At 63.0% G+C, this 114,580-nt stretch carries 103 protein-coding genes, 2 tRNA genes and 2 pseudogenes (2 of these 107 running past the window's edge); 54 read left to right on the top strand and 53 right to left on the bottom strand.

Features of this window, described 5'->3' with window-relative positions:
- Positions 1 to 2,251: the 3' portion of a multicopper oxidase domain-containing protein gene (locus A3OK_RS0116365; RefSeq protein WP_019905973.1), read on the top strand. The gene continues 932 nt to the left of window position 1, outside the view; 2,251 of the gene's 3,183 nt are visible here — the last part of the coding sequence; its start codon lies beyond the left edge, outside the window; the stop codon is at positions 2,249 to 2,251.
- Positions 2,252 to 2,464: 213 nt separating this feature from the next.
- On the opposite strand, the gene A3OK_RS24115 is transcribed toward A3OK_RS0116365, so the two are convergent.
- Entirely contained in the window at positions 2,465 to 2,836 is a 372-nt protein-coding gene (locus A3OK_RS24115) for a hypothetical protein (RefSeq protein ID WP_155912056.1), read from the bottom strand.
- An 847-nt stretch (positions 2,837 to 3,683) separates the two neighbouring features.
- Positions 3,684 to 4,287 (bottom strand): annotated as a pseudogene (locus A3OK_RS22960) (hypothetical protein).
- A gap of 334 nt (positions 4,288 to 4,621) precedes the next feature.
- Between A3OK_RS22960 and A3OK_RS24110 the strand changes: the two are divergent.
- On the top strand, positions 4,622 to 5,020 hold the full coding sequence (locus tag A3OK_RS24110; RefSeq protein WP_155912055.1) for a hypothetical protein: 399 nt from the start codon (positions 4,622 to 4,624) through the stop codon (positions 5,018 to 5,020).
- A gap of 598 nt (positions 5,021 to 5,618) precedes the next feature.
- Here A3OK_RS24110 and A3OK_RS22955 read toward each other — a convergent pair.
- From A3OK_RS22955 to A3OK_RS23700, 3 genes are read right to left on the bottom strand one after another with little or no spacing between them, the layout of a single operon-like run.
- Positions 5,619 to 7,103: an efflux transporter outer membrane subunit gene (locus A3OK_RS22955; RefSeq protein WP_019905971.1), complete on the bottom strand. Its 1,485-nt coding sequence runs from the start codon at positions 7,101 to 7,103 to the stop codon at positions 5,619 to 5,621.
- Entirely contained in the window at positions 7,100 to 9,088 is a 1,989-nt protein-coding gene (locus A3OK_RS0116350) for an ABC transporter permease (protein WP_019905970.1), read from the bottom strand. Before A3OK_RS0116350 ends, A3OK_RS22955 begins: the two co-directional genes overlap by 4 nt.
- The gene (locus tag A3OK_RS23700; RefSeq protein ID WP_019905969.1) at positions 9,085 to 10,272 is read right to left on the bottom strand and encodes an efflux RND transporter periplasmic adaptor subunit; all 1,188 of its coding nucleotides are present in this window, start codon (positions 10,270 to 10,272) and stop codon (positions 9,085 to 9,087) included. The genes A3OK_RS0116350 and A3OK_RS23700 overlap by 4 nt, the downstream gene beginning before the upstream one ends.
- A 202-nt stretch (positions 10,273 to 10,474) precedes the next feature.
- Between A3OK_RS23700 and A3OK_RS24385 the strand changes: the two genes are divergently transcribed.
- The 4 genes from A3OK_RS24385 to A3OK_RS23690 all read left to right on the top strand — a co-directional run bounded on the left by A3OK_RS24385 (position 10,475) and on the right by A3OK_RS23690 (position 13,692).
- Positions 10,475 to 11,158 carry a terminase TerL endonuclease subunit gene (locus A3OK_RS24385; RefSeq protein WP_245259442.1) on the top strand — a complete coding sequence of 228 codons (684 nt, stop codon included), beginning with the start codon at positions 10,475 to 10,477 and terminating at the stop codon, positions 11,156 to 11,158.
- Positions 11,159 to 11,180: 22 nt separating this feature from the next.
- Positions 11,181 to 11,828: a hypothetical protein gene (locus tag A3OK_RS0116335; RefSeq protein ID WP_019905967.1), complete on the top strand. Its 648-nt coding sequence runs from the start codon at positions 11,181 to 11,183 to the stop codon at positions 11,826 to 11,828.
- On the top strand, positions 11,818 to 12,258 hold the full coding sequence (locus tag A3OK_RS0116330) for a hypothetical protein (RefSeq protein WP_019905966.1): 441 nt from the start codon (positions 11,818 to 11,820) through the stop codon (positions 12,256 to 12,258). Before A3OK_RS0116335 ends, A3OK_RS0116330 begins: the two co-directional genes overlap by 11 nt.
- Positions 12,259 to 12,748: 490 nt before the next feature.
- Positions 12,749 to 13,692 (top strand): IS630 family transposase gene (locus A3OK_RS23690; RefSeq protein ID WP_155912050.1). Its coding sequence is split into 2 segments (ribosomal slippage): positions 12,749 to 13,085 and positions 13,085 to 13,692, totalling 945 coding nucleotides; the frame shifts between segments, so codons are not numbered across the junction.
- On the opposite strand, the gene A3OK_RS24105 is transcribed toward A3OK_RS23690, so the two are convergent.
- The 7 genes from A3OK_RS24105 to A3OK_RS0116290 all read right to left on the bottom strand — a co-directional run bounded on the left by A3OK_RS24105 (position 13,689) and on the right by A3OK_RS0116290 (position 25,530).
- Positions 13,689 to 14,153 (bottom strand): hypothetical protein, encoded by a 465-nt coding sequence (locus tag A3OK_RS24105; RefSeq protein WP_155912054.1) that lies wholly within the window; start codon positions 14,151 to 14,153, stop codon positions 13,689 to 13,691. The two genes, A3OK_RS23690 and A3OK_RS24105, sit on opposite strands and share 4 nt — an antisense overlap.
- Positions 14,154 to 14,348: 195 nt before the next feature.
- Positions 14,349 to 14,425: transfer RNA gene (locus A3OK_RS0116315), tRNA-Arg, on the bottom strand.
- 233 nt (positions 14,426 to 14,658) lie between these two features.
- Positions 14,659 to 15,501 carry a DUF429 domain-containing protein gene (locus A3OK_RS0116310; protein ID WP_019905964.1) on the bottom strand — a complete coding sequence of 281 codons (843 nt, stop codon included), beginning with the start codon at positions 15,499 to 15,501 and terminating at the stop codon, positions 14,659 to 14,661.
- A 154-nt stretch (positions 15,502 to 15,655) separates the two neighbouring features.
- Positions 15,656 to 17,722 (bottom strand): 3'-5' exonuclease, encoded by a 2,067-nt coding sequence (locus A3OK_RS0116305; protein ID WP_019905963.1) that lies wholly within the window; start codon positions 17,720 to 17,722, stop codon positions 15,656 to 15,658.
- A gap of 850 nt (positions 17,723 to 18,572) precedes the next feature.
- Positions 18,573 to 21,512 carry a site-specific DNA-methyltransferase gene (locus tag A3OK_RS0116300; protein WP_019905962.1) on the bottom strand — a complete coding sequence of 980 codons (2,940 nt, stop codon included), beginning with the start codon at positions 21,510 to 21,512 and terminating at the stop codon, positions 18,573 to 18,575.
- Positions 21,512 to 22,492, bottom strand: coding sequence for a hypothetical protein (locus A3OK_RS22945; RefSeq protein ID WP_019905961.1), 981 nt, complete (start codon positions 22,490 to 22,492; stop codon positions 21,512 to 21,514). The genes A3OK_RS0116300 and A3OK_RS22945 overlap by 1 nt, the downstream gene beginning before the upstream one ends.
- Positions 22,489 to 25,530 (bottom strand): DEAD/DEAH box helicase family protein, encoded by a 3,042-nt coding sequence (locus A3OK_RS0116290; RefSeq protein ID WP_019905960.1) that lies wholly within the window; start codon positions 25,528 to 25,530, stop codon positions 22,489 to 22,491. Before A3OK_RS0116290 ends, A3OK_RS22945 begins: the two co-directional genes overlap by 4 nt.
- A 727-nt stretch (positions 25,531 to 26,257) precedes the next feature.
- On the opposite strand from A3OK_RS0116290, the gene A3OK_RS24100 reads away from it, so the two are divergent.
- On the top strand, positions 26,258 to 26,935 hold the full coding sequence (locus A3OK_RS24100) for a hypothetical protein (protein ID WP_155912053.1): 678 nt from the start codon (positions 26,258 to 26,260) through the stop codon (positions 26,933 to 26,935).
- 561 nt (positions 26,936 to 27,496) lie between these two features.
- Here the strand turns inward: A3OK_RS24100 and A3OK_RS0116280 are convergent.
- From A3OK_RS0116280 to A3OK_RS0116265, 3 genes are all read right to left on the bottom strand, one after another.
- On the bottom strand, positions 27,497 to 28,480 hold the full coding sequence (locus A3OK_RS0116280; RefSeq protein WP_026597328.1) for a site-specific integrase: 984 nt from the start codon (positions 28,478 to 28,480) through the stop codon (positions 27,497 to 27,499).
- A gap of 37 nt (positions 28,481 to 28,517) precedes the next feature.
- Positions 28,518 to 29,461 (bottom strand): IS630 family transposase gene (locus A3OK_RS23685; RefSeq protein ID WP_155912052.1). Its coding sequence is split into 2 segments (ribosomal slippage): positions 28,518 to 29,125 and positions 29,125 to 29,461, totalling 945 coding nucleotides; the frame shifts between segments, so codons are not numbered across the junction.
- Between the two features lie 395 nt (positions 29,462 to 29,856).
- Positions 29,857 to 30,669 carry an IS5 family transposase gene (locus tag A3OK_RS0116265; protein ID WP_019905956.1) on the bottom strand — a complete coding sequence of 271 codons (813 nt, stop codon included), beginning with the start codon at positions 30,667 to 30,669 and terminating at the stop codon, positions 29,857 to 29,859.
- A gap of 458 nt (positions 30,670 to 31,127) precedes the next feature.
- Here A3OK_RS0116265 and A3OK_RS22940 point away from each other — a divergent pair, with 458 nt between their 5' ends.
- Positions 31,128 to 32,273: a hypothetical protein gene (locus A3OK_RS22940; RefSeq protein WP_019905955.1), complete on the top strand. Its 1,146-nt coding sequence runs from the start codon at positions 31,128 to 31,130 to the stop codon at positions 32,271 to 32,273.
- A gap of 336 nt (positions 32,274 to 32,609) precedes the next feature.
- On the opposite strand, the gene A3OK_RS0116250 is transcribed toward A3OK_RS22940, so the two are convergent.
- Positions 32,610 to 32,861, bottom strand: a complete 252-nt coding sequence (locus tag A3OK_RS0116250) for a hypothetical protein (protein WP_019905953.1) — start codon at positions 32,859 to 32,861, stop codon at positions 32,610 to 32,612.
- A 325-nt stretch (positions 32,862 to 33,186) separates the two neighbouring features.
- Entirely contained in the window at positions 33,187 to 34,005 is an 819-nt protein-coding gene (locus tag A3OK_RS24095; protein WP_155912051.1) for a hypothetical protein, read from the bottom strand.
- Between the two features lie 947 nt (positions 34,006 to 34,952).
- On the opposite strand from A3OK_RS24095, the gene A3OK_RS23680 reads away from it, so the two are divergent.
- A protein-coding gene (locus A3OK_RS23680) for an IS630 family transposase (RefSeq protein ID WP_155912050.1) occupies positions 34,953 to 35,896 on the top strand; the annotation gives its coding sequence in 2 pieces (ribosomal slippage) (positions 34,953 to 35,289 and positions 35,289 to 35,896; 945 coding nt in all).
- 402 nt (positions 35,897 to 36,298) lie between these two features.
- On the opposite strand, the gene A3OK_RS23675 is transcribed toward A3OK_RS23680, so the two are convergent.
- The 4 genes and pseudogenes from A3OK_RS23675 to A3OK_RS24755 form a co-directional block, all read right to left on the bottom strand.
- Complete coding sequence (locus A3OK_RS23675) at positions 36,299 to 36,544, bottom strand: hypothetical protein (protein WP_196805447.1); 246 nt, start codon at positions 36,542 to 36,544, stop codon at positions 36,299 to 36,301.
- An 838-nt stretch (positions 36,545 to 37,382) separates the two neighbouring features.
- Complete coding sequence (locus tag A3OK_RS23665; protein ID WP_196805446.1) at positions 37,383 to 38,705, bottom strand: hypothetical protein; 1,323 nt, start codon at positions 38,703 to 38,705, stop codon at positions 37,383 to 37,385.
- A gap of 608 nt (positions 38,706 to 39,313) precedes the next feature.
- Positions 39,314 to 39,532: pseudogene (locus A3OK_RS23660) on the bottom strand (hypothetical protein); the annotation flags it as partial.
- A gap of 1,051 nt (positions 39,533 to 40,583) precedes the next feature.
- On the bottom strand, positions 40,584 to 40,712 hold the full coding sequence (locus A3OK_RS24755; RefSeq protein ID WP_280791124.1) for a hypothetical protein: 129 nt from the start codon (positions 40,710 to 40,712) through the stop codon (positions 40,584 to 40,586).
- Positions 40,713 to 40,810: 98 nt separating this feature from the next.
- Between A3OK_RS24755 and A3OK_RS0116200 the strand changes: the two genes are divergently transcribed.
- From A3OK_RS0116200 to A3OK_RS0116180, 5 genes are all read left to right on the top strand, one after another.
- Complete coding sequence (locus A3OK_RS0116200) at positions 40,811 to 41,074, top strand: hypothetical protein (protein WP_019905945.1); 264 nt, start codon at positions 40,811 to 40,813, stop codon at positions 41,072 to 41,074.
- Positions 41,075 to 41,148: 74 nt separating this feature from the next.
- Positions 41,149 to 41,964, top strand: coding sequence for a transglutaminase family protein (locus tag A3OK_RS0116195; protein WP_019905944.1), 816 nt, complete (start codon positions 41,149 to 41,151; stop codon positions 41,962 to 41,964).
- A 73-nt stretch (positions 41,965 to 42,037) separates the two neighbouring features.
- The gene (locus A3OK_RS0116190; protein WP_019905943.1) at positions 42,038 to 42,388 is read left to right on the top strand and encodes a hypothetical protein; all 351 of its coding nucleotides are present in this window, start codon (positions 42,038 to 42,040) and stop codon (positions 42,386 to 42,388) included.
- A 7-nt stretch (positions 42,389 to 42,395) separates the two neighbouring features.
- A complete protein-coding gene (locus tag A3OK_RS0116185) occupies positions 42,396 to 42,746 on the top strand; it encodes a 4-fold beta flower protein (protein ID WP_019905942.1) in 351 nt (116 codons plus the stop codon).
- 51 nt (positions 42,747 to 42,797) lie between these two features.
- Positions 42,798 to 43,055, top strand: a complete 258-nt coding sequence (locus tag A3OK_RS0116180; protein ID WP_019905941.1) for a hypothetical protein — start codon at positions 42,798 to 42,800, stop codon at positions 43,053 to 43,055.
- Positions 43,056 to 43,170: 115 nt separating this feature from the next.
- On the opposite strand, the gene A3OK_RS0116175 is transcribed toward A3OK_RS0116180, so the two are convergent.
- Positions 43,171 to 43,557, bottom strand: a complete 387-nt coding sequence (locus A3OK_RS0116175) for a transposase (RefSeq protein WP_019905940.1) — start codon at positions 43,555 to 43,557, stop codon at positions 43,171 to 43,173.
- Positions 43,558 to 43,810: 253 nt separating this feature from the next.
- Here A3OK_RS0116175 and A3OK_RS22935 point away from each other — a divergent pair, with 253 nt between their 5' ends.
- Both A3OK_RS22935 and A3OK_RS22930 read left to right on the top strand, forming a co-directional pair.
- A complete protein-coding gene (locus A3OK_RS22935; RefSeq protein ID WP_019905939.1) occupies positions 43,811 to 45,037 on the top strand; it encodes a transporter substrate-binding protein in 1,227 nt (408 codons plus the stop codon).
- Positions 45,030 to 46,235, top strand: coding sequence for a hypothetical protein (locus A3OK_RS22930; RefSeq protein ID WP_019905938.1), 1,206 nt, complete (start codon positions 45,030 to 45,032; stop codon positions 46,233 to 46,235). Before A3OK_RS22935 ends, A3OK_RS22930 begins: the two co-directional genes overlap by 8 nt.
- A gap of 37 nt (positions 46,236 to 46,272) precedes the next feature.
- Here A3OK_RS22930 and A3OK_RS24380 read toward each other — a convergent pair whose 3' ends face one another.
- A complete protein-coding gene (locus A3OK_RS24380) occupies positions 46,273 to 46,437 on the bottom strand; it encodes a hypothetical protein (protein WP_019905937.1) in 165 nt (54 codons plus the stop codon).
- Positions 46,438 to 47,578: 1,141 nt separating this feature from the next.
- Positions 47,579 to 48,553: an arsenic resistance protein gene (locus A3OK_RS0116155; protein ID WP_019905936.1), complete on the bottom strand. Its 975-nt coding sequence runs from the start codon at positions 48,551 to 48,553 to the stop codon at positions 47,579 to 47,581.
- 307 nt (positions 48,554 to 48,860) lie between these two features.
- Here A3OK_RS0116155 and A3OK_RS0116150 point away from each other — a divergent pair, with 307 nt between their 5' ends.
- From A3OK_RS0116150 to mscL, 3 genes are all read left to right on the top strand, one after another.
- Positions 48,861 to 49,571, top strand: coding sequence for a phosphatidylserine decarboxylase (locus tag A3OK_RS0116150; RefSeq protein ID WP_019905935.1), 711 nt, complete (start codon positions 48,861 to 48,863; stop codon positions 49,569 to 49,571).
- A 98-nt stretch (positions 49,572 to 49,669) separates the two neighbouring features.
- Positions 49,670 to 50,554 carry a phosphatidylcholine/phosphatidylserine synthase gene (locus A3OK_RS0116145; RefSeq protein ID WP_019905934.1) on the top strand — a complete coding sequence of 295 codons (885 nt, stop codon included), beginning with the start codon at positions 49,670 to 49,672 and terminating at the stop codon, positions 50,552 to 50,554.
- A 56-nt stretch (positions 50,555 to 50,610) separates the two neighbouring features.
- On the top strand, positions 50,611 to 51,033 hold the full coding sequence (mscL, locus tag A3OK_RS0116140; protein ID WP_026597326.1) for a large conductance mechanosensitive channel protein MscL: 423 nt from the start codon (positions 50,611 to 50,613) through the stop codon (positions 51,031 to 51,033).
- Positions 51,034 to 51,084: 51 nt separating this feature from the next.
- On the opposite strand, the gene A3OK_RS22925 is transcribed toward mscL, so the two are convergent.
- Entirely contained in the window at positions 51,085 to 51,759 is a 675-nt protein-coding gene (locus A3OK_RS22925; protein ID WP_019905932.1) for an OmpW family outer membrane protein, read from the bottom strand.
- A gap of 495 nt (positions 51,760 to 52,254) precedes the next feature.
- Here A3OK_RS22925 and A3OK_RS22920 point away from each other — a divergent pair, with 495 nt between their 5' ends.
- Entirely contained in the window at positions 52,255 to 53,472 is a 1,218-nt protein-coding gene (locus A3OK_RS22920) for a GGDEF domain-containing protein (protein WP_019905930.1), read from the top strand.
- Positions 53,473 to 53,566: 94 nt separating this feature from the next.
- On the opposite strand, the gene A3OK_RS22915 is transcribed toward A3OK_RS22920, so the two are convergent.
- The 3 genes from A3OK_RS22915 to A3OK_RS0116110 form a co-directional block, all read right to left on the bottom strand.
- Positions 53,567 to 53,884 carry a hypothetical protein gene (locus A3OK_RS22915; RefSeq protein ID WP_019905929.1) on the bottom strand — a complete coding sequence of 106 codons (318 nt, stop codon included), beginning with the start codon at positions 53,882 to 53,884 and terminating at the stop codon, positions 53,567 to 53,569.
- A 194-nt stretch (positions 53,885 to 54,078) separates the two neighbouring features.
- Complete coding sequence (locus tag A3OK_RS0116115; protein WP_019905928.1) at positions 54,079 to 54,489, bottom strand: DUF1236 domain-containing protein; 411 nt, start codon at positions 54,487 to 54,489, stop codon at positions 54,079 to 54,081.
- 246 nt (positions 54,490 to 54,735) lie between these two features.
- Positions 54,736 to 55,479, bottom strand: coding sequence for a sigma-70 family RNA polymerase sigma factor (locus tag A3OK_RS0116110; RefSeq protein ID WP_019905927.1), 744 nt, complete (start codon positions 55,477 to 55,479; stop codon positions 54,736 to 54,738).
- A gap of 413 nt (positions 55,480 to 55,892) precedes the next feature.
- Between A3OK_RS0116110 and A3OK_RS0116105 the strand changes: the two genes are divergently transcribed.
- Both A3OK_RS0116105 and A3OK_RS0116100 read left to right on the top strand, forming a co-directional pair.
- Positions 55,893 to 56,555, top strand: coding sequence for a DJ-1/PfpI family protein (locus tag A3OK_RS0116105; protein WP_019905926.1), 663 nt, complete (start codon positions 55,893 to 55,895; stop codon positions 56,553 to 56,555).
- A 177-nt stretch (positions 56,556 to 56,732) separates the two neighbouring features.
- Positions 56,733 to 58,205: an amino acid permease gene (locus A3OK_RS0116100; protein ID WP_019905925.1), complete on the top strand. Its 1,473-nt coding sequence runs from the start codon at positions 56,733 to 56,735 to the stop codon at positions 58,203 to 58,205.
- 12 nt (positions 58,206 to 58,217) lie between these two features.
- On the opposite strand, the gene A3OK_RS0116095 is transcribed toward A3OK_RS0116100, so the two are convergent.
- A complete protein-coding gene (locus tag A3OK_RS0116095) occupies positions 58,218 to 59,129 on the bottom strand; it encodes an MBL fold metallo-hydrolase (RefSeq protein WP_019905924.1) in 912 nt (303 codons plus the stop codon).
- Between the two features lie 305 nt (positions 59,130 to 59,434).
- On the bottom strand, positions 59,435 to 60,463 hold the full coding sequence (locus A3OK_RS0116090; protein WP_051093026.1) for a polysaccharide pyruvyl transferase family protein: 1,029 nt from the start codon (positions 60,461 to 60,463) through the stop codon (positions 59,435 to 59,437).
- A gap of 363 nt (positions 60,464 to 60,826) precedes the next feature.
- Between A3OK_RS0116090 and A3OK_RS24090 the strand changes: the two genes are divergently transcribed.
- The 5 genes from A3OK_RS24090 (at position 60,827) to A3OK_RS24640 (ending at position 62,685) form a co-directional block, all read left to right on the top strand.
- On the top strand, positions 60,827 to 61,003 hold the full coding sequence (locus A3OK_RS24090; RefSeq protein WP_019905922.1) for a hypothetical protein: 177 nt from the start codon (positions 60,827 to 60,829) through the stop codon (positions 61,001 to 61,003).
- The gene (locus tag A3OK_RS0116080; RefSeq protein ID WP_019905921.1) at positions 61,000 to 61,323 is read left to right on the top strand and encodes a hypothetical protein; all 324 of its coding nucleotides are present in this window, start codon (positions 61,000 to 61,002) and stop codon (positions 61,321 to 61,323) included. Before A3OK_RS24090 ends, A3OK_RS0116080 begins: the two co-directional genes overlap by 4 nt.
- A gap of 102 nt (positions 61,324 to 61,425) precedes the next feature.
- Complete coding sequence (locus A3OK_RS24375) at positions 61,426 to 61,584, top strand: hypothetical protein (protein ID WP_019905920.1); 159 nt, start codon at positions 61,426 to 61,428, stop codon at positions 61,582 to 61,584.
- A 217-nt stretch (positions 61,585 to 61,801) separates the two neighbouring features.
- Positions 61,802 to 62,053: a hypothetical protein gene (locus A3OK_RS0116070; protein ID WP_155912048.1), complete on the top strand. Its 252-nt coding sequence runs from the start codon at positions 61,802 to 61,804 to the stop codon at positions 62,051 to 62,053.
- A gap of 122 nt (positions 62,054 to 62,175) precedes the next feature.
- Entirely contained in the window at positions 62,176 to 62,685 is a 510-nt protein-coding gene (locus A3OK_RS24640; RefSeq protein WP_019905918.1) for a hypothetical protein, read from the top strand.
- Positions 62,686 to 62,694: 9 nt separating this feature from the next.
- On the opposite strand, the gene A3OK_RS0116060 is transcribed toward A3OK_RS24640, so the two are convergent.
- From A3OK_RS0116060 to ftsE, 3 genes are all read right to left on the bottom strand, one after another.
- Positions 62,695 to 63,381, bottom strand: coding sequence for a YdcF family protein (locus tag A3OK_RS0116060; RefSeq protein WP_155912047.1), 687 nt, complete (start codon positions 63,379 to 63,381; stop codon positions 62,695 to 62,697).
- A gap of 259 nt (positions 63,382 to 63,640) precedes the next feature.
- Entirely contained in the window at positions 63,641 to 64,609 is a 969-nt protein-coding gene (locus A3OK_RS0116055) for an ABC transporter permease (protein WP_019905916.1), read from the bottom strand.
- Positions 64,609 to 65,307 (bottom strand): cell division ATP-binding protein FtsE, encoded by a 699-nt coding sequence (gene ftsE, locus A3OK_RS0116050; RefSeq protein ID WP_019905915.1) that lies wholly within the window; start codon positions 65,305 to 65,307, stop codon positions 64,609 to 64,611. The genes A3OK_RS0116055 and ftsE overlap by 1 nt, the downstream gene beginning before the upstream one ends.
- A 154-nt stretch (positions 65,308 to 65,461) precedes the next feature.
- Here ftsE and A3OK_RS0116045 point away from each other — a divergent pair, with 154 nt between their 5' ends.
- From A3OK_RS0116045 to A3OK_RS0116020, 6 genes are all read left to right on the top strand, one after another.
- Positions 65,462 to 66,271 carry a zinc-ribbon domain-containing protein gene (locus A3OK_RS0116045; RefSeq protein WP_348625426.1) on the top strand — a complete coding sequence of 270 codons (810 nt, stop codon included), beginning with the start codon at positions 65,462 to 65,464 and terminating at the stop codon, positions 66,269 to 66,271.
- A 70-nt stretch (positions 66,272 to 66,341) separates the two neighbouring features.
- Complete coding sequence (gene hpt, locus A3OK_RS0116040) at positions 66,342 to 66,911, top strand: hypoxanthine phosphoribosyltransferase (RefSeq protein ID WP_019905913.1); 570 nt, start codon at positions 66,342 to 66,344, stop codon at positions 66,909 to 66,911.
- Positions 66,912 to 67,119: 208 nt separating this feature from the next.
- The gene (locus A3OK_RS0116035; protein ID WP_019905912.1) at positions 67,120 to 67,485 is read left to right on the top strand and encodes a response regulator; all 366 of its coding nucleotides are present in this window, start codon (positions 67,120 to 67,122) and stop codon (positions 67,483 to 67,485) included.
- A 97-nt stretch (positions 67,486 to 67,582) separates the two neighbouring features.
- Entirely contained in the window at positions 67,583 to 68,794 is a 1,212-nt protein-coding gene (locus tag A3OK_RS0116030; RefSeq protein WP_026597324.1) for an L-dopachrome tautomerase-related protein, read from the top strand.
- Positions 68,795 to 68,862: 68 nt separating this feature from the next.
- The gene (locus A3OK_RS0116025; RefSeq protein ID WP_019905910.1) at positions 68,863 to 69,834 is read left to right on the top strand and encodes an SMP-30/gluconolactonase/LRE family protein; all 972 of its coding nucleotides are present in this window, start codon (positions 68,863 to 68,865) and stop codon (positions 69,832 to 69,834) included.
- A 32-nt stretch (positions 69,835 to 69,866) separates the two neighbouring features.
- A complete protein-coding gene (locus A3OK_RS0116020; RefSeq protein ID WP_019905909.1) occupies positions 69,867 to 71,075 on the top strand; it encodes an L-dopachrome tautomerase-related protein in 1,209 nt (402 codons plus the stop codon).
- Here A3OK_RS0116020 and A3OK_RS0116015 read toward each other — a convergent pair whose 3' ends face one another.
- The 3 genes from A3OK_RS0116015 to A3OK_RS0116005 all read right to left on the bottom strand — a co-directional run bounded on the left by A3OK_RS0116015 (position 71,076) and on the right by A3OK_RS0116005 (position 73,965).
- Positions 71,076 to 72,410 carry a hybrid sensor histidine kinase/response regulator gene (locus tag A3OK_RS0116015; protein WP_026597322.1) on the bottom strand — a complete coding sequence of 445 codons (1,335 nt, stop codon included), beginning with the start codon at positions 72,408 to 72,410 and terminating at the stop codon, positions 71,076 to 71,078.
- Positions 72,407 to 73,558: an FIST N-terminal domain-containing protein gene (locus A3OK_RS0116010; RefSeq protein ID WP_019905907.1), complete on the bottom strand. Its 1,152-nt coding sequence runs from the start codon at positions 73,556 to 73,558 to the stop codon at positions 72,407 to 72,409. Before A3OK_RS0116010 ends, A3OK_RS0116015 begins: the two co-directional genes overlap by 4 nt.
- A gap of 140 nt (positions 73,559 to 73,698) precedes the next feature.
- A complete protein-coding gene (locus A3OK_RS0116005) occupies positions 73,699 to 73,965 on the bottom strand; it encodes a hypothetical protein (protein WP_245259371.1) in 267 nt (88 codons plus the stop codon).
- 205 nt (positions 73,966 to 74,170) lie between these two features.
- On the opposite strand from A3OK_RS0116005, the gene htpG reads away from it, so the two are divergent.
- From htpG to A3OK_RS0115955, 8 genes are all read left to right on the top strand, one after another.
- A complete protein-coding gene (htpG, locus tag A3OK_RS0116000) occupies positions 74,171 to 76,003 on the top strand; it encodes a molecular chaperone HtpG (protein ID WP_019905905.1) in 1,833 nt (610 codons plus the stop codon).
- 134 nt (positions 76,004 to 76,137) lie between these two features.
- Positions 76,138 to 76,227, top strand: a tRNA-Ser gene (locus tag A3OK_RS0115995).
- A gap of 269 nt (positions 76,228 to 76,496) precedes the next feature.
- Positions 76,497 to 77,063: a metallophosphoesterase gene (locus A3OK_RS23655; protein ID WP_026597321.1), complete on the top strand. Its 567-nt coding sequence runs from the start codon at positions 76,497 to 76,499 to the stop codon at positions 77,061 to 77,063.
- Positions 77,064 to 77,138: 75 nt separating this feature from the next.
- Positions 77,139 to 78,029, top strand: a complete 891-nt coding sequence (locus A3OK_RS0115985; RefSeq protein ID WP_019905904.1) for an ImmA/IrrE family metallo-endopeptidase — start codon at positions 77,139 to 77,141, stop codon at positions 78,027 to 78,029.
- Positions 78,030 to 78,139: 110 nt separating this feature from the next.
- Positions 78,140 to 79,183, top strand: a complete 1,044-nt coding sequence (locus A3OK_RS0115980) for a YihY/virulence factor BrkB family protein (RefSeq protein WP_026597320.1) — start codon at positions 78,140 to 78,142, stop codon at positions 79,181 to 79,183.
- Positions 79,184 to 79,626: 443 nt separating this feature from the next.
- The gene (locus A3OK_RS0115970; protein ID WP_019905901.1) at positions 79,627 to 79,968 is read left to right on the top strand and encodes a hypothetical protein; all 342 of its coding nucleotides are present in this window, start codon (positions 79,627 to 79,629) and stop codon (positions 79,966 to 79,968) included.
- A gap of 90 nt (positions 79,969 to 80,058) precedes the next feature.
- Positions 80,059 to 80,999 (top strand): IS630 family transposase gene (locus tag A3OK_RS23650; protein WP_155912045.1). Its coding sequence is split into 2 segments (ribosomal slippage): positions 80,059 to 80,395 and positions 80,395 to 80,999, totalling 942 coding nucleotides; the frame shifts between segments, so codons are not numbered across the junction.
- A 92-nt stretch (positions 81,000 to 81,091) separates the two neighbouring features.
- Entirely contained in the window at positions 81,092 to 82,345 is a 1,254-nt protein-coding gene (locus A3OK_RS0115955; protein ID WP_019905898.1) for a DUF3829 domain-containing protein, read from the top strand.
- Positions 82,346 to 82,930: 585 nt separating this feature from the next.
- Here the strand turns inward: A3OK_RS0115955 and A3OK_RS22905 are convergent.
- Positions 82,931 to 83,791, bottom strand: coding sequence for an alpha/beta hydrolase (locus A3OK_RS22905; protein WP_245259370.1), 861 nt, complete (start codon positions 83,789 to 83,791; stop codon positions 82,931 to 82,933).
- A 311-nt stretch (positions 83,792 to 84,102) separates the two neighbouring features.
- On the opposite strand from A3OK_RS22905, the gene A3OK_RS0115945 reads away from it, so the two are divergent.
- Positions 84,103 to 84,648, top strand: coding sequence for a recombinase family protein (locus tag A3OK_RS0115945; protein WP_019905896.1), 546 nt, complete (start codon positions 84,103 to 84,105; stop codon positions 84,646 to 84,648).
- Positions 84,649 to 85,041: 393 nt separating this feature from the next.
- Here the strand turns inward: A3OK_RS0115945 and A3OK_RS0115935 are convergent, their stop codons facing one another.
- Positions 85,042 to 85,692, bottom strand: a complete 651-nt coding sequence (locus A3OK_RS0115935; protein WP_019905894.1) for a glutathione S-transferase — start codon at positions 85,690 to 85,692, stop codon at positions 85,042 to 85,044.
- 204 nt (positions 85,693 to 85,896) lie between these two features.
- Positions 85,897 to 86,574: an HD domain-containing protein gene (locus tag A3OK_RS0115930; protein ID WP_019905893.1), complete on the bottom strand. Its 678-nt coding sequence runs from the start codon at positions 86,572 to 86,574 to the stop codon at positions 85,897 to 85,899.
- Between the two features lie 123 nt (positions 86,575 to 86,697).
- On the opposite strand from A3OK_RS0115930, the gene A3OK_RS0115925 reads away from it, so the two are divergent.
- The 7 genes from A3OK_RS0115925 to A3OK_RS0115895 all read left to right on the top strand — a co-directional run bounded on the left by A3OK_RS0115925 (position 86,698) and on the right by A3OK_RS0115895 (position 92,627).
- Complete coding sequence (locus A3OK_RS0115925) at positions 86,698 to 87,678, top strand: GlxA family transcriptional regulator (RefSeq protein WP_019905892.1); 981 nt, start codon at positions 86,698 to 86,700, stop codon at positions 87,676 to 87,678.
- Between the two features lie 152 nt (positions 87,679 to 87,830).
- On the top strand, positions 87,831 to 88,841 hold the full coding sequence (locus A3OK_RS0115920) for a GTP-binding protein (protein WP_019905891.1): 1,011 nt from the start codon (positions 87,831 to 87,833) through the stop codon (positions 88,839 to 88,841).
- 76 nt (positions 88,842 to 88,917) lie between these two features.
- On the top strand, positions 88,918 to 89,652 hold the full coding sequence (gene nthB, locus A3OK_RS0115915; RefSeq protein WP_019905890.1) for a nitrile hydratase subunit beta: 735 nt from the start codon (positions 88,918 to 88,920) through the stop codon (positions 89,650 to 89,652).
- 11 nt (positions 89,653 to 89,663) lie between these two features.
- Complete coding sequence (gene nthA, locus A3OK_RS0115910; RefSeq protein WP_019905889.1) at positions 89,664 to 90,287, top strand: nitrile hydratase subunit alpha; 624 nt, start codon at positions 89,664 to 89,666, stop codon at positions 90,285 to 90,287.
- A gap of 12 nt (positions 90,288 to 90,299) precedes the next feature.
- Positions 90,300 to 90,608 carry a nitrile hydratase accessory protein gene (locus A3OK_RS0115905; protein WP_019905888.1) on the top strand — a complete coding sequence of 103 codons (309 nt, stop codon included), beginning with the start codon at positions 90,300 to 90,302 and terminating at the stop codon, positions 90,606 to 90,608.
- 431 nt (positions 90,609 to 91,039) lie between these two features.
- On the top strand, positions 91,040 to 91,666 hold the full coding sequence (locus A3OK_RS0115900; protein ID WP_019905887.1) for a methyltransferase domain-containing protein: 627 nt from the start codon (positions 91,040 to 91,042) through the stop codon (positions 91,664 to 91,666).
- A gap of 217 nt (positions 91,667 to 91,883) precedes the next feature.
- Positions 91,884 to 92,627: a dienelactone hydrolase family protein gene (locus tag A3OK_RS0115895; protein WP_019905886.1), complete on the top strand. Its 744-nt coding sequence runs from the start codon at positions 91,884 to 91,886 to the stop codon at positions 92,625 to 92,627.
- 186 nt (positions 92,628 to 92,813) lie between these two features.
- Here A3OK_RS0115895 and A3OK_RS0115890 read toward each other — a convergent pair whose 3' ends face one another.
- A complete protein-coding gene (locus A3OK_RS0115890) occupies positions 92,814 to 93,257 on the bottom strand; it encodes a PACE efflux transporter (RefSeq protein ID WP_026597319.1) in 444 nt (147 codons plus the stop codon).
- A gap of 88 nt (positions 93,258 to 93,345) precedes the next feature.
- On the opposite strand from A3OK_RS0115890, the gene A3OK_RS0115885 reads away from it, so the two are divergent.
- Positions 93,346 to 94,254 (top strand): LysR family transcriptional regulator, encoded by a 909-nt coding sequence (locus A3OK_RS0115885; RefSeq protein ID WP_019905884.1) that lies wholly within the window; start codon positions 93,346 to 93,348, stop codon positions 94,252 to 94,254.
- Positions 94,255 to 94,587: 333 nt separating this feature from the next.
- On the opposite strand, the gene A3OK_RS0115880 is transcribed toward A3OK_RS0115885, so the two are convergent.
- The 7 genes from A3OK_RS0115880 to A3OK_RS0115840 all read right to left on the bottom strand — a co-directional run bounded on the left by A3OK_RS0115880 (position 94,588) and on the right by A3OK_RS0115840 (position 103,418).
- Complete coding sequence (locus A3OK_RS0115880) at positions 94,588 to 94,959, bottom strand: DUF3768 domain-containing protein (protein WP_019905883.1); 372 nt, start codon at positions 94,957 to 94,959, stop codon at positions 94,588 to 94,590.
- Entirely contained in the window at positions 94,956 to 95,582 is a 627-nt protein-coding gene (locus A3OK_RS0115875) for a hypothetical protein (RefSeq protein ID WP_019905882.1), read from the bottom strand. Before A3OK_RS0115875 ends, A3OK_RS0115880 begins: the two co-directional genes overlap by 4 nt.
- Before the next feature lie 842 nt (positions 95,583 to 96,424).
- Entirely contained in the window at positions 96,425 to 99,397 is a 2,973-nt protein-coding gene (fdhF, locus tag A3OK_RS0115865; protein WP_019905880.1) for a formate dehydrogenase subunit alpha, read from the bottom strand.
- 43 nt (positions 99,398 to 99,440) lie between these two features.
- Positions 99,441 to 101,159 (bottom strand): NAD(P)H-dependent oxidoreductase subunit E, encoded by a 1,719-nt coding sequence (locus A3OK_RS0115860; RefSeq protein ID WP_019905879.1) that lies wholly within the window; start codon positions 101,157 to 101,159, stop codon positions 99,441 to 99,443.
- A gap of 49 nt (positions 101,160 to 101,208) precedes the next feature.
- Complete coding sequence (locus A3OK_RS0115855) at positions 101,209 to 101,532, bottom strand: hypothetical protein (RefSeq protein ID WP_019905878.1); 324 nt, start codon at positions 101,530 to 101,532, stop codon at positions 101,209 to 101,211.
- Between the two features lie 763 nt (positions 101,533 to 102,295).
- Positions 102,296 to 102,952 (bottom strand): SOS response-associated peptidase, encoded by a 657-nt coding sequence (locus A3OK_RS0115850; protein ID WP_019905877.1) that lies wholly within the window; start codon positions 102,950 to 102,952, stop codon positions 102,296 to 102,298.
- Between the two features lie 271 nt (positions 102,953 to 103,223).
- Positions 103,224 to 103,418, bottom strand: coding sequence for a hypothetical protein (locus A3OK_RS0115840; protein WP_019905875.1), 195 nt, complete (start codon positions 103,416 to 103,418; stop codon positions 103,224 to 103,226).
- A 204-nt stretch (positions 103,419 to 103,622) separates the two neighbouring features.
- Between A3OK_RS0115840 and A3OK_RS0115835 the strand changes: the two genes are divergently transcribed.
- A complete protein-coding gene (locus tag A3OK_RS0115835; RefSeq protein ID WP_019905874.1) occupies positions 103,623 to 103,802 on the top strand; it encodes a hypothetical protein in 180 nt (59 codons plus the stop codon).
- A 145-nt stretch (positions 103,803 to 103,947) separates the two neighbouring features.
- Complete coding sequence (locus A3OK_RS0115830; protein WP_155912042.1) at positions 103,948 to 104,877, top strand: alpha/beta hydrolase; 930 nt, start codon at positions 103,948 to 103,950, stop codon at positions 104,875 to 104,877.
- Positions 104,878 to 105,017: 140 nt separating this feature from the next.
- Here A3OK_RS0115830 and A3OK_RS0115825 read toward each other — a convergent pair whose 3' ends face one another.
- From A3OK_RS0115825 to A3OK_RS0115815, 3 genes are all read right to left on the bottom strand, one after another.
- A complete protein-coding gene (locus A3OK_RS0115825) occupies positions 105,018 to 106,223 on the bottom strand; it encodes a DUF2252 family protein (protein WP_026597317.1) in 1,206 nt (401 codons plus the stop codon).
- 253 nt (positions 106,224 to 106,476) lie between these two features.
- Positions 106,477 to 107,349, bottom strand: a complete 873-nt coding sequence (locus A3OK_RS0115820) for a type 1 glutamine amidotransferase (protein WP_019905871.1) — start codon at positions 107,347 to 107,349, stop codon at positions 106,477 to 106,479.
- A 331-nt stretch (positions 107,350 to 107,680) separates the two neighbouring features.
- Positions 107,681 to 108,541, bottom strand: coding sequence for a transglutaminase family protein (locus tag A3OK_RS0115815; protein ID WP_026597316.1), 861 nt, complete (start codon positions 108,539 to 108,541; stop codon positions 107,681 to 107,683).
- Between the two features lie 271 nt (positions 108,542 to 108,812).
- Between A3OK_RS0115815 and umuD the strand changes: the two genes are divergently transcribed.
- On the top strand, positions 108,813 to 109,247 hold the full coding sequence (gene umuD, locus A3OK_RS0115810) for a translesion error-prone DNA polymerase V autoproteolytic subunit (protein ID WP_019905869.1): 435 nt from the start codon (positions 108,813 to 108,815) through the stop codon (positions 109,245 to 109,247).
- Entirely contained in the window at positions 109,244 to 110,524 is a 1,281-nt protein-coding gene (locus A3OK_RS0115805) for a Y-family DNA polymerase (RefSeq protein ID WP_019905868.1), read from the top strand. Before umuD ends, A3OK_RS0115805 begins: the two co-directional genes overlap by 4 nt.
- A 112-nt stretch (positions 110,525 to 110,636) precedes the next feature.
- Here A3OK_RS0115805 and A3OK_RS0115800 read toward each other — a convergent pair whose 3' ends face one another.
- The 3 genes from A3OK_RS0115800 to A3OK_RS0115785 all read right to left on the bottom strand — a co-directional run.
- The gene (locus tag A3OK_RS0115800; protein WP_019905867.1) at positions 110,637 to 111,743 is read right to left on the bottom strand and encodes an FAD-binding domain-containing protein; all 1,107 of its coding nucleotides are present in this window, start codon (positions 111,741 to 111,743) and stop codon (positions 110,637 to 110,639) included.
- Between the two features lie 512 nt (positions 111,744 to 112,255).
- Entirely contained in the window at positions 112,256 to 113,956 is a 1,701-nt protein-coding gene (locus tag A3OK_RS0115795) for a DUF927 domain-containing protein (protein WP_019905866.1), read from the bottom strand.
- A gap of 181 nt (positions 113,957 to 114,137) precedes the next feature.
- Positions 114,138 to 114,580, bottom strand: partial view of a hypothetical protein gene (locus A3OK_RS0115785; protein ID WP_019905864.1) — the 3' portion only. 361 nt of this gene lie beyond the right edge of the window; the window shows 443 of its 804 coding nt (coding positions 362–804); the start codon falls outside the window, past its right edge; the stop codon is at positions 114,138 to 114,140.

Genomic DNA, 114,580 nt, shown 5'->3' with positions numbered 1-114,580 from the left:
GTATGCCGGCCCGCTCTCGATCCGCAACGACCGCGGATTGCTCCAGGCCATCCCGAGCAACCTGCAGCGCTTCACAGCCGGCGACGGGCGCACCGCCCTCGACCTGCCGGAGAATCCCGCCTTGCCGGACCGTGAGCGCGACGTGCAATTCACGGTCAACGGCCAGTTCCAGCCGGTGATCCGCAGCAAGGCCGGCCAGACCGAGGTCTGGGTTCTCGCGAATGTCAGCGATTTTGCCTATATCAACGTCCAGCTGACCGAGACCGCGACCGGCCGCCATCCGAAGATCGCCATCCTCGGCCAGGACGGCAACCCGGCCGGAGAGGTGCATTATCCGCCGACCGATGACGGTACGCGCCTGCTGATCCCGCCGGCGAGCCGCTTCGCCATCGCGGTGACCATGCCGGCCGAGGGCGACCTCGTGCTGGAAATGCCTCCGCGCGGCGGCGGCGCCAAGACCATCACCCAGCCCGGCATCCTCTATACCAGCAACGGCACCCCGAACCCGTCGGCCGTGCTCGGCAGCCTGAGCGTCCAGCCCTCGGCGATCAGCTACGTCGATGGCTTCTTCGCCTTCCCGACCCAGAAGCTGGCGACCGCGATGGCGGCGGGGGCCGGCGGCACCACAATCGCCTTCGCCGAGGGGCAGAAGCTCGGCGCCTACACCTCGTTCGTGGATCTCACCGACGCCAAGCCCGACGTGACGCGCAAGATCCTGATCTCCGGCGGCTTCCTCAACGACAAGGCGACGACGGCCGACCCCAAGGCGTTCGTCTACGCCTTCGACGCCGCGGCCTTCCCCAACATGCCGCTGATCCAGCCCCGGCTCGGCTCGGTGGAGGAATGGCGCTTCATCAATCACAACAACGACGAGCACCCGATCCACGTCCACGTGAACGACTTTCAGGTGATCACCTATTACGACCCCACGACGGGGCTGCGCACCGGGCCCGACCGGTTCGGCGTCGACAACGCCAACGCGCCGGCGCCGACCATGCAGATCGACGAGAGCGTGATCGAGCCGGGGCTCCTCACCATCCGCACCCGGTTCGACACTTATGACGGCCTGTTCGTCATGCATTGCCACCGCCTCAACCACGAGGATAACGGCTTGATGGCGCTGATCAACGTCATCCCGGCGATCTCGAGCTACGCGGTCGTCGTGCCCGGCGCGCCGGGCAGGCCCACCCAGATCCGCGTGCTCGACGGGGCGGATCACCGCGTCATCGCCACGCTGACACCGTTCCCCGGTTACGAGGGGAGCGTGAGCGTCGCCATGGGCGATGTGGATGGAAACGGCATCCTCGACCTCGTTGTGGGGTCGGGGCAGGGGCTGGCTCCCGAAGTGATCGTGTTCTCGGGCGCAAACGGCCCCGGCAAGACCGCCTTCGCCACCGAATTGGCGCGCTTCCCGGTCTTCGAGCCGTCCGCGCGCGGCGGTATCAGCGTGGCGGCGACGCAGGTCGACGGCACCACCGCCGACAACATCGTCGTCGGCTCCGGTCCCGGTGCGGCGAGCACCGTGCGCGTCTACGGCACGGCGCTGCCCGCGCGGGGCATCGCCCCGAAACTGTTCGCGAGCTTCAGCCCCTATCCGGGCGACACCGCCGGCGTTAGCCTCGCCACCGGCTTCGTGGATTTCTCCACCGGCCGCAACAGCATCGTCACCGCCCCCGGCCCCGGGACGCCGAGCGAAGTGAAGGTGTTCGCCTTCCCGCTTCTCACGCCGATCGCCGGAGCCAAGGCGGAGGGGCATGCCGGCATGCACGGCGCTGCCGTCGACACGCCGGTCAACAGCGCGCGATTCAGCCCGTTCGGGTCCGACTACAAGGGCGGCGTCTCACTCGCCACCGGGTGGCTCGCCGGTGCCCTCGGCGGTGCGGAGCGCATCGTCGTCGGCCAGCTTGCCGGGGACGGCACCGTCAAAGTCTTCTCCAGCGGCTCGGCGCTCGATGGCGGTCCCGACATGTATCTGCACAGCCCGACCGAGCACGGCCACGGCGCGCATTTCCGCGCCATCGCCAGCCTCAATCCATTCGGCAAAGCCGGCCCGGTTCACGTCGCGACGACGAGCACGACCACGGGCGCGAACCTGCTGGTGGGCGGTGGAGGCGGTTCGGGGACGGGCGCGCGCGTGCTCACGTTCGACTTCGTCCGCTCCGGCGCCGATGCGGCCCTGCTGGAGCCGCTCGCCCTCGGGGACGCGATATCGCTGGCCGGAGCGCCCATCGCCGTCCTCGGCGGCAATTGACCCGCTCGTTCGAAGGCACGTCGATCCAGGCTGGCATGCCCGCGGAAAAGTGGTCCTCACCGAGGAATGGCTTCGGGCCATAAGGAGAATGGTGTCTGCGACGGACGACGCTTACGGCTTGCGAGATCGCCGCCACGCGGCGTCGGCTGGAGGTCTTGACCTCGCAGCAATACAACATCGCTGACGCTGTTCGGCCCATCGAGGCGACGAAGGTCACGTCGCACTGCGGATTTCCCGAATACCTCGCCATCGTCGCGCGACCAACTCAGCCATCGTCATCAGGCTCGGCCGACTCTTCATGGAGTCGTGAAGTAGAGCCGCGTCTTCGATGATTTTTGTCAGCATGACGACGCTTCCGGCAGTTCGCCGGACGATGGCCGGGGGAGCCTGGTGCGGCCGCCGATCGGTGATCGTCGCGCGAAACATTGCCTTCAAGGCATACTCGCGCGCGCTGCGAACGATCTCTGTCACTGAAAAGCGAGTACAGCCCGTATTATGTTGCAGTTGATTGGCATCGGTCGGGCTACCGCGTAATTGCAAAATCGTGACGAGGCTTGAAATTTCAGAATCGAAGTTCGCTCGCAATATATATTATCAGCATCAGAATGCGAGATTGTGATTTAATGTTTCGCGATTAAATAATTATGTGTAACCTCTAATTGCGATATAAATTAGTTGCAAGCGACTCACGATATTGTGATTTAAAAACATTTTGCCGATCTTTAGTCCTTGATATTGATAAATGATGGGCCGCTATGGCATTATGACTGTACAGATTTTGAAATTAACGCCCTATATTCAACAAGTTTATCCTTCAGTATATAATCCTATACAGAGCGTGTCCAAACCGAATCTGAAGAGAGATGCAAGGCCTATGTTGAAGCTATTATTATTTATAGTCTCTTCCACGTCCATTTTATACCTAGAGGTTTTAGCGGATGTGATTTTTTTGGGCGGACCACAGGCCAAAGTAATCGCACTAATTATTGCTGTGCCATATTTTGTATTTTCAGTTGTATTGTTGCCTGTGCCTGTCTATTTAATAGCCCCAAGTTTGAATAGAAATAGGTATCCTTTGTAGAGCTACTGTTTATTTGGATTTTTATTCGCGGTAATATCTGCCACTATTATATCGGGATTGGTTCCTAATATCTATGACGACGAAGGTGCTCCTATTTCTAGGTATGGGCCGTTCCTTAGACTATTGTCACCATTTCTAATACCCAGCGTTGTGGGCAGTGATCTCGTCTATTTATTTTCAATAAAACATAATAATCGACTGTAAATAAGTTCGATGTATAAAAACAGTAACTTTTCCATTTATATTTCTCATTGCAAAGACAGAGTCTAGCATAAGTCTGGGTTTATCGAAGCGTCTTGCTGTTTTCTGAAGAGACCTGCCTATCTGCCTGTCTGATCACCGAAAAGCAGCCTAAGAGTCCGTCCTGTAAGCCATGCGGTTCGGCTGATCCATTGGGCAGGCATCATTTACGGTGGCGTAGTGGAATACCCGAGCGGAGGCCGCAGGCGTTTCCGGGTTCATCCAGAGGCGGCGGTTGCGGCTGATCCAACTGAAGGCGCCATTATCTCGAATTCTTCGAAGGATCGACGACCCGCCTTCGCGGATACACGGTGAACCCGACCAGATCTTTCAATGGACGCGCGATGTCGACGGTGATGATTGTGGCGGGCGCCAGCCTGTCGCCGGGATACCGGGCATTGGCAAAGGCCTTGGCGATGAATGCGAAAGTCCAAAGCGAGAGGCGCAACACCGGTCCAGCCCCATCCCGATCCGTGATGCAGGCCGGATGCGGTTCAAGAATAAGGACGCGCTCGTCCGTATAGACCAAGGGCTGACGCTCGCTGCCGTGGACGTCGAAGATGGTGTTCAGGATTTTCAGCGTTATCCAGATTGGAGGCCGGCCGCACGGCGCCGGTATCCGGGGCGCGCTCACTGCCCGCTCGGTATCTGTCAGATCGGTCTCGTAGAGAAGGCCTGCACGCCTGCGCTGCCGCCGGGTGGTGGGCACCCACATGGCCGTTCCAGGTCAGGTTTCGGCATCCTTCCGAAGCCACTGCCATCTCGACCACTGAGCCCCGTCTTCGCACTTTACCGGACGGCTTCTCAGAGCGTCGCATACTAAATCCCGAGCCGGCTCGAACCCTACAACATCTGCAAGAATATCGCCAAAGATCGATTTTCAGCCAATCACAAGAACGTTTCTGGATCTACCTAAACAACTATAATAATCAATATTGGACTCAATTATTATGGTATAAGCATATTATGCTGGGGTAAGTCGCGAATATAAGAGTGTGCTTTATCGTCAGCCTAACTCTAGGCCGGCAGATTTTTGGAGGGAGGTTTGCGTGAATCGTCCTGTTCTGAAGCAAGTTGCGATTTATTCGACAGTATCAACGTTGGTGATTCTGTCTGTGATTGCGTATTACCTCGATAGCACTCTTATTTTCCCGGAAAGAATGCTAACCGCTCTTCCTGCCCGGCTTGTTTTTCCGATTGAAGTAATATTTTTGCCGGAATTAGATTCATCGATCTATGCAAAGCAAATTGGGTTGTTTTACCTAGGAACCGTAACTATTTTTTCGATTCTCTGTTTCGCAAGAGTCTATGTTTCGCCCGATGACATAAATGCAAGCATTAATGACGGTTACATCGAATATCAACGTCTGCACACAAAAGTATTATTCATCGGTATCTATATGAGATTTCAATCGATTTACTTTCTTTTTGTTTTTGATAGCAACTAAAATTCTGAAAACTATAAAAATTATGTATTAGGCCAGAAGCTCGCTGCAATGAGTCCGTTTGCAATGGTTTTGAGTGGTTTCATTGTGACAATTTGTATAGTAATTAAATTTTATGCTTACTTATACAATAAATCACATCGTAGCGACTCGGCGGGGAATGATGCGTGATATTGCCATGATGGATCGCGGGATATAGTTTTTATCTTTTATAGACATCAGAAATGCCGCTTCATTTTGCGGATGGCGGATCCTGTGTGCCAAGATACTGGATTGCACATGCGCGGAAACTTATTCCTTGGTCACACAGCAGTCCTCTTGACGGTCCGGTAGGATACCCTGCGCCTTTGCAACGAAGGTCCTTCCCGCCATGGCGTTCGATGCGGGAGCGCGACTTTCATCGACTCGAGATGTCCGACGCGTCTAGCGCGACCCGATCACCGGTCTCCCCCTACGACGGACATGCGGTACGGGAGGTCGCTCAGCTTTGGCGCACCGCCGAACGCTTGGTGTCTCGGAGCTACGGCCGGAAGAGGCCGACGAGCCAACGTGATGCCCCTTCGCACCGTTTCGGTCCCGCGGCACGGCGCTCCGCCCCGGATCAGGCGGGCGGGCGCTCCGGGGCCGGCCCCTCGGAGAGGTTTTGCTCGCGGGACCTCTCCTCCCGGGGTCTCTCCTCCCAGGAGCCCCCCAGGACCTGGAGCAGCAGGGCCGTGTCGGTCAGGCGCTGGGTCTGCACCGCGAGGCGCGTGAGGCTGGTGGTGGCGTAGCGCGTCTGTGCCAGGAGCAGGTCGGTATAGGGCAGGCCCCCGGCCCGGTACTGGATCTGGATCGCGTCGAGGGCCTGGCGGGCGAGATCCTCGGCCTGCATCGCCGCCGTGAGCCGGCGGGCATCGGCGTCGAGGGCGGTGAGCGCGTCGGCGACCTCGCGCAGGGCCGTGAGCACGGTGCCGCGATAGCCGGCCCGGGCGCCGTCGTAGGCCGCGATGGCGCCCTCCTGGCGCGCCGCCCGCGCGCCGCCGTCGAACAGGGGCTGGACCAGCCCGGCGGCGGTGGCCCAGCCGCTCGCCGCCGCGAGGCCCGCGAGGGTGGCGGTGCTGGTGCCGAGACTGGCGGTCAGGGTGATCTGCGGCAGGCGGTCGGCGGTCGCGACCCCGATCCGCGCCGAGGCGGCGTGCAACTCGGCCTCGGCGACCCGGATGTCCGGGCGCTGGGCCACGAGCGCGGCGGGCAGGCGCACCGGCACCCGGCGCGGCAGGGGCAGCTCGGCCAGCCCGAAGCCCGGCGCCTCGTAGCGGCTCGGCGCCTGCCCGGTCAGGGCCGCGAGCTGGTGGCGGGTCAGGGTCCGCTGCGCCCGCAGGGCGACGAGGGTCCCCTCCTGGGCGTGGATCAGGCTCCGCTGGGTCAGGACGGTGGCGACCGGCTCGGCGCGGGCGGCCTCGCGGACCTGGATCAGGTCGAGCTGCTGCCGGTAGCGCCGCAGGATTGTCTCCGCGACCGTGATCTGGGCGGAGAGGCCGGCCTCCTGGATCGCCGCCGTCACGATGGCGCCGCTCAGGGTCAGGGCCGCGGCGCGCAGGCGCTCGGCCGCCGCCACCTCGAGGGCCGCCTGGGCCTCGACGCCGCGGCGCAGGCCGCCGAACAGATCGACCCCGTAGCTCGCCGCGAGGTTGGCGCCGTAGAGGCCGAACACGCTTCCGCCCCGGACGGGACCGCTCCCGCTGCGGTCGAGGCCGCCGGAGAGTTCCGGCAGCAGGCCGGCCCGGGCGGCGTCGGTCTGGCTGCGGGCCTCTCGCAGGGCCGCCTCGGCCTGGGCGAGGCCGGGATTGGCGGCGAGGCCCTCGCGGACGAGGCCGTCGAGGCGACGGGACCGGAACAGCCGCCACCAGGTCGCCGGCTCCTCGGCCCCGTAGGCCAGGACCTGCGTGCCGCCCGGGGCGTCGAGGCGCACCGGGTCGGGCTCCGCCCCGTAGCGGGACAGCGCGGGGGGGTGGGGGGCCCGGAAATCCGGTCCGACCATGCAGCCCCCGCCGGACAGGAGCAGGGCGAAGGCCGCCAGGCACCCCGTGATCCGGATGGGTGTCATCGCGTCAGGGCCTCGACGGGGTCGATTCGCGCGGCCCGGCGGGCCGGGAGCACGCCGGCGGTGATGCCGGCCAGGCCCGCGCTCAGGATCGCGGCGGCCACCAGTTCCCAGCCGAAGGCCAGCTGGATCGGTGCCCCGAAAGACAGGGCGGCCTGGGCGAGACCGAGGGCCAGGACGGCCCCGAAGCCGCCGCCGGCCGCGCATATGACGAGGGCCTCGATCAAGAACTGGCGCATCACGTCGCCCCGGCGCGCGCCGAGGGCCATGAGCAGGCCGATCTCGCGGGTCCGCTCCGCCACCGCCACCAGCATCATGTTCATCACGCCGACGCTGGCGATCAGCAGGGAGATCGTCGCGGTGGAGACGACGAGCAGTTCGAAGACCGCGTTGGAACTCCGCACCATGCTGCGGATCTGCTCGTTGGCGAAAAGCGTGAAATCCGTGCGCCCGTGCCACGCGGTCAGGAGCTTGCCGATGGCCGCCAGGGCGATGTCGTGATCGACCGCCTTGGAGACCTGCACCGAGACGGTGTTGAAGAACGGCTTGGCCGAGACCCGCTGGAGGAAGGTGGTGTAGGGCATCGCCGCGAATGGAGCCCGGCTGTAGCGCGAGTTGAACGGCACCTGCACGACCCCGACGACGCGGGCCGGCGTGGAGCCGGCCAGGATCAGCGTCCCAAGGGGATCCTCGCCGGGCCGGAACAGCTCCGCCCGCGTTAGGGTGTCGATGACGATCTCGGCTTGGGCCGTCCGCAGGGCGGTCTCGCTGAAGGCGCGGCCCGTCGTGATCGGGGTCGATTGGAGCCGGAAGAAGTCGGGCGCGGTCCCGACCAGCGAGGCCGTCACGACCCGGCCCCCGTTCCGCAGGGTCGCCATGGGCAGCATCTTGGTCGGCGAGACCCCGGTGATGAAGGGCAGGGCCGCGAGCCGCTCGACATCGGCCGTGGTCAGCGAATCGACCGGGGGGGCTGTGCGGACGGCCAGGGGCGACTGGGAGAAGATCTCGACGACGTTCTCGCCAAACTGCGAGAGTTGCGCCATGACTTGGCGCTTCGTGCCCTGTCCGATCGACACGGCGAGGATCACGGCCGCGACGCCGATCACGAGGCCGAGCACGGTGAGACCATTGCGCAGGCGGTGGGCGCCGAGGGTGCGGAAGGCGCTGCGGAACGCCTCCAGGCCCTGCCGGGCGCCGCGACCCGGCGTGCGGGCGGGCAGGGCCTGGACCAGGGCGGGCGCCCGCGTCCGGCGGACGCGATCGGACACGATCCGGCCGTCGGCGATCTCGACCACCCGGTCGGCGGCATCCGCGACGGAGGTGTCGTGGGTGACGATCACCACGGTGTGGCCCTCGTCGCAGAGGGTGCGCAGCAGGGCCATGATCTCGCCGGTGGTGCGGCTGTCGAGGGCGCCGGTCGGCTCGTCGGCCAGGATGACGCGGCCCCCGTTCATCAGGGCGCGGGCTATGCCGACGCGCTGCTGCTGGCCGCCGGAGAGCTGGGCCGGCCGGTGATCGAGGCGCTCGCCGAGCCCGAGCCGCCCGAGCAGGGCCGCCGCCCGCCCCCGGCGCGCGGCCACCGGCTCGCCGGCATAGATCGCCGGGATCTCGACATTGGCCTGGGCGCTCAGGCGCGCCAGCAGGTTGTGGCTCTGGAAGACGAAGCCGAAGCTGTGCCGGCGCAGGGCCGCCAGCCCGTCGGGATCGAGCCCGGCGGTGTCGCGTCCGTCGATGCGGTAGCGGCCCTCGCTCGGGCGGTCGAGGCAGCCGAGCAGGTTGAGCAGGGTGGACTTGCCCGAGCCCGACTGGCCGACGATGGCCACGAATTCCCCGGCCCGGATCGCGAGATCGATCCCCGCCAGGGCGGCGACGGTCTGGTCGCCCATCCGGTAGGTCCGGCGCACACCCTCCAGCAGCAGCAGCGGCGCCTCGTCCGCCCCGCCCGGCAGGGAGGAGGAAGAAGGTGAACTGGGCGCGGCGGGGATCACAGCGGGACCCTCGGGATGCCCGCGATATCCTGCGGGCCGGCAACGACGACCGCCTCCCCGGGGGCGGCCCCCTCGACGATCTCGATATCCATGCCGTTCGTGATCCCGGTCCTGACCGCCCGCTCCTCGGTGCGGCCGTCGCGGCCGAGCAGGGTCAGCAGGCCCCGCCCCTCGCCGGTGCGCCGCAGGGCGGCGGCGGGGACGAGGGCGGCCTGGGTGGCGCGGGCGAGGACGAAGGAGATCTGCGCGGTCATCAGGGGGCGCAGCAGGCCGTCCGGGTTGGCGATCTCGAAGCGGGCGTTGAAGTAGATCGGCGTCTCGGTGCTCTGGCTCGCGCCGGCGCCCTGGCTCGCCGCGCTCGTCTCGGCCAGGATCTGGTCCGGGGCCGGGTCGATGCTCCGCAGGCGCGCCTCGTAGCGGCGGCCGGGCTGGGCGGCGGAGGTCAGCACCACCGGGGTGCCGGCCTGGAGGCGGCCGATATCGGCCTCCGACACCCGGGCCTTGACCGACATGATGGTGAGGTCGGCCAGCTTGACGATGGTGGGGGCGGTCTGGGCCGAGATCACGGTCTGGCCCTGGCGGGTAATCACCGCCACCACGGTGCCGTCGATCGGGGCGGTGATGCGGGTATAGGCGAGATTGGTCCGGGCGATCCGGACCTCGACCCCGGCCCCGTCGATCTGGGCCTCGAAATTGGCCAGATCGGCCCGGGCAATGGCGTGGCTCGCCTCGGCCGTCTCGTAATCCTGCCGGGTGCCGGCCCGCCCGGACAGGATGTCGGACTGGCGCTTGTGGGCGAGTTCGGTCTGCTTGAGGTTCGCGCGGGCGCGGTCGCGCTGGGCCTCGAGGGAGGCCAGGATGGCCTGCGCCTTCTGGACCGCGTTCTCCTGGGGCATCGAATCGATCTCGGCGATGAGCTGGCCGGCTTTGACCCGGTCGCCGAGGCCCGCATGCAGGGCAACGAGGCGGCCGGAGACCTGGGCGCCGACGCTGACGAGCTGCGTCGGTTCGATCGTGCCGTTGGCCAGGACGGTGTCCTCGATATCCCCAAGGCGGACCGGCAGGGTGATGAAGCGGGGGGCCTGTTCGGAGAACCCGGGCGCTCCGGCCCGGACCGCTATGACCGCCACGGCGAGCCCGGCGGCCCCCGTTAAGGCGAGGAAGAGTTTCGCGCGGCGTTGCAACGGTCGGTCGGCTCCAAGGGACGCGATTGGTAAATCCCGGCGACGCGTCGACGTCGGGGCAGTGATGCGCCCATCCGGACGGGCGCATGGGCGTCTCTGCGGCGATCCGAAGGCGATCCGGGATCTCGCCAGAGCCGGTCCGCAGCGGGAACAGAAAAGGCGGGAGACAGGCTGGCTGCGGTTCGGGCTCCCAAACGTGTCGATGCTTCGTAGCGGCCGGGTATCTCGTACGCGCTGCCTTCGCTTTGACGAACGAGATCCGAAAAACGTCAGTGCCGCTGAAATTTCTTTGCGTGTTTCCAGATCAGCTTTGGGGCGGGGCGGCCGCACCGCGCGCCGGTCGTCACGGTGGGAATTCCTGCCGGAGACGGCATTCAAGCGGCGGTGCAAGGAGTTGCCGGATGTGGCCCTGCGCCAGTGGCGGGATGCCGGCGACCTCACCGTGATTCCTGGCGACCTCATCGACGATGACGTGATCGAGGGGAAGCTACGCGAGTTGTGCGACCTCTACGACGTGCAGGAGATCGCCTTCGATCCGAAGTTCGCGGCCAAGATGATGGGCCGGCTGATCGAGGACGACTTGCCGGCCGTCGAGGTGCAGCAGCGTCCCCTGATCATGGGGCCGTTCTATAGCGATTTGCAGAAGGCCATCATCGGCCGCCGGTTCCGCCACGGCGGGCACCCGGACCTGCGCTGGTGCGTCCAGAACGCGGTGCCGATCTACGGCGACATCGGCCTCCCGTACATCTCGAAGAAGAAGAGCACGCAGGCGATCGACGCCCTGGTGGCGGCAATGGCTATGGGCCGCGCCGACGCAGCCGGCGGCCGGCGGCCAGCGTTCGGCCTTCGACGAGGAAGACTTCGACCCGAATTGGTGTGTCGCTAACTGAGCCCGGAAGGAACGATCCATGACAGCCATCAACGTCATCAAGCAGAGCGATTCGGTCCATATGCTGACCGACGGCGCTACTTGCCGGGACGGTTCGCGCTATGCGGCCAGCACGTGCAAGGCGTTCCCGGTCCCACACCACAATGCGGTGATCGCGACAAGCGGAAGCCTGATGTGGTCGCCGCTGATCCTCTCAAACCTGCTTCTCTCGGTGACCACCTATGACGAGTTGAAGCAGTGGGCCCCGACCCTGATCCATAAGGCCGTTGTGGAGGCATCTCACGTCTTCATCGGCGAAGGGACGCCCGAGGTGCTGCTCGTCGTTGCCGGCATCTCCGAGACCACCGGGCCGGACGCCTTCAGCGTCACCACCTGCGAGCGCATCGCAGAACCATTGGTCGCGCTCACCCACGGCGACTGCTCGCTGTGGCCGAGCACCCCGGAGATCCAGACCGAGTTCCACGAGGCTTACGGCGACGTCACGTCGGGCGACGACCTCGACCCGGCCCGTTGGGGCGTGCGGGCGATCGAGATGCAGCGGAAACACCCCGAGGCCATCATCGGCGGATTCATCCAGCTCACCAGCGTGACGCGGGAGGGTATCTCAACCCGGATCATCCACCGCTGGGACGAGCCGATCGTGGGAGTGCACGCTGATGAAGCTTGAGGGCGCGCCGAACACGATCCAGGTTCTTGCGATCCCACACATATTGGACTCAACGCAGGACCGCGTGGAACTCAGCGTTCTGCCGGGCCAGTCCATCGCCGAGATGGTGGACGAGACACTGTCAGCGGCGCGCGCGCTCGGACCTGGCTACATCCGCGTGACGATCGACGGTCACATTGTCGAAGCCGAGAATTGGCACCGCGTCCGTGCCAAGGCTGGGATGCATGTCCTGATTCGAGTCGTTCCCCAAGGCGACGCCCTGAAGAGCGTGCTCACCATCGCCCTGACGGTGGCGGCTGTAGCGGCGGGGCAATATTATGCCCTCGGCCTGCTGGAAGCGCTGAGCATCGGAGCTGGGGTGGCCACGCAGGCGGCAGCTATTACTAATGCAATTTTGCCAAGCGCACGAATTTCCTCACACGTCTTCTGAATCACGCTGCGAGGGATTTATTATCGCTTTTTGTGTTAAAACACATAGATTAAATCATAGACCGCCCTTTTTAATAATAAATTTGCATAAATTCACCACAAAAATATCAAAACCTATCGCCACTCATACCACTAATGTATCAATGCAAGTTCCTTTTGTTTACTGATGTCATTTTCTTGCATCTTTATTTCAAATAGCGCAATCGCAGTATAGTCCTGCGTCCCAACTGCAGTGCGAAAATTTTTTAAAGCTGTCTGTCGTTGCTCTACCACGACAAGATGCCTAAACTCTTCTTCAATTATCTTTGTATCCGCAACTGAACTTCTGTACGAAATAAGGACACATTCTAGCACATTTAAATAAGTCAAAGCGCAGTTCTTTAAAAAAACGACATGGCTAGAGCGTTTTCGGTTTGCGCTGAATCAATCGTGTGGGGTTCACGGAGAGGCGGCGGGCTGATTCACTGATCGCTCTGGAGGAGGAGCGACAGATGGGACGACCCTACAGCCAGGACCTGCGCGAGCGGGTGGTGGAAGCCGCTGCAACGACCTCCCGCCGGCAAGCGGCCGCGCGTTTTGGAGTCGGCATCGCGACCTCGATTCGCTGGATGGCCGCGCTCGCGACAACCGGGACGGTGGCCCCTCGTCCGCAAGGGCGGGCGCGCCGCTCGAAGCTCGATCCACATGAGGCGTTCCTGCGCGCCCTGATCGAGGAGAAGGGCGACATCACCCTGGAAGAGATGCGCGCCCGACTGCGGGACGAGTACGATCTCACGGTCGGGCTCGGCACCCTGTGGAGCTTCCTCGACGCACGCGATCTCACCTACAAAAAAAGACAGCTCACGCCACCGAGCAAGACCGCCCGGACGTGAAGGCCGCGCGCGAGGCATGGTTCGAGTGCCAGCTCGATCTCGACCCCGCGCGCCTCGTGTTCCTCGACGAGACCTGGACCTCCACCAACATGGCCCGCCTGCGCGGACGGTCTCCCCGCGGCGAGCGGCTGCGTTCGCCCATCCCGCACGGCCATTGGAAGACCACGACCCTGGTGGCGGCCCTGCGCCTGTCCGGGATCGCCGCACCGTTCGTGCTCGATGGGCCGATCAACCGTGACGCCTTCCAGGCTTACGTCGATCAGGTCTTGGTGCCTGAGCTCATCCCCGGCGACATCGTCGTCATGGACAACCTCGGCAGCCACAAAGGTCCGGCCGTGCGATCGGCCATCGAGGCGGCGGGCGCGCGGCTCTTGTTCCTCCCGCCTTACTCGCCCGACTTCAACCCCATCGAAATGGCGTTCTCGAAGTTGAAGGCGCTGCTGCGCAAAGCGGCCGAGCGAACCGTCGAGGGTTTGTGGTCGGCCATCGGACGCCTCGTCGACACCGTCACACCTGACGAGTGCGCCAACTTCTTCGCCGCCGCAGGATACGAACCAGATTAAACCGAAAATGCTCTAACACTTAACTTGATATCATCCGCCGCCCCAGCAGCATCTGGTATAGCATTTGGTATTGCCTTAAGCTCCAGATGACCCGTGAATACAGATGACAGCAGATAGTAATAACGCGAAGCAACAGCTATTTCCCGCTCTTCCTTAACGTCGTAACACATATGATCGCTAAAAGTTTCGAACAGGCTTGCCACAGAACGCATTCTCTGATCAAGAAAATTTGCCCATACCAAGCACAAATTGATTGACAACTCACGCCTGGATCGCTCGTGATCCTCGCTCACTGCCATCTTATCCGCAAGCAGCTGATCATTGTTCAGCTTTAGTAGTCTTTTTGCTTCGATAATTTGCCCGTACACAAGATAAGCAGCGCCAACCGCAGCAAAAAAGGCAAATATCGCAGTGACCAGAAGGCCAACATCGGTCCACTTAACAGGATCGGACAGGTTCACTTAAGGACTCCTCGGATCAATTCCATCAATCCGATTCAGCACTTTCAGTCAACGTGCTGACGCCTGATCTTTCAGCCGAGCTGCAGAGGCTTAATCGCGCTTCCGACGGAATCACCGCCTCAGCGGGTGGTGACACCCCGGTGACACCGAGGCGCCCATCACCGGAAAAGCCACGCAATAAGTACTTGAAATGATTGGCGCACCCGACACGATTCGAACGTGTGACCTTTGCCTTCGGAGGGCAACGCTCTATCCAGCTGAGCTACGGGTGCTGACCGTGGACGACACCTAACCCAAGCCGTGGCCACGCGCAACGGTGTCGTCGGGCATAGGGCCTCACTCGGCTAAGGTCACACGTTCGAATCGTGTCGAGCAGCGCAGGTATGAAGGTTCCTGCACGGGCGAAAGCCGTATGCGTGATGAGGAGGGGCCGCTTGTGCGCCGGCAATTCGCGCCTTCTGCGGCGTATAGGCCGGTGCTGTGGCCTGCATGGGTAGCCGCGGCACTATCGAGGGGCATCAAGGTCGACGGGGACCCCAACGAGGTGAGCAGCCTTCTCAAGCCGTGCTCGAACAGCGTCGCTCGCGGGTGCAATCATGTAGCCCGAGGTGCGATCTCCGATCATGATCGACTGGCTGCGTGGTCGGGTGTGCCAATGCAGGCCGATAAGCGCACAGAGAACGCCATCCAGACGGTCCTGATCGGCCTTGCGCGGCACTTCGACTGCGGCGAGGTGGTCGGCCCAGTCAGCGAGCCCATCGACGGCTTCAGCGACTGCACGGCGTCTCACAGACGCGATGACGGCTTGCCACCCGGCGAGCATAAAGGTCTTGCGTCGTGCAGGATTGTAGCGCGGCCCGAGCAGCCTCCCGCAGAACGCTGCGTCCAGTGAAGGCAGGGCGAGCGCTGGGAAGATCTCCATGAGGAACAGCCCTTTCTGCACGGTGCGGGATGCCTCGGGGTCCTCAACCGCCTTTAGCATCTCCTTAAAGCGCCATACCGGAGCTGAGTCATCAAACATCCCGATCTTGGATCGGTTCGCAGGCTGAACGCCTCCTCCCAGCCAGGAGATGAGAGAGGCTGCTACACGGTCGACGGGACGTAGGCTGGTGTGGTTCGGGACGATCGTAGGTTGGTCGAGCGCGACGATGCGGAGGGCACTGAAGGTTGCTTCGGCTTTAATCTCAGCGAGCGCCTGATCGAAAGAGACCAACGTCGGAGGCACAAAAGTGCGCCGTCCGTCGCGGTCGATCCGAATCACACTGATCGCGCCCGGAGCTTTCGGGCTGTCAGTCCAGGCCGAGTCGAAGCCGATGAGGCTGATCGTAGTGCCCTCTCGAAAAATCATCGGCCCACTTTTCTGATAGGATCCAGAGACGCCTGCCAGTCGGCTCCCGCAAGAGATGATGTCACCCGTATCTGCTATTTATATAAGATTTGATGGTGTGCCTGGAAGCCGATACACTCAAATCAATTAAGTTGAAACGCTCGTTTGGATCTACCTACACCAGATCATCCAGAAATTCAGACCCAGGGCGCACGCCGGTGATCAAGAGCCGGTCACGTGCTCGAGTGCTTGCGACGTAGAGAAGGTGTCGCTCGGTCTCGTAGACTTCCTCCAATTCCGCTTCATCGCTCACAGTGTCGATACGTTCCTGTAGGGGAAGGACACCGTCGTCGCAGGCGAGCACGACCACAACCTTGAACTCCAGGCCTTTTGCGAGGTGCATCGTGCCGACGGTCACGCTCTCGCCGGCTGCACTTGGTGCATCGCCTGGCTCGACGGGCACGAAACCCGCGGCCAGAGCAACAGCGCGGGCGCGATCAAGCTGAGCACGGCTTCGCACGAAGAGGCCGATCTCGTCCGAGACGACGCCATCGTCGCGGGCCGCTTTGAGGAATCCGAGGATCGCATCGCGCTCGGAGGCTTCGTCGTCGAGCTTCAGCACCTGAGGCTGCGGCCCGTCGAAGACCGAGATCGTGCCTTTGCGCGCCTCCTCCCGTCCGTCAATGTCTTGGACGGCACCAGGCAACAGTCGATCCGCAGCCTCGCGAATTTGGTGCGAGGTCCGGTAGTTCACCTTGAGTGTAGTCGAGCGACCGCGCACGTCGACGCCGAGCGCTTTCCAGGAGAATGGCGGCTGGAAGATGCGTTGTCCGAGATCACCTGCGAAAAACAGGCGGTCCTCGCCCTCCGGTGCCAGGGCACGAAGGAGACGTAGCTCCGGCACGCCGAGATCCTGCGCTTCGTCCACAACGATGTGGCTGAAGGGCTTCGTCGCTTCCGCATGGTAGTGCGCAGCCAGACCAGTGAATACCTGCGCCCAGGTGGCGAGGCCCTGGTTCGCGAGACTGGCACGACCCACGGTGAAGATCGGCCACAATGCGGCTCGCTGCTTGGCCCCGAGGCGGCTGCGCCGGCCGGGACGCGGTGTGTCTGCATAGGCGGCTTCGTCGGAAACCTGCCAAGCGTCGATCACCTGTCGGAACTCGCTCGTTAAGAAGCGCTCGGTCCAGATGTCGCTCCCGCCCGCGGCCTGGACCAGAGCAGCCTGAATCTGGGTGAGCGTGGCGATGCGGGGACGGCGTGCATGAACGAGCTGGTGCAGCTCCTCGGCCAAACCTTCCCAGGGCGCGACGGTGATGCGGCCGCTTGCTCCGGGCTCGGCGGCGACAAGGAGATCGACCTTGCGCTGGAGTGCAACAGCCAAGGGCTTCGAGAAGGTGGTGAGCAGCACTCGCGCTTGGCTGTCGGCGCGGGCAAGGCGCACGGCACGATGCAGCGCGACGACGGTCTTGCCCGTGCCCGCTGAACCAGCGACACGCGCAGGCCCACTGTAGTTTCGCGCAATCACCCCGGCCTGGGACGGATGCAGGAACACCGACCAGCGTTCCCAGGGAGCGTCGAGTGCGGCACGCAGCGCATCGACGTTCTCGATGACACGGAAGCGACGCTGGGCGTCCGGATGCGCGAAGGGATCACTGCTGTCCGTTGAAGCGGGCTTCGGCAGACGCCCCGTCGCGGCGTATTCAAGAAGCCCTTCGGCAGCTTCCGCTGGCAGGTGGGCCGCGAGATCGAAGAACCGGCTTTCGGTGGCCGCACGCAATGGCTCGATCCAGTCCTCGGGCACCCCGATCGACAGCAGATCTTCCCCCGAGAGCCCCATGAACAGAGCGGGCTCCGGTGCCGGCCTACTTGTCGGCGCATGTCTGAACAGGGCCGGCGCAATTTCCTCGACGCGAGCGCGGGACTCGACGATCTGCACGGCGCCCGTGCGCGGGTGCGCCTCAATGCGTCGTCGCTCGGCCCAAGCATAGGCCTTGTCGTGGTGGTCGACGTAGGCCAGCAGAAGACTTGCGGCGGTCTTGTGGACGATGATGCGGATATCGCGGTTGACGCGAACCGACCAGAAGTTCCGGTCCTTCGCCGCCTCGATCCGATGGAAATGCAGGCCCGGCCCTACGGGGTCGAGTTGCATATCGAACGCCGAGGTCTTTACTGCCTTCTGCTCCTGGACGGGCAGGCGTGCGAGGGCAGCGGTGAAGGTGTCAGCGATGCGGAAGTCCATCGTTTTGCTCCCTGGGCCTTTGATTTGTTGAAGAGCTAGCCGCCGCGCCTGAATTTCAATAGCGGATAAGATGCGACCCTTGCTGGTTGTAGCGGGTTGTTTCTCCTGAACGCGCTTCCCTAATTCGGGAAGCGAAGAGGGCTTCGGTCCTTGATTTTTTATTGATACGACAGATATTTCATTTAAATTCTGACCATTCTGAAATTGAATTGGACTAAGACTTGTTGGATCTAATGTTGTAATAAATGATCCACAGACAGATATAATGTCACCTTTGTCGATAATGCTTGTGGATTTATGATACGTAAAATTCTCTATTGAGTTCGTTATTATATCAACGCGTCTTGCTCGAAATGCATGGCGAATGCCGTGCTGCGTAATATCTAAAACAAAAAAAGGCACCCACTTCGATGGGTTTCCTTGGTTTTTTACTTCCGGCAGTTCTTCATTTGTAAAAATCTGCCTTGAAATAAGCCGCGATAGATCAAAGGGCCTTGATTTGGGTTTTATTAATACCTTAATCTCCGGACCCGACATCATGCAGGGATGTTTTGTCCACGGGGGGCCGATTTCATCAAAGTAAACCCTGCTTCCTCGCTCGTTAGCGTAAAAAAAGACAAGCTCCTCACATCTTGGGCAGCGAACATTTGGTTTAATATAACAGGAGGTAATTGAGCGGATTGGGCTACTACGTCTCAAGAACTCTATTGCATCGGCATCACGGACGTCACGATATGTTGGTGAATGGTCACAAGTCTGCCACGAGCCAAACCGCTTGGATTCGCACCATCCACATGTGCAGCCTGGGTAATGATTGAAACCCGACATGCTAAATTAAGCATCCACTGTCTTAGACGCCATAAACCTTCATCACCTCATCTCCGAAGTGGTTGATCACTTTTACGGCGATCCGCCCCGTCGCAGGCCGCGTAAACGGCCGGCTCGTCGCCCGATAAAGCGTTGCCCAGGCGGCCTCGTCGATCTCTGCCATCAGCGCGGCCTTAAGTGACTTGTAGGGGTCGTTGGCACCGAGGAAGTAGGCGTGGCGGACGAAGAAGCTCTCCTCGTCGTAGTCGGTGTCGACGAACCACGCGGCGATGCCGGAGGTGTCATCGGAGCGCACGTCGCCGGTATTGGGGTCGAACACGTCGATGCCCTTTACCTCCACCTCCATCCGGTCACCGTCGAGGCGGCGGATCTCGATGTCGGGCTCGCCGAAGACCACAAACAGGTTGCCCTTGCCCGTGGTTTTAAGGTCGTCGGCCATATGCAGGTCGGGGTTCATCTTGGCCTGCAGGATCGGCAGGGGGCCGAGCCGGGTCAATTCGCTCGCGTGTGCGTCGTAGGCGAAGGCGCAGGCAACTAGCACGTCGAAGCGAGCCTCCGCCGCCTCGCGGGCGGCGGCGACGAGATCGGGGCGAGCCAGCGTGCCGAATTCAGGGCCGATGAGGATGGCGGCGCGGCGCTCAATGCCCGGCTCGTCGGTGCTCCCGCCCTCGACGAACCGCCCCTCGGCGCCAATGAAGCGACCGGGCCAGGGCTGGAGCATCGTAAAGCGCACCCGGTCGGCCCGGTCGCGGCCTTGCACGCCGGCGGCCGACAGGTTCTCCAGCACCATCGCGGAAAAGTCTTGCGTCGGCTTCCCGGCCTTCGTCCGTTCCCGACGCCCGTCCAGCGCGTCGAACTCCTCGTCGAGGTTGAGGCTGTCCGAGGGTATGATGCGGTGGGGCGAAAGGCTCTCCACCGTAAACGGGCCGGCGACCCGGACTTTCGCCGCGTCGGCGTAGGGCCGGTCGTAGAGCATCTCCACGTCGGCGGCACGTGAGATCGAGGCGTCGATCTCCCGCTGCCGGGCGATCCGCGCCTCCCACCACACCGTATGAGCCGCGCGCGCCGGCTCTGGCCAGCCGGCCCCGGCCTCCCGCGGGATTTGCCACTCCTCCCAGGCCTGCCCAAGGGCCGCGTTCAGATTGCCCCGCAGGGGTTCCAGTTTGTCCTGAAACTTCTCCCAGATCACGTCGATCTCAGCGTTGTTGGCGATCGACTTGAGGGTGACGTGTGGCGCGCGCTCATAGACGAAGCCCTGACGGATGTCGCCGTAAGCGGCGCTCTGTGGCTGCGGACGGCCCGAGACCGCCTGCTCCTTTGCCCGACCCTCGGGGCTGTCGGCGAGCAGATAATAGGGATAGCGCGCGCTCATCAAACGCGTGCGGGCGAGCGCCAGAGCGACACGGCTGGTATCGATGGTGATCCATCGCCGCCCCCATTGCTCGGCGACCGTAGCGGTAGTGCCGGAGCCGCAGGTGGGATCGAGGACGAGGTCGCCGGGATCGGTGGCCATGAGAATGCAGCGCTGAACCACGAGGGGCACAGTTTGCACAATATAATCCTTAGATAGTCGATCTTGAGTGTCGCTCCAGTTGTTTCCAATAGCATAAGCTGGGAAATCATCAATAAACCTTCGATAATAAAGCATTTTCTGTAATGGAACTAATCTGTCCGCCTTTTCCAAGCTAGAAAGACCTTTAAGTGTATATTTCCACTGTCGATTTGATCCAGGAAAAAACCTCCTTCCCTGCATCCAAAACTCTACTGTGGTGCTGGCGTTATAACCGTGAGATATTGCCGGTTGCACCGTAAAAACGCGATCGCCTTGCTGTAATAATTTAGATCCATCCCGCTCTAACTTATCGATCTTCCTGACTTTTCCTGATTTATCTAATATTTGATCATACCTGCCACCGAAATCCTCTCCTAAGCCCTTTCCGTAGAAAATTTGTCGATATTTTGCATGTTTCCGATTTTTGGCAAAAAACAAAATATAATCTTGATTTCCAGACAAGAAGGATGTGGTCTGTCCAGAATTCTTTACAAAAGCTATTTGGCTAAGAAAATTTTCTGAACCAAATACTTCATCCATTACAGCTCGCACGCGATGAACGTTCTCGTCGCCGATCTGCACAAATATTGATCCGCTTTCCGCCAACAGCTCTCGGCCTACAGTCAGACGATCACGCAAATACGTGAGATACGAGTGGATCCCATCCTTCCACGTATCCCGGAACGCCTTCACCTGCTCCGGCTCACGCGAAATGTCGGTCTGCTTGCCGTCCTTGACGTCGCGGGATTGCGTCGAGACTTGCCAATTCGAGTTAAACTTGATGCCGTAGGGTGGGTCAAAGTAGATGCACTGCACCTGCCCCTTCATCCCCTCGCGCTGCGCTAAGGAGGCCATGACCTGGAGCGAGTCGCCCAGGATCATCCGGTTCGACCAGTGCTGGTCGTGCTGGTAGAACTCGGTGCGTGCCTCGAGGTCCAGTCCGTTGAAATCCGAGAACAGGTCGGGCGCCTCGTCCTGCGGGGGCCGGTCGCCGGCGCGGCGCAGATCGTCGATGATTGCCTTGGGGTGGATCTTCTCCTGGATGTAGAGGGGTGGCGCCTGGACAATAAAGTCGGACCAGTCCTGTTGGTCCTTGCCGCGCCAGACGAGCTGCGCGTCGCCGATCGCGGCCTCGCCGGTCTCGACCAGCGCGCGCACCTGCTCGGGGGTAAGGCGGATGCGGGCGCCGTTCCAGACGATCTGCGGATCAAGGTCCGTGTCGCGCGGGCGGGTCTCTCCCTCCGGCAGCGGGCGGGCGCGTGGGTAGACCCCAGGCGCGAAGCCGGTGATCGCCTCCTCGGCCTCGGCGAAGCTCTGCAACTCGGCGGTGGGGATGTTCCTGCGCTGGGCCTCGTCGTGCTTGAGCGCTTCGACGGACTTGGTCGCAGATGCTTTCGGGCCTCGGGCCATCAGTTCACGGGTCCTTGCCCAGCCTTAAAGGCCTGATTGAGAAAACGGTAGCGGTTGCGCAGGTAGGCGGCCCACTCGGCGGTGGTCGCGTCCGGCGAGAAGAGAAGGGGACCAAAAACGGTCTCGGTCGCACGGCTCATAAAGGTGTCGGGCTCCGTCAGCACGGAGCGGAACGCCGCGAAGGCACTCGTCCCATGCTTGCGCAGGGCCGGCGCTGTGACGGCTTGGAGCGCACGATTGTCGCCGGGGGCGATATGCAGCACGCGGACACGGGCTGCTTGCTTTTCGCCCGCCGCCTGCATGCGAGCCGCCAGCATCTGCTGACGCAGCAATTGATAAAACGGCTCGTAGAAGAAGTCGGAGAGGCTGAGGCTGAGGTCGGACCGCACCGGGCCGGCGGGGGCAAAGGCGAGGTTTTGGTAGCGCTTGGTCCGGGTTGGGTTGCCGGCTGGCGGGACCGGGGCACCGTAGGCCTCGGTGTATTTCCATTCGATCAGCAGGGTCTCGGTTCGGCCCATCGATCTGAAGCGCAGGATCGCGTCGGCGCTGGTCGCGTTTGCCCCACGCGTCCGGACGGCCCCCTCGTTCAAGTAATCCTGCTCACCGACCCATTCGAAGCCAACGAACCAGGGGCGTCCCTCAGGTCCCTCCTCGACGGCGAGCATCTCCGGCGCATCGATGCCGAGCGCTGTAGCGACAAGACGAGACAGAGCTTCGGGCCGCTCGGCCAGCGGCATCAGGAAGTTGATGCAGCAGACTTGCGACGAGAGCCCGTGATTTCTGTGCCGGTGCCACGCGATTCCGTAGCGTTCAAAATATGCGGGTGACACCGCTTTGATCGCGGGCGCGAGGTTGAACGCCCACTGCTCCGGCTGAAGGCGGTAGGGGGCCCCAGCGTAGCCAACGTGATCCGGCGCCCCCGCGGCGAGATACGCCCCCTGCGTCAAGCGCTCAGCGATGGAGAAGCGCGTCGGGGTCATGCGGCGGCACTCACCGTGCGCAGTTCTTCGACGAGATTTCCGAACGCCTCCTCGATGGCGAACACCTCGCGGAACTCGAAGAACGCCCAGCGGCCCTGGCCGGCGAGGGCGTTGACGCCGGGCACCCAGGACACGTCCATCGTCTCGGCTTTGAGCTGCGCGTCGGTGCCGCGATACCCCTTCGTCTCAAGGACAAGGTTGAGCGGCTCGGGCCGCCCGTCGTTGAGGCGGACAATGAAGTCCGGCAGGTAGCGCCGCGGGACGGCACCGTCGCGGTAGGGCACTTCGAAGCCGAGGCCCTGGTTCTTTACGTAAAACAGCACCCGCGGATGCGCCTCCAACACGCGGGCGAGTTCGCCCTCCCACTCAGAGTCGAGCACCACGTGGCTGACGTGGCACTTGCGTGGGTCGGTCTCCCACACCGGCTTCGATGTGGTGAAGCTCACGAAGCGCGTTGAGCCCGCCGGATTGTAGGGGTCGAGCACAGCCTTGATGCGCTGAGCCGCGGACACGGAGCGTTGGCAGGCAAGGTAGATGAACTCCACCGCCTGCTCGGCAAGCTGCGGATAGAGCACCGCGGCCCGCGGCACACCCTGGGCGACGAGATAGCCGCCGTCGAGCCACTCGCGGACCACGCGGTTCGCCTGCCCGAACAAGTGGACCGGCAGGTCGCCATCGGGATCACGCAGGCGCTTCTCCAGCAGGCGCTTGGCGAGTTCGAAGGAGAGGGCGCTCGGCCGCATGTCCTTGAACGAATCCTCCGCGTCCAGGGTCTCCTGCTGGCCGACTAGGCCTGACATCAGCACCTTGGCTGGGCCGACGGTCTCCGGCGTCAGTGTCAGACGGCTGTCATCCGTGAAGCGCGCGCTCAGGCGCTCGCTCGGCAGATCAACCCGATAGCCCTCGACGCGGGGGAAGTCGATCTCCAACTCGGCGCGCTCGCGCGAGGCCTGCACGCGGGTGAGCTTGCGGGGTGCCGCCGGGACCGAGACCACCGGCTCGGCCGTGAAAGAGAACGGGATGCCGAGGATGTCGGCATACTCGACATTGAACAGGCCCTGGTCGTTCAGCTCGTAAGATTGCCGCCGCAAGCCGCGCCCGACCACCTGCTCGCACAAGAGCTGGGTGCCGAAGGCGCGCACGCCAAGGATGTGCGTGACAGTGTTGGCGTCCCAACCCTCTGTCAGCATCGAGACCGAGACGACACAGCGGATGCGCTCGCCGAGCCGGCCAACGCGACCGACCGTGTTCATGACCTCGCGTAGCAGATCGGCGTCCGAGGTCTCGGCGGCAGTCACCGGATCGACGCCGCGTTCGATGCGCTCGCGGCGGAACTGATCGATCTCGGCCGCCGCCATCTCGCGAAAGGCAGGATCGAGGGCCTCGCCTGATTCGAGTTGCTCGCTGTCGATAAGCAGCGTGTTGGGTTTGGCGAGCCGCTGCCGGTTGTCGTCGTAGTTCCGGAACAGGCGCAGGTGCCCCACATGGCGAGTCTCGGATTCGCCATCGGCGTTAGTTCGCTCGAAGCCGGCGATCCATTCGTAGACAAGTTTTGACGTGGCGGTGTTGTTGCAGACCACGATGAAGACCGGCGGCACGTCAATGCCGGCGCGCTCCCAGGCATCGCTGGTCTTCTCGTAATGGCCGTAGAGGGCGTGCAGCGCTGTCTGGAGCTGGCTCGGGAAAACGTGGGAGAGCGGATCGAGCGTGCCGGCTTTGCCCGCGCCCTTCTTTGGCATCGCCTTGCCGATGTGCTCCCAGAGCTCGCGGTAAAGTGGCACCTCCCCACTTGCGGCATTGTCGGCGATCGGGACGCGCGGCAGCTTGACGATGCCACACTCGATTGCGTCTATGAGCGAGAAATCGCTCACCGTCCACGGGAAGAGGGTGCCCTCGAGGTAGCCCGATCCGCGCAGGAAAAACGGCGTAGCCGACAAGTCGTAGACCGCACGCACGCCTACTTTGCGCTTCAGCGCCTCAATCCCAGAGATCCAGAGCCGCGCGGCCTCGGCGTTGCGCTTGGCCTCCTCGCGATCCTCGGCAGCGACCGGGTTCTCGTCCGCTCCGTCCGGCTTCTCGCGGTAGCAATGGTGCGCTTCGTCGTTGACCACAACGAGATTCTTGATCGGCAGCAACTCCCGGCAGACGCGCTGGAGCATCGCGCCCTCGGACTCGATGGTGTCGATCGGGGCATGGCGTCCTTGCAGGAGCGAGCGCCCGACCTTCGAGACCTCCAGCGTCTCGCGGCGCTTGAACGCGTGGTAGTTCGTTAGCACGATCTTGGCCTGCCCCAGATCGTGGAGCATGTCGGTCGGGACCAGCTCCCGCTTGCTGTAGTAGGCGTCGGGGTCGCCGGGCATTAGCACACGCAGGCGATCTCGAATCGTGATGCCCGGCGTCACGAGTAGAAAACCGCGGGTGAAGTGCTTCGCGTTCGGGCTTCGCACCGCGTTGATGGTCTGCCACGCGATAAGCATCGCCATGACGGTGGTCTTGCCGGCACCCGTCGCCATCTTGAGGGCGAGGCGCGGCAGGCCGGGGTTCGCGCCCTCGTTGGCGCCTTCGATGTGACGGATCAGGTGGGCATACTGGCGCTGCCGTCCGGCAACCTCGGTAAGCCAGATCGCGGTTTCGACCGCCTCGACCTGGCAGAAGAACGGCCGCGGGCCGTGCCAGCCGTCCTCGCGACGCCAGTGCTGAAGCAGCCGCTGGGTCGTCGGTGTAACGCCCCAATCCGCCGGGTTTGGAAGCGAGCGCCAGGACGCTACGTGCCCCCGGATCTCATTGATGATAGGGGTTGGATTGTAGGCTTGCTCGGCCGAAGAAAGAGCGGACCCGTCGCCGAGGCCGAGGGCCGTCTGCCTGCCCCTGCCACTCTGTCTTCTGGACCTTGGGACCGGCGTTATCAGAGATGAGCGCCGGCGGCCCTGTGCTGGTTCCTGGTCGAGAGGCTGTCCCTCGCTGTCCAGCGCATGGTGCTGCGTCGGAACTTCGTATGGCGAGTTAAGGATCGGTCGCTCGAAGAACGGCGTCGCCATGGTGCCTCCCCGAGCGCAACCTTAAGGTCGTTTGCCGAGAGGATAGCGAGCTTGAGGCTCGCTTACGAGCGGCTCGATCCTCTTTTCGCCGCTGAGGCTGCGACCGTGACTGCTTTGCAACGTCCTCGGCATTTGCCTCGGTTTCGACGAGATCGAAGTTGTTTGATGCAGGCCGGAAGGCAACGCGCGAGCAAGTCGTGTTTATCGACCTCGTCGTCGATCATCTCACCGCTCAGGGTGTAATGCAGGCGCGCGTGCTTTACGAAAGCCCCTATACGGATGTGGTGCTCCAGGGGCCAGAGTAGCTCTTATACAACGCTGGGACGACGTGGCTTTTCGATGTGATCGAGGAGATCCATCGAAGCGCAGTCGTATAAGATATACACGGCGGTAGCGAAGGAGCGCATGCAGTTCAGGCGAGGGTCGAGCCAACGCTTGATGGCATTGCGTATAACTGCACGTCGCCAGATAGCCCTGCAAAGCGGCGACGTTGATCACCGGCGGCGAATTAGGCCATGAAGCTATAACTACCAGCTTTCTCGGATCGCGCCGCCTGCGAGCCTGTTCTAGAGGCGCCACCTGGTCGGCGATAAAATTGAGGCCAGGCGAACTGCCGCAGCTGTTGCATAAGCGCGGCCTTGTGGGCACTTCTGAATATCTGACACCGAATGCACCGTCATCATCCCTGGTTTAGGCACTGCGTCTGCGAAGTGAAAGTTTGGTGCTAATGTTTAACGAGAAAGAGCTGCATGAGGATGCCGCCAAAGGCGTTGGGCATGGGACTAGCAGGTCTAAGATCGACAGCAATTTTCTCGAATCCCTAGAAGGAATCCGACTGATAGAAGAGGTCGTCGCCGATCTGGATACGAAGGACATGCTTTCTGCTTCGCCAAAAATACGAATGAACTACAGTGAAATATTCAACCGAGATCGAGCCAGGAAGGCTGAGTTCGCGAGAATTCGAAACGCCGAGATCAATGATTTAAGAATAGCTGCCTCTAAACCCGCGAAAGAGGCGAGAAAGCGCGAACAAGCTAAAGCACGCCAGCAGCGGCGGCGCTCATCACTCAAGCCCCCCGAGATCGCAAAAATCTATGTGAAGCCCACCGTCGACGTTTTGGCTCGAGAGAAGAACGCTCTCCGCGCGTGGGTTGTTGAGGATGGGCCGCAGCAAAGGCAGTGGAGACCGCACGTCGACCAGATCATGCAGGAGCGGGTCATGCTTCTGTATTTTCGAGCCGGCTATGGGCGGAATCCATCTCATCGAGAGTTCGCGAATTTATTGACCCGGGCCACAAAAACGGCAATCACAGTAGGCGCCGCTCGTCGACGCTATGACCGCCTCGTTGTGCTGGATACTGTTGGGCCCTGGGCAGCTGCCCCTGATATGGCGTCCTCATCGTAGGGCTGAAACAGAACCGGTCCTGGTCCCGCAGGCAAGGAGTAGGGTCCGAACAGCTCGGACGGGGGTGAGAGGGTGACGTAAAATGTCACTCTTAATTCCCCATAGTATATATAGATATATTACTATAATTTACATAACTATCTAAACCTCCGCCAGGAGCGTGACACCGCCGCGTCACCCTAAAGGTAGAGCCGCGGCTCCCGTTGTTCGCCTCCGGCTCACATCCTCGCTGCGCTCGGGGCGTCTGGCTCGCTGCGCTCGCCGTTCCGCCAACGTATAGATTTTCACCGGAATCAGAACTTCAGGGTGGTATGCCATCCGGTGAAAACGTTGCGCGCTGGGTTCCTTCTAACGCAAGTGGTGATTCAGATCCTCGCCGACGGTCGCTGTAAGCCGCCGGCACTACCTTAACCGGGCCTGGGGGCACCGCCTGCAGCCAAGATTGAGCTTGATGCAGTCCTGTCGCATATTTTCACCGCCGGCGCTGGCGGGGCCTCTGAGTCCAAATCGGCGAAGCCCTGGTCATGCCCGGTAAAACCTGAAACGCATCGTCCCATCCGTTTACTGCATGCGCTCAGCTAAATCAGCGGCCCGCAGATGGGTGTATCGGGACAACATCTTCAACTCCCGATGCCCGGAGATCGATGCGACCTCAACCACGTTGAAGCCGCGCTCGAACAGACGAGACACTGCCTCGTGCCGGAGATCATGCAGACGCAGATTTTTTAGTCCAACGCGGCGTGTGAGTCGGCTCCAGGCTAGCCGCACTGTGTTTGGCGCCGTTTCAAACACGGTCGTGCGTGCGTCGGTCTGAAGGCCTTTTAGGGTCGCGATTGCTCTTGTGGAGAGCGGCACGTCGCGGCTGAACCCGTTCTTCGACATGGGCAGATGCGCCACTCGCGTCCCGAGATTGATGTGCTCCCATTGCAGCGCGAGCAACTCGCCTCGCCGCATCCCGGTCTCGATCGCGAGTTCAATCATGGGGCGCAAATAACGGACGCGCCCGGCATCGGCGGCATCCAGAAGAATCTGCTCCTCGTTTCCCTCGAGCCTCCGTGTTCGCCCGCGGGGAGGAGATGGCCGCCGAACGAGCTTGCATGGGTTGATCGCAAGATGAATGTTCCATTCGCGTCTGGCTGTGTCGATCGCGTGCGAGATCGTGTTCAGCTCTCGAATTATGGTCGCGGGAGCTACTGTCAGGAGGCGTTCGTCGCGGTAGGCTGCTAAATCTGATGTCGACAAGATCGTCATCGTCCGGAAGCAGATGGGGCGACGCAGGATCGCATTGATCCGAGCAATCTCTGTGACGGCGCTGCGTTTCGTCGGCGAGATTTCCACCTTGTAGCGTTCCAAGACCTGCCGCAGAGTCGTGCTCTCGGCAACACGCATGTCGGGCAGAGCCCCAGATCGATCAAGCTCAGCTTCGAGACTACGCGCCCAGCGCTCGGCGTCCGATTTCGAGTCAAAGCTCTTACTCCGCGGTGCCATACCCTTGCGTCGAACTGCAGCTTGCCAGCGGCCGCGGAGCTTCCGGATTGACGCCATGTTTTTTCGTCCTGCAGTCCATTAGAGCATTTTCGGTTTAATCTGGTTCGTATCCTGCGGCGGCGAAGAAGTTGGCGCACTCGTCAGGTGTGACGGTGTCGACGAGGCGTCCGATGGCCGACCACAAACCCTCGACGGTTCGCTCGGCCGCTTTGCGCAGCAGCGCCTTCAACTTCGAGAACGCCATTTCGATGGGGTTGAAGTCGGGCGAGTAAGGCGGGAGGAACAAGAGCCGCGCGCCCGCCGCCTCGATGGCCGATCGCACGGCCGGACCTTTGTGGCTGCCGAGGTTGTCCATGACGACGATGTCGCCGGGGATGAGCTCAGGCACCAAGACCTGATCGACGTAAGCCTGGAAGGCGTCACGGTTGATCGGCCCATCGAGCACGAACGGTGCGGCGGTCCCGGACAGGCGCAGGGCCGCCACCAGGGTCGTGGTCTTCCAATGGCCGTGCGGGATGGGCGAACGCAGCCGCTCGCCGCGGGGAGACCGTCCGCGCAGGCGGGCCATGTTGGTGGAGGTCCAGGTCTCGTCGAGGAACACGAGGCGCGCGGGGTCGAGATCGAGCTGGCACTCGAACCATGCCTCGCGCGCGGCCTTCACGTCCGGGCGGTCTTGCTCGGTGGCGTGGGCTGTCTTTTTTTGTAGGTGAGATCGCGTGCGTCGAGGAAGCTCCACAGGGTGCCGAGCCCGACCGTGAGATCGTACTCGTCCCGCAGTCGGGCGCGCATCTCTTCCAGGGTGATGTCGCCCTTCTCCTCGATCAGGGCGCGCAGGAACGCCTCATGTGGATCGAGCTTCGAGCGGCGCGCCCGCCCTTGCGGACGAGGGGCCACCGTCCCGGTTGTCGCGAGCGCGGCCATCCAGCGAATCGAGGTCGCGATGCCGACTCCAAAACGCGCGGCCGCTTGCCGGCGGGAGGTCGTTGCAGCGGCTTCCACCACCCGCTCGCGCAGGTCCTGGCTGTAGGGTCGTCCCATCTGTCGCTCCTCCTCCAGAGCGATCAGTGAATCAGCCCGCCGCCTCTCCGTGAACCCCACACGATTGATTCAGCGCAAACCGAAAACGCTCTAGACGGATCACTAAAGGATACGGAACGAGCACCGGCAAGCGCTATTCCGGTATCATGGAGGAAAACGCAATAAGTGAAATTTGGAGGTTCTTGACTGGCAGTTTATATAGAATAGAGTTGATCAAAATGCATCGGCGCATTGCCTTCGGATTGATTTTACGCCCATTTTACTGTCGGTATCATCGCGACATCTCAAACCATGGCTTGGGATGGCGGGACGATGAAGCCTGTAGGTTTCCGCACCAGAGCTGCAATCTCTTTTGCATCTTAAGATCATGGCGATCTAAGAGTCCGTCCGATAAGTCATGCCGCTCGGCCCAGCCTTCGGACGAGGATCATGATGGCGGCGGCGTAGAGGAAGGCCTGGGCTGAGGCGAGGGTCGCCTCCGGGTCTTTCCAGAGGCGGCGATTGCGGCTGATCCAGCCGAAGAAGCGTTCCACGACCCAGCGGCGCGGATGCACGGCGAAGCCGACCTGATCCTTGGGTTTGCGAACGATCTCAACGGTGATGATCGTAGCGGTCGCCGGCTTGTCTCCGGCATAGCCTGCGTCAGCGAAGGCTTTGGCGATGAACGGGAAAGTCCGCCTCGACAGACGCAGCACCGGTCCGGCCCCATCGCGATCCTGCACGTCGGCGGACTGCGGGTCGAGGACGAGAGCACGCCCGTCCGTGTCGACCAGGGCCTGCCGCTTGCGGCCCTTGATTTTCTTGCCGGCATCGTAGCCGCGCGGGCCGCCACTCTCGGTCGTCTTCACGCTCTGGCTATCGAGCACCGCGGCCGTGGGTGAAGCGCTTCGACCGACCCGCTCGCGGTCGGCCATGACCAGCGTGTGGTTGATCCGGCCAAACAGCCCGTCCTCGCGCCAGCGCACGAAGTAGCCGAACGTCATGCTGCGCGGTGGCAGGTCCTTCGGGATCAGCCGCCACGCGATGCCGCCGCGCAGCACGTAGAAGATCGCGTTCCAGATCTCGCGCATCGTCCAGATGGCGGGCCGATCGCACAAGGCCGGCTCCGGCATCAGCGGCGCGATCACGGCCCATTCCGCATCGGTCAGGTCGGTTTCGTAGCGCAGGCCCGCACGGCTATGCTGCCGGCGAGTGGTCGGGGTCCACATGGCACTTCCAGATCAGGCTTCAGCACCCTTCTGGAATCACCGCCATCCCGGCCACTCAACCCCCGCCGGATGTTATCGGACGGGCTCTAAGACACTTCTGGTGTCCGATGACGACATCCGAGGATGAATATCTGGAAGGGTCGAGAGCAGGCTTTAGCTCAAGCAGATACGCATTGTTTGTGGCATGGCGAAAGTTAGAGCGAGCGCCGCAGAGAATGAATAGAGTGCACATTGGCAGGGAAGCTGAGATGTGTAAGTCGCTCGATCATGTCAAAATCCAAGGGTATGACAGGAATCCTCGCCGCACCATTACATAAGGCCCTGAACGGGCGTGCTTCTGCATGGGACTTCGTTTGTCTGAGGCCACGGTGCGATAGCGGACACACATAGTGAAGCCTGATGCATCACGGCTCGCCGGATGGCATACGACGTAACCATAAAAAATATTGAAGGCGGCGATGACCGACGGAATCTACATCGTTCGAGACGATAACTCCCTGGTGGAGATGCGCTCCAGCGCCTTCGAGAGTGAGGATCTTCTCCAAGAGTTGCTCGCGACCCACCCGAGCATAATTGCTGGTGATGCCGTCGATCCTATCAATCCGCGTCGCTGGCTGTTGATCGCGCGTGAACAATCCGTCCCGGGTGAGGAAGGTGGATCGGGGCGCTGGTCGCTCGATCATCTCTTCGTCGATCAGGACGGTGTGCCGACTCTGGTTGAGGTCAAGCGGGCCAGCGACACACGCGGGCGTCGCGAGGTTGTGGCCCAGATGCTAGACTACGCGGCGAACGGTGTCGTATATTGGCCTGTAGAAGCTATAAGGCAGCAGTTCGAGCGCACTTGTGCTGTAGGAGAAAGGGACTCAGACGAGGCACTACGCGAGCATCTCGATAACCCAGACGCTGATCTGGAAGAGTTCTGGCGCTCCGTTGACGGGAACTTGCGGGCAGGGCGCATTCGCATGGTGTTCGTAGCCGATGTCATCTACCCAGAATTAAGACGGATCGTCGAGTTCCTTAATGCTCAGATGAGCCCAGCCGAGGTGATAGCTCTTGAGATCAAGCACTACGCTGGACAGGGACTGCGCACTTTGGTGCCGCGGCTGATCGGACGCACCGCTGAGGCAGAGCGGCGAAAGGGGACTAGCAGCATAACCAATGCGATTAGTCCCCAATTAACAATTGATGATTGGTTCGATCGTTTTACTCTAGAGCGGAGTGTAAGCGAAGCTGCAATAGCGCGAGCGGTCTATGACTGGTGGATCGCAGTGGGCTGCGAAGTCGTAGTTACTGCAGCACTGAAGCCTAGCCTGCGGGCGAAGCTATTCTATGGAAACAAATTCTGTTGGCCTATAGGCTTGAAGCTCGATGGAAAGGTTCTGACATCGCTGAACTATATCAAAAAGATACCGGCTTTCGAAACTGATGAAGCAAGGCGTGAGGTTTTACATCAGCTAGAACAAGGCTTTGGGGAACGATATCAAGATCGTAAGATCGACGGCGAGCCTCATGTTCCGCTGGCTATGTTGTCGTCGGATGTGAAGCGAGAAAAGCTGTTTGCGATTTGGCAGGCGCTGTTCGATCGGATTCGCAAAGAGGCATGATAGCTTTCGATGCCGTCACAGATCGTCGACGTTGGTTTGTGGCGGCGGCGATGACCTGCTAGGCGCAATGGCGGCTCGGACATGTCGTTGCCGCTGGTGAGACTGTGACGAAGTGTCGAAATGCATTGGCCTAATGACGTGCATGACTGCAGGAGGCCCCTATCTTGATCCTCGTCATACGAGACGGCTCAGCGGCGGTCCGGACGATCGACGGGTCGAGCATTCGACTGTCCAAGCTGCACCGTGAGATCCACCACGCGCTGCATGCGCCTGCGCAGAACGATAACTGGGTGCAGACGGTCCAAGATTAAGGAGATGGCCGCCGGCCCTTAAGGCCTACAACGAGCTCTTCTCCCGAGGTGGTGCCCCCAGATGCTCAGCGACCTTATCAAGGTCGTCTTGGCTTATGCAGCGCAAGGCGTGGAGAAACTTGGCAAGCGCCTCCTCCAGAGTGTGCCCCTGGGCTTGGGCCGCTTCTTCCATCTTGGCGAGCTCGGTCTCGGAGAACCGCTGCCCGGTGAGATGCTCGAGCTCCTGAAAGGCAATGAGGTGGCCGACCTGGTCCCGGATAAATTTGTCGCTCGTCATAGATTCGCATCCAATTGATCGATCACGCCCTTAGCTTCACCGCAGCCAAAATGAAAATGGCGGCATTCAAACATGCAGCCTAAACGGACCGTCGCGCTTTAGCGTCGAGTAGGCATCGGACAATACACCATGCTGGCGATTGGCGGAGTCGATGATGACCTACACTGATAAGGGGGGGCAAAATGATCTAGAATCGTAAGCCCCGTCACAAGTAGATACGCATCCGTCGCCAGGATGCGGAAGTATGAAACTTTTTACGTAAAATTTTCTAAGTCAGGAAATTTAAATTCACATCATAGAAAGATTTCTTGAGAATTCTCTGTTCCTATTTTTGTTGGAGCGCATTGGTAAATGCAAGCTCAAGCTGCCCGTAGTTGTGCAGAGAAATAGACGGAGGTGCAGGTCCATTTCTGCCAGCCGCTTCTGATGTTGGGCCTAAGGTTAGAAGAAGCTGATGCGAACGAGTCCGATTACCGCTTACAAGTGGAGATCCGCCAATGCCTGTGGAGACCGGCGCCAATTTCCACATTGGATTAAATCCAGCTGAAGTCACAACAACGAATTTAATGGTATATTGCAATACATCTAATGGCTTAGCGGAACTCGGAAGTTTTGATGTAGGAATTGTATTGTTTGCCAATAAGGCGCCCTTCATCCAGGCATAGATCCCAAGATTACCACTCAAGAGATATGACGAGCCAGAGCGATCTAATGGATTGAGTGTATTAGTCTTTTGATCATATTCCCCGCACGTCGTATCTATATAACGGTTTCTTACTAATTCCTGAATGGTATAGAATGAATAAAAGCTGTCAGTTCTCACCGCCTGCGTGGAAGCTTGAGTCGTAAAAGGCAACACCAAACTTTGTGTCACGCTTTTATTTGGAGCCAAAGGATCAAACGCAGAGCTTATATTTCTATTATAGGAGCCACTTGGATTTATTGAGCTTGTCTCGTCCACAGTTAACGTAAGTGTCATTTGAGCTCCCCAATCCTTGGGCAAACGACTCAGCTTCTTTCCAAACAACTCACGCTCTTGACTATTAAATACTCTTGTTGCCTGAATTAGCTCGCAATAGATGCTTTTTTTAATTCTGTATGCCAGGTCATCATTAATATCAGATGGCTCCCACGCTTCATTCATCTGCGGAACTCTTGTTCCGCATCCAGCAGTAAGCAGAGCGATTGAGAACCCGGCCAGAATCTTAATGTTTCGATATATACTGGCAGACATTGCTTTAATTCGCCAATCTAGAAATAGCGTCAAGCTTTAACACGGTGTCCGGTATATCTGATTTCGCGATTGTGTCTCTAAATTCTACATTTTTGGTATCAAGACTATATGAAAAATTGTTACAGTTCACTTTTCCATCATCGCAACTGCACATTTTACAAACGTCAGCGATCGCCACAGGCTCGGATTTGACTGAAAATGACGATAGACAGCCGAGGGCGGCAGCTATGAGTGAAGTGTAGAGTGTTGAGCGAACCATTTATGTTATCCCTTTGATGCAATGTAACCAGACCAATGATTTACGCGAATTGGAACCTTTTGAGTCCGGCCGCTTCAAAATTGCTAGGAGTGATGTATTTATGCACCGCAGGCGCCGGCAGTTATCTATCAGTAGGATACGCTTAGCTGTTTGCTTCCGTTCAATTGATGCTGCGAGAGGTCCTATAGTCCGTGCCCTTAGGTTTGTGCAGCTTCTTCCTACCTGGAGAGTTCGGTCTTTGAGAGCCGAGTTCCAGCGAAGTGCTCGAGTTCCTGAAAAGCAATGAAGTGGTTGATCTTGTCCCGGACAAATTTGTCGCTCGTCATATGTTCGCGTCTAGTAGATCGTTCACGCCCTTACCCTTCACCGCGGCAAAAAAATGAAAATGGGGCCTTCCGAACATGCAGCCTACCCCCACCAGAGTTGACCAAATTTTATTGCCGTATTGGCATGAGCCCTGACTCTCCTTGACCATCAGCCCTCGACTTTCCCCTGTGTCAGACGCTAGAGCGTTTTCGGTTTGCGCTGAATCAATCGTGTGGGGTTCACGGAGAGGCGGCGGGCTGATTCACTGATCGCTCTGGAGGAGGAGCGACAGATGGGACGACCCTACAGCCAGGACCTGCGCGAGCGGGTGGTGGAAGCCGCTGCAACGACCTCCCGCCGGCAAGCGGCCGCGCGTTTTGGAGTCGGCATCGCGACCTCGATTCGCTGGATGGCCGCGCTCGCGACAACCGGGACGGTGGCCCCTCGTCCGCAAGGGCGGGCGCGCCGCTCGAAGCTCGATCCACATGAGGCGTTCCTGCGCGCCCTGATCGAGGAGAAGGGCGACATCACCCTGGAAGAGATGCGCGCCCGACTGCGGGACGAGTACGATCTCACGGTCGGGCTCGGCACCCTGTGGAGCTTCCTCGACGCACGCGATCTCACCTACAAAAAAAGACAGCCCACGCCACCGAGCAAGACCGCCCGGACGTGAAGGCCGCGCGCGAGGCATGGTTCGAGTGCCAGCTCGATCTCGACCCCGCGCGCCTCGTGTTCCTCGACGAGACCTGGACCTCCACCAACATGGCCCGCCTGCGCGGACGGTCTCCCCGCGGCGAGCGGCTGCGTTCGCCCATCCCGCACGGCCATTGGAAGACCACGACCCTGGTGGCGGCCCTGCGCCTGTCCGGGATCGCCGCACCGTTCGTGCTCGATGGGCCGATCAACCGTGACGCCTTCCAGGCTTACGTCGATCAGGTCTTGGTGCCTGAGCTCATCCCCGGCGACATCGTCGTCATGGACAACCTCGGCAGCCACAAAGGTCCGGCCGTGCGATCGGCCATCGAGGCGGCGGGCGCGCGGCTCTTGTTCCTCCCGCCTTACTCGCCCGACTTCAACCCCATCGAAATGGCGTTCTCGAAGTTGAAGGCGCTGCTGCGCAAAGCGGCCGAGCGAACCGTCGAGGGTTTGTGGTCGGCCATCGGACGCCTCGTCGACACCGTCACACCTGACGAGTGCGCCAACTTCTTCGCCGCCGCAGGATACGAACCAGATTAAACCGAAAATGCTCTAGGAATGAGGTTGTCAGAGAAGCCTGTAAGGTTTTTCTGTCAGCAATTCCCTTAGCTTATGCCTAAGGCTTGTGACATTTTCTACGGGCTTTCGCTCATCTTGAAGGCGAAACCCAAGGGTAAAAACGCGCAGCCGTCGAGGAGGGAAAGATTTGTCCGGCGATGTCGGTATCTCGCTCAACCGCGATCGATCCGGGAGTTCCGATTTCGGCTGTTATTCTGGAGCACCTTCACCGTCAATCACCCAAGGGCGAGGTCCTGATCTGATTCATTACAGGATACAGGGGCTTCGATAGGGCGTCCGGTTGTCTGGGACTTCGGTTTCCTCTCAAGCCATATTTGTAGTGCAGAATCGCGGCGAGATGCGTCTGCTATAGATGTCGAGATTCTAGCCTCCGGCACGCAGGCTCTTGATGAAACGTCGTGCGACCTCCCGGACTGCCTCATCATCTCGCTCATTGCCATGGGCCTTATCCCACAAGTGGTCGAGGCTGCCGTCGAGCTCATCGAGCAAATCTGGGTGACGATGGGCAACGAAGCGGATTGTGCCGAACAGGAGGTGCTCAATCGCCATCTCGCGGCGGCGCGCATCGATGATTTGCTCTGAGGTCGGGGCGGGTGTCTGATCAGTCATACCTGCTCAACGACGCCAACCTATCCTCGGTTCACAGATCGGAGGTGCGTGAGTGCCGCATTGTGATGGCCGCCGAATTTCGAGGGAGCAGATGTCGCCAAATCGCGTTGACCCTGCGACCACGAAATTCAGGACAGCTAGTATGCATGCGAGCCGACTGGTCGAAACCGAGGCGACTCTCGCTCGCACCGATCGGGCTTGGCGATCAGAGATGGTGCGACTTTACGGTCCCGATGGCGTGCTGCAGTTCGCCTACACCCAGGAAGGCCGCGGTGAGGATGGCACGTCGGTGCGGCACGCCTACGATGCTCGGCGACACGCTATTTCCGCGTAGCGTCAGGAACGACGAGTAGCGGATTAAATTCGGCGTCGCACATGTCGATCTGGAACGCCTCAGTTCTCGGTCTGTGGGCTGCCTATTGGGCCGCAATGTTTGCACAGATCGCTCATCTGCGGGCCATTGATGGCGGCGTGGGCGCATCGGCGTGTTCGTGGATCTCTAGAAGTCTCCTCACCTTAGGGTTCGCCTTCTTCCTTTTAGCGAAGGGCGGGTGAAGTGTGTGTATTTCACGTTCAGCGCTGTCCATGCCTACGTCGTTTAGTTTCCATCGAAAACCCGGCAAAAGTCGTCGTTTCGATGAACTCTATTCAACATGAAGCTTCGTTTTTATTCTCGAAACGATGTCGCACAGCGAGACACCTAACGCTTCGGCAATATGCCAACAGGTTATGGTCGTAACGTTCCATCGCCCGCTTCTGAGGCGGCTTATATTAGCCTCATCGGTAAATGTTCGTGGCGTCCTGGCTTCGAGGCGAGCGGCAAGCTCCTTCTGTGAAATTATTGTTTTAAGAAAAATGAGGTTGAAGAAAGCAGTCTTTCAGACAAGGCCCTGAGAAAATTGGGTTTATATTGACGACCATCATGCTCACTCGGGTCTATCTCCGAGCCGGGAACCTTAAGTCCCCAGACTTCATATATGGATGCAAACATATAAGGGACGTGTTCAGTCGCTTCGATTGTGTCATCCAAGCTAACTCTGTCCGTATTTCTGCGGATCGTAGCCATTAGATTAAGTGGGGGGCCATCCTTAGCTACTAACGTTGCCGTCAATACCTCTTTACGGCCGGGGGCATCGCGAACCCTCTGGTATGGGTTTTTTGGATTAGAGGTCCCCATCCAAGCTTCATTGATTGCTATGACGGCATCGCCACCCATGCGGAGAACATCATTAGCTAAACTTCGCATAAAGACATACTTGTGGCCGTGTTCTTCAAGTCGAACCTCTTTACCGTATATTGGCTTGCCATTCTTGAAGATCATAACAAGAAATATGTGATATCCATCACGGAGAAAAAGCTTACGGGCATTCAAAAATATTTCTTTTGCCTGACTTAAAATATCTTGCTCTGTATTGAAGTGAAAATCCGGGTCGATATTATATCTCTTGGCGGCTTCCATAAACACGTCTTCATCTATGCTGACTTCGCTTTGCTCGAACTCCAGAATTTTTCCCGTTGCCAACCAAATATCGATTTGACGATTTTCATTATGACCGATCATGCAGGGCAACCGACCTCCCGTCATGACACGGTCAAACGGAAGCTCTATGCCATCCATCGTGACTGTGGGCTCACACAAGCCAAGCTGTCGATGGGCATCAGAAACCAATTGAGCGAGATGGCCGTAGGCGATAGCAACTGCATCAAGCAATTCGTAGTCAGGCAAGCTATTCTCAACCCATCGTCTCTCAATTCGGAGAATGCCGTCCCTACGGATGTGGTCCCCAAGTGCATCTTTTGGGATAGTATCTAAGAGTTTCTTCGGGCCATCGAAGAGTTCAGTCTTAACAACTTCTCGCGGACCTTCGTGAAGATGAGACGCCAGTATTTCTGCGTGAATCCAACTGTAGGTCTCAAGATCGCCCTGCTTTTCAATTCGATTTCTAGCGTCAACCATCCAGCGCATTAGTGGGATAGCTTTCAAGCGATCCCTCCATCCAAGATACCACGCATCGAAGTCGGGAATCAGTGCTTTGTTGCTTTGAAGAATGAAGGAGACCGTTCTTGCAGTTTGAATTGCGGTCTGTATGGCAACGCGGAAGGCTTCTGGGTCGAAGTATGCCTCCTCGGCTTGGTGCCATTGCCTATGCAAATCACTCAACCTTTGGTCTACAGCGTGAAGGGGGCACCGTTCGTTGTGTGTGGATTCCGACATGCCGCGCCTTCGCACCAGACCTCAGTTATTGACCCTGTCACGTCTCTTACTCCGATGTCGATATCGAAGCAGGCCGACACCACGTCTTGGGCGGCTTCGAGGAGTTCGCAGTTGAGGCCGTCGAGCTCCTGCTCCGGATCGTCCTCATCGACCTAGGGCCGGCACCGGCCGCACTCGGTCTGCCCGAGCCCTGCGACGTCCCCGCACCGGCACTTGGTCATGGCGTGGGTCGCGGCCTCTCTCTCTCTGTTTCGTCGCCATCAGGCTGCCTCCCCCTGCTCGAACGGGGTTGCGGAACGGCCGGCGTCCTCGGCCTGCTGCTGGGTCTCGAATGGGCCGAGGGTCGTGATGTCGTCCTTGCCGAACCACCAGGCGCCATCCTCCCGAAACACGCCGTCGACCGTGCCGCCCTGGTTGCTCTCGGCGTGACGCTGCGCCTGATGAGCAACCTTCAGCACGTCGAGTTCCTTGCGCTGCGCCTCGGTCAGCGTAGTCGTGAGCGTGAGCGTCTCGCGGATCTGGTTCAGGACGGCCCAGGCGCAGTCCGAGTCCGTGTAGACGACCTCGCGCACGTCGAAGATGACGATGACGGCGCCTTCTTCCTCGTTGATGCGCACTACCATGCCGAGGTCGCCGTTGAAGACATCCCGGTCGTAATCGTTCTGGGTCTCCATCACACGGTCGCCAGGGGCGAAGCGCCAGCCAAAGCGTTCGATCTGCTGGGCCGGGTTTGGGTTCAGCACGCGCTGGAGTTCGTGGTTGAGGTTGCGTGATAGAGATGTGTTCGGCGCTCTTAGACCCTGTCGCGCAGGGCGGTCGGCCGGAAAGCTCACGGTAGATCCATGTCGGGCTTGTCGTTCCTGCCAGCTGGGATCGCGTAGGCATCTTCTACCTTCATCAGCGCTTGTAGGGCGGCACTCGATCAGCGCCCAACAGTTAATGCCAGCAATCTTGGCTATCCAATGCAAGCCTAGCGAAGGCACACATCAGCGATATGATACTCAGGAATGCGCGACGTTGGCTCCACACGGCGGCGACGCCGTTTTAGCCATACGAGGCGCCGAAATGCGTCATGTCCTTCAGCGAAGCCCTAGCGAACTTCGTGTCCTCGTCACCCAAGGCTGTGGACCGGATTTTGCTCGCCACAGAAGCCAAGGTCCTGGAGTGCTTCACCGTGGAGCTGGGACTTCGTCCACCGGGTTAGCACATCGAACTTTTTAGACTTTGAAGGGATTTGTGTGGGCAGCGTGCAGAGAACTGCGCTTTCTCTCCACGGGCATTCATCCCGGTCGGTTATCGCAGTCCGAATAAGTTGTGCCCTATTGGACACGGCAAGCCGCTGCGAATGCCTAAATCGATTTGCGAATGCTACGCACAGAATGGACTTCTTAAAAGTCGCCAGCCAAAGGAGCTGGCGGGTGCAGAATAGCTTTCCTATTCCGTTGCGCCCCTTTTGCGCCGGCAGATCACGATTAGCATAATCCCGAGGCTTATCTCTCATACTTACCGACTGTGCGGACTAGGAGAAGATTACAGCTAGGACGGCAGGGTCCTCCACCTTCGGAGGGCAACGCTCTATCCAGCTGAGCTACGGGTGCTGACCGTGGACGACACCTAACCCAAGCCGTGGCCACGCGCAACGGTGTCGTCGGGCATGGGGCCGGTCGGGTCTCTCGAACTTAAGCCGGAGAGGCTCTCCTTCGGCGGAGGGCGGACATTCGCATCGCGTTGTCTGGGCGGCACGGGCTTCGTTGAACGAGGCAAGGCAGCCTGTGCGCCGGCGTCGTCCCTACCCTCCATGCCTGCGCAGGCGGGGCGCCGGCGTCAGCGGGCGAGCGGGGCGAGGGAGATGTCGGCGGCTTCGCGGATCGCAGGGGCGGCGATGCCGTCTTCCGGGCCTTCCACTTCACGAAGGCGCCACGGGGCCAGCGGCCGGCCCGACGTTTTCTGCACTTTTCCCTCTCGCGCTCTGCTAGCGTACAAAATTCGGCTCATGAGATAGGGATTCCATCGGATCCCTGCGGTGAACTCGTCCATCGAGAGGAACACCCATGAGCGACGACAAGCCCAATATGGAGTTCTCCGATCTGACCGGGCGTGCGACCCAGGATGGGATTACGGTGACCGTGAACGTCTATCGGCCCGTGGGAACTCACGGTCCCTGGACGCTCGAAGTCATCGATCAGACGGGCTGGTCGACGATCTTGAGCGAGACGTTCGCCTCCGATGAGGATGCCCTCGATGCCTTCACCGACGCGGTCGAGGAAGGCGGCGGCATGCGTGCGTTCCTGGAGCCCCCTCCGACACTGCACTGAGATGCACCCGGCCCCTCGGAGACGATCGCGGTCGGGATCAGGCGGACAGATGGCGACATCCCAGGAGAGAGCCCATGCGCATCCTCGTCGGCTGCGAAATGACCTACACCTTCCCTCAACCCACGCCCGTCATCGCGACGCTCAACGTCCATGCGTCGCGGTTCTCGGATCTGGAACGGCCGGATTACCTGATCGTCAGTCCGCCGGTGCCGTTGGAGGGCTACCGCGACAGCTTCGGGAACTGGTGCCAGCGCATGGTCGCTCCGGCAGGTCTGTTCACGCTGAAGACCGAAACCATCGTCCGCGACGCGGGCGGCGGAGACCGGCCGGCGCCCGATGCCGCCGAGACACCGATCGCGAAGCTTCCCTCCGACAGCATCCTCTTCCTGCTCGGAAGCCGATACTGTGAGACCGACCGTCTCTCGCAGATCGCCTGGGACCTGTTTGGACGAGTGCCCCCCGGATGGGGACGGGTCCAGGCCATCTGCGACTTCGTGCATGATCGCATCACGTTCGGATACGAGCATGCGCGCTCCACACGGACGGCGTTCGACGTATTCGAGGAACGGCACGGCGTCTGCCGCGACTACGCGCATCTCGCCATCGCGTTCTGCCGCTGCCTCAACATCCCGGCCCGCTACTGCAACGGCTACGTGAGCGATATCGGTCTGCCGCTGCCGCATGCGCCGGGTGACTTCGCCGCGTGGATGGAGGTCTATCTCGATGGCCGCTGGCACACGTTCGATCCGCGCAACAACTCCTCGCGGATCGGCCGTATCCTGATCTCCTATGGGCGGGACGCCGCCGACGTGCCGCTGACGCTGACCTTCGGCGAGAATACCCTGACGACGTTCCTGGTCACGACCGAGGAAGCTCCGGCCATCGCTTAGGATGGCGCAGGATTGCGATTTCCATCGTTGCGGATCAAACACGTCGTCGAATAACGCGGAAACCTGATAGACCATGAAGAACATCGATATGCTTGCAGAAAACGTCTCGATCGCAGACCTCTCCGGACGACGGTCAGACCGCCTCGACTACATGAGGGGCGTCTATCTCAACATGGTGCCGGACCAGGCGAAGAACCCGACGCTGCGCGTTCGCCTCAGTCGGCTGGGGTCCGGGGTGCAGCCGGCCTACCGGATCGAGTGCGACGATTCCGATGGTCAGACCGTCATCATGGGGTTCTATCAAGGCGACAAGCACAAGCCGCTTCCCAAGAGGCTCCACGATTGCGACGGGCCGTCATGGAGCAGCGAGACGATGAGCTACGTCGATCTTCGATCGCTTCACAACAGCGAGATAGGGGCATGAGCCGTCCATGATCGAGTTCTTCGACCGGAATGGCAGCGAGGCGGCGTTCTGCCACGATGGGCAGTCCCTCTATCTCTGGAACGGGCGGCCTGCGGCCTTCATCCATGACGACAAGGTCTACGCCTATGATGGACGCTTCATCGGCTGGGCGGACCGAGGGTGGATTTCCGACGAGGACGGCGCGTGCCTCCTCTTCGAACACGATGCGGTCGGTGGCCCCCAGAAGCCCAAGCGACAGGGGAAATCGAGCCCCGGCCCGAGAGGCGCGAAGCCTCAGCGCGGTGAGGCTCGACCTGCGCCAGCTCGTCCTACCGCCATCCCGGCCTGGTCCGATCGCGTCTTCTCCGACCTGATCTGAACGGAACGGAACCCATGACCTCGTCACCGCACCATATGAGGTGGTGCGGTGATGAAATTCGCCGCCGACATGACGGGAAATCCCATGACCTCGATCAAGAAGCTCGCGCGTGTCCTCACCGACGAAACCGAGGGCGGTTACCGACTGACCTTCGAATCCGTCGATGGCGAGATCGTCCAGTTCCTCGCCACCGAGGATCAAGTGAACGATCTCATCGACGAACTCGATGAACTCATCGGCGACGATGCCGATGAAAAGCCCGAACTCACCGAAGAAGAAGAGCATGTGAGCGAGGAGCAGCCGTCCTGAGATTCAGGAGATGATGCACCGTCGAGAGCCTGCGGCATCGTCCTGACGACGATTCCGTCGCTCGGAAGGCGGGCGAGACGCAATGGGCGGGAGCGAGCCTCGCGTTGACGGGCCGCTAATTCGCCCCTCTGACGAAGGCGTAGCGACCGACGGAGGCGGCTCCTCCGCGGTAGCGCGCGACCGGCGCGCCGGACGGTGCCGCTCCGGGACGAACCGGGCCCAGGGGGGAAGCCTCCGCCCGGTGATCGGAATGGCAGGGAGCCAGGGCGAGCAGGGAGCCTCTGAGGCGGGCGAGTTCGACGCGCAAAGCGGCGTTCTCGCGCTCCACCTCCCCGAGATGGGTGACGCCGGGCGGCGCCAAACCGCCGAGGCGGCGACGCCAGCGGTAGAACGTGCCGATGGAGATATGGGCGGCCCCGCAGATCGTCGCGACGGGGATGCCGTGCTCGGCTTCCTTCAGGAGAAAGGCGACTTCCTGATCGGTGTGCCGGGATCGACGCATGGGAAAGCCTCCACGATCCGAGATGTCGATCCGTTCCCGAGCAAGAACCGCACCGGCGAGCGGGATCGGAAATGGGCCGGGGCAAGGCCGGGGCTTTTGCGAATTTTGACGTTTTAACCGCCATCGCGCCTGCATTGCAGGCTGTCCGATGAGGTTTTGCGCATCCTGAAGCTGCCGTGCAGCCTATTTGACCTTCCACCGGACCACCGGGAATCCGACACTTTGCCCGGTGTCACGGGAAGGTGCAGAGCCCATGGTCGATGTCACGAGGCGTCATTTCATTGGGACGGCGGCGGTGCTCGCCGCTCCCGCCATCATCCGCCCGGCCTGGGCCGCCGACACGGTCAAGCTCGGTTGCATGTTCTCGTCCTCGGGCACGATGGCCAATATCGAAGGCCGCCTGAACCACGTGGTGCGCATGGCCGCCGACGGGATCAACGCGAAGGGCGGCGTCAACGGACGGCGCATCGAGGTGGTCACCTCGGACCCGGCCTCCGACTGGCCGCTCTATGCCCAGATCGGCAGGCAGATGCTGCAGCAGGAGAAGGTCGCCGCCCTCTTCGGTTGCTGGACCTCGGTCTCGCGGAAATCGGTCCTGCCGGTGGTGGAGCAGAATGACGGGCTGCTGTTCTATCCGCTGCATTTCGAAGGCGACGAGAACTCGAAGAACGTCGTCTATGTGAACTCGCCGCCGGCGAGTTCGGTGCTGCCCGCGGTGGATTACCTCATGGGTGCGGAGGGCGTCGGGGCGAAGCGGTTCTTCATGATCGGCTCCGACTATGTCTGGCCGCGCACGATCAACAAGCAGCTCAAAGCCTACTGGACCTCGAAGGGCGTGGCCGAGACCGCGTGGCGCGAGGAATACGTGCCGCTGGGGTTCTCGAACTTCCAGACCCTGGTGAACCAGATCCGGAGCTTTGCCGCCGAGCCCGGTGGCCCGCCGATCGTGGTGCTCACGGTGGTCGGTTCGTCGATCCCTGATTTCCTGCGCGAATTTGCCAACCAGGGCATTCGCGCCACCGACGTGCCGATTCTCGGCCTCGACATGGTGGAGGCCGACCTCGAGGGGCTGGATACCGCGCCGCTCGTGGGACATCTCAATTGCTGGGCCTATCTCCAGGCCGCCAAGGCCGAGGCCAACACCACGTTCCTCTCGGAATGGGCGGCCTATGTGAAGGCCAAGAACGTGCCCTTCAGCGCCGATACCGTCATCGACCCGATGGTCTCGGCCTATGACAGCGTCCAGCTCTGGGCCCTGGCGGCGGCGAAAGCCGGGAGTTTCGACGTGCCCGAGGTGCGCAAGGCGTTTTCGGGGCTGAGCTTCGCCGATCCCTCCGGCTACACGCTGACGATGACGGGGGAGAACAATTACGTTTCCCGCGGCGTCTTCATCGGCTCGGTCAACGAGAAGCAGGGGTTCGACATCCTATGGCAATCGCCCGACGCGCCCAAGCCCGTGCCGTTCAGCCCGTATGGTTGAGGGAGCGCGATGCGCGAGGGTCTGGCTCTGCGGCGCGCTCCTGCTCGTCGCCTGCCTGCTGCAGCCCGCCGTCGCGGCGGCGCCCGGCTTCGACCGCGCGGGTTTCGCCGCGAGCCTGTGCGGCGACGGCGCCGGGCAGGGCAGGGCGCTGGATGAGTTCATCCGGTCGAGCGGCGAGACGGCGTCCGAGGATCTCGCCGCGGCGGGCGCTCTCCTGCGCGGTCTGCTGGACAGGCGCCTCATCTGCGTCGGTTACACGGCGATCTTGCTCGACAAGGCCGGGCTTTCCGAAGGGCGCGAGGTCACGACCGGCGCCGTCCGTTCGATTGCGGGCGGGCGCTCCCCCGTGCTCGGCCTGCGCCAGCGCGCCCTGGTGGAGACTGCCTCCGGTCTCGCGACGCTGATCGCGGGCGAGACCGTGGAGCTTCGGCTCAAGGGGCTCGCGGCCGTCGAGCGGCGCATGGCCGGCCTGCCTGACGCGGTGCTGATGCGGGCGCAGGAGAGCGAGAGCGATGCCGGATTGAAGGCGGCCATCGGCGTCGCGGCACAGGGCGCCGCCCTGTCCTCGCCCGATCCGACGCGCCGACTCGCGGCGATCCGGGCGGTGGCCGAGGCGCCGTCGGGCGCCGCGCTCTCGCGGCTTTCCGTCCTCAAGGGCGATCCGGCCTATCGCGCCGATCCGGGCTTTCGCGCGGCGCTGGATGCAGGGATCGCCCGCGTCGAACGGGCGATGTGGATCGGCCGCGGCCTGGCGGTTCTCTACAACGGCCTGAGCTTTGCCAGCATCCTGTTCATGGCCGCCGCCGGGCTGGCGATCATCTTCGGGCTGATGGGTGTGATCAACCTCGCCCAGGGCGAGTTCATCATGGTCGGCGCCTATGCCGCCTACGGTGTACAGGAGGCGTTCCGCCGGTTCGCGCCGGGCTTTCTCGATCTCTACCTCATCGCCGCGATCCCGGTGGCGTTCCTCGCCGCCGCGCTGGTGGGGATCGCCATCGAGGCGCTGATCCTGCGCCACCTCTATCGCCGGCCGCTGATGAGCCTGCTCGCCACCTGGGCGGTAAGCCTGTTCCTGATCAATCTCGTCCGCGTCGTCTTCGGATCACGCAGACGGTCGACGGCAACAAGGGCGTCCACATGCTGCTGCCGAAGAATGCCCCGGCGGCGCCTTGAAGAATGCCCTGGCGGCGCCCCCTGATCGCCGATGGCACGCGAGTCCCGGCGCCGGGCTCGCCTCAGCGACGGCGGCTCTGGCTTTTGCGGAGCACGTTCCGGGCTCGTGCCTCGTGGATCGAGGCCACCTTCATCAGGAGGCTGCGCTCGACGTCCGATCGCGCGCTCGCAGCGCAATCGCGCAGGGCCATCGCCGCCCGCACATGCATCAGGGCCCGCTCCAGCATTCGATCCCCGCTCCCCGCCGCACCGTCTCCCTGGTCTAGCTCCGCGACGCTTAAGGGATCACCACCCTGACCGATGCTGTCTCGGACGTTGTTCAGCGAATCCAATCTGACGCCTGGTACCGTCTGCCCCATGTGGGAGGCGGATGCACAGTGGCGGTCGTAGACCTCGGATTGTGGATGTAGGAATTTGAAATATAGCCGTCTAAAACGGTTTAAGTATTATACGAACTGATTTATCTTTTTATCATTTAGAAAAAGCGCTAAAGAAAAGGATTTTTGACGTTCCGTTAGTGCCAGGGTTGTTCGTATCTTGATTTACCCAGAGTAAAGTCGAACATATTTCTTTGCAAAGAATCGTACGAGACGACGAGTTCTCCGGTGATTCGGCCTCGACGGACCAGGAATTTGACTTTGTCTCCGCGCTCTAGATAGCTATTGCAATAGTCGCGGCCCATCGTTGACGCATATCCCAGCGTCGTTTTTAATTTTATTAAGCACCCGTGGCCGCCGGATAATCTATTGTATTTATGCAAATCAAGAACAATTCCCTCGATAGAATCCGCTGACGTCCAATATATATTGGCAGGTATAAATCCAACAATAATTATCGCAATGATTCCAAATACCATGTAAATCAAGGCATATTTAAACGTATCTTTATTTTTCATCGTCGCGCATTCGTCATTTTAGAGGGGTACTGAGGTATTATTTCCGCGTTTTTGCCTATTCGATATTCAACAAAAGCCTTTACTATGAAATACTGGTGTTGATCAGCTTTAAAAATATGGTCCATAGTTTGAAGCAGATCATCGAATGTTTCGCAATTTTGTATTTTGCTTGAGACCTGCGTTTCCTGATTTGATGGATCTGAGAAAATTGTTTATTCATTTGGGGCGGTAACAATGTTGCGGTTCGACGCTGATCTTGTCGCCGCCGTCCCATCTTGGTGCTGATCAAATCCAATCCGACGTGGAACGCAGCCGATGCTTGTTAAAAGCAGTGAACACTCATGATGGACCAAGACTAGCCCTCCTGCAATGGGGAGCAAGTATCCGGAGTCCACTAATATAGTCGCCTTCGGAGCCCCGGGGGCCGCGCCTCTCACTGACGGTCCTCCGGTCGGGGGAGGTCGGGCGAGGGTTCAGGCGGCCGGCGACGGCCGGATGCGTCCGAGCTTCGGGATCAGGCGGATGTAGAGGAGTTCGCTCACCAGCTCGACGAGGGTCTGGGTGACGATCACGGCCGGCAGGAGCGGCACCGCGCCCGGCACGGCGAAGGCCAGTGGAAGGACGACGAGCGAGTTCCGCGTCGCGGCGCTGAACGCGAGGGCACGGCCGCTCGGCGCATCGAGGCGGAACAGGCGTCCCATGCCCCAGCCGAGGAGGGGCGCCGCGATGGCGAAGGCGATGTAGACCGGGACCACGCGCAGGGTTTCGCCGAGGGCCGGCCCGAGCTGCGGCACGACGGCCGCGATCACCAGAAACAGCACCAGGGCGGTGGCGGGAACCGGGAGCAGCCCGAGCCCCGTCGTCACGCGTCGCCCGATGGAGCTGCGGCCGCCCCAGACCTGCACGGACGCGGCCAGCGCGAGCGGGATGGCGATCAGCCAGACGAACGCGTGGAGGAAGGGCCCCAGTCGCACCAAGGCGGCGGCCTCGGCTCCCAGGAACGCGTTCAGGTAGAGGGGCAGCAGGGCCATCTGCACGATCAGGAGCACAGGGGTCGCGGCCAGCAACATCCTGGCATCGGCCCGGCCGAGATGGGAAAATGTCACGACGTAGTCGATGCACGGCGTCAACAGCACCATCAGCACGCCGAGACGCATCATCGGGTCGGGCGGAAGGAATCGGATCAGGCCCGCGACGAGGATCGGCACCAGGACGAAGTTCGTGACGAGGAGTGCCGCGAGGAAGCGGATCCGCGCAAAGGCGCGACCGAGCTCGGGCAGCGGCACCTGCAGGAAGGTCACGAACAGCATCAGAGCCAGGGCCGGGTTGATGCCGATCTCGAACGCCGCCGTTCCGGGCATCGTCAGGGCGGCGATCATCGCCGCGCCGATGGCGACGATGTAGATCGTCACCTGCCGGCCTTCGAGAGTGTCGCGTAGACCGGTCATGTGTGCTCGCGGAAGCTCTGGTGTCCTCGACATCGGCCTTCCGGGGTCGCACGTCCCGTCATAGCCGCTCACCGGAAATCCGGCGAGGGCAACGTCGGCACCTCGACTCGCGACGACGCGATCGGGCTCTCGCTCATGCCGCGGCCACGTTCCGAGGCGGCGACGATACCGGCTTCGGTACCGGCAAAGCGTCACGTCGCGACGGCCCTCGATCCCGACGGAGAGTTGACGCCGGCCGTTCGGACTGCCAACCCGACCGCATTGCGGGCGCGGCCGATCCTTCGGTCCGCAGGAGTACCGAACCTTCATGTCCGATCTGCTTGAGACGATCCGCCGAACCCTCGTGCCGATCCACAAGGAGGGCTATCCCTTCATCCTGATCGGGATCGTGCTGACGGTATTGTTCGGCTATTTCGCCCAGTTCGCCGGGTGGATCTTCCTGATCCTGACCTTGTGGGTCTGCTACTTCTTCCGCGACCCCGAGCGGGTGACGCCGGTGGCGGACGGCCTCGTGGTCTCGCCCGCGGACGGACGGGTGAACCTGATCTCCACCGTGCTGCCGCCGCCCGAACTCGACCTGCCGCAAGAGCCGATGACCCGGATCTCGGTCTTCATGAACGTGTTCGACTGCCACGTGAACCGCGTCCCCGTGACGGGCAAGATCGGCCAGATCGTCTACACGCCCGGCCTGTTCCTCAATGCCGAACTCGACAAGGCCAGCGACGACAACGAGCGCAGCGCCCTCGTCATGGAGACGACCCATCGCGGCAGCCCCCTGCGCATCGGCGTCGTGCAGATCGCCGGATTGGTGGCGCGCCGCATCGTCGGCTTCGTCGCGGCGGGCGAGAGCCTGAGCGTCGGCGAGCGTTTCGGCCTGATCCGCTTCGGCTCGCGGGTCGACGTCTACCTCCCCGTGGGCACCCGCGTGCTCGTCGGCCTCGGCCAGAAGGCGGTGGCGGGCGAGACGGTGCTCGCCGATCTCGGCGGCGGCCCCGAGCGCAGCTTCCGCCGGATCTGATCTCGCCTCGAGCCCGCCTTGCGCCGCCGGGCAGAGCCGGCGCTTCATCTATCGCGAACGGCGCCTGTGCGCGGTTCGCCTGACGTCAGGGGCGCCACATGGACGATCTCTTTCCGCCCTTCGAGCCGGATGCCAACGAGCCGAAGCCGCGCCGCTTCAAGCCGGTGCCGTTCCGGATGATCGCGCCCAACATGATCACCCTGATGGCCGTGTGCCTCGGGTTGACCGCGATCCGCCTCGCCTTCGAGGGCAAGTTCGAACCGGCGGTGATCGCCATCGTGGCGGCAGCCTTCCTCGACGGAATCGACGGGCGCGTCGCCCGCATGCTCAAGGGCACGTCGCGGTTCGGGGCCGAGCTCGATTCGCTGGCGGATTTCGTCAATTTCGGCTGTGCCCCGGCGCTGATCCTCTACGGCTTCGCGTTGAAGGACCTGCGTTCGGTCGGCTGGATCGTCGCCCTGATCTTCGCCATCGCCATGGCGCTGCGTCTCGCCCGCTTCAACGCCATGCTCGACGATCCCAACCGGCCGGCCTGGAAGAAGGACTTCTTCGTCGGCATGCCGGCGCCCGCCGGCGCGCTGACCGCGATGCTGCCGCTCTATCTCCACTTCCTCGGATTGCCGATCGAGCGCTGGGCCGCGCCGGTGGTGCTCGGCTACACGCTCTGCATCGCCCTGCTCGTGGTCTCGACCGTGCCGACTTTCTCCGGCAAGACCATGGGCAAGCGCGTGCCGCGCGAATGGGTGCTGCCGATCTTCCTCGTGGCGGTCGCTGCCTTCGGCCTGTTCATCAGCTTCCCGTTCGAGTGCATGGTGATGATGGGCGTCGGCTACCTGATCACCCTGCCGATCGGGGCGGCGCAGTATCGGCGCCGGGCAAAGCTCGAAGACCGCCTCGCCCTGCCGGCGGATGACGAGGCCTCCGAAGCACCCCTCGACGCAACCGGCCGTGGACAGACCGGGCACGGCGCTGTCGAAACCTGATCGCCTCGCCTAACCTCGTCGCGTCGCCCCGAGGGGCTGCGTCTCGGGAGGCGATGGTGCTGGAAGAATTCAAGAAGTTCGCGCTGCGCGGCAATGTCGTCGATCTGGCGGTGGGCGTCATCATCGGCGCCGCCTTCGGTGCCATCGTGACCTCGGCCGTCCAGGACGTGTTCATGCCGATCATCGGCGCGGCCACCGGGGGACTCGATTTCTCGAACTATTACATCTCGCTCTCGTCGAGCGTGCAGAAGGGCGCGGCCTATGCCGACGCCAAGAAACAGGGCGCGGTGATCGGCTACGGCCAGTTCATCACCGTGGCGCTCAATTTCATGATCGTCGCCTTCGTGCTGTTCCTCGTCATCCGGTCGATGAACAAGCTCCAGAAGCAGGAAGAGACGAAACCCGCTCCCGAGACGCCGGCCGACGTGAAGCTGCTCGGCGAAATCCGCGACATCCTCGCGGCAAAGCCGAATCTGTAACGGCGGAGCGAGCGTTGCCGACCCGCCCTCGATCTTCGTGCCGACGGCGGGTCAGAAGCAGTAGCCGATGCCGCCGCCGACGATCACCGTGTTCACCTCGACCGTGGCGCCGATGCCGGCCTTTCCCAGAGTGTAACGCGGAAGGCAGATCTTCTTGACCTCGGCATTGGCGTACCGATTGCCGCCGAGATGATGGTCGAACCCGGCCTGGAGCAGCAGGCCGGCGATCGGGTCGACGCTGAAAGCGGTCACGAGGCCGCCGGCGGGCTCCGTCCGGAGGGGGAGGGGCAGGCTGAACCCCAAGCCGGCATAGGGCTTGAGCGGCCGGCCGGAGAAGGCGTGATACTGGATCGCGGCTGAGGCGCCGAAGCTCCGGATCGCCCCGGTGGGGATGTCTCCCGCCAGCGATCCCTTGGTCACCGGCTTGGTCCGAATGATGCCGGCCTGCCCAGCGACGGCGAGATTGCCGGTGAGGAAATAGGTGACGTCCGCGTCGGGCAGGATCATCGTGGGCAACCCGGCCGTCGCCCCGATCAGGTCGATCCGAGACCGTTCGTCGACCGCGACCATGCCGATGATGCGGGCTCGCACCAGGACATCGCCTGCGGCAAAGCCCTCCCTCGGCGCAAGCGGCGCGCCGACGGGGAGGATGTCCTCCGCCCCCAGGCAGACCGACGTGGCCATCGCCAGGGCAAGGGCCGCCAGACCCAGTCGATCGGCGGCCACGCCCCATACCGTTCCATGCCGTGCCTCGGGACGAGGACGCGTCCTCCATGACGGTGCGGAGATCGGTCGGTCGCGTCCGCCGATGGTCGCGTCGCAAGGGGGACGGTCCTTATCATCAGATCAGTTTATCCAGCCGAACAATCAACATTCCCCACTGATCTATGGAGGGAATGACGGGTCGCTGCCAATTCGTCCATCAACCGAGCGATAATCTGAATTTGCTATCGAATATCCGTGGATATGGTTGTGGCGCGCGCAATTTTGGCTTGGTTTTTCCCGATGTGTTAAGAATTTCGCCGCAACCTCAGTTCGGTATAGAGTGTCGATGATATGAGTAGTGTTATTTGACAGTATTCATCCATTGAGCGCGCCTGTGTTTTAGAAAAGGCGATGCGCGGTCGTCGTGTCGCCGCGCCCATCGCGAATCGCATGCTCTTCGATGGCGGAAGCGCCGTCGCTCGCGCCGTCATCGATGTCTCGTAAGAGGTCGGAACCGTGGCTCTCGACATCAATACGCTTCAGTTTGCGACGTTGTCGTCGCGCGGTGCCTATCTGGCCGTGTTCATCGTGGTCGTGCTGAGGCAGCGCCACGAGACCTATCTCTGGCATTGGATCGCCTCGATCCTCGCGTCGGTCCTCACCTCCCTGTTCATGATGAGCGGACCCGTCGACGGGTGGATGCCGCTGTCACGGGGGCTGGTGACCTATTGCGGCTTCGGGGCGAGCCTGGCCCTGGCATGGAGCGGGCTGCGGCTCTTCTATCGTCGGCCGGTCGCGTCCTCGCACCTCCTGCTTCTGGCTGGCCTGCCAGGCATCCTGTATTCCGGAGCATTGCTGGTCGGCCTGTCGCCGCGGATCGCCCTGGCGCTCGTCTTCGCGCCCTGCCTTCTGATCGCGGTTCTGGCAGTCTACGAATGTCTTTGGACGCGCGCCGGCGATCATCTCTGGTCGCAATACATCATCGTCGCCGCGATGATCTTCTATTCCTTGAGCTTTGCGGCATCGCTGGTGATTCTCGTCGCGACGGATCTGCCGATGCGGGACGAGGCGGCTGCCCGGATCGCCCTCGCGGTCGATCTGGTGGCCGGTATCCTGGTCCATTTCGCGTTTCTCGCCATGTCGGGAGAACGCGCCAGCCTACGCCTCAGCCGCCTCGCCCAGACCGACCCGCTGACGGGCCTCGCCAATCGTCGGGGGTTGATCGCGACGATGAACAAGGCGTGGGAGTCGAAGCGGGACGGCAAGAGGGTCGGAATCATCATGGCCGATATCGATCACTTCAAGTCCATCAACGACCGCTTCGGGCATCCGGGCGGCGATGACGTCCTGATCGTCTTCGCCGAACTCTTCGCCGGCACGCTGCGGCGGGAGGACATCGCCGTGCGCTGGGGTGGCAAGGAGTTCCTGGCCGTCCTGCCCGACATCGGGTTGGAGCAGACCTTGGCCATTGCCGAACGCCTGCGCCTCGCGACCGCGTCCCACCACTTCCAGATCGCGGGTCGGATCGTGAAGGTCACGGCGAGTATCGGCGTCGCGATGGTGGAGCTGAACGAGGTCGATATCGAACCCGCGACGCGCAGGGCCGATGCCGCCCACTATGCGGCCAAGTCCCAGGGGCGGAACCGGGTCTGCCAGAGCAGTCCGGGGCGGGAGGCCGGAGGACGGGACGGCGTCGACAGCGCTGCCGTCGCCGGCGAGCCACTCATCGCCTGACGATCCTCGCGTCGCGTGTTGCCGCGCGTCCGGCCGTCGATGGGCGACGCAGCATCGCACTGCGGGGAGCCTGCGGCCCGTGAAGCCCGATCTTTCAGAGTGCGGAGCCAGCCGGACGGGACGGGGCCTCCTTGAGGTCGTCGAGCAGCCCGTCCAGTGCTTGCTCGACGGCGACGGTGCCCTCCTCATGGGTCTTCAGCCGGGTCTCCAGGCGGCGGAGCTGAGGTGCGAATTCTTCCGGCACGGCGGGTTCGCCGAGGAATCGTGGCGCATCGTCGTGCGTGGCGAAGACGGACCGCAACTGCTGACCGAGATGATCGCGCACGGGCTCCGGGAGCCCGGTATCGATCTCGATCGCGTCCGGTTTGCCGGGAGGCGATCTATCAGTCTCGAAGATCGGATCGTTCGCCATGACGGATGTCTCCTTCGCTCGAGATCAATAACGACCCAAACAGAACAAGTGTTGCGCGTTTGGACACGCAAATGTTGGTCGACGCTGCGACACTCGGATATTTCGCGCGTCTTCCCCGGTGTGACATGAGAAAGCCCCCGGCGCCATCGCGCCGGGGGCTTCCATTGGATATTTAAGTCCGACGGTGTCGAAGATTAGTCGATGACCTCGACGATGCGACGGCTGCGATCGACCAGCACCGGACGATCGTTGACGATGGTGTAGCGCGCGCCGCGGGCGTTGTACTCGGACGGGACCTCGTAATAGGTCACGCCGCTACCGGGCAGAGTGGCGCCGACGCGAACGTCGCCATCGTAATTGTAGGAGCTGTGACGCTCGCGGGTGACGTACTGGCGGAAGCGCGGACGGTCGTCGACGCCGAGGATGCCACCGACGGTTCCGGTCGCAGCGCCGACAGCACCACCGACGATGGCACCGACCGGACCCGCCGCATCGGCGCCGTCCTGCGCGCCGCGCTCGGCGCCGCGCACGAGGCCCTGTGCCTGTGCGGCGAGGGGAAGGGAAAGGGCGATCGCCGAAGCGGCGAGAAGGGTCTTGATATTCATGATCGAGGTCTCCGTATCCGATGGCCCGCGAGCGTTGGCGCTCAGCTGGGGTTCGGGGCAGTAACGCCCGATCTCCGGAAAGGGATGCCTCAAAAATCGATTTTGCCAGAATCTCCCGGCATCACCTGCTGATCGGGGGATGACGTTCCCGCTCTGGTCGGAGCCGGAAAACAGCTGTCTCGACAGCCAATTCCTCGGCACGTCGACTAGGGCATCCGGTGCGGCGGGATGCCCTTGTCGAACCTGTCAGGTGTCCTTCGGCATGGCCGACTGGATCAGCCTGTCCGAACTGAGATCCTCCTCGTCATAGCCGAGAAGTTCGGCGAGACGACCACGGGCCCGGCTCACGCGGCTCTTCACGGTGCCGACCTTGCAGCCCATGATCGTGGCGGCCTCCTCGTAGGAGACACCCTCGGCGCCCACGAGAACCAGGGCCTCGCGCTGGTCGGGCGGCAGCTTGGCGAGCGCCGTCTGCAGATCCTCGACGTCGAGACGGTCGCCCTGGTGCGGCGCCGTCGCGAGGCGCGCGGCATAGGAACCGTCCTGGTCCTCGACCTCGCGCACGCGCTTGCGGTGATCGGAGTAGAAGATGTTGCGCAGGATCGTGAACAGCCAGGCGTTCAGGTTCGTGCCCGGCTGGAACCGCGCGCGATGCTGCCAGCCCTTCAGCAGGGTGTCCTGCACCAGGTCGTCGGAGCGGGCGGGGTTGCTGGTGAGCGAGAGCGCGAAGGCGCGCAGCGACGGCACCGCCGCGAGCAGGCCGTTGCGGAATTCGGGCTCCACCTGCTCGCCGCGCGCCTTCAGGGCGGCTTCCAGCTTCTCGATCAATTCGGCGAAGCGCGTCGCCGGCTCGTCCGCGCCGAGGCGGTCATAGACGGTGCGGAGATGGTCGCCGAGATGGGAACGGATGGTCGCGGTCAGGTTCGGCCGCGCGTCGCCGTCCGTCTGGATCGAGCGGTCGGTGCTGGTTTCAAGGACGTCGCGTGTCATGGCTCGTCGTATTCTGATCGTTGGGCAGGAAATCGTCCGGATAGAACCGGCCGTATCGGATCGGTCCGCCTGACGTCGATGGCGGGGCCGTAGCATGTCCCGAGGTTGTAGCGCATCCCGCACGGTCACGCATCCCGCCAAGCCGCGCATAAGCTGGGGCGGCGTTCGCATCCACATGCGACGGATGGCACCGGGGGCGACGATATCCTAGCCAGATCGTGTGGCAGGGCAGCCTGTGCCGGTGCAGCAGGCCGCCTACATACCCGTGCCGCGCCAATGCGAGGAGATCGCCCATGGATCGTCGTGGTTTTACCGCGGGCATGGCGGTTGCGGTCTTGACCGGTTCCGCTTCATCCGGTCCTGCTTTGGCCGAAGACAGGGCGCCGTCCTCCGGGCCGCCTGTCCGGATCGCCATGCTGATGTTTCCGGGCATGACCGCGCTCGATCTCGTCGGGCCGCAGGCGATCCTGGCGGGTCTGGCGGGCGACCGGCTCCACCTCGTCGCCCGTCAGGTGGGACCGGTGCCGAGCGACACGGGCCTGAGCCTCGTCGCCGACACGAGCTTCGATGCCTGTCCGCGCGACATCGACGTGCTCTTCGTGCCGGGCGGCGATGCGACGCCCGGCCAGATGCGCGACGAGGCGACGCTCGCCTTCCTGCGCGACCGGGCGGCGCACGCATCCTGGGTCACCAGCGTCTGCACCGGTTCCCTCGTCCTCGGCGCTGCCGGGCTTCTCGACGGCTATCGCGCCACCTCACATTGGTCGGTGCGCGAGACCGTGCTGCCCCGTCTCGGCGCCATCCCGGTGAACCGACGCGTCGTGGTGGACCGCAACCGGATCACGGCGGCGGGGATCTCCGCCGGCCTGGATTTCGCACTCGTCCTCGCCGCCCGCCTGCGCGGAGAGGAGTATGCCAGGACGAGCCAGCTCGTCGCCGAATATGCGCCGGAGCCGCCCTTCTCCGCCGGGACGCCGGATTCCGCCGGACCGGACATCACCGCTCGCGCCGCCGCCATCCTGAAGGATCTTGCCGATGGCTCGCTGGCGGCCGCCATGCCTCATCGGAACCGTTGACGGCCGCCGCCTCCGGAATCGTCGCGGCGGACCGGTTGTCGTCGGCCGTCAGAGGCCGCGTTATTTCGCCGGAACCGCGATGAAACGCCAAGGTTAAGCCCCTGGCGAGAAAGCTGCATGGTCGCGATGCCGCTGAACGTCGGACTTCCACGCTCCGACCAATAAGGACTTCCCTCCATGGCTGCAGGCCTCGCAGGCGATCTCACCCGGACGAAATCCCTCGAGCGACTGAATTCCGATGCCGAGGAGGGCGAGCACAAGCTCGAGCGCACCCTCGGTCCCTGGAGCCTCGTCGCCCTCGGCATCGGCGCCGTGATCGGCGCCGGCCTGTTCTCGCTCACCGGCATCGCGGCGGCCGAGCATGCCGGCCCCGCCGTCATCATCTCTTTCGCCATCGCGTCGATCGCCTGCGCCTTCGCCGGCATGTGCTATAGCGAGCTCGCAGGCATGATCCCGGTGGCGGGCTCGGCCTATACCTACGCCTACGCCACCATGGGCGAGTTCGTGGCCTGGATCATCGGCTGGGATCTCGTGCTCGAATATGCGGTCGGCGCCGCCACCGTCTCGGTGAGCTGGTCCAGCTACGTCACCCGCTTCCTGCGCGATACGCTCGGCATCAACCTTCCGCCGAGCCTCGTCCATTCCCCGTTCGAGACCTACACGCTGGCGGACGGCGCCACCGCGCACGGCCTCGTCAACCTGCCCGCCATCCTCATCATCATCGGCGCCTCCGCCCTCCTGATGATCGGCATCCGCGAATCCGCGCGCGTCAACGCCGTGGTCGTGGCGATCAAGCTCGCCGTGGTCGCGGTCGTGGTGGGCGTTGGCCTGTTCTACATCAAGGCACAGAACTACGTGCCGTTCATCCCCGAGAACACCGGCACTTTCGGCGAATACGGCTGGAGTGGGATCATGCGCGGCGCCGGCGTGGTGTTCTTCGCCTATGTCGGGTTCGACGCGGTCTCGACCGCGGCGCAGGAAGCGAAGAACCCTCAGCGCAACATGATGATCGGCATCCTCGGGTCGCTGGCGATCTGCACGGTCATCTACATCGCCTTTGCCGGCGTGCTCACCGGCCTCGTCCATTACGATGCCATGAGGGGGGATGCCGCGCCGGTGAACACGGCCATCGCCCAGACGCCGTTCCTGTGGCTGAAGAGCCTCGTGACGCTGGGCGTCATCGCCGGCTTCTCCACCGTGATCCTGGTCCTGCTCCTGGGCCAGAGCCGGGTGTTCTACTCGATGAGCCAGGACAGGCTGCTGCCGGGCTTCTTCTCCAAGATCCACCCGACCTGGAAGACGCCCTATCGCTCGAACCTGTTCTTCATGGTGTTCACGAGCGCGCTCGGCGGCTTCCTGCCGATCAGCCAGCTCGGCCACATGACCAGCATCGGCACCCTGCTCGCGTTCATGCTGGTCTGCGCCGGCGTCATCATCCTGCGCCGGACCCAGCCCGATGCACGGCGCGATTACCGGACGCCGCTGGTTCCGCTGGTGCCGATCCTCGGCATCCTCAGCTGCTTTGCGATGATGGTCTCGCTCGACGGCCAGACCTGGCTGCGCCTCGTGGCGTGGCTCGCCGTCGGCCTCGTCATCTACTTCGCCTGGAGCCGCCGCAACAGCCGCCTCGGACGTGAGGAGGCCGCCTGACGCGGGTGTGTTTCAGGCCGTCTTGATCAGGGATAGCAGGGGGAAGTCGCAGGTGGCTTCCCCCGTATCCTCACCGACGACGACGACCTGCCGCTCGCGCGCGATGAAGGCCGTCGGCATCTCGGACTGCATTTCCGCCTCGACCGCGCGCAGCATCGCGTCACTATGGGAGGGGTGCAGGTGAATGATCGCCAGCGCCTTGGCACCGGCGGCCTTCGCCAGTTCGACGCCCTTCTGCCAGGTGGAATGACCCCAGCCGCAGCAGCGCGGATACTCGGATTCGGTGAACATGCCGTCATAGACGAGGAGGTCGGCGCCTTCCACGAAACGGCGCAGGGCCTCGTCCGGCCACGGGTCGGAATGTTCGATGTCGCTGATGATGCAGAGCCGCTTGCCGTCATGATCGAAGCGATAGCCGACCGATCCCTGCGGATGGTTCAGCAGGATCGTATCGACATGCGACCCATCGGCGAAATCGAGCGGTTCCCCGGCCTTGAAGCCGTGATGGGCCAGCGTGCAGGGAAGGATATCGAGGGTCACCGGGAAGAGCGGCGGCGAGAACAGCCGGTCGAGCGTGGCCTTGGCGCTGTCCCCGTCCAGGTTGCCGCAATAGGTGTTGATCGTCCGCTCGGGGTTGAACACGACCGGTTTGAAGAACGGCAGGCCGGCGGTGTGGTCGAGATGGAGATGGCTGAAAAGAAGATCGATCTCCTTCGGCATCGCCTCACGATGATGCATGCCGCAGGCATTCAGGCCCGAGCCGGCATCGACGACGAACAGGCGCGTGCCGCAGCGGATCTCCAGGCATGGGGTATTGCCGCCGAACTCGACGTAATCCGGCCCGCTGACGGGCGTGGAACCGCGGACGCCCCAGAAGCGTAGGGACAGACCGTCCTCGGTCGGAGGCGTGTGCGTCATGGTCATCGTTCGACTACCGATTGCCCGATCCGTGTCAGATCCGGTGCCTTTCGGCGCACCGATGCGATCCATTCCTCGCGAGAACGGTCACAGGTAGGTTGCCAGGATCAAAGAGGGGTTGACCATCAGGTAGTCAGCCGCTTTGCACATCGATGTGCGGACACGCACACGGCTTGGAAGCCCCGAATTCATGCGAAGGGCGGTCGAACGCGACGTCATTGCTACGCCGCGCCCGGTCTCGACCCTGGCCCGGCGGAGATGATGTCGAGACCCCAAAAACTCTCCTCCGCCCCCGATTCCTGCCCCCGATCTCAGGCGCCGAGACGGACCGGGAAGGGGAACGCCGCCCGGAGAGGCTTCGTGTCGATGGGGGACGGCGGCAGGACGCATTTGCGCGATTCCAGCCATGTCAGGTCGGTGAATCTCGGCGGCACGCCCAGGGCGGCATCGTCGAGGCCGACCGACAGCTTGTAATCCCGCATCTTGAAGGAATCCCCGGCCGTTTCCGGTTCGCCCGTCACGCGGAGCGACTGGCAGGGAACACCGTAGGCGTGGGACACGATCAGGCCGTGGAGCGAGGTCGACACGATCTCCTCGCAGCTCATGATATCCCTGATCACGCCCTCGATGTCGTCGAAGGTCACCGAGCGGAGCGAGATGATCTTGATGTGATCCGCCCCGATCTTCTCGATGGCGGCACGGATCATCGCTTCCTGCAGGACATGCGGGATGATGCCGATCTTGTGGGTCTTGGGCACGTCCGGCGCGTAGAGTTCCGGCAGCAGGACGGCGGGGTCGCCGTAGATTTCGGGGCATGTTCCGCCGGATGCGATGACCGCGTCACGCGAGAGCGGGCCGCGGACGGCCGTGTAGATCGCGGTCGGGCAGAGCGGATCGGTGCTGCGCGGCATGCCCGCTCCCCAGACGCGCGTCCCGTCACGGGCGAACTTGGCGATGCTGCCGATGCAGAGACCTTCCGCCTGCTTGGAATTGACCCAACGCGGCATCACGCCGAAGGCGTGCCAGAGAACGTAAGGTGTCAGGATGTCGCCGAAATTGCCGGGATAGGGGCTGCGCATCCACCACATTTTGGGGCGGTACTTTTCATCCAGACCGGCCTCGTTCGCCATGTCGTCGAACGTGCGCAGGGAGCGGAAGGCGGAGACGAAGGCTCCCCATTTCTGTGCCGATTCGGCGATGAGGTCGTTCTCCAGCGTGATGAACGCGTCCCTGTTCCCCTTCTTGAGGTGAGTGAGAAACGCCTTCGCCGCGACCTTCTTGTCGTGGTCGTCCTGCTTCTCGTGGTCGTCCTGGCCCTCAACCTCTTCGTGGTCCGACACGCGATTCTCCAAGCTTGTTCACCACCGGCGTTTCACCTGCGCTTATCGTCTCCGAGGCCGCAAGAGTCGAGCCGTCCACAGGCGCTCGGCGAGAGCGCTGCCCAAGGCGCTGCCATGGCCGCCGCCGTGCCGGATGGATGTCGCGCCGCCCAACCCCGCCATCAATGCCGTCGACGGAGTGGGATTTCGGCATCGATGGCGGGTATGGTTCGATAAGATAGAATAAATCTAACTCAAGACTATCGATATAGACCGCGCTCGGCGATTTATACTCTTTCCAATCTTGGACAATACGCTTGATTGATCGGTCTGCTTCCTCTTTTATGCCAATTCATGACGGATTGCGAAACGAGGAGGCCGGCCATGATGGAACGGATGCTGGAAATGATCCGCGGTTATGCCCGACTGGCATGGTGGGATGGCTGTGCCGTCGACATGCGCCTGCACCGCATCTCCGATTTCGTCGACTTCCTGACTGCCGCGAGGGAGCCGGGGCTGATGCCCGAACCCGTTCCGATCGCAAAAGGAGAGATCGCGTGAGCACCGTCCGTTCGACCCGTCCCTGCATCGAGCCGCCCAAGGAGGGAAGCGAGTTGGACGAAGCGCTCCGGCGAGCCTTCTGGAACAGCCTGAACCGCAATCCCCTTCCTGCACTCCAGGCGCTGGCGGTGGCCGCGCGCACCATTGGCGCCTTGTATCGCCAGGTCGCCCAGGCCCATGAAGGCGCGAGTGGCTGCGATTGCGGCTGGGAGCCCGATCCCGACAGCGATCTCATCGTCCTCGAAGCCAATCTGGCTGCGGCCCTGCTGAAGCCGCCCGAATCCGACCTCGCCCATATGGCGACGCTCGGACGCGCGTGACGGCGGCGGGACCGTCCCGCTCCCCGCATCCTCGTCCGCGCGAAGGATTGGTTAACTCGCTCCCGCCCATGATCGGTGCGAACCTGCAGGGTGGGGGTGAGCATGGACGCGATCTACCGGGGTATCGAAACGTCGCTGCTGGGGCTGACCCTGGCCCTGGGCATCGCGGCCCTCGCCCTCCCATCCCTGGCGCCCCGCATCCTCGGCACCCCGGAACTCGCGGTGACCCTGCCGATGCTCAGCGTCACCGCCACGCGCTGATCCCGAGGCCGATCGGGTCCGCTCCGGACGAGACCGTCGGAGCCACGAAAGTGTGGTTTCACACGATGGGCTGTGCATGCCGGTTCTCCGGGTGCGTTGCGTCATCGCGGTGCAACCGTTTGGCCCCCACGTGACTTTACAGACCAAGCGCCGCTGTTGGTGCGACGACTTGGGTCTGAAGAAGCGCCCCGGTAAACGGTGCGCGGGTAAGGTTGCGATGACGAAACGATCCGGTCTGTCCACCGCGATGGGTGTTGTGCTCATCCTCGGTGTCTCTTCCCTCGCCGCTCAGGCGATGCCGGGGACCGAGACGTCCCCCACGAACGGCGCTCATCGGGACGCCGAACTCGGCAAGGTCGCCCTCACTGTCGAGGCCGAGGACGACGCGCTCGCCTGCACCAAGTCGCGCAAGCGCATGTTCGTCGACGGCGAGGGCTGGATCGTCCGCCGCGTCACCACCTGCCGCTGAACGTCTCGGGTTGCCGGGACCGCGTCTAAGCAATCTACGCCTCTGGCGCCCGACCGGCTTTCGGAACGACGGTTGTCCTCGCATGGTTCACGCTTCGTGAATCTGCATGCCATGAGGCTCGAATGTCGTTGACGAAGAGATGGTCAAACCTCGGTTACGCGTCGTGCGTCGGATGCGTCCTGGCACTCGGCCTCGCATCCGCGCAGACGGCCGACGCGCAGACCGTCTCGACATCCGGCTACGGACACGATCCGGTCTCCACCCGACACTACGACGAGAGCTATGCCGGCCCGCTCATTCGCGGCGACTATATCGGCGCACCGCTGACCCGATTCCCACGGCCCACCGAGCTGGTTCCGAGCGCCTGGGGTTACGGCACCTACGGCGTTCCCACCGTGACCGGCATTCGCCCCGCGTCCGTCGGAACCCCGACCGTTTACGTGATCGACACGCCACCGCGCGTCGCGCGCCAGGTTCGCGCCAGCGGGCCCCGCATCGTCTCTCGCGGACGGCGCGTTCCGATGTCGAAGGCCGATACCGGGCCGACATCCGGCATGACGCCCATGGCCGCTTCGACCCAGGGCGGGGCGAAGGTGGTCACGGTGAGCGTCGGGCGTACCGCCTCGCGCTGAACCGGTCCGTCAGTACTGCGCGCGCATCACCGGGTCGGAGACCAGCTTGATCGGCTTTCCACGGCCCATCATGATCGCCGCCCGAGACTGTTCCGGGTCGGCCTCGAACCGCGTCCGCAGCCATGAGACGAGGAATTTGAGGTATTCCGACCCGATCAGCCTCGCCGTGCCGGGGTGACGCCACCAGCGGTCGGCGTCGAAGCCTTCCGCGATGACGGGATGGGGCAAAACGCGATCCTTGCCCATGAGGGCGTGGTCGAGCTCCACCAGGGTCCGGGGCATGTGATAGTTCGAGGTCACCACGGCAACGGTGCTGAACCGGTGCTGGCGCATCCAGCGTCGCGTCTCGATGGCGTTGCCGATCGTGTTGCGGGCTCGGTAATCGAGGTCGACGCAGCATTCGATCCAGTGGCGTTGGCTCGGGTTGAGCCGGGCGATCTCGTCGCGGCTCGTCCGCTCGTTGACGCCGGTGATCAGCAGGCGCCGGCCGTAGCCGCCCGCGAGGAGGTCGATCGCGTCGCCGATGCGCTGGGCTCCGCCCGTCAGAGCGACGATCCCGTCGGCCCGGCCATCGAGGGTGCGTTCGTCGCGGGCGATCGATCCGGCGAAGACCAGGAAGCCGGCGACCAGCGCCAGGGCGGCGACCGTACCGAGGCCGAGGGCGATATGACCGAGACGCCGAAGGGTTGGAGACATCACCATCGCGATCCGAGCGGTAGGCACCGACGATCCTGCCCGACCTTGCGGCCAGACCCAACCGAACGCCTCCAGGGGGCGAGTGGTGCCGTATCCTGACATCCGCGTGGCCATCCTCCGAAGGTAGTGCCGAATGCGGCTTCCGCGAGGCGATCTTTCCTCCCCCAAGGGTTTACGAATGGTTAACACGTTTCCGAGGCGAGAAATCGGTGCGTGCGCCAGATCACGCACGACGCGTCCCACCCCGTGAGGCCGGGTCTCAGCGCAGGAACCGCCTGACGGTCAGCCGCGAGACGATGCCGGTGACCACCGAGGCGATCACGCCGATGACCATGACGGCGGCATAGCCGCGCCAGCCGATATGGAACGCGCCGAACAGGGCCTCGATCTCGTCGCCCGCCGGTCCCGAGCGCCAGACCTGGGCGAGCAGTCCCGCGAGGGCGAACACCGCCAGCGCCAGGCACGACCCGATGATTCCGCCGCGCAGGCCGAGGCGGAAGAAGCGGCGCTGGAAGGCGCGGGCGATGAAGTCGTCGTTCGCGCCGACGAAATGCAGCACCTCCACCACCTCACGATTGCCGGCCATGGCACCCCTGGTGGCGAAGACCACGGCGAGGCCGGTGGCGATCAGGACGAGGGCGACAATGCCGACGCCGACCCCGACGAAGGTATTGGCCATGGTCGAGAGCCGCTGGAGCCACAAGGCATGGTCGTCGAGGCTCGCCACCCCCGGCATGGCTTCGCTGAGCGACCCTCGCAGCCCCTTCAGGTCGGGGGGAGGGGAATCCGCGAGCTTCAGGGTGACGAGGCGCGGCACCGGCAGGTCCGAGAGGTCGAGGCCGCTTCCGAGCCAGGGTTCGAGCAGGCGCTCCGCTTCGGCTTTGGAGAAAACCCGCGTGGTGGCGATGCCGGGCGTCGCCTTGGCCAAAGCATCGGCCTTGGCCACGTCGGCATCGATGTCGCGGCCGACGCTCGGCCTCACCTGGATCGTCACCTCCTGGGCGACGCTGCCCTGCCATTGGTTGGCGCTGGAGGCGACGATCTCCGCCGCGCCGGCGCAGAGGGCTGCGAGGAACGTCAGGATCGCGATGACGGCGGCGAGCGCCCGGCTCGCCGCCGAATCGGTGGGAACGAGGGGTGCGTTGCGCCGCAGGGTCGCCGGCAGGGCCGCCTCCGGGACGGGGGCGACGGGCGCCGAGGGGCGCGGGTTTGGGCTCGCCTCACCCATCAGCGTTCGATCTGCAGACGGCCCTGGCCCAGGACGAGCCGGGGCGCGTCCACGAGGTCCATCAGGGCGAAATCGTGGGTCGCGATCAGGACCGAGGTTCCGAGCCGGTTGAGCTCGATGAACAGCCGCAGCAGGCGCCGGCCGAGGCCCGGATCGACATTGCCGGTGGGCTCGTCGGCCAGGAGCAGGTCGGGCCGGGCGATGAGCGCGCGGGCGATGGCGGCGCGCTGCTTCTCGCCGCCCGAGAGGAGCGGCGGCAGCACGTGCATGCGCTCGCCGAGGCCGACCCAGCGCAGGAGCTCGACCACCTCGGCGCGGTAGCTCGTCTCGGCACGGCCCTGGACGCGCAGCGGAAGCGCGACGTTCTCGTAGGTGGTGAGGTGGTCGAGCAGTCGGAAATCCTGGAACACGATGCCCATCCGCCGGCGCAGGCCGGTCAGCGCCTCGTTCGAGATGCCGCTGACTTCCTCTCCGAACACCGAGACCAATCCGCGCGTCGGCCGCACCGAGAGCAGGATCAGGCGGAGCAGGGTGGTCTTTCCCGCCCCCGAAGGACCGGTTAGGAACTGGAACGAGCGGGGTGCGATCTGAAAGCTCACGTCGCTCAGCACTTCGGGGCCGAGCCCGTAGCGCATGCCGACGTTCTCGAACTGGACCACGGGCTCCTCGACGCCCGAGAGAAGGCTGTCACCGGTCACGCGAGACGCCCGGATCGGTCGATAGTCGCCATCCGTCGAAATCCTGCTGACAAGCGCGTCCTCCTGATCCTGCCAACTTCACGGAGGATTAACCGCGTTCGGCGATGACGGTGTGAGTCTTTTTCACCGAGCCGGCAACTGCCGATCGACATTCTTGAGGCGCCGATTCGCCATGCTGATCGTCTGCCCGTCCTGCGCAAGCGAATACGACATCGACACCGACCGTGTCGGCGCCGAAGGGCGTTCGGTGCGTTGCGCCGCCTGTCGCGAGACCTGGTTCATCTCGCCGGACGAAGTCTCCGCGGCCCTGGCCGAGGAGATGTCCGAGATTCAGGCGGCGATGGGATCGATGGAGGGGCGCGGCGAGGCGCAGGCCGATCTCGATGCCTGGGAAGCCGCGCTGGCCGACGATGACGGGCCGGCGGCGGTGCCCGAGCCCGATCCGGACCTCACGGCCCGTCCGCGCAAGCCGCCGCCCGGCAAGCGCAAGCCGGCGGCCAAGCGATGGAGCGGTCCCTCGCCGGCCGCCGCCTTCGGCCTCGCTCTGCTGGCGGGTATCCCGCTGGCGCTTCTCGCGCGCAGCAACGTGGTGCGGGCCATGCCCCAGAGCGCCACGCTCTACGCCAGGATCGGCATGCCGGTGAACCTGCGCGGCCTGGAGATCCGCGATCTCGCCGCCTTCCAGATCCAGGGCGAGGGCGCCGCTTCCCAACTCGTCATCGAGGGCGACGTGGTCGGAGTGGCCGGCCGCACCGTCCCGGTCCCGCCGATCGAGGTGGAAGTGCGCGACGCGCAGGACCAGACCATCTACCGCTGGACCGCGGCGCCGCCGCGCTCCAGCCTCGAGGATCGCGAGACCGCCCGGTTCAAGGCGAGCCTGTCGGCGCCGCCAGTGCAGGGCCGCACGGTCAAGGTCGGGTTCGCGCCGGAGCGCGGGACGCCGGAGGCCGCCACCGACCATTGATGCATCGGCGCGCCGCGCCGCCGGGGGGAAAACCGATGTCAGCCGGCCCGGCTCGTGATAGGGAGACCCCATGACCAGTCCTACCCGACGCGTCCGCGTCCTCTTCGACGAAACCGCCATCGCGAACCGCAACGAGGAGCTTGCCGCCGCCATCGTGGCGGCCAAGCCCGAGAACCTCCTCGTCGTGGCGGTTCTCAAGGGCAGCTTCATGTTCGCCGCCGACCTGCTGCGGGCGTTGCATCGCTCGGGCCTGTCGCCCCAGGTCGAGTTCGTGCACCTGTCGAGCTATCGCAGCGGCACGGTATCCTCGGGACAGGTGGCGATCCTGCGCGATGTCGAGAGCGAAGTTCGCGGCCGCGACGTGCTCCTGGTGGACGATATCCTCGAATCGGGCCGCACCGTCGTTTTCGCCAAGGATCTGCTCATGGCACGCGGCGCCAAGCGTGTCCTGACCGCGGTGCTGCTCGAGAAGCCGGGCAAGCGCGCCGTGACCATCGATGCCGATTTCGTCGGGTTCACCTGCCCCGACGTGTTCGTGGTGGGCTACGGCATGGATGTCGCCCACGAATACCGACAGCTCCCGTTCGTCGGTCTGGTGGATCACGAGAACAGCGAGCCCGACCTGTTCGGCGGCACCTGAAGGTCAGGCTCGGACGAGACATGCCGGCGGATTGAGTCCGACCGGCTCTCCGTCCGATTTGCGACCGAATGATTCGTGATGCGCTGGCGACATTTGCGCGCAGAGGTTTTCTGTCGGACATTACGATATCATTTGATGCAAAATTGGCCTTGACAGCCAGCCTTCGCCGAAGCGCAGTCCGGGTGATGCAGAAGAGACGAAAGAGTTGATGGCGCGCATTCTCCTCGTTGACGATGAAGAGCCCGTGCGCGGCTTCCTGAAACGCGGCCTTGAGATCGACGGCCATTTCGTCGTCACGGCGTCGGACGGGAGCGACGGGCTCGATCGTCTGACGGAGGCGGATGGCGGGTTCGACCTGATGCTCACCGATATCCGCATGCCGCTGATGGACGGTATCGCCCTCGCTCTCGCGGCCAAGCGCGATTTTCCCGCCCTGACCATTCTTCTCATGACGGGTTTCGCCGATCAGCGCGAGCGCGCGCGCGGCCTCGACGCCATCGTCACCGACGTGCTGACGAAGCCGTTCTCGCTGGCGGACCTGCGCTCCACGGTGAACCGCGCGCTCGCCGCCTGAACGCGGCCCGCCGGTCGCGAAATTTCCATGAAGCTTGGCCGATGGTCGTCGCGTTGCCGAAGGGAGTGAGACCTCCTTTCCCAACGACGAGACCTTCATGCCATCACGGACCACGACCCGCGCCGCCCTTGTCGCGATGCTTCTTTCCGGAACGCTTCCGTCGGGAGCCAGCGCGGCGGAAACTCCGACGGGCCCGGCCGCGGGCGGCACCCTGACGAAGGTCGCCAGCTTCGAGCATCAGGTGACCGGCGTCACCGTCACTAAGGACGGACGGATCTTCGTCAACTTCCCGCGTTGGACCGAGGACAGCGCCGTATCGGTCGCCGAGGTGAAGGACGGCAGGCTGACCCCGTTCCCCGATGCCGAGTGGAATGCGTGGCGCAACGCGCGCAAGGACGAGGTCACCGCCGGTGACCATTGGATCTGCGTCCAGAGCGTGGTGGCGAGCCCGGACGGCAATCTCTGGGTGCTCGATCCTGCCGCCCCCGCCATGGCGGGTGTGGTGAAGAACGGGCCGAAGCTCGTCGAGATCGACCTCAAGACCAACACGCCCGGCCGCACTATCGCCTTCGACGAAGCCGTGGCGCCGCAGGGCTCCTACCTCAACGACGTGCGCTTCTCGCCGGATGGCAAGACCGCCTACATCACCGATTCGGGGGCGAGCGGCGCCCTCGTCGTCGTCGATCTCGCCAGCGGCAAATCCCGTCGTCTCCTCGACGGCGACCCGACGACGCAGCCCGACAAGAGCGTCACCGTCACCTATGAGGGCAAGCCCCTGAGGCGCCCGGACGGACGCGGCGTGGAATTCTCGGCCGACGGTATCGCGCTCTCCCCCGATGGCGGCACGCTCTACTGGCAGGCGATCAAGGGAAAGACCCTCTACAGCCTTCCGACCGCCGCGCTCACCGGCTGGCTGACCTCACCGCTCCTGCCCGAGGCGCTCAGCGACAGGAGCCTGTCGGCCAAGGTCGAGACGGTAGGTGAGAACGGTCCGGCCGATGGTCTGATCATCTCGCGCAAGGACGGACGGATGTACGTGACCTCGCCGCAGGACGACGCGATCAAGGTCCGCGATCTCTCGGCCAAGGGCTCCGCGCTGACGACGCTGATCCAGGACAAGCGCCTGCGCTGGCCCGACACCTTCGCCGAAGGGCCGGACGGGACCCTCTACGTGACGACCTCGCGGATTCAGGATTCGGCCTTCTACAAGTCCGACGCACCCGCGGCATTGCCCACCGATCTGTGGAGCATCGGGGCACCGGCCGCCGACGCCACCGGATCCACCATGACGAGCCCGACGGCGCGCTGAGATCGGAGGCCCGGCCCGCCCGCGAGGCAGGCCGGGCGCATCCAACGCCCTCCCGCACGAGCTTTTCCATGCGCCGACGCGACCTTCTCTGCGGCATTGCCGCGACCGCAACCTGGGGCCGCCCGGCCCTGGCGGCCCCGATCCTTCGTTTCGACGATCCCCGGTTCGCCGAACTGGTCGATCCGTCCGCCGTGACGACGATCCTCTATCGCGAGGGCCGCTGGTGCGAAGGCCTGTGCTGGGCACCCCATCTCGGGGGCCTCATCGTCAGTGACGTGCGGTCGAACCGCATGCTGGTGATCGGCGGGGATCGCGAGGCGAAGCCGTTCCGCGATCCGTCCAACAACGCCAACGGCAACGTTCTCGATGCGCAGGGACGCCTCGTCACCTGCGAGCACCGCACCCGTCGCGTCGTCCGCCGCGAATCCGATGGGTCGCTCACAATCCTGGCGGACGGCTTTGGCGGTCAGCCGCTGAATTCACCCAACGACGCGGCGCTGGCGACGGACGGCGCAATCTGGTTCACCGATCCCGTCTTCGGCATCACCATGCCGGAGGAGGGCATCCAGGCGGTTCCCGCCCAATCCGCCAGGCGCGTCTACCGGATCGATCCGGCGGGCGAGGTCCAAGCGATGACCGATGCGGTCGGACAGCCCAACGGCATCGCCTTCGCGCCGGACGGCCGCCACCTCTACGTCACCGAAACCAGCGCCGCCCTCGACAATGCGGAGGGTGGCCGTGCCGTCCTCGCCTTCCCGGTGGAGGAGCGGCGCCTCGGCGAACCGCGCACCATCGCGACGCTGGACGTCGGCGCACCGGATGGGCTCGCCGTGGATGAGGCCGGGCGCATCTACGCCGCCTGCGCCGACGGCGTGCGCATCTACCTCCCCGATGGGACCCTGCTCGGCCGGATCGCCACGGCGACGCCGGCCTCGAACGTCGAGTTCGGTGGGCCGGACGGGAAACGCCTCTTCATTTCGGCGGGCACCGTGGTGGCAGCCATCGATCTCAAGGTTCGCGGCGCGGCGAAAGCCGGCTGATCGACTTCATACCCTTCAGGATTCCGACACCCATGACCCTCCCTCGCCGCGACATGCTGGCGGCCGGCCTCGCCGGACTCGCCGCCCTCAGCAGCCGAGCCTCGGCGCAGGACGAAGCCTCCATGGACAACAAAGCCCCGTCTCATGCGGCATCCGGAACGCCGGTCGCCAGCGATGCCGGGCTGCCCGGCCTCGAACTCGCCATGGTGGCGGATGCGCCATCCAACCCCACCGGCATCACCCTGTCGCGGAGCGGCCGCGTCTTCGTGATGATGCCGCGCTTCGATGCCAAGGTGCCCTTCACGCTCGGTGAGGTCATGCCGGACGGGAGCGTGAGGCCCTATCCCGACGAGGCGACCAACCAGCCCGATCCGAAGAACGCTCAAGGCACCCTGCTGCACGTCCCGAACGGGGTGATGGACCGGGAGGACAGGCTCTGGGTGCTCGATGCCGGGCTGCCCGATGGGTCGGGTCCGCCGATGCCGGGAGGGGCCAAGCTCGTCCAGTTCGACATCGCACAGAACCGGATCCTTCGGGTCGTGCCGTTGGAGGCCGGAACCACCGCGACCTCGTCCCTCAACGACCTGCGGATCGACATCCGCGATGGCCGGGCGGTCGCTTACATCACCGATCAGGGCCAGGACGGCCACGGCGCGATCCTCGCGGTCGATCTCGCGAGCGGCCGTGTCGCCCGGCGGCTCGCCCGGCATGCCAGCACCGAATCCCAGAAGGGAATCGTCAAGGTGGTGGAGAATCGCCAGATCCTCCAGCGCAAGGCCGAGGGCCCGCCGCGCCCCGTCCAGGGAGGCGCCAACGGCATCGCCCTCAGCCCCGATGGCCGCCGCCTCTATTACGCCCCGCTGATGGGCCGACATCTCTACGCGGTGGAGACCGCCTCGCTGCTCGATCCTGCCGTCTCCGACGCCGAAGTCGCCGCCGGGGTGGAGGATCTCGGTGAGAAGGGCATGACCGGCGGCCTCATCACGGATGCGAAGGACCGCGTGTACCTCGCCTTGCAGGAGCACAATGCGGTCGGCCGGCGCGAGACTGATGGTACCATCACCATCCTCGCCACCGACCCTAGGCTGATCTGGGCCGATACGTTCTGGATCACGCCCGACCGCTGGCTCTACATCACCGCCGCGCAGGTCAACCGAAACCCGGATTACCACCAAGGCCGCGACCTGAGGCAGCCGCCCTACGCGATCCTGAGGATGCGCATCGACGCCGATCCGGTGTGATCAGGCGAGCAGGTGGGTGAGGAGGGCGCGCAGCTGCGCCGGCTTGATCGGCTTGTGCATCAGCTCGGCGCCGAGCCGCGCCACATGGGCCGCGATCTCGGCCGAATGGTCGGCGGTGGTCACGATCACCGGCAGGGCCGAGCGGGTCACGCTGCGCAGATAGGTCGCCACGTCGAGGCCGCAGGCGCCGTTATCGAGGTGGTAATCGAGGATCAGCACGTCCGGCGGCGCGTGCCCGGCGGCAACGCGTTCCGCGACGCTGGCGAGATCGCGATGGGCGCTCACCTCGGCATCCCAATTCTGCAGCAGGCGCTTCAGCGCATCGGCCGTGGCCGGGTCATTCTCCACGATCAGCACGCGCGCGCCCGTCAGCCGCGTCGCGATCAACTCGGGGCCAGCCACGGTCTCCGCCTGGGAATCGCTGACGGGAACGGTCAGGCAGAGCCGCGTCCCGTGGCGGGGCCGTGAATCCAGGACGAGCGCGTGGTCGAGGGCCGTCGCCATGCGCTGGACGATGGACAGGCCGAGGCCGAGACCGGGCTCGCCCTCGTCACCTTCGGTGCCGCCCCGGTAGAATTCCTCGAACACGAGATGTCGCTCGCTCGCCTCGATGCCGCAACCGGTATCGATCACCTCGATGCGGCACGACCGCTCGCGCCTGCGCGCGGCGATCACCACGCCCCCGCGGCTGGTGTAGCGGATCGCGTTGGAGACGAGGTTCTGCAGGATGCGCTGAAGCAGGACCGGGTCGCTGTCCACCCGGATTTCCGGGCAGCGGACCGAGAGGCGCAGTCCCTTGCGCTCGGCCATCGGCATGAAGCTCGCGGCGATGGCGCCGAGGAGGTCGCCGAGCGCGACCGGGCGGACGATGGGGCGGACGATGCCGGCATCGAGCTTGGAGATGTCGAGCAGCGTCTTGATCAGGTCTTCGATGGTCTGAAGGCCCCGCTCGACCTGCCCCGACATCGCCAGGGCTTCCGGGCTGAGCGGCATGTCGGACAGGGCCGAGGCCGACAGGCGCGCGGCGTTCAGGGGCTGAAGCAGGTCGTGCCCGGCGGCGGCGAGGAAGCGGGTCTTCGAGCGGTTGGCGGTCTCGGCCTCTTCCTTCGCCGCGATCAGGGCGGCATTGGAGTGTTCCAGGCTATGCATCAGCCCGGTCAATTCCTCGGTCCGTGAGCGGACGCGGCCCTCCAGCATGATCGCGGTCTGGAACAGCGAATAGGCACCGCCCTGCTGGTCCATGATGCGCTCCACATGCGCCATCAGCGCCGCGTTGATGCGCTCGAGCTTGGCGATGCGGAGGGAGGCCTCGTCCAACCGAAGATCGGCCTTCATGAGGCGCGCGGCCGGCCGATGGCGATGCCGGTGAAGGTCTGGTTGAGATGCATGGCCCGGTACTGTTCGCCGTACGTCTCGAACCCGACCACGTCGTAGCGGCGATAGAGATCGCAGATGCCCTGGCGGACCTGCCGGCTCTCCGCGTCGAGGCGGCGCAGGATGCAGTCGAACCCGATGATGAGGTCGATGCCGCCGAGCGCATGGTCGAGGCGGGCGAGTTCGCTCCGCGTGGTCTCCACGATGTCGCGCGGCTGGGCCAGGGTGAGCACGACGCCCTCGTCGATGGCGCAGAAGAAGGTCAGCGAGCCATCGGCATTCATGCGCCTGATCGAGCGGCAGAAATACTCGCCGCCGACTTTCACGGCGAGCGGATAGGCGGCGAAGCTCATCGGCGTGAGCGCTTCCGGATCGAGCCCGACCGCCATGGCGTATTCACGCGCGGCCGGCTCGGCGTTCAATTCATGGACGATGCGCTGCTCGTCGTCGGAGGCCGTGACCACGAACTTCTTCGCCGTCGGCTCGAAATGATCGCTCTTGAAGATCTGGAACGGGTATTCCGTCTCCACCAACACCAGGACGGCCGCCCGGCGATGGATCGCGCCGTCGTGGAGCAGGACCGTCTCGCTGAAATTGAGGTCGTCGCCGGCCGACCCGCCGACCAGGGGAATGCCATCGAGGGCCCAGGCGATGGCCGAGACCACCGTCTCCTCCGCATTGGCGAGGCCGTCGATGAAGGACAGGGCGAAGAGCCGGCTCGGCGCGTGGTCGGGTGAATCCGCTGCCAGCGCCCGTCGCAACGCGCGAACCGACGAGGCCGTGCGGGCCACGTCGAGACGGTCGATGGCATCGAGGATCACGGAGACGACGCGAAATCCCTTGATCGGAAATGCCACCACGACGAGGCCGCGCTCCAGGCCCCCCGCGGGACAGATGCCCCCCGACATGGTGCATCCGGTGATCGGTGTGCCGGGGAAGGCCCGTCCGAGAGCGGCGTTGAGGTCGTCGACGTCGTAATCCGGAGAGAAGAAGGCCAGCAAATGCGAGAGGCCCGCCGGGCCGATACCGGCGGCCACCTCGGCCACGGCCTCGGCCGCCGTCGCGGCGACCGTCCAGGAGGTCCTGATCCCGCACAGATGCCCACGCATCCGCGTGTCCTCCGTCACCGCCCCGCTCCCTTGCCGTCATGCGTCGGCTTTGCGCCTTACGTCACGTCGGCGGGAGTATGTCGGGGCGGGAGACGGGACGCAATGGCGGCGCTTCCCGGCTCCGCCACGACCGCGACCGCTCAGTCGACGGTCTTGAGATCCTTCACCGAGACGTCGCCTTGCCGGGACGAGAAGGTGGGCGCGGAGCCGTTGCTCTGGGAAACGCCGCTGATCTGGTGATCGCCGGTATCGTAGGTCGCGCGCTTGCCGTCGGTGTCGATGACGAGGCGGCGGGCATCCGGGAAGAACGCGTAGCGCATCCCGTTCTGGCCACCGCTGGTGGAGGGCTGACCCAGCTCCTGCGGCCACCAGGCCTCGCCGCCGGACATCGGTTTCATCGGTTCCATGGGCTTCATCGGTTCCATGGGTTTCATCGGCTTCATCGGTTCCATCGTCGTCGTTCCTGAATCTGTCGTTTCAGGCACGGCTACGCCCGAGACCGGACATGGTTGCATGCGAGAGGCCCGATGCGCCCGGCATCCCCCTGCGGACATTGAATTCTCTCGCCGCAGGGGTCATATCGCGCACCGTTCGATCCCCGGAGGCAAACCCTTGAGCGATACCCTGGAACGGCACGAATTCGGTGCCGAGGTCGGCCGGCTGTTGGATCTCGTGGTCCATGCCCTCTATTCCGACCGCGAAATCTTCCTGCGTGAATTGGTGGCCAACGCCGCCGATGCCATGGACCGGCGCCGCTTCGAGGCGCTGACGCAAGCGGTCTCGGCGCCGCCCGCCGACGCGAAGGTGACGATCACCCCCGAGAAAACCGCGCGCACGCTGACGGTCTCCGATCCCGGCATCGGCATGACCAAGGCCGAACTGGCGCAGAACCTCGGCACCATCGCCCGCTCCGGCACGCGCGCCTTCAGCCAATCGCTGGGAGACGCCAAGGCGGAGGACAAGCCGAGCCTGATCGGCCAGTTCGGCGTCGGCTTCTACTCCGCCTTCATGGTGGCCGACCGCGTCACCGTCACCTCGCGCCGCGCCGGTGCCGACGAGGCCTGGACCTGGGCCTCGGACGGCCAGGGCAGCTACACGCTGGAACAGGCGACCCGCGACGAGCCCGGCACCGACATCGTCCTCCACCTCAAGGAGGATGCCGACGAGTATCTGGAGAGCTACCGGCTCGATCACGTCGTGCGCAAATGGGCCGACCACATCACCGTGCCGGTCGCCATCGTCGCCGAGGGCAAGACCGAGACCGCGAACCAGGGCACGGCCCTGTGGCGCAAGTCGAAATCCGAGGTGACCCCGGAGCAGTACACTGCGTTCTACCGCCATGTCGGCATGAACTTCGACGAGCCCTGGGCGACGCTGCATTGGCGGGCCGAGGGCGCGCTCGAATTCTCGGCGCTGCTCTTCATCCCCGGCATGAAGCCGTTCCAGGCGGTGGAGGGCGAGCGCGCGAGCAAGGTCCGCCTCCATGTCCGCCGCATGTTCATCACCGACGAGGCCGAATTGCTGCCGACCTGGCTGCGTTTCGTCCAGGGCGTCGTCGACACCGAGGATCTGCCCCTGAACGTCTCCCGCGAGATGTTGCAGGCGACGCCGGTCCTCACCAAGATCCGCCGCGCCGTCACCGGCCGCGTCCTCTCCGAACTGTCCACGCGGGCCAAGGATGCGGAGGGCTACCGGCCGTTCTGGGAGAATTTCGGCCCGGTCCTCAAGGAGGGCATCTACGAGGATTACGAGCGCCGGGCCGAGATCGCGCCGCTGCTGCGCTTCCGTTCCTCGGCGGTGGAGGGCTGGACCTCGCTCCCCGACTACGTCTCGCGGATGAAGGATGGCCAGGAGGCGATCTACTACCTCGTCGCCGACGATGCCGACGCCCTGGCCTCCTCGCCCCAGCTCGAAGGGTTTCGCGCCCGCGGCGTCGAGGTTTTGCTGCTGTCCGACCATGTCGACGCGTTCTGGCCCGAGCAGCTCGGCCGCTTCGACGAGAAGCCGCTGCGTTCGGTGACGCAGGGCGGCCTCGATCTCTCGAAGATCGCCGCCACCGAGGATGCGGGCGAGGCGCCGGCCCCGGTCGATGCTCTGGTCGCCGCCCTGAAAGCGGCGCTCGCCGAGGACGTGGCCGACGTGCGCGCCACCGACCGGCTGGTGGAGAGCGCCGTGGTGCTCTCGGCCTCCGGCAGCGGTCCCGACCTGCAGATGCAGCGTCTCCTGCGCAGGGCCGGGCGTGGCGCCGGCGGATTGCCGATCCTCGAGATCAATCCGCGCCATCCGCTGATCGCCTCGCTCGGCGCGAAGGCGGAAGCCGGAGAGGACGTGACGGAAGCCGCCGGTACCCTCGTCGACCTCGCCCGCATCCAGGACGGCGATACCCCGCGCGACCCCGTCGCCTTCGCCCGCAAGGTCGCCGCGGCCCTGGCCGCCGGCGCCTGAACCGCCGTGCCGGCTCCACCTCCCAGGGAGGAAGGAGCCGGCACCGCCCGACGGGAGCGCATTCTTCGCGTTCCCGTCTTGTGATCTCCGCCGCACTCGTGTTAACGAGCCTCCGTCTCATCGAGGCGCCCCGCGGAGAGGTGGCAGAGCGGTTGATTGTACCGCACTCGAAATGCGGCATGGGTGCAAGCCCATCGGGGGTTCGAATCCCCCCCTCTCCGCCATTTTACCTTGCTAAGTATTTGTTTTCGTTAGGAAAACCCGCTTAGCATTAGGTCGTCGCCCTCAATTTACCCCACATTTTGTATCGGCTTGAGTCGGCTTGCAATGGATCTCGCTGGACTTCGCCTCACGCGCGCTAGGCCGAGCGCTTGAGGTGCATGACAGCGTTTTGATCGACGCAACTTTCTTGCCCAAACACGCTGATCCCCAGCCAGGAGGATGCGTTTGAATGGGGGCAACCGCTCAAGACACGCGGCGACGTCGGATTCGCATGGCTACCTTCTTCACTGCCGACACGCATTTTGGAGATGCTCACGTCCTGCGTCAGCGAGAAGCGGCGTTCGGATCACTCGATGATCACGACGCGGCTCTGATCCAGGGTTGGAACGACGTCGTCGGCGCGGACGATGAGGTCTGGCATCTCGGTGATTTCGCGGCTGGTGCGAGTCGGGTGCGCTGCGCGGAGATCTTTGAGGCCCTAAATGGCCGAAAGCGGCTTATCCGAGGAAACCACGACACCAATAGGGTTCTCGAACTGCCGTGGCGCAAGCCGCCGCAGGAGAGTGCGCGGATCACTGTGAGCGATCCCGATGGCACTGAATGGCGGCTGTTTCTCGCTCACTACGCACATCGAGCCTGGCCCGGCCTGTGGCGCGGGACGCGGCACCTTTATGGCCACACACATGGATCACTCCCTGACACCCGCTTCTCATGCGATGTCGGCGTTGATGCCTGGGGCTACAGACCCGTAGGTGTTGCCGAACTCATAATCCGCCAAAATCATGCTCACGCTGTGCCGGAAGAGCTTCAACGTCAGAATGATACTCCGACAGCATGATGAGCGCCGACGGTTGGTATCGCGAATGCGTAGCCGCCTGATGGATCGGCTCGAGGATAGGAAGGGGTTTCGCGAATGTCGATCAGCAGGAAGGATCTGGCGGACGCGGGCTCGCCGGAGGCGCTCGTCAAATGCATTCTACAGGCCGAGCCGAACCTTCCGGTGCCTGTGCCGATCCAGGAGTTGTGCGCGCGCCTTGGCATCTTAAGGATCGACGACCTAGACACCGACACGTTCGAGGGCGGCCTCGTTACCGACGCGAAGCGGTCCGAAGGAATCATCCAAGCCAAGCGTGGGGGCGAACCGCGTCGCCGCTTCACCATCGCGCACGAACTCGGCCACTTTCTGATGGCGCACCACGTACCGGATCAGCCCGGCCAGTTCCTGTGCAAGAGCTCTGACCTACTGCGCGTGCAAGCGAAGGAGGGCGACCAGCGGCAGCGCAGAGAAGTCGAGGCAAACCGCTTCGCCGCTCTCATGCTGATGCCCCCGCACCTGCTGCGGGGGGCCATGGCGGCCTTTCGTGACTCAGATTTACAGCACGTTCTTCAGCTCGCACGCGACTTCGCGGTCGGTAAGGAGGCGGCGGCTCGGTCCTACGTGCAGTACCACCCCCAGCGGATTGCTATCGTTGTGGCGGGCAACGGCCGAGTGCAGCGCTGCTACCGCAGCCTCTCCTTTCCGGCCATCATTTGCCCAGTCGGCAGCCCTATCCCGACGGGCTCGCTCTATCGCAGCAGTTCGGATCGGCCGAACATCGCGGGCGACATCGCCGCGTGCAGTCCCGATCTCTGGATCGATGTGAGGCGCGACCTCCGCGCGCCGGCCCTCTATGAGCAAGTGTACCTACAGCAGAACGGCTTCGCGATGATCCTCCTACGTCTGGAACCCGTTCCGGAGGAGAGCGCGGAGGAGCGCAGGCTGGAGGAGGGCTGGCGTTACCGCTTCCATTCAGGGCGACGGTAGGCGACACTTATGTAGGATTGGTCGCTGAGCGCCGCTACGACTTCGGCTGAACCGATGCCAGCAGGATCAAATCGCGATCACTCGTACCGAGCCGTCGCAGGGTCGTAACCGTGATTCAGGACGTTGATGAAGGCGACGACTGGCGCTCGGTCGCCACGCGTTCGCAGGATGCAGCGACCCTCGAAACGGCACGGCAGCGCGCGCTGGAGCCGGATCGTGGCCGCGATGCGAGCCGCCCTTCTGAGATTCCGAAGGCAGGATGGAAGGACATCCTTTGGCGCGCCTTGTGTGCTCTACCGAAAGATCGTGTGCTCACGACAGCCGGCGGCGTTGCCTTCTTCGCCCTGCTTGCCGTGTTTCCCGGTCTCGTTGCACTGGTCTCGATCTATGGGTTGTTTTCCGATCCCAACGTGATCAGCCAGCATGTCGGCCTCCTGACCTACATCCTCCCTACCGCCGCGCTCGAACTACTCTCCGAGCAGCTCGTACGGATCGCCGCGCGGAGCACGGGCTCGCTGAGCCTCACCTCGACGATCAGCTTGCTGATTGCGCTCTGGAGCGCGAATTCCGGCGTCAGCGCCCTCTTCGACGCCCTTAACGTGATCTACCGGGAGCGGGAGGATCGGACCCTGATCCGGTTCTACGCCACGACCTTCCTGTTTACCCTCGGCGGAGCTGCGTTTCTCCTCCTGACGATTAGTGTGGTGGTCGTCCTACCGGCTATCATGGAGCGCTTCGGGTTCGGGGGACTGGCCGATAACATCCTGTCCGTTGCCCGCTGGCCGGTCATTTTGGTGGTGGTCAGCCTGAGCCTGACGCTGATCTATCGCTACGGCCCTAGCAGGCGCCGAGCGAAATGGCGCTGGGTGACCTGGGGCAGCGCTCTGGCAGCATTTCTGTGGGTCTGCACGTCCGGAGTGTTTTCCTGGTACGTGGCGAGCTTCGATAGCTACAACCGTATCTACGGATCTCTTGGCGCTGGCATTGGCTTGATGTCTTGGATGTGGCTTTCAATCGTAGTTCTCTTGCTCGGCGCTGAGATCAATTCAGAGATGGAACGCCAGACCGCCCGCGACAGCACCGAGGGATGGCCAAAACCCCTTGGCGTCCGGGACGCCTTCGCTGCCGACAACGTTGGACCAAGCCGGGAATAAATCGCTGGCACAGCGCCATCGCCGCTTTATCAAAGTGTTGAAATGACCCTTTGCGGCAGTCGGGAGGGTCCGCTTTTAGTCTATCTGCAAAAATGGGATGATCTGCTCGGGTGATTAACGGTCAGCCCGGTTGTGAATACAAGTTTTGCAGGAGTGGACATTCAAGTTGGGGAGAAGCTCGCAGGATTTTGGCGCCTCCTGCTCATGCAGCCGCGTACAAAGCAGGAAGGCTGTAGTGGCTGCTGATCAAGGCTCAGGATAGGGTAGCCTACTTCGCCACAGCACAGAGCATCTGGAAGGAGCGCCCCCTCTTGTCGGTCATCTCAAGCCGCGGCATTGAAGCTGTCACAGAGCCGTCGTAACGCAGCTCCTTGATCAAGGGGCGTGGCTCGGCGCGTCGCCCCACCTCCTCACCGACGAACCTCATCTGCGAGCTGACATTCATGCTGTTCATCTGGTCGGGTTGGGGCATCCTGGTGGTCCCCATTGTCGTCGGCACCGCGATCATCGTCGGTGCATTGGCCCAGATATCGCTCCAAGCGCTTGGACACCCCGAACTTGCGTTTCTCGCCTTCAGCCTTGGCCTTTTCGCCGCCGCCGCTGTGAACTGGGTGGTCGGTCGACGCCTCAATAGCACGCCTCCGCGCAAGCTCATCGACCCTGCCACGAACGAGCATGTGGTGCTTACGCGGCGGCACGCGCTGTTCTGGATCCGAATGGAGTACTGGTCGGCACCCGTCGTACTGGCCGCCTTCGTCCCCCTGCTCGCCCTGCGCAATCTCTAGAGCGTTTTCGGTTTGCGCTGAATCAATCGTGTGGGGTTCACGGAGAGGCGGCGGGCTGATTCACTGATCGCTCTGGAGGAGGAGCAACAGATGGGACGACCCTACAGCCAGGACCTGCGCGAGCGGGTGGTGGAAGCCGCTGCAACGACCTCCCGCCGGCAAGCGGCCGCGCGTTTTGGAGTCGGCATCGCGACCTCGATTCGCTGGATGGCCGCGCTCGCGACAACCGGGACGGTGGCCCCTCGTCCGCAAGGGCGGGCGCGCCGCTCGAAGCTCGATCCACATGAGGCGTTCCTGCGCGCCCTGATCGAGGAGAAGGGCGACATCACCCTGGAAGAGATGCGCGCCCGACTGCGGGACGAGTACGATCTCACGGTCGGGCTCGGCACCCTGTGGAGCTTCCTCGACGCACGCGATCTCACCTACAAAAAAAGACAGCCCACGCCACCGAGCAAGACCGCCCGGACGTGAAGGCCGCGCGCGAGGCATGGTTCGAGTGCCAGCTCGATCTCGACCCCGCGCGCCTCGTGTTCCTCGACGAGACCTGGACCTCCACCAACATGGCCCGCCTGCGCGGACGGTCTCCCCGCGGCGAGCGGCTGCGTTCGCCCATCCCGCACGGTCATTGGAAGACCACGACCCTGGTGGCGGCCCTGCGCCTGTCCGGGACCGCCGCACCGTTCGTGCTCGATGGGCCGATCAACCGTGACGCCTTCCAGGCTTACGTCGATCAGGTCTTGGTGCCTGAGCTCATCCCCGGCGACATCGTCGTCATGGACAACCTCGGCAGCCACAAAGGTCCGGCCGTGCGATCGGCCATCGAGGCGGCGGGCGCGCGGCTCTTGTTCCTCCCGCCTTACTCGCCCGACTTCAACCCCATCGAAATGGCGTTCTCGAAGAAGGCGCTGCTGCGCAAAGCGGCCGAGCGAACCGTCGAGGGTTTGTGGTCGGCCATCGGACGCCTCGTCGACACCGTCACACCTGACGAGTGCGCCAACTTCTTCGCCGCCGCAGGATACGAACCAGATTAAACCGAAAATGCTCTAGCGTCGTCGTTCCAGGGCCCGGCGCTTCAACCTCTAGGACCAGAATGCGCAGAACCGCCTCCGCGAGAAAGCCCGGCATGTCTCACCGTTCGGCCTATGCGCTGACCCTTCTGTGGGGGATCTTGGCCACACCCGCTGTGGCGGTCACGCCGGTGACACCGGTGGGCGTCGAGAGCTGTGACGCCTTCCTGGAGGCCTATGCCCAATGCGCGGCCAGCCCCGGCGTACCGGAAGCCGCTCGCCCCGGCATTCGCCAAGGCATCAACACGATGCGCGAGAGCTTCCGCGACTCGGTCCTGCGCAACGAGGCGGCTCGACCGACCGTGGCCTATCAATGCGCCCAGGCTCATGGGGCCGTACGCAAAAGCCTGATCGACGCCTTCAAATGCGATTTTCCCGCTGCACCGGCGGCCTCTCAATCTCTGCTGCAGAGCCCGCCACCGCCGCCCGGAGCAGCCCGGGTGGCAGTCCGCCCGGCGTCAGCGCAGACTCCCGAAGCTCAGGCTCTGGCGAAGGCCAATGCCTACACCGAGGCCCAGAACCACCTGGTCCGGTCTCATCCCCTGGAGCAGCAACTGGCCGACTACCGGCGCGACAACGAGCGGGTGCTCAAGCTCGGAACGAAGCTCGGCGCCAACGCCTGGTACCACTTCGGCATCGTGGATTTCGACGGGGTCATCGACGAGTTGGAGAAGGCCGTTGCCTTGCCGGGCGTCGTGCCAGAGGTGGATGCTCAGGCCGCACGGCTGCTGGCCGCCTTACGCGAGGCCAATCCCACCTTGAAGGCGCTGACGCGGTATCAGACCACGCGGGAGTTCAAGGAGGATGGCTTCAAGTTCGCTCGCGAGCAGCACGCGATCCTCGTCCCCCGTGTCGAGGCTGCCGCCAAAGCGATGGACGCTTACGGCACGGCCCTGTTCGAGCGCGAGATCGCTCGGGATGAGCGGCGTTTGGCAGGTCTCCCGGACGAAGCGCCGGCGCGCCGTCTCCTCGCCACCAGTCTCACGCTGCGTCGCGCGGTACGGCAGTTCGAGGCATTGGGACCGAAGGCGGATGTCACCCCCTTCCTGGCCGCACTCGGCGAGGTCTCGAACGCCAACCGTCAGCTTGGTACGACCTTTGACACCATGAGCCCGAAGGCCAACTCATCCTGCACCGGCTACACCGAAACGGTCGCTAGCATGATTGGGCATGGCCGGGATGTGGCTCGGGACATTCGCGACAAGGGCGATCCGAGCCAACCGGCGCAACGCTTCAACGAGACCTACAACCGCTCCGTCCGCGATCTGGAATATTGTCAAAAGAACGAGAGCCGGGTGCGTCCGGGCTGAGATCAGTTGCAGATCGTTGATTAGAGGACCGTTGTCTAATTCGCGATAAATGGCTGTCTTTATGAATCCACAAGTCTGCGAGCATCCCAGCGCGACAGTATCGCCGACGCGGGTGCCGCAGATCAACGGTTGCGTGCCCGTCATTACTGGAAAGGTCACTGAAATGGCATGTGGCGCATGCTCTCCGAACGCTGGTTCACGCTCTTGCTCTGGCTGGTGGCGTTTCACTTCGCCTGATTTCTGATCGGCCTCGGCTCCCTCGTTGTCGGTAACCAACCCCAGGTCGAGCACCGCTGCAGCCTTGACCAGTTCCTCGATGCAGATCAGGCGCGTCTGGCATGCCCTCCCAGGATCGCGACATGGCTCGCTTCAGGCCGCCACGTACCGCAAATCGGGGCGGCCCCGTCGATGTGGCTCACTCGGGCGTTGCTTGATTCAAGCAAGTTCCAAGGCCTGGCAACGGGGCCATTCAATACGACCAGATTGGGCGGCTTTGCGTCGGTCTGCTTCTGAGCAGAGGGCAAAGGCGGACCTATCGGTCAGGCCAACTTCATTTATGAGCTACGATGCGTTTACCGACGAGGTTCATTTCTGTGCGACAGGCATCTCCCTCGCAGCAAGGAGGAACGGGAGAAGGATCGCGGTGAACGCCTCCGGATGCGAATAGTTGATCCCGTGGGCCGCTCCCGGAATGACAGCAAGACGGCCTTGAGGCAGGGAAGCTGCGAGCTTCATAACGAACGCACGGGGGACGATGTAGTCACGCGTACCCCAAACCACGAGCGTTGGCTGCCTGACCTGCAGCGCCTTCTCTCCGATGCGGTTGTCCACCATGCTCCGTAAGGTCAGGACGTAGCGTCTGATTCCACTACGTGAATAGTCGGCGAACGCGACCCAGGCGAGCGACCAGCGCTCGAAAGGCGCGATGGCGAAGAAACCCAATATCTGCCGGACCAGGTTACGCGCCTCTGGGTCCGGCGTGGGACCCTGCAACACAAGGCGGTCCACGAGCTGGGGGTGAGTAAGTGCCAGTTCGACCAACACCTCGCAGCCGAGCGAATTGCCAATAAAGGCTGCGCGCTTCACTCCGACCGCGTGCATGCAGGTCGCCAGTGCTTCCGCAAGCTCGCGAACCGTGAGCGGTCGGCGAGGCTTCTCGCTCAAGCCGAAGCCTGGCAGGTCAGGAGCATAGACCTCGAAATGAGGGGCGAGATGCCTTGCGAGCGGGATCATGTAGCGGCTCGACATCCCGAGCCCATGTACGAGGATCACGGGCAGGCGATCATCCGGTACAACGTCGACCGAGACGCGAGCATGCATCATCCTGCCGTCGACGCGGATCTGCCTCGCCGCGAGCCGGCCTAGATTTACGCTCCAGCGCCGGCTGGCGCGCCGCCGAGCTAAGGATTTGACCAGAGCCAGACCGGCCAGGATCCCGCCCGCCATCAAAAGGATCCACCGCAGGTACACACGCGTCTTCCCGTTTCGCCCATACACATGAATGGGTGCTTACATCCACCTTCCAGCAGCAACAAAATCATCGCGTGCGGTCGGTTGGGTCGGATGACGAACGATTGCTTCTTTGCAGGCGGCTAACTTATGCTCATAGCGCCAATCGGACGCAAGCGCATTTGAGTGACCTCAGGGTATACCCTGGCGTGACGTAACATGTTCACCGCTTGTCATCGCAACATCTGGGTTGACGCCGGCTATTTGTGACAAGGTAGCCTCGGGCTTAAAGCTTGAGGTTACACATTATGGCCCGTATCGGTTACGCGCGCGTCAGCACACTCGATCAGGATCTTGATGGCCAGGTTGCCCGGCTGAAAGCCGAGGGCTGCGGGGTCATTCGTTCGGAAAAGGTATCCGGCGGCAGCCGCGATGGCCGGGCGGAGTTGGTGACTGTTATGGAGTTCCTACGGTCCGGCGACGAACTTGTCGTCACCCGCCTCGACCGGCTCGGCCGCGACACCCGAGACGTCCTCAACCTGATTCACGAGGCTGAGCTGCGGGGTGCTTTTGTCACCGTGCTCGATCCCCTCGTTTCGACCCGAGGCGAAATGGGCCACGTGGTTATGACCGTGCTCGGCATGGTCGCGCAAATGGAGCGGCGGTTCATTAAAGAGCGCCAGCGCGAGGGCATCGAACGCGCGAAGGGCAGCGGTGCTTATGCCGGCGGCAAGCGCCGCCTCGACCACGACCGGATCATGTCGTTGTCGCAAGCGGGCCACGGGGCCACAGCTATTGCAGCCGCGTTGGCCTGTTCACGGATGCAGGTTTATCGAGTGCTACACGGGTCCTGACGGGCCGGATGTATCAGGTCATCGCTATTTCCTCATCGGCGGCTTTTTGCCGATCTGCTCCGGGGCGCAATGCATGAAAGCGGATGTTATGGCCGTACCCGCTCCCGACCCTTCTCGGACGCTCGCAAGGTCCGCTACTTGGTAGCTTGGTTTTTCAGGGTTCTACGACCGGATCAGGTGGTTCTCCGCCATTCCGCTTCCGAACAACGATACGTCGAAGCGGACATCGACACCGCAGCCGCCGACTCTCATTCGAGCGTGTCGATGCCGATAACCGGTCGCGACCGACCTTCCGTGCAGTCGCCTTCGGAAACCCTGTCTACCACCCACTTTCGAACACGCGATCGAAGCGCTCGCCTGTCAGGCTGTCCGACAGGCAGACCAACGCAATCCTTAACCGGTGCGGTGCTCGATTTCGCCTTCGAGTTCCCTGTGAAGCCGTTCGTCGATCGCTTCCGCGCGGACAACGGCAGACCGCGTGCGGAAGCGCTCGACATACCTCAGCAATTCGAGGTTCGGCGGCACAAGCTTCGCGCTCGTCGTCCAGCCGAGGGCCGTCGCCCAGAGGACGTCAGCGGCCGTGAACCGCTTGCCGAACAAATAGGGGCCCCGGCGAAGCTGCGCTTTCAGCGCGTCCATCACGGCGTCGAAGCTGCCATAGGGTGACATCGCCTGAGGTCCCGGATCGCGCGTCATGGCACGATCGACGATCGCAGGTTCGAAGGAGGCGCCGTGGAAAGCGAGCCAGCGCAGGTAGGGGCCGCGCAGAGGGTCATCAAGCGCGGGGGCGAGCTTCGCCTCGGGGTAGAGGTCGGCGAGATAGATGACGATCGCGGTCTGCTCGGTCACGACCACGTCGCCGTGCACGATCGCCGGCACCTTCCCGAGCGGATTGATCGACAGGAACGCGGGCGCGCGGTGTTCGCCCGCCTTCAGGTCGAGGGTGCGGAGCGCGTAGTCTGCCCCGAGTTCCTCCAGCAGGGTCAGGACACTTGACGAGCGGGTGAGCGGCGCATGGTAGAATGTGATCCGGCGGGAATTCATCGCGCACAGCTCCGTCGATTGATGATCATGACGTTCGAGGACGGCTCGGATTAGAGGCGATTTGTCTACTATCTCTATTCGTCGTCAGCGGGGGGATGCAGGCATGCGACGCTCGTCTAAGACGATGACGGGCGTCGCATTCGACCTCGGCAGAGCGGTCAGGCGATGCGCCTGGATCTGGGCGCATCGCGATGGCGCGTACTCTCAAGCGTGCTCGCCACATCCGCATCCCGGCGCATGTGCGCCGCCCGGCCAGCGCGAGGCCCGGATCACGCTGCAGAAGTTACCCCGGCGGAAGCTCGGGTCCTTGTCGGCCAAAACATCAGCCTTGACGTTGCCGAAGGTCGTGTCCGGCTTGTGCCGGATGCCGTCATAGAAGGCTTGAAGGATGTCCTCCTTAAAGTCTGGCGTACGCGGGTGGGCGGAGACCACCGCCTCGCGCTCGGCTTCGGAGTACTCCGCATAGGTCAGGCCGAGCACGTCCATCTCGACGCCGGCCGTGACGAGCGCGACCACCGGATGCATGTGGACCGGGATGCCGGGCGTCGTATGCAGCGCGATGGCGGTCCACACGGTGTAGACGTCCGCCTCCGGCACCCCGTACGCCTTCAGGAAGTCACGGGCGGCATTGGCTCCGTCGACCTCGAAGCGTTCGTTCGGGCTACTGTGGTCCGGCATCAGGCCGACGTCGTGGAACATGGCGCCTGCATAAAGTAGCTCGCGGTCGAACGTCAGGCCGCGATGGAGGCCGGCCAGGGCACCGAACTGGTACACCCGGCTTGAGTGGTTGAAGAGCAGGTCGGTCTCGGTGTCCCGGACAAACTCCGTGATAGCTCGGGCGAGCTTGCTCTCGGGGATGGCGGCGTCGGAACTCAGGGTCATGGGAGAATGTCCTTTGCTTTGTTTGCCCTGATGGCGTACGAACACCGCGATCTGGCATCAATCGCCGTAATCAGACGATTTCTGCCAAACGTCGTGTGCGGACGGACAGAGGGGAGTTCGGTGATGGTACGTCGCGTCGCGGTCCTTGCCCTGCCGGGGGTGCAGCTCCTCGATGTCGCCGGCCCGCTCGACGTCTTCGCCGAGGCGAATCTCCAGGCCGGTGCGGCGGTCTACGATCTCGCCATTGTCGGGCTCGGTCCGGGTCCGATCGAGACATCGTCGGGTCGCCGTCTCGTCGCCGACCTCATCGCGGAGGCAGACGATCCGGTCGCCTTCGACACCCTGCTGGTCGCGGGCGCGCCCCACATGCACGGGCTGGCGCCGGACGAGGCCTTGTGCCGCTGGCTGTCGACGACCGCGATCCGCTGCCGGCGCTACGGTTCGGTCTGCAGCGGGGCTTTCCTTCTCGGGCAGGCGGGCCTCCTCCAGGATCGACGCGTCGCGACGCACTGGGCGGTGGCAGACGCGCTCGCGGAACGATATCCCGACGCGCGTGTCGATGCCGATGCGATCTGCATCTTCGACGGTCCCGTCCGGACCGCGGCCGGAGTTACCGCCGGGCTCGACTTGGCCCTTGCCTTGGTCGAGGAGGATCTCGGCTCGGAGATCGCTCGCAAGGTCGCGGCGCAACTGGTGATGTTCTTCAAGCGTGGGGGCGGCCAGCTTCAGTTCAGCCGGCGCGGCACCGGAGCGCTGGCCAGCCGCTCGGCCCTCCAGGAGGTTCAGCGCTGGGTGGCGGCACATCCTGCCGAGGATCACAGCGTCGCGAAGCTGGCCGCCCGCACCGGCATGAGCCCACGCAACTTCGCGCGCCTGTTCCGGGCCGAGACCGGCCTGACCCCGGCTGCCTACGTCGAGAACGTTCGGATCGAGGCCGCCCGTCGCCTGCTCGAGGATGGCCGGGCGGCGGCGAAGCAGGTGGCGGGCGCCTGCGGATTCAAGGACAGCGACACGCTCCGGCGGGCCTTCCAGCGCCGCATCGGCCTCACGCCCGCCGAGTATCAGCGCCGCCACGCCGCGCAGGCGACGGAGACGCGGGTGTAGCCAGAGCTTGCGGCCCCGGACACGACGCGCTCGGATCCGGTGTCTCGATTCGTCGGCCGTTTGGCAGGAAGCATCGTCAGCCAGCGCTGGCTCCGAACGGCGGCCTGGACTTAGGCTTGCATGGACGCACGCGCCCTCTTCGGAGAGAACCCATGTCGGCAAACGGTGCCAAGATCCCGGTCACGGTCATCACGGGATTTCTCGGCTCGGGCAAGACGACGCTCCTCAACCAGTTGCTCGCGCAGGACGGCGCGGCCGGAACGGCCGTGATCGTCAACGAGTTCGGCGCGGTCGGCATCGACGGCCAACTCGTCGTCGGCGTCGACGAGGACATCATCGAGATCAACAACGGCTGCATCTGCTGCACCGTGCGGGCGGACCTCGTCAGCACGATCGAGCGCCTGCTGGCACGCCCGCAGCGAGTTCGCCGAATCCTGATCGAGACCACCGGCCTCGCGGACCCGGCACCCATCATCCAGAGCTTCATCCTCGACGAGCGGCTGCGCGCGGAAACCGAACTCGACGCGCTGGTGACGGTCGTGGACGCCCGGCACAATCCGCTCTGGCTCGCCCTCGGCGCCGAGGCGGAAGCGGCGGGTGGCGAGAACGTGGCGCAGGAGCAGATCGCCTTTGCGGACCTCCTGCTCCTGAACAAGACCGACCTCGTCGATGAGACGCAGCTCGCCACCTGCGAAGCCGACCTGCGCCGCCTGAATCCGCTCGCTCGCATCCGCCGGGTGAAGGACGGATCGATCCCTGCCGATGCGGTTCTCGACCTCCACGCCTTCGACCTCAGGAATGCGCTCAGCATCGAACCGGAGCTTTTATCCGACCTCACGCATGAGCACGACGACACCATCGCGAGCGTGGTGGTCGCCACCGATGAGGACTTCGATCCGTCCCGCTTCTTCACCTGGCTGAACCGCTTCGTTCAGGCCCGGGGCGCCGACATCTTCCGCATCAAGGGCATCGTGCCGCTCAGTGGCGAGGCCCGCCGCTACGTTTTCCACGGCGTCCACATGACGCTCGATGGTCGGCCCGGACGCCCCTGGTGCCCCGGCGAGGCACGTCGCGGCGAGATCGTCTTCATCGGGCGCAACCTCGCCCGAGCCGAGATCGAGGCCGAGGTGAACGCCTGCACGATCATGCGATCTGCTGCCTAATGCGCGTATGCCAACCGCGGCCGGGCCGGACCCGACAGGCTCGAGCGTGGTTTCAACCTCAGGAAAGGAAGGCTCGATGAAACTTCAGCACGCCCTCGGCGGCCTTGAAGGCCTTGATCCGGTCAAGCCCGAACTACGTGTGTTCGTAGAGCCCTGGGAAGAGCGCATCTTCGGCATTCACACCGCCATGATGGCGCTCAGCCCACACCTGAGCCTGCCGCAGACGTCGAGCGGCTTTCGCACGATCTGGACCTGGGCCGACCTGCGCAAGGGCGCGGAGGCGATGAACCCGTTCGACTACTTCAAGTATCGCTACTACGAAAAGTGGCTCGGCGGTATCTCCAGCTACTTCGTGGCCAACGGCTACATCACGCAAGCCGAACTCGATGCCCGGACGGACGCCTATCTGGCCAATCCCGCCGAGCCCTTGCCCATGGGCGGGACATCCGAGATCGACGATCGGATTCATCGCTACCTGATCGAGGGCGACTCGCCGTGGCATGAATGGGCGCACGCACCGCGGTTTTCCGTCGGCGACACGGTGCTCGTCGGGGATCCGCCCACGCTGGACCACACCCGCCTGCCGGGTTACCTGCGCAACCGAACCGGCATCGTCGAGACCGTCTACGACGATGCCTTCAGCTATCTCTGTTCGACGGGACCCGACGGCATCGGCCCGGCCATGCCGGTCTACTGCGTGAAGTTCGATCCGCAGCAGCTCTGGCCAGGCAACGCCGAGCCCAGTTTCATCCTCTACGCCGACCTATTCGACGCCTATCTTCGCCCGCTGGACGCGCGGGCCGCCGCCTGAGGGAGGTACCGATGACCGACCGCTTTGCCTATCCCGACGATCGCGAGCGACGCAACGCCGCCCGCGTGCGCGCACTCGAAGCCTTGCTGATCGAGAAGGGCATCATCACCGACCAGACCGTCGACAAGGTTATGCAGGCCTTCGCCACCGAGATGGGACCGTTCAACGGCGCCAAACTTGTTGCCCGGGCCTGGACGGACGATGCCTTCAAGGCCCTTCTGGTGAACGACACCATGGCGGCCGTCGCCCAACTCGGCCTGCCAACGGGGGCGGCTGGCGCGGAAGGCGAGCACATGCGGGCCGTTGCCAACACGCCCGATGTCCATAACCTCATCATCTGCACCCTGTGCTCGTGCTATCCCTGGCCTGTGCTGGGACTGCCGCCCTACTGGTACAAGGACCCGTCGTTCCGGGCCCGCGCTGCCCGCGAGCCGCGTGCGGTGCTCCGGGAGTTCGGCCTGCAGGTCGATCCGGCCAAGGAGATCCGAACCTGGGACAGCTCGGCCCAGATCCGCTGGTTCGTGGTGCCGGAACGGCCCGACGGCACCCAGGGCATGAGCGAGGACGAACTGGCAACGCTGGTGACGCCCGAGGCGATGATGGGCGTGGCGGTTGTCCTGCCGAAAGCTGCCTGAGGGGGCCTGCGGATGCAGACGCGCTTCGAGCACTTCGCGGTTGCCAGCATGCTGAACCAACCGGACACGCCTCCGCGGACGAACGGCAGCCTCTGCTTCGCGCATCCCTGGGAGCGCGAGGCCTTCGGCTTGGCGATTGCTCTGGCGCGGGACGGCCACTTCGAGTGGGAGGACTTCCGGGAGGCCCTCATCCGAGAGATCGCCGCGTGGGAGGCGCAGCACCACCCTGATGATCCAACCTGGGACTATTATGAGTGCTGGCTGACGGCGCTAGAAAGCGTGATCTCCACGCGCCTTCCAAAGTTGGCGACTCGTGCTTGACGTCGATCGATCGGTTGCGCGCTTAAAGGATCGCCTGTTTCGACCTAAGACCAGCGGCGTCGTTTCACAGCGGTCAAGACATCAGACGCGCATATCAAACAGCCCCAATGGGATATGACCTACTGACGTCATGGTCGCATGCGAAGTGCCCGCTTTTGGGCGTTGCTCGCGGCAACTTGTACGACCAAGTTGGGTTGGAAACGGAACGTCTACTTCACGGCGAGATGCAAGGTTCCAGTTGCCACCCTTCTCGGACGTCTAGGGTCGGTGCCGAGCGTCAGTTTTCCACCATTGCCTACCAGTAGGGCGCGACGATCACTCCTAGGACAAATCCTAGGATCATCACCAAAATAAGGAGGCGTGCGGCTGAGCGGGCTTCGCCAGACGCGCGGAGTCTCGTCGGACGGTAAGAAAGGCAAACGGGGACCATCATGACTAGCCTTCCCGGATTGCCCCCCGAAGCTTTTGCCAAGCAGGATCATACACCAGATACCCTGTTCTACGCGCAGCCCCGCTTCGTCACCCATATCGACGACGCAGCCATCGAAGCCGTCACCGACTTCTATCGCTCGCACCTGCCGCCCGGCGGTCGCATCCTCGACTTGATGTCGAGTTGGGTCAGCCACCTGCCTGGGGAGGCCGCTTACGCCAGTGTGATCGGGCATGGATTGAACGAACGCGAGCTTGCCGCCAACCCGCGCCTGACGCAGCATTTCGTGCAGGATCTCAACGCCGATCCGACCCTGCCCCTGGAAACCGCCGGCATCGACGCCGCCCTCATCTGCGTCGGGGTTCAGTACCTCCAAGACCCTGTGGCAGTCCTCAGCGAGGTCGCGCGGGTACTGGTGCCGGACGCCCCCGTGATCATCACCTTCTCGAATCGGTGTTTCGCATCCAAGGCGGTGGCCATCTGGCGCGCGCTAAGCGGGGACGATAAAGTGCGGCTCATCGACCTCTATTTGCGGCACGCCGGGTTCCTCACCGTAGAGGCCTATGGCGTAATGCCGGAGGGCGAACTCAGCGATCCACTATGGGCAGTAATTGGTCGAACGCCATGACCAAAGGACGACAGATAGTGCCAATAGGGTGATGAGAAATCACACGGCCGTGTCAGATGACCCTGTTCTACAACCTAGAGCAGGGTCATCTGCCCATAGATTTATCGACGGCAAATCAAACCTTGCTACCTCCATCAAACGCCCGTGATGGGTGGTCTGCGGTCGGTCGTAAGTCGTCCGAGGCGAACATTGTAGATGTCTGGCGCAGGACCACCTCATGCCGAACGAGCGAATCACGATCAGGACGCGCGACGGCGATTGCCCGTTGTACTTGATGACTCCCGTCAGCGACGGACTATGGCCCGCGGTGATCTTCCTCATGGACGCCGGTGGTATCCGGCCGGCGCTGCTCGACATGGCCCAACAGCTCGCTAACTCGGGCTACATCGTCCTGCTGCCGGATCTGTTCTACCGTTACGGACCCTATGGGCCGTTCGTGCCCAAGGAGGTGTTCGCGGGTGACTTTCGCGCTATCCTTGGACCGCTGATGTCTACGACGAGTCCCATCAAGGCTGCTGAGGATGCAGAGGCCCTGCTCGCTTACCTTGATACGCGCGACGACGTCGGAGGTCGCAAGATTGGGGTGGTGGGCTTCTGCATGGGCGGCGGCATGGCCCTAGCCACAGCGGGAACCTACCCCGAGCGGTTCGCGGCGGCCGCAAGCTTTCACGGGGGCAATCTCGCAACTGATGCGCCGACCAGCCCCCACCTTTTCGCGCCGACGCTGAAGGCGGAGGTCTACATCGGCGCGGCGGATAACGACGGCAGCTACCCGCCTGCGATGGCCGAGCGACTGCAGAGATCTCTAACGGAGGCCGGGGTACGTTATACGACGCAAACTTACCCCGCCGCGCACGGTTGGATGATGCCGGACTTTCCCGTCTACGATCACGCCGCCGCCGAGCGTGGCTGGAGCGAAATGCTTACGCTCTTCGGTCGGACCCTGCACGGCGGCGAGTGATGACGTGCGGCACCGATCCAGCGTCCGCCTAATAAAGGCAAGGTGTGAAATAGCCTGGACGGGGAGTTCGGGTTGGTAGCAGCGTTTGGCGCGACGAGTGGAAGAGAGCCTTCAGCTGCATATTTGCTCCCGTTTTTCGGTGGCCGCAGCCTGATACCGGAAGGCGGATGCGCGTTTCGGACGTGCTCACTGGGAAGGCTCTGCTGCGACCTCGCTCCAGTCCGGCAGGGGAAAGGACCGGTCGTAGGCAAGATTGAAGAGGAATGCGTAGGCCACGTAGAACGCTGCGATCGCAATATCCATGACGAAGGCCTGGGCGAGGCCAATGCCAAGGTACCAGGCGATCGCAGGCAGCAGGATAACGAGCAGGCCCGCTTCGAACAACACGGCGTGACCGACCCGTAGGACGAGGGTCTTGCGCGTGTGCCCGACCAGCCGCTGCATCGCTCGATCGAAGCCGAGGTTGTAGGCGTAGTTCCACGTCGTCGCCACGAGAGCGCTGCCCACACCGATCGCGCCCATATCGGAACCGTGCAGGCCGAACAGCACGGTCCCAAGCGGAATAATGAGCGCGAGCCCAACTACCTCGAACAGTATGGCGTGCCGGATACGGTCGCGTGTGCTGCGCATGAATTTGCCTGGAAGGTGCCTCTGGTCCACTGCTTTCTATCTGTGATACTCCCACCCGAAAGTTGGAATATATCTGGAAATTAGATAGGTGACTGTCTCCTTCGACCAACTTCAGGCCTTCGTGGCGGCGGCCGAGGCTGGGTCGTTTTCTGGGGCTGCCCGCGTGCTGCACAAGGCACAGTCGGCCGTCAGTACACACGTGGCGAACCTCGAGGCGGATCTAGGTCTAGCCCTGTTCAGCCGGGCAGGTAGGAACCCAGTGCTCACCCCGGCGGGTGAACGGCTGCTGCTGGAGGCGCAGGTCGTGCTCGACCGGCGGGAGCACTTAATTGGGGTGGCGAGCAGCCTGGAACAGCGGGTAGAGAACCGTCTGGTGGTCGCCATCGACGAACTCTATCCCGAGCATGCCCTCGGCGCTCTGTTCGCCGACTTCGCCGGGCGCTTCCCTTTCGTGGAACTGGAGCTTCTCTTCCCGCTGATGGAGGATGTCAGCCGCATGGTGCAGTCTGGAGCCGCCGACCTTGGCGTGATGTGGCGTCAGGAGGTGCTGCCCACAGAGCTCGGCTTCCAGACCATCGGCTGGGTGCCCCTCAAGCTCGTGTGCGGGCGCGACCATCCGCTGGCGAAGGCGCGGGTGGAGTGGGAGGAGCTCAAGCGCTACCGCCAGATCCTCGTCGCCGCCCGCAGCGACGGACCGGAGAAGCGCCGTCTGCGGGTGGCCGCCGAGGTGTGGTGGGTGGAGAGCCACTGGGTCATTCTGGAAATGGTGAAGCACGGGATAGGCTGGGCCTTCGTCACCGATCACGTCATCGCCGCATCCCTCACCGCGCCATACCTTGTCACGCCGGATCTGCAGTTCGACAAGGGTGACTGGCCCATCGCCCTGGAACTGGTCTGGCACAAGCAGCGCCCCTGTGGCCCCGCCGGAGCATGGCTCCGCGAGCGCTTCGCGGCAGAACGGGTCGGCAGTTTGTCAGAAGGCGACCGGACAGCCTGAGGGATGAGCGTTGCTGTTCGGACGACGAATGGCCGCTTCCGGGAAGCGCTGACGGCTGTCGGCACGGCTGGCATGGGTCAACATCGGCCGGACCGTTCAACTGCCAAGTTAGGTGAAAGGCAGTCAGGCGCCTTGTTCGAATAACCTCTTACCCCAGATGGACCAGAGCCTCCGCTCCTGAACACCGCTGAATGTCCCAAATCATCTGACGACGGACAATCCTAATGAAGGGGTGGTGACAAGAGCGGCGTTGTGGCCGGGGGCACGCAAATCGGCGTTTGGGCGGGTGCGTCGGCTGGGCAGCCGGCAGGCACGGCTATCGGTGTCGGAGGCTCAGTATTCCTGGGCCAGCATGATGGTGAGGATGCGCACGGTCACCGCCGGGTCGGACGGGTCAGGCGAGTGCCCGACCATGGCGCGGTCGTAGGTGTCGATCTTCCAGAAACACCGGTGCCCAGCGAGATCGAAGGCGCCGAAATCGTGCTCGCCATACGGGTCGTCGGCGACGCTGAAGGCCGCGAACGATTGCACCGCCGCCTCGGCCTCGCGACGCTGATTCTCCGGCAGGTTGGCGATCCCGCGCGATAGCATCACATGGCCGCCGGCAAAGCTCTGGCGGAAGGCATCGTTCAGGGCACGCACTCGTTCGGTGCGGGTAGTCGAGGCGGGATCCGCCTCGACGCTGATGGGGGCAGGTCGGCTCATGCCCCTGGCTTCGCGCTCTGAACCGCGCCCGGCGGCAGCAAGCCAAGCTCGCTGCGGTACCGGGTGATCAGGGGATCGTCGGGCCAGTCGCGCCACTGAAGCTCGAACGCGTCGTCGGCTTTCGTGTACATGATGATCGCTTCGAACCAGCCCTCCGATGGGCCGGCACAGGCGAGTACGAGGCAGCCGCGTTCGATGCCGGGCCAATCGGTCGGCGCCTTGAAGCCCCCGCCACCGCCTCCGGGGCCAGCGGCGCCACTCGCCCCGCCCCCTGAGGCTGGAGGGGCGCCAGCGGCCTTGCCTGCGGCCCCGACTGGTACGGCCGCATCGGGCAGGCCCGCCGCCGCGACGAGCCGGTTGAACAGCTCGGCTTTGACGAACGGCACAAAGGCTTTGCCGCTCCCGAACAGCCGTCCCTGGGGCAGGCTGACGGCAAGGCTTTGGTGAGTGTCGTCGCTGATCTCGAGCACATGCATGCCCATCAGGCCGGCGGCGCGCTCGGCCTCGGCCTTGTCACCGGCGGCAAAGCGCGAGGCGTGGGGGCGTTGCCGTTCGTCGCGGCCGAATAGGATCAGGCCAGTCGGTATGGCTGCTGCTGTCGTGGTGGCGGTGTTCGGGGTCATCAAAGGGCTCCAGAAACGACGAAGGCGGCCCGAAGGCCGCCTTGCGATAGGTATGAGGGGGAGGATGCACCCGCCTGCTGCCAGTGAGGCTCGGGTGGCGGTAAAGGTCGCAACAGCAGGGGCATCGGGGGCATCCGCTCAGCTGCGAAATCAGCCCGCAGCGACCCTCACATTATAAGATTATCATCCTAATGTCAACTTTAGTTCGATTATGGCGATTCATATAAAGCCTTTGCTCTGTTATTAATCGGTATATATCAAATAGTAGTATGTATATAAGATAGTTAAAACAATCTTCCTGCGCCGACTTCTCATAGTCCAGTATTTTGATTAATGAACACGATAGGTTCTGAAGAAATACCGCAATTAGTCATTTAATCGGTTAGCCAGCACCGAAGTCCCGTCAACATTTCCTAGAGGCTAATGTGATGCTAGACGGGGCCGTACAGAAATTCCAATAGGTAAGTGAGGCAAAGGTGGGATGGGCGACCATCGCGCTGCGGTTCAAGTTAGGGGCGGACGCCCTAATCGTTTTTTGGCAAGGCTGCTTACCTTATAATATCCGTAAGACCGGCGTTATCTTCGGAGCGGGCCGTTGCATGAGAGTGAGCAATAGGCGCGCCTGATACCTAATCGATACACTGAACGGAGCGTTCTGAGAACTACTGTTGGCTGCGAGCAAGGGTGGCAGGACTGGAGGCGGCGGCCTATCCATGCTGACAGGAAATGCGATCCTCTACGCGTTCCGTCGCATGGAGCAGCTGGCGTCACGAGCCCTCGCGGGCGAGCTTGACCAGCTCGCCGCGCTCAGGAAACCGACTACCCGATAGGACGGTCGGCGGCTATTCGGCTGCCATGTGCGCCACATCTACCGCAGAGGCCCGTGCCGCACAGAACTTGAACTCCGGGATCTTGCCCATCGGATCAAGCGCCGGGTTGGTCAGAAGGTTAGCTGCAGCCTCGGCGTAGCAGAACGGCATGAAAATCATTCCTGCCGGTACATCGCGGTCGGATCGCACCTTCAGGTAAACGGCCCCCCGGCGAGTCTCCAGTTTCATCGTATCACCGGGTTCGAGGCCGAGGCGATAGAGTTCCTTCGGCGCTAGGAAGGCCACCGCTTCCGGTTCGAGGGCATCGAGGACGCCCGCTCGCCGTGTCATCGAGCCGGTATGCCAGTGCTCCAGTACCCGGCCGGTCGATAGAACCATCGGGTACTCCTCATCCGGCACCTCATCGGGCGGGACGATGGCCGCCGGGACGATTTTGGCCCGGCCAGTCTCAGTTGGGAAGCCGGCGTAGAAGATGATCTCATTGCCGGGCTTGTCGGGCGCGTCGACTGGGTACGTCACAGCACCTTCGCGTTCCAGACGCTCCCATGTGATGTTATTGAATGAGGGCATCACCCGAGCCATCTCGGCGAAGATATCGGCCGGCCCGCCGTAATTCCAGACTAGCCCCATCCGGTTGGCAAGCTCCTGGATGATCCACCAATCCTGGCGGGCGTCGCCCGGCGGCGAGACAACCGGCTGGGCGATCTGCACCCGGCGGTCAGTGTTGGTAAAGGTGCCGGCCTTTTCGGCGAACGCCGACGCCGGCAGCACCACGTCGGCATGGAAAGCGGTCTCGGTCAGAAATAGATCTTGCACGACGAGGTGATCGAGCATGGCCAGCGCGTGCCGGGCGTGGTTGAGGTCGGGATCAGACATAGCCGGATTCTCACCCTCGACGAACATGCCCTTGATCTCGCCCGCGTGGATCGCGCGCATGATCTCCACCACGGTCAGCCCATTATTCGGATCAAGCGACTGGCCCCAGAATTCCTCGAAGAGTTTGCGCACCGCCTCTTTCTCGACTGACTGGTAGTCCGGATACACCATCGGGATCAGGCCGGCGTCCGATGCGCCTTGGACGTTGTTCTGCCCCCGTAGCGGGTGCAGACCTGTGCCTGGGCGCCCGATTTGCCCGGTGATCAGAGCCAGCGCGATGAGGCACCGCGCGTTGTCTGTGCCGTGGACATGCTGGCTGACGCCCATACCCCAAAAGATAATTGAGGACTTGGCCCGAGCGTAGAGCCGAGCAACCTCGCGCAGGGTCTCGGCGTCGATGCCGCAGACCAAGGCCATTCTCTCCGGCGTGAAATCGACGATCTTTTCCTTCAGAGCCTCGAAGTTTTCCGTGTAACCCGCGATGTATTGCTCGTCGTAGAGCCGCTCCGTAACGATGACGTTGAGCATCGCGTTGAGCATCGCGACGTCAGAACCCGGTTTGAAGGCGAGGTGTCTGAAGGCATGCCGCGACAGGGACTGCCGCCGCGGGTCCATGACGATCAGCTTGGCGCCGTGCTGCTTTACGGCATTCTTGAGGAAGGTCGCCGCAACCGGGTGGTTCACGGTCGGGTTAGCACCGATCACGATGATGACCTCAGCGTCGAGTGCCGCCGAGAACGGCGCCGTGACGGCGCCAGAGTTCAAGCCTTCCATCAGCGCGGCAACTGAGGACGCGTGGCACAGGCGCGTACAGTGGTCGACGTTGTTGGAGCCGAAGCCGAGCCGGACGAGCTTTTGGAAGAGATAAGCTTCCTCATTCGAGCCCTTGGCAGAGCCGAAGCCGGCGAGGGACCTGCGACCGTGGGTGTCGCGGACGGTCGTGAGGCCACCAGCTGCGCGGTCGAGCGCCTCCTCCCAGGTTGCCTCGCGAAAATGCGTCCACGGGTTGGCTGGATCGACCTGGTCGTTGGCGTCCTTGGGGACGTTGTCGAGTCGGATCAGAGGTGCCGTCAAGCGATGGGGGTGGTGGATGTAGTCGAAGCCGAAGCGACCCTTTACGCAGAGTCGGTTGTGGTTTGCCGGCCCGTCCACGCCCTCGGCGTAGACGATCCGCTCGTCCTTGACTTTGTAGGAGACCTGGCAGCCGACGCCGCAATACGGGCAAAGGGAAGTGACCTCTCGGTCGGGATAGACCGTCCGGGTGTTGTGCTCGGCGTCCAGGTAGGCGGACGGCATCAGCGCGCCGGTGGGGCAGGCCTGGACGCACTCGCCGCAGGCAACGCAGGTCGAGCCGCCCATCGGGTCATCGAAATCAAAGACGATCTTGGCATCGGCGGAACGGTAGGCCATGCCAATCACGTCGTTGACCTGGACCTCGCGGCAAGCGCGAACGCAGAGGTTGCACTGGATGCACGCGTCGAGGTTGACGCTCATGGCTGGGTGACTGAAGTCGCCGTTCCAGCGTTCGGCCGCCGGGAAACGGCTTTCGGTGACGTCCAGGAAGTCGGCCTGCACCCAGAAATGCGACGTTGGATCGTGCGAGGTCTCGCGCTCCGGCTGGTCGGCGACGAGCAGTTCGAGCACCATCGCCCGGGCCTTAGTCGCCCGCTCGGATGCTGACTTCACCTTCATGCCGATGGCGGGGGTACGCTTACACGAGGCGGCGAGGACACGCTCGCCTTCGATTTCGACCATGCAGGCACGGCAGTTGCCGTCCGGGCGGTACCCGGGGTCGGGCTTGTGGCAGAGGTGCGGGATGTGTGTCCCGATTCGCTTGGCCACCGCCCAGATCGTCTCGCCGGGCTGAGCCTCGACCTGCCGACCATCGAGTTCGAACGCAATCGACGACGGGGCGACCGGGCCGTCCCTCAATCCGAACGTCCCGGACGGATCAGGGGCGGCCTGCCCCCCGGACTTGGCCCCTTGCGAGTAGGCGCCGCCGGCATCGGGTTTCGATCCCTGCGCCGGGCCGCCGGCATCCTGTGCACCGTCGGCTCGGATTTCGGGTTCTGCGGATTTGTCGCCGTGCGTTTCGGGGGCGTTGCTCATGCGTCCGCTCCTGGCTTGCGCGTGGAAAGGGTGATCGCGACCATCATTCTGCAGCCAGCGCCTTGGGGGCCGGGAAGAGATCAGGGAAGAATCGGATGACGCTGCTCAGGGGGTTCGAGGCCGCCTGGCCCAACCCGCAGATCGAGGCGTCGCGCATGCATTGGGCGAGCTCCCCCAAAAGCTCGGTGTCCCAGACGCCGTCCTCCATCAGGATGCGGGCCTTCTGAGTACCCGAGCGGCAGGGCGTGCATTGCCCACAACTCTCGTCCTCGAAGAACCGCATCAGGTTCAGGGCGGCCCCTCGCACGTCGTCCCGGTCGGACATCACTACGACGGCCGCTGAGCCGATGAAGCAGCCGTACTTTTCGAGGGTACCGAAATCGAGCGGGATGTCGTTCATTGACGCCGGTAGGATTCCGCCGGAAGCGCCACCCGGCAGGTAGGCCGAGAAGGTGTGGCCCTCCAGCATGCCGCCGCAATGCTCATCGATGAGTTCCTGTATAGTGAGGCCGGCGGGCGCAAGCTTCACACCCGGCTCCCTCACGCGTCCAGACACCGAATAGGAGCGCAGGCCGACACGGTCGTTACGGCCATGGCTCTTCCACCAGCCAGCGCCGCGTTCGATCAAGTCACGCACCCAGAACAACGTCTCGATGTTGTTGATGAGGGTCGGACGATTAAACAGACCGACCTGAAACGGGAACGGCGGCTTGTGCCGTGGCAGCCCTCGCTTGCCTTCGAGCGACTCGATCAGTGAGGATTCCTCGCCGCAGATATAGGCCCCGGCCCCGCGGCGCAGATGGATGCGCGGTCCGCCCGCAGGTAGCCGGGCGATTTCGCGCGTCAGTATCTCACGGGAGATCGGGTACTCGTCGCGAAGGTAGATATAGACGTCCGTGGCCTCTACCACGTGGGCGCCGATCAGCATGCCCTCGAGAAAGCGGTGCGGGTCGGTGTTTAGGTAGAGCTGATCCTTGAAGGTGCCGGGCTCGCCCTCGTCGCCGTTGACGGCCATCAACCGCGGCCCAGGTTCGCCGCGCACCGACTTCCACTTGCGTCCGGTCGGGAAACCCGCGCCGCCGAGACCGCGCAAGCCGCCGTCGTCAAGCACTTGTAAGATGTTGTCTACGGAAAGATCGCCGCCTCGGAGTCGGTCGAGCGTCGCGTATCCGCCGGTCGCCCTGTAAGAGTCATAGTCGATGTATTCGGACAGGTGGGCGTGGGTGTCACCGGCGTCGATGGCCGCCCGCACGGATGCCAAGTTGGCCTTATGGAGAAAATTGTGCCCGACCTCGACCGCGGGCGCGTGATCGCACAACCCGACACATGGGGCGCGCACGACGCGAACTTGGTCCGACGCCAACTCCATTTGGAGTGTCGTCAATAACTCGTCAGCGCCGAACATCGCGCAGGTAATGCTGTCGCAGACGCGGACGGTTAGGAGCGGGATGTCGGCGTCGCCCTCCTTCACGACATCGAAGTGGGCGTAGAAGGTTGCCGTCTCGAACACCTCTGCGAAAGCCAAGCCCATTTCATCGGCCAGTGCCGCAAGGTGACCCGAGCCGATCTGGCCATAGGTGTCCTGGATCAGGTGAAGATGCTCGATCAGAAGGTCGCGTTGGCGCGAACGCGTTCCGAGGAGTTCCTCGATCTCGACCTTGGCGCGTGGCTCGACTTGGCGGCCCTTCGGTACGGCACGGGCCTTGTTGCGTCCCTTGCCGGGGTGGGAGAAGTTCCTGACTGTCCCTGGGGCCTCACTCATGGGCGATCCGGTTTCCGTTCGTTCGTGAGTTGAATGGTGCAGTTTTGGCCTATTGGCCGCCGAAGGCCCGGAGCGGCTGGCCGCCTTCGGACCGATGTTTCATCGTCACCGCACCAGTGGCTTTATCCAGCGATGCGATCCGTGGACCGACGATTGACTGGAGTTCCAACTCGAAAGCGTCCAGGGCGGCGTTGATGCAGTCCTGCGGGTCACCGCCCGATCCTGTCCCGCCGTGGGGATCAATCGCATTGATCAGCGCGCTTCGAACCCGCTCAATAAGCTCCTGCGTAAGTGGCGGTTTCGCCTGATCGACGTAGGCTTCCGTAACAGCATCGGCCAGACTGGTAGCCGCTAAGGCGGGATGCTTGGTCATGGTCGGATTTGCGAATGAGCGATGAGGCGGTGCATGGCGTACCCATTCTGTCGGTAACCCGGCGATTGCCCTTTGGCTACCGGTCAATGCGCGATATAGTTCATGTGGTATACCACTTTTGCAATCGTTTAAAACTGCCGGCATGACGCGGGGGGGCTGGCATTGGAAGCATAGCTCATGCTTGACGTTATGACAGAGGCAGATCGGTCGCGGCGCTCCGAAACATGCTAGCGTTTTTCACCTGCTGCGGCTCCCGCGTCGATTAAGCGATCAGGTGTGGACGTATCGATGTTTGAGGGGACGTGGCGCAGTGCGACCGGTGCCGAGATCCGACTATGGCAGTTCGGGGAGGCGGTATCTGGCACATATGCAGACGGCCCCGCTGAGGCACTGATGCCGCATCGTGGTCGCATTCTCGTTGGAATGGCAGAGGGCGACGTTATCGGATTTGTGACGGCATCGGGAGCGCCACACGTAATCAGAAGCTGGGCGGGTCGTCTCTACCCGTCGGAAGGGGGCATGGGAGGCGAGATTCACCTTGTCTGCCAAGCAGTCGGACGGCGAGCATCGCGAAATAAGTTCTCGCGGTCGGTGACGCTCGATACCGTTGTGTTCACCCGTGTGGCCGCCGCGCTAGCGGAGGGTAGTCCTGAAGCCGGGACCGTTACGGGCTAAGTAAAATTGCCGTCGGCCGCATGAGACTCCCTCATTAAGCTCTGATGCCTTTTTAGCGGATTCGCCGCTATTCCACTATTGGGCCGCTCTATTTCCAGCCGCCATCGTGCCGCTCGCCGGTCATAACAACTGTCATCATGGCGTCTGGCAGTGGCCGCTGAAGCTCAAGGGCAATCTCGGTCGGCGCTTCGAGCCAGGTGCGCCATTCCTCGGCGGTCGTGAGAAGCACCGGCATGGCCTTGGGGTGAACCGGGCCGACGACTCCATTCGCATCGCAGGTCAGAAAGGAGAATAAGCGGTGCTCAGCCTCCTCGCGGTCGGGATTCTCAGCTTTCGTGCCTCGTACGCCGGTCCAGGGCCGCCAGATGCCGGCAAAGGCGAACAGGGGTCGATCCTGATCGAGGGCGAACCACGTCGGAGTCTTCTTCGGCTTGGTATCGGCATACTCGCAAAAGGACGAGACCGGCACGAGGCAGCGGTAATCAGGCTTGAGCCAGGGGCGCCAGTGCGGGCTCTTCACATTTCGCACGTTCGTGACCGGGTGCTCCCCGAACTGTTTAGGCCCGGAGATGCCCCAGCGCATCATCGCTAGCTCGCGCTCACTCCCGGCAATGCGCACGATGGGCGCCATCTGATCTGGGAAGATGCCGGTGAGCGGCGGCAGATTGCCGGCATGGTCGTGGGCAACGTCGAAGGCCTCGCGGATCTCGGCTTGTGAAGTCACGAGGCTGTAGAGATTGCACATCGCTTATGTCCTTGATGGCAGTCCCCTAGCCACCGCCTCGCCCGATGTGTCGAGCTTGGCCCGACACCCGATCCCATACTGGTTCGGCATCCGCGTGCCGATCTCGCGTTGCCAGCGACAGGTTTGCGTCAGCCTGAGGTAGACGTCCAGCATCGAGGCATGGTCACCAAAGGTCCGGCGCAAGCGGCTGATACGATAGATGCCTCGACGGTCGCATGGGCTGCAGACGATCACGATGTGCGATGCCCTGACGTCGCAAAGGCGCTCCATTTCAGGACACCGAATCGTTCAGCGCACCTCGGACATAGCCATACGACACAGCGAGCAGAGCCTCGGCCAACCGCCCTTCCAGAGTCAGGATGTCCTCGACGGCGAAGCGAAGGGCATGGTCGACGCTGCCATTGGCCGCTTCCAAATAGGCGATGGCTGTCACTTCGGCCTCTGTCATGGCAGCGATCTGCGCCACGTGATTGGCCATCATGGTAGACACCCCGTAAATGAGAACATATACAGAACACATGTTCCGCGCCGGGAGGTCAAGATGCATACCGCCGACCTGTGGATATCAGAGAATCCTGCCTCCAAGGGCCTGGCTTCGGACATGCCGCGACGGCCACGCGTAGGCTCGACGGTCAGCCCGGCATCGACACGCACGCGCGGAGATCGGGCCATGCATTTCGATGTCATGGAGGAGCGGCTTGGGCGCTGGGGCTGGTCGCTGCGCGACGCCTACGGCCAGGAAATCGCCCATTCGCTGATGCCGTACGCGAGCCGGGTTCAGGCTTCAGCTGCAGCCCTGGCATTCTCACAACTGGTGGCATGCGCCGGCAAGCAGATGCGGAGGCCGTAGGCCACGAGGCCAGCAGATCCGCTCAACGATCCTGTGCCGCGATGACCTGCCACGTTTACCGCAGCGCATCCAAGTTAGGAAGTTCGCGTTACCAGGGTCGATGGCCGCGATTGTCTGCCGCTGTCAATGGGAACTACAGCACTCCATGGAGCGCAGCCGAGTCATCATTGGGATCCACGGTCTGGCGAACAAGCCGCCCGCCGACGAGAAGACGCGGTGGTGGAAGGAGGCCATCGCCGAGGGCCTTTCCCGGAACGAAGGGGTCGCTGACCCACGGTTTGCCTTCGAGTTCGTCTACTGGGCCGACCTGCGTTACGACGCGCCGCTGACCAAGGATGAAAACCGCGAGCCATACCGGCCCTACGACGGCATCGGGCCGATGACGGGTGGGGATGAGGCACCCGCGCTTACCGCCAAGGAAGTGCTGGCGCCTGTCTATGCAGGCATCGACATCGTAGAGGAAGTCACCGGCATCACGCCCGTAGACGATGTCATTCTGGAGAGCCGCTTCGACGACTTATGGCATTACCACGCCGAGCAAAGTTTCGCTCGGGCTGTCCGGAGGCGGCTGATAGAACGTCTTGAGGCCTTCCGGGACCATCGCATCCTACTCGTCGCGCATTCGATGGGATCTGTGATCGCTTACGATGCGCTGATGCAGCTGGAGCAGGAGGATTCGTCGGTTAAAGTCGAACACCTCGTAACCGCTGCCGCACCGCTAGGCCTGGCAAAGGTGAAGCTCAAGTTCGAGGCTGAGCATGGAGCCTTGCGGGTGCCTAATAACGTCTTGGCTTGGACGAACCTTACAGATAGCAATGACATCGTCTCCATAATGGGAAAATTGGAAACAGATTACGGACCGAACAACGCTGGCATGCGTGTTGCTGACCGCCGCGTCGTAAACGCCTATTTACGTCCCGATGCAACGTCGAACCACCACAAGTCCTACGGTTATCTTCGCACTCCGGAGTTTTCGCGTGTGGCATGCGGGTACGTCGATCCCCCTTTCGTTCCATCAAAGCCTCAAACTGCAAGCACCTGCATGTCCAATGCGGTTGAATTCAAGCGAACATAGGGTGCAGCTTCATACCTGCACGACGCCATACTTCATTTCCGCACAACAGGGGCGGTTCTCATCGGCTTTATCAGAAAGGTATACTCGATCATTAAAGCAATCACGGCTGAATGCTCTTTTCAAGGACTGGACGAGCGACTTCACGCAGCCTGCTTGTCGGCATAGCGACGACAATGCTGAAGGTATCCAACTTCGTGCCGACCGGCGAGCTCCACCACGCTCGACCATAGCCAGGACGGAGCTCCATCGGCCTCGCTAGAGCCCCGTGTGACTTCGCTCCTCCAAGCGACACACGTCGCCTCATCCATCTGCCGCCCATGTGCTTTGCCCACCACGTAGGCGAGGTACTGGGCCGCCCGGACGGCTTCCTGGCGCGAGAACTGATCGATGTCGAGCTTCGTGTCCTGCGGCGCGAGCTCGCGCATCACAACGGGTTTGCCGAGGAGGCGCATGGGTAACATTCGCTCACCCAGATTTGGTGAGAGTGCTCGTGCTCCGGTGACGACACGCTCGGCTGGATCCAAAGGCATCTCCACGCCCGTCGAGACCGGCGCTGCCGAGGCGACCGCCTCTTTGAGGTCCACAAGAGCTAACTTGCGTTTGCCACCCGGATTGTCGATGCGCACCAACCCGGCATAGCGCAGAAATCCAAGGGAACTGCATCCCTTCATCCAATAGGCAGCATCGATGAGGCGAACGTCGGCCTCTCCGCTGCGCCCGCTCAGCGTCAGTACAAGCCGACGCACGGCGTCATCCCGAAAGGCGTCGCCGAGCGCAGCCCGCTCCTCGGCATCGAGTGCCCAGAACCTTCGACCAAGCGGGATAGACGGCTCGATGTCCCTTAGGCGCTCACGCGCTAAGTGTTTCCATTGCCGGCCTAGGGCACGACGACGGACTGTACGAACGACGTCGGGCTCTGGCGGTGATTCGTTCAGGCTTCGTCCGCCCAAACCCCAAGCATAACCCCGAACCATTTCTTCCAGCATTTGAGCCGTAACGACGCCAGGTAAGTCCGAGCCACGCGCTGCGCTGGTAAGCGAAAGGCCGAGACGCACGAGATCGTGGGTCGGATTGCCGATGACGGTCTGGTCAAGGTCGCGGATCTGGATATCGACCCGACCGTCCGCATCGGCGAGGGGGCCAAGGTTGCCCACGTGGCAATCGCCACAGATCCAGACGGGCGGCCCCTCAGGCAGAGTGCCCTGTGCTAGGCCGTCCAACCACTCATAGAACTTCAAGGTGTTGCCCCGGACGTAGGCATGGGCGGACCGGGCCATTTTGAGGGTACGTTGCCGTTCCAGCGCTGCCGCTCGCTGTTCCGGGCCGTAATTCTCTTCCCCGCGCATCGACAAACCTTTGGACGCTAACCGTGAACGACTTGGCGCATCCACCACCAGAGCCACCTCAACAACGCCCGATATCAACGTCGGAATGCGCGGCCAAACGCCTCCGCACAGGATTACCGAACCAATCAGTACGTTAGGCCACCGATCTGGTTATCGCATCGCTGCCGCCCTTGGACATGAAGTGACTGCTCTACCGCTATGATCAGGAAATCACTCATTCGCTGATGCCGTACCTGCAGCAAACCCACGACCGTCATAAACGCATCGACCGCCCGTGCTGCAACAAGGCGTTGATGAAGTTTCGGATTTCCGTCAGCCGTAGGTTGGCGTCGGTGACCTGATCGTCCAGTCCCAGTCGCCACGCGAGATCGCGACGCTCTGGCTCACGGTGGAGAGCCCCGATCAGTACTGCTTGTTCCTCGACCTCGGTGGTCGAGCGGGCGAGCCCATTCTCAACTAGGGAGTCGGCTTGGCGGCGAAGGGCACCGGCAACCTCATCAAGGCCGATCTCAGGGTGATACTGCACGCCCCAAAATACTCCACCATCACAACGGATCTCAGCAGCCTGGACCATGGTAGCCCGATTGCCGGCCAATAGGGTGGCGCCTGCCGGCAAAGTCTCGACTTCGTCGGTATGGATGCTCGGCGCATCATAGGCCATAGGTCGGCCGCAAAGCATAGGATGGAAACGTCCGGCATCGGTCGCGGTGATGCGGCGGGCAAAGCCGGCCTCGGGTCCTAAGCTGTTTGGTCGGACAGTTCCACCCGCCGCGACCGTGGCAAGCTGCAGGCCGGCGCAGGAGCCGAAAGCAGGCGTGCCCGACGCGAAGGTCGCCCGCATGAGGGCGACGGCGCGTCTGACCTCGGGCGTTTCTTTATACAGAGCCAGCGGCGATCCAGTCAGGAAGACAGCGTCGTAGTCACTGATGGTCCCGCCCGACAGCAGATCGCTGTCCGCGTCGGCTGGTCGGATTCTATCGCAGGCAGCACCAGGGGCGAGGTGGGCGAGGATGTCGAGGTAGGTATCGCCGGACGACCGGCCGACACTGTCGCGCCGTTCTTCGCGTGATTTCGGCGGCTCGCTTTCGGCGACGAGAAAACGCAGCCCGCGTGATCTGACTTGCAACGGAAATGGTTCTCCAGGGAGTCGTTCCCCGGCACGCGAACTGACAGCAGCCAACTGTGTTCCACCTTTGAAGAACCTGCCGCAGGGGCAAATCGTCATGGTCAGTGGCGCGATCTCCGCGACTTGAAGCCGCTTGTTGGATCCACACTACCAACAAGCTAACATTGGCCTGTAATAGAGACATAGGTCAATAGCGATGTCTTAATTAGGCTGAATATGGCAATCTGCTATGCAATAGCCTTGGGTGACGTTTGCCCGATGGCTTATTGAATCGTTAATTCGCAAAGCAAACGTATCAGCTCTGCCAGACCCTCCCGACGTTGATTGGCGGTCAGGAATCAACGTTTACAGCAACCGACATTTCTAAGAATGCGTCGGCCGATCCGATGAAGCTGCCGGTCGCTGGCATGGCTTGGCGAATGTCGCGTGCGACGGCGACTGGGATCAGGTTCGCACCTCCGACGCTCCGGTTGGTCGGATCGAAGGTAACCCACCCTGCACCCGGCAGGTAAACCTCGCCCCATGCATGGGTGGACCCAGCATCAGCCGAGCCTAACAGGGTGCGCGTTGAATCGTGGAGATAGCCCGATACGACGCGGGCGCCAAAGCCCAGGCTGCGAACCGCTTCCACAAAGAGCGTGGCTAGATCCCGACAGGAGCCCATGCCCAGCGACAGCGTTTGGCTCGGCGACTGCGTGCCCTCGTCCTCTCGGGCCTGGTAGGCGATTGTGCTGCCGACGCCGGCATTGATGTCCTTGAGCAGCGACAAGGTGTCAGTGGGGTAGCCCGCAACGAACCTCTGTGCCCAAGATGGCATGTCGTCGCCATCGGGATATTGCCGTATCGCTAGTGCCCCCAGGTCGGTCCAGTCGTCGTCGGAGTACCGGAAGGGAAATGAAATGGCCGAGGCCGCCATGTCAAAAACCGGATAGGCGACCGCGGAAAGCTCGACGCAGGAGACACTATCGATGACGAGGATATCGGAAGGCGTCGCGAAGGTGACGGTCGCCACAGCGTTTCCGAAAACGTCGTTGGCCCATTTGATCGTCGCATCCGGCGTCACGGTGACGACACTCGACACGAGCTTTAGGTCACGTGTCTCGCGCGGTCGCAGCATCAGCCGATGCGGCCCCAGACTGACTGGCTGTCGGTAACGATACGTGGTCTCGTGATGGATACGCAGCTGGACCAAGGGCTACTCCTACAGAAATCGAGGGGCTCGTTTTCCGAGACAGGCTTTTGAAGCCATTCCGAGAAATCGCCACCAAAGAATAACCTCAGCTGCTCGATATTTTGGATGCATCCTGCAGCCGTATCAGGACGGCGTCGAGGTATCAGTGGAGGCATACAAAGCCCGCCACTGATCGCCCCGGTTGGCAGGCAAGCCACCAAAGAGCTTGACCTGGTCGGCGATGATGTTCTTGGTATGTTCCTTTCCGAATCCAGCGGAAAGGAACCCATCCGTGCAAGTCTACGGCATCAGCCTCGGCTACCCCATTCCCGTGCCGCTGCTGGCCCGACCAGTGGCGGCCGGCTTCCCGAGCCCAGCCGACGATTTTATCGAGGAAGAGATCGATCTGCAGCGCTTGCTGATCGTGAATCGGCCTGCCACCTTCCTCGTCCGGGTGGCCGGCGACAGCATGATTGGGAAGGGTCTCTTCAACGACGACCTAGCCATCGTTGACCGCTCGCTCGAGCCGCAGAACGGCGACGTCGTGATGGTCGATGTCGATGGGGAGCGGTCGTTCAAGGTCTGGCATCGGCAGGGGCACCGAGTCAGCCTCGCCTTTGCCAACCCACGCTATCCCGCCTTTAATCTGTCACCCAGTGCCGTGGTCGAGGTCTGGGGCGTTGTGTCGGCCAGCATAAACCCTCGGCGGCGCGCGCAACGCGGATGAGCCGGGCCATCGCGCTGATCGACGGCAACAGCTTCTACTGCTCCTGCGAGCGGGTTTTCGACGTCAAGCTGCGATCCGTGCCGGTGATCGTGCTGAGCAATAACGATGGCTGCGCCATCGCGCGGACGGCTGAAGCGAAGGCGCTTGGCATTCGCATGGGCGAGCCTTGGTTCAAGATTCGGGAGCTGTGCCGGGCCGAACGGGTCCGGGTGTTCAGCAGCAATTATGCCCTCTATGGAGACATGAGCGCTCGCGCCAACGAGGTCTATCGGCGCTTCAGCCCACGGGTCGAGATCTACAGCATCGACGAGAGCTTCCTTGACCTCAGCGATATCGCCCCGGCCCGCCGGCTCGAACTGGCGCGCGATCTCCGTGCGACCGTTCACCGATGGACCGGCATCCCAACCTGCGTGGGCATCGGCCCGACGAAGACGCTGGCGAAGCTCGCAAACCATCTCGCAAAAACGAACCCTGCGCTGGCCGGGGTCTGCGATCTGTCGGACGACAATGAGCGGGCGCACTGGCTGTGCCGAACGGCCCTGGAAGAGGTCTGGGGGATCGGCCGGGCCTCGCAGGCGAAGTTGCGGGCGATGGGCTGTGACAGCGTCGCCGACGTGCGCGACCTCGATCCGCGGCCGGTGCGGCGGGCGCTGACCGTCGTAGGGGAACGGATCATCCACGAGCTACGCGGCCGGGCCTGCCTGAGCCTCGAGACGGTTGCAGCGACGCGCAAGGGCTGCGCGGTCACCAGGAGCTTTTCGAACCGGGTCGAGGACCTCCCCACGATGGAGCAGGCTGTGGCAGCCCACGCTACCCGACTGGGTGAAAAGCTTCGCCGGGAACGGCTGGGCACTGATCATGTGACGGTGTTCTTCCATACCTCGGAGCATGACACCGGCAACCCCCAACGATCCGCCTCGACCGTTGTCACCCTGCCCGAGGCGACGTCAGATACCCTGGTTCTAATCAAGGCGGCGACGGCGGGCGCGCGACGGATCTGGAAGGCCGGCTATCGATACTCGAAGGCAGGGGTCATCACCGTCGATCTTGTGCCCCTGCCAGCCTCACAGCGGGCGCTGTTCGCGGGTCTCGACCGTGAGCGAGGTGGGGCGCTGATGGATGCTCTCGACGCCTGCAACCGCCGTTGGGGGCGTGGGGCGGTGGTGCCCGGCACGGCGGGTTTTGGGCCGCAGCGAACGTGGTCCACAAGGTTCGACATGCGTTCGCCGCGCTACACTACCCGGATCGCCGACATCCCGGTTGTCGGTGCCGCATAGGCCAGGAAGAGCGGTCTTGGCCTCACGGTACTCTGGGGGCGACCGCCCGGAAAGTCTATTGGCTCCTGTTAAGGCAAGCCCGGCAAGCACACATCAGTCAATCGGCTGACATTCATAAGAGCCGAGGGATTGCCTTCCTCATCCGTGAGTAGCCTCCGGTCGCCAATGGCCAGGCTGCCGTATCCCAGGCCCGTCGAAGGCGCAGGCAATCCTCTGGCAGCGCCATCGCCGATGGCCCGACCGGGGCCCGGGCGGTCACAATCGGCAGGCCGCTGGCCCAGTCCTTTTCGACTAGGGATGCCTGGCATCCGAAATGGGCCTCGGCACGAGCCAAGCCATCGGCCATCGCGGCGTCATCCGCAGCCTTGACCCGATCAGAAGCGCCGTCAGCGTGCACAACGAGGCCGCCGATGCGGGCGACCTGTGCGGTACCGAGGGACAGACTCTCCGGGTGCGAGTCTTCGAGGTGCAGGAGAAGCGCTACCTCACCGTTTGGCGCTGCGTCGGCCGGCGGCAACGGTACTTCTCGCGGCGGCATCGGCTCGTCGAGGGCGTCGGGGTACTCATCGAGGCCGACCGGGTCAAAGCGCCCATCGGTGTATCGGCGGATGTTCTCGGCGCGGGCGACGTAGTGCTTGCCCCGGGTGTGGAGGCCGGCGACCCAGCGCCAGGAGAGTGTGTTGCTGGCCGGATCGCCATCGACCAGATGGCGCATAAAGAAGTCTGCCCCGAGGGCCCAGGGCAGGCGCAGGGTGAACATCCAAATCGAGGCGAACCACATCCGTGCGTGGTTGTGGAGCCACCCTGTCTCGATGAGTTCGAGGGCCCAAGCATCAAAGCAATCGATGCCGCTCCGCCCCTCGACTGCAGCCGCGTAGGTCCGCCGCAGCCCCGGCTCGGCGGCAAGGCGCTCATGGCCCTCGGCGACCAGCGCCAGATAGCCAGTCCAGGCGGCGGGATGGGTTTCCAAGTGACCCTTGAAATAGGTCCGCCAGAACACCTCGCTGACGAACCGCTCGGCCCCCTCATCGCCGAAGGCACCGATGGCCGCAGTAGCGACCTCAGACTCGGTGATCAGGCGCCGCCGGAGGTAAGGCGACAGGGCGGAGGTCGTCGAACGCGCGTCGGGTCCGAGGTCGATGTTACGGGCGCCGGGATATTCGGCCCCTTCATTCGCGAGGAAGGCAGCGAGGCGGTCGAGCCCTGCGGCACGGGTCATAGAAAAAATGCGATCCATGACCGTGAGCTAGCGCGCGGCGGTGAGAAGCCGATGCGACCGATTTTCGAGGTGTAAGGGGCACCGGTGTAGGCGCTATGCCCCTCAGGGCGTCACAGGGGGCCCACGAAGGCCATCTCGGCCAACGGCGAGGGCGCTTGCCGATGGGGGCACGCAACGCCGGCAGCCACCTCCGGTGGTGAGGGAAAGGGGGCGCCCCGTAGAAGGCCGGGGTAGGGCGTAGCCGAGGCATGCGGCTCCATATGCCCCAACCGACCTAGATCAGTTGGGTCGCCAATGCGCGCGTCTTAGATTTGGGTGGGGTCTATCGTTACCGTGCCCCCGATTTCCCGCTGCCTGAAGCTTGGTAAGCCCGTCGGCCTTTCAGACGTCCAAGGTCTGCGCCAATATCAATGCGAATGGCCTTGAGGACGGTCCGCCGGGCACCGCCGCATAAAACGGGGAAGGCCCCGGCACTGATTGTAGGATCAGCGCCGGGGCCTTCCTATTTGAACTTAGGTGCGATCGAGATCGGTGAAGCCACCCGGTAAATAGATGCTGATCGAGTGCTGACGGGTCCCGTCAGGCCAAGTCACCTGGCGCTGTGCCCAAAGGTTTGAACGGCCGTTGGTCCGGTCCCGGACGTGATCGAGGAACCCTTCGGTATCAAGCCACTCCAGCACCCGACGGGTCCGCAATTTCGATGGGAACCAGTCCGCGAAGACCTGGGCACGAACGACGATTGCATGCCCGGTGTTCTTGGGCGACCGAAAGCCATCGGTACTCCGCATCAGCCGCAACTGCTTGCCCGTGCATGCTTCCGTATCCACGACAGAGGCGCCCGCAAGCTTGGCTTTCATGACCCCCAAATCACGCTTCAGCTCAGCCATTGGATCGGGCAGCTCGGCCAGTGCCGCCTGGCAAGCTCGAATGATTGCCTGGCCGAACTTAAGCTTATCCAACGGCAGGCCCCCCGCTTTGATAGCGAGGTATCCACCTGCGTACAGGACACCGAACTTGGCCACGATGTCGCGCTTCACGGGAGACATATCCGCCTGCACAACCGCCGACTCGAAGCGTGCCACAAGGATTCCCACCCATTTTTGGAGGAGTTCAGGCCGAGCAGTCATCCATTCGAGATGCGCTTTGAAGGCAAAGCCTCGCTGATTCGGTAGTCCTTCGCGCAACTGCTTGAACTGCTCCTGCTCCCACGAGGCACGATCGGTTGCAGATAACGTCTTCGGCGCCCGATCAAAGATCGTCGTGTATCCATTGAAGAGTACCGGAACCCCGATCAGGCGCGCCGTTTCACCCTCGTCGCGGCTTTCGCCCTTGCGAGCTGCCCACGCGTCGGGTGAATGCTCGGAAGACATCAGCGGAAGCACTTGGAAGGTGGCGGCCTCCCCGCCACTGCTACCGGTCCAGCTAGGGTGGCGGATGGTGTCTTGCCCATTGCCGAGCGAATAGGTGACGTCGCGAAGGACATCGTAGACATTACCCTTTCCGCCTCGCGCGGTGCCAACCTCGTTGATCGGCAGCGCATGGTCGTTGAATGCCACGGCAATTGCCATTAGCCCGGCGGGTGTAGCGTTCAGGCTTGGGAGGTCCTCCTCCTGTCCGTAGCCGAGGGCCGATGCACCAGCGAGCTGCGCCGTTGATTTCCCAGACCGGCTCGGGCCGTGCAGGACCAAGGCGAAGTTGGGACGTCGCGCAATCTTGAGGATGGGCCCGGCGAACACGGCAGCCAGCGCGAGCATCATCGCCGTCGAGTACTGGGCGATCAGCATCAACGTGCGCCACGCGTCGAGATCAACGCGGTCCTGCATGTGACCGGTGCTTCCGGCAAAAGCTCCGCTCGGCGGCAAAATGGCGTCATCGTTTTCGCGCCCTGACACAACGGTACGGTGCATCACAAAGGTTTCCCCATTGCGCCAGCCGGTGCGCGCGGCACGACGGACGATGGGAGCCTCACATGCGATGGCGGCGGCGATGATACCCTGACGCTCGTTGGTCGGAGGCAGTTCCGCCCCGCAGCGCAGGAGGTGGCGGATCACTGCCCCGACGCTTTGGTCTTCACGCGGGACATTGGCAGTGACCAGACAGTCAGCGATGCCCGGCGCCTCGTAGACGTCGTACCAAACCTGTTCGCTCTCGTCGTAAAGCTGATTGATTTTGCGGATACCCGCGTTGGGCGTGGCGCTATCGATCGACATCATGGTTCCTTTAATTCCGTCCTCAGACTGGTATTGGATGGTGTTTGGTCAGCTCACGCACGGGATGCACGGGATGCACGGGCTTTGCGCTGACAGCGTGGGGTAGGCGCCGGGCAGGCCGGGGAGCACGGTGACTTGGTCAGGGCGGGAGGGGGTTGCAGTTCCCCCTCCCGCCTAATCGCCCCTAGGGCCCGTCTCTCGCCCAGTTGAAGCCACCCAGAGCCCGTTCGACGGCATCGTTGTCGATTCCGCACCCGATGACCCGGCCAGCCAAGCCGAGCTGGTGCTCAACCATGGCCAGCTCATCGGCCTGAATCGCCCGCAACCCACGGGGAGAGGTTTTGGTGCTGGGACCGCCGCCGGCGTTCAGCCGGCGCTCGTTCCAGACGGTCACCCGCCGGCCACGGTCGGGCTTGAGTGCGTAGAGATCGGCGGCCCCGCTGGCATCGATGCGTTCGAACCAGACCGGCCGCTTCACCCACGAGGATCGCGAGAATGCGGCCCGAAACGGCCTTTCCTGAGCCGGTGAGAACCAATCGGTCGCGAGCCCGGCCGCGTGCACGCACCAGTGCGGCAGGGGACCCTTGCCGGTCAGATCTTCGTTGAAGGAGATGTCGAGGCTGAAGA

It is taken from the genome of Methylobacterium sp. 77 (assembly GCF_000372825.1).
GTDB lineage: Bacteria > Pseudomonadota > Alphaproteobacteria > Rhizobiales > Beijerinckiaceae > Methylobacterium.
The sequence above is the reverse complement of the archived record's forward strand: the minus strand, read 5'-3'. Positions and strand labels throughout refer to the sequence as shown.

Bases quoted from the DNA above. Each gene is read 5' to 3' on its own strand.
- A3OK_RS0115985 (WP_019905904.1), top strand. From the start codon at position 77,139: ATGTCGATCAGCAGGAAGGATCTGGCGGACGCGGGCTCGCCGGAGGCG.
- A3OK_RS0116115 (WP_019905928.1), bottom strand. From the start codon at position 54,489: ATGAATATCAAGACCCTTCTCGCCGCTTCGGCGATCGCCCTTTCCCTT.
- A3OK_RS0115880 (WP_019905883.1), bottom strand. From the start codon at position 94,959: ATGAGCCGACCTGCCCCCATCAGCGTCGAGGCGGATCCCGCCTCGACT.
- A3OK_RS22935 (WP_019905939.1), top strand. From the start codon at position 43,811: ATGGTCGATGTCACGAGGCGTCATTTCATTGGGACGGCGGCGGTGCTC.
- A3OK_RS0115920 (WP_019905891.1), top strand. From the start codon at position 87,831: ATGTCGGCAAACGGTGCCAAGATCCCGGTCACGGTCATCACGGGATTT.
- A3OK_RS0116180 (WP_019905941.1), top strand. From the start codon at position 42,798: ATGAAATTCGCCGCCGACATGACGGGAAATCCCATGACCTCGATCAAG.
- A3OK_RS0115795 (WP_019905866.1), bottom strand. From the start codon at position 113,956: ATGATGTCGATCGATAGCGCCACGCCCAACGCGGGTATCCGCAAAATC.
- A3OK_RS0115835 (WP_019905874.1), top strand. From the start codon at position 103,623: ATGCATTTCGATGTCATGGAGGAGCGGCTTGGGCGCTGGGGCTGGTCG.
- A3OK_RS0116190 (WP_019905943.1), top strand. From the start codon at position 42,038: ATGAAGAACATCGATATGCTTGCAGAAAACGTCTCGATCGCAGACCTC.
- A3OK_RS0116290 (WP_019905960.1), bottom strand. From the start codon at position 25,530: ATGGCGACGCCGTTCTTCGAGCGACCGATCCTTAACTCGCCATACGAA.
- A3OK_RS0115925 (WP_019905892.1), top strand. From the start codon at position 86,698: ATGGTACGTCGCGTCGCGGTCCTTGCCCTGCCGGGGGTGCAGCTCCTC.
- A3OK_RS22915 (WP_019905929.1), bottom strand. From the start codon at position 53,884: ATGGCGAACGATCCGATCTTCGAGACTGATAGATCGCCTCCCGGCAAA.
- A3OK_RS22905 (WP_245259370.1), bottom strand. From the start codon at position 83,791: ATGGCGGGCGGGATCCTGGCCGGTCTGGCTCTGGTCAAATCCTTAGCT.
- A3OK_RS0115890 (WP_026597319.1), bottom strand. From the start codon at position 93,257: ATGCGCAGCACACGCGACCGTATCCGGCACGCCATACTGTTCGAGGTA.
- A3OK_RS0115875 (WP_019905882.1), bottom strand. From the start codon at position 95,582: ATGACCCCGAACACCGCCACCACGACAGCAGCAGCCATACCGACTGGC.
- A3OK_RS0116035 (WP_019905912.1), top strand. From the start codon at position 67,120: ATGGCGCGCATTCTCCTCGTTGACGATGAAGAGCCCGTGCGCGGCTTC.
- A3OK_RS0116175 (WP_019905940.1), bottom strand. From the start codon at position 43,557: ATGCGTCGATCCCGGCACACCGATCAGGAAGTCGCCTTTCTCCTGAAG.
- A3OK_RS0115955 (WP_019905898.1), top strand. From the start codon at position 81,092: ATGTCTCACCGTTCGGCCTATGCGCTGACCCTTCTGTGGGGGATCTTG.
- A3OK_RS24375 (WP_019905920.1), top strand. From the start codon at position 61,426: ATGGACGCGATCTACCGGGGTATCGAAACGTCGCTGCTGGGGCTGACC.
- A3OK_RS0116310 (WP_019905964.1), bottom strand. From the start codon at position 15,501: ATGATTTTTCGAGAGGGCACTACGATCAGCCTCATCGGCTTCGACTCG.
- A3OK_RS0115935 (WP_019905894.1), bottom strand. From the start codon at position 85,692: ATGAATTCCCGCCGGATCACATTCTACCATGCGCCGCTCACCCGCTCG.
- A3OK_RS0115905 (WP_019905888.1), top strand. From the start codon at position 90,300: ATGCAGACGCGCTTCGAGCACTTCGCGGTTGCCAGCATGCTGAACCAA.
- A3OK_RS0116025 (WP_019905910.1), top strand. From the start codon at position 68,863: ATGCGCCGACGCGACCTTCTCTGCGGCATTGCCGCGACCGCAACCTGG.
- A3OK_RS0115895 (WP_019905886.1), top strand. From the start codon at position 91,884: ATGCCGAACGAGCGAATCACGATCAGGACGCGCGACGGCGATTGCCCG.
- A3OK_RS24090 (WP_019905922.1), top strand. From the start codon at position 60,827: ATGATGGAACGGATGCTGGAAATGATCCGCGGTTATGCCCGACTGGCA.
- nthA (WP_019905889.1), top strand. From the start codon at position 89,664: ATGACCGACCGCTTTGCCTATCCCGACGATCGCGAGCGACGCAACGCC.
- A3OK_RS0115900 (WP_019905887.1), top strand. From the start codon at position 91,040: ATGACTAGCCTTCCCGGATTGCCCCCCGAAGCTTTTGCCAAGCAGGAT.
- A3OK_RS22930 (WP_019905938.1), top strand. From the start codon at position 45,030: ATGGTTGAGGGAGCGCGATGCGCGAGGGTCTGGCTCTGCGGCGCGCTC.
- A3OK_RS0116155 (WP_019905936.1), bottom strand. From the start codon at position 48,553: ATGACCGGTCTACGCGACACTCTCGAAGGCCGGCAGGTGACGATCTAC.
- A3OK_RS0115850 (WP_019905877.1), bottom strand. From the start codon at position 102,952: ATGTGCAATCTCTACAGCCTCGTGACTTCACAAGCCGAGATCCGCGAG.
- A3OK_RS0116305 (WP_019905963.1), bottom strand. From the start codon at position 17,722: ATGGACTTCCGCATCGCTGACACCTTCACCGCTGCCCTCGCACGCCTG.
- A3OK_RS0115830 (WP_155912042.1), top strand. From the start codon at position 103,948: ATGGAGCGCAGCCGAGTCATCATTGGGATCCACGGTCTGGCGAACAAG.
- A3OK_RS0115930 (WP_019905893.1), bottom strand. From the start codon at position 86,574: ATGACCCTGAGTTCCGACGCCGCCATCCCCGAGAGCAAGCTCGCCCGA.
- A3OK_RS23675 (WP_196805447.1), bottom strand. From the start codon at position 36,544: ATGACTGATCAGACACCCGCCCCGACCTCAGAGCAAATCATCGATGCG.
- A3OK_RS0116005 (WP_245259371.1), bottom strand. From the start codon at position 73,965: ATGGAACCGATGAAACCGATGTCCGGCGGCGAGGCCTGGTGGCCGCAG.
- A3OK_RS22940 (WP_019905955.1), top strand. From the start codon at position 31,128: ATGACCGACGGAATCTACATCGTTCGAGACGATAACTCCCTGGTGGAG.
- A3OK_RS0116055 (WP_019905916.1), bottom strand. From the start codon at position 64,609: ATGGGTGAGGCGAGCCCAAACCCGCGCCCCTCGGCGCCCGTCGCCCCC.
- A3OK_RS0116020 (WP_019905909.1), top strand. From the start codon at position 69,867: ATGACCCTCCCTCGCCGCGACATGCTGGCGGCCGGCCTCGCCGGACTC.
- A3OK_RS0116100 (WP_019905925.1), top strand. From the start codon at position 56,733: ATGGCTGCAGGCCTCGCAGGCGATCTCACCCGGACGAAATCCCTCGAG.
- A3OK_RS23655 (WP_026597321.1), top strand. From the start codon at position 76,497: ATGGCTACCTTCTTCACTGCCGACACGCATTTTGGAGATGCTCACGTC.
- A3OK_RS0116145 (WP_019905934.1), top strand. From the start codon at position 49,670: ATGGACGATCTCTTTCCGCCCTTCGAGCCGGATGCCAACGAGCCGAAG.
- A3OK_RS0115800 (WP_019905867.1), bottom strand. From the start codon at position 111,743: ATGACCCGTGCCGCAGGGCTCGACCGCCTCGCTGCCTTCCTCGCGAAT.
- A3OK_RS0116250 (WP_019905953.1), bottom strand. From the start codon at position 32,861: ATGACGAGCGACAAATTTATCCGGGACCAGGTCGGCCACCTCATTGCC.
- A3OK_RS0115860 (WP_019905879.1), bottom strand. From the start codon at position 101,159: ATGAGTGAGGCCCCAGGGACAGTCAGGAACTTCTCCCACCCCGGCAAG.
- A3OK_RS0116070 (WP_155912048.1), top strand. From the start codon at position 61,802: ATGACGAAACGATCCGGTCTGTCCACCGCGATGGGTGTTGTGCTCATC.
- A3OK_RS0116280 (WP_026597328.1), bottom strand. From the start codon at position 28,480: ATGGCGTCAATCCGGAAGCTCCGCGGCCGCTGGCAAGCTGCAGTTCGA.
- A3OK_RS0116010 (WP_019905907.1), bottom strand. From the start codon at position 73,558: ATGCGTGGGCATCTGTGCGGGATCAGGACCTCCTGGACGGTCGCCGCG.
- A3OK_RS0115970 (WP_019905901.1), top strand. From the start codon at position 79,627: ATGCTGTTCATCTGGTCGGGTTGGGGCATCCTGGTGGTCCCCATTGTC.
- A3OK_RS22945 (WP_019905961.1), bottom strand. From the start codon at position 22,492: ATGACCCCGACGCGCTTCTCCATCGCTGAGCGCTTGACGCAGGGGGCG.
- A3OK_RS0116015 (WP_026597322.1), bottom strand. From the start codon at position 72,410: ATGAAGGCCGATCTTCGGTTGGACGAGGCCTCCCTCCGCATCGCCAAG.
- A3OK_RS24380 (WP_019905937.1), bottom strand. From the start codon at position 46,437: ATGCTGGAGCGGGCCCTGATGCATGTGCGGGCGGCGATGGCCCTGCGC.
- A3OK_RS24095 (WP_155912051.1), bottom strand. From the start codon at position 34,005: ATGAATGAAGCGTGGGAGCCATCTGATATTAATGATGACCTGGCATAC.
- nthB (WP_019905890.1), top strand. From the start codon at position 88,918: ATGAAACTTCAGCACGCCCTCGGCGGCCTTGAAGGCCTTGATCCGGTC.
- fdhF (WP_019905880.1), bottom strand. From the start codon at position 99,397: ATGAGCAACGCCCCCGAAACGCACGGCGACAAATCCGCAGAACCCGAA.
- A3OK_RS0116095 (WP_019905924.1), bottom strand. From the start codon at position 59,129: ATGACCATGACGCACACGCCTCCGACCGAGGACGGTCTGTCCCTACGC.
- A3OK_RS0116105 (WP_019905926.1), top strand. From the start codon at position 55,893: ATGCTGATGTTTCCGGGCATGACCGCGCTCGATCTCGTCGGGCCGCAG.
- A3OK_RS0116150 (WP_019905935.1), top strand. From the start codon at position 48,861: ATGTCCGATCTGCTTGAGACGATCCGCCGAACCCTCGTGCCGATCCAC.
- A3OK_RS0116185 (WP_019905942.1), top strand. From the start codon at position 42,396: ATGATCGAGTTCTTCGACCGGAATGGCAGCGAGGCGGCGTTCTGCCAC.
- A3OK_RS22955 (WP_019905971.1), bottom strand. From the start codon at position 7,103: ATGACACCCATCCGGATCACGGGGTGCCTGGCGGCCTTCGCCCTGCTC.
- A3OK_RS24100 (WP_155912053.1), top strand. From the start codon at position 26,258: ATGTTTAACGAGAAAGAGCTGCATGAGGATGCCGCCAAAGGCGTTGGG.
- A3OK_RS24640 (WP_019905918.1), top strand. From the start codon at position 62,176: ATGTCGTTGACGAAGAGATGGTCAAACCTCGGTTACGCGTCGTGCGTC.
- A3OK_RS0116265 (WP_019905956.1), bottom strand. From the start codon at position 30,669: ATGTGGACCCCGACCACTCGCCGGCAGCATAGCCGTGCGGGCCTGCGC.
- A3OK_RS0115945 (WP_019905896.1), top strand. From the start codon at position 84,103: ATGGCCCGTATCGGTTACGCGCGCGTCAGCACACTCGATCAGGATCTT.
- A3OK_RS0115825 (WP_026597317.1), bottom strand. From the start codon at position 106,223: ATGCGCGGGGAAGAGAATTACGGCCCGGAACAGCGAGCGGCAGCGCTG.
- A3OK_RS0116330 (WP_019905966.1), top strand. From the start codon at position 11,818: ATGAAGCTTGAGGGCGCGCCGAACACGATCCAGGTTCTTGCGATCCCA.
- A3OK_RS0115805 (WP_019905868.1), top strand. From the start codon at position 109,244: ATGAGCCGGGCCATCGCGCTGATCGACGGCAACAGCTTCTACTGCTCC.
- A3OK_RS0116060 (WP_155912047.1), bottom strand. From the start codon at position 63,381: ATGTCTCCAACCCTTCGGCGTCTCGGTCATATCGCCCTCGGCCTCGGT.
- A3OK_RS0116335 (WP_019905967.1), top strand. From the start codon at position 11,181: ATGACAGCCATCAACGTCATCAAGCAGAGCGATTCGGTCCATATGCTG.
- A3OK_RS0116195 (WP_019905944.1), top strand. From the start codon at position 41,149: ATGCGCATCCTCGTCGGCTGCGAAATGACCTACACCTTCCCTCAACCC.
- A3OK_RS24385 (WP_245259442.1), top strand. From the start codon at position 10,475: ATGCTTCGTAGCGGCCGGGTATCTCGTACGCGCTGCCTTCGCTTTGAC.
- A3OK_RS0116300 (WP_019905962.1), bottom strand. From the start codon at position 21,512: ATGGCCCGAGGCCCGAAAGCATCTGCGACCAAGTCCGTCGAAGCGCTC.
- A3OK_RS0116030 (WP_026597324.1), top strand. From the start codon at position 67,583: ATGCCATCACGGACCACGACCCGCGCCGCCCTTGTCGCGATGCTTCTT.
- A3OK_RS0116110 (WP_019905927.1), bottom strand. From the start codon at position 55,479: ATGACACGCGACGTCCTTGAAACCAGCACCGACCGCTCGATCCAGACG.
- A3OK_RS0116200 (WP_019905945.1), top strand. From the start codon at position 40,811: ATGAGCGACGACAAGCCCAATATGGAGTTCTCCGATCTGACCGGGCGT.
- A3OK_RS0115855 (WP_019905878.1), bottom strand. From the start codon at position 101,532: ATGACCAAGCATCCCGCCTTAGCGGCTACCAGTCTGGCCGATGCTGTT.
- hpt (WP_019905913.1), top strand. From the start codon at position 66,342: ATGACCAGTCCTACCCGACGCGTCCGCGTCCTCTTCGACGAAACCGCC.